Origin of the sequence: Stenotrophomonas sp. 610A2, from assembly GCF_030549615.1 — a bacterium.
GTDB lineage: Bacteria > Pseudomonadota > Gammaproteobacteria > Xanthomonadales > Xanthomonadaceae > Stenotrophomonas > Stenotrophomonas pigmentata.
On the sequence record NZ_CP130832.1, the window covers coordinates 4402898 to 4515950 of the forward strand.

Here is a 113053-nt window from a genome sequence, read left to right on the forward strand (position 1 = left end):
CTCATCATCCAGGCCGCTGCCGACAAGGGCGTAGGCGGCGGTGAAGACATCACTGAGGAGTGGCGGGAGTGGTAGGCACGCAAGTGACGTGTTCGGATCCATCAGGCCGCCTGCTTCTCGATCGAATCGATGATTTCCGCTGAAGATGCTCAGTCCATAGTGTTAAACCTCGCCGAGATCAGCTCGGCGGGGGAACGTTTTGCCATTCAGTCCTGCATCCTGAGCCCACGCGAAGACCATTGGGTGGTGCACTCCAACAGCGAAGCCTATGTCATGAGTGGAATGCTCGAGCATTGCTACGTAGGCGCTGGCGCGCACCTGGTCAACGTCGTTTCCGGCGCCGTCGAGACAGTTGGAAGCGCCCAGTCATGGCAGGAGTTCTTGCAGGACAAGTACGATCTTGATGCCGCGGTTGGCGCGCACTATGTGATCGAGCCCAGTTTTGAAAGGGCAGACAAAGCTGCGCTTATCAACCTGCGCCAGAAGCTATCGTGTTCGATGCAGCATTCGATTGCACTGCTCTTGCCTGAGCGACGGCAATGGCTTACAGGACGTCTGCGCATACTACGGCAGGCCCAAGGCATCCTCCGCGACAAAGGTATCGACACAGTCATCGCTCTGCGGCGAGATACCCTTTCGGCCGTCGCCCTGAATGAGAGCGCCGACCATTGGGATGCCATCGCATCACTGATCCGCAATTGAGCAGCCCTTTCCAACGAATCGCTTTTGTGAATCGGCGTAGCCCACGCAAGGAAGCACTGAATGGATATGGACAAATCATTCGCAAGAGAACTTCATAACATCGCTTGGTTCAGCGCCTGCGGACAACCATTCGCCGCGCCTCTGCCCTTTTCTGCGGAGCAGGTATCAAGCTGGGAACAGGCGATTACGCTCTGCAGCAGCCAGGCTTGGGAGGATGTCACGCTTGATGCAAGGAACCGGCTTACAGAATTCCTGCACAGCCGCCATCGGGATGAGTACCAGCGCTGGAATGGAATCGCCGTGTCCGCGAAAGAGCTTGTTATCTCGTCGATATGCGATACGTCCTGGCGACCATTCGCTGAAAGCAGGAGTTTTCCCAAGAGCTTTCTGGACTCCGCGAGCTGGGACGTGCTTGCTGCTGTGATGGAGCATGAGTACCGGAACTGCAAAGGCCGACCCGATTTCTTCCTGCAACTCCTGCAGGTTTATCGCGCCGGACACTTCCCCTGCGGGTGGTCTGGTCGCTGGCCCGGTGGGAGGCTATTGGTTTGGTAAGCGGGTCAAGAACATTCCGCCATGCGGGGCCGGCCATGGCACCCGGCTCTGCCTTCAATGCGCAGCCATTGCACGCATCCATCTTTTCAAGACACACAGCAACATGAGCAGCTTCCTCGAATCGCTGAGCGTGCTTTCTTGGCATGTCTCCCCTCCACCACCCGACGCTGAAGTTCCAGCTGACCTGATCTCCCGTTATGGGCAACTGCCAGCGGAACTCACTGCCTTCCTTTCATCGTTCTCGCTCTGCGTCTGCCCGTCCGACAAGGCGTGGTTCGTGTCCACGGCTGATCTCATCAGTAATCTGCCGTTTCGCTTCAATGCCTTCGAGCTGATGTCTCTTGAAGCGGCGGGCTCGGATGCCGACTGGTGTGCGGCGATCCGAAGCTTCTGGCAATCGCACTTCCCTCTATTCCTGTCCGTCAACGGTTCCTATCAGTACTTCGCTTATTGCTTGCAAGGCCCGGTTAGAGGCCAGGTGGTCTACGGTTCCGAACCAGAGTTTGAGGAGTGCTCTGTTGTTGCCCACTCACTTGTGGATTTCCTGACCATGTTTTCCGCGGCAGCGCGGTCCAGTGCACCCGCCTATCCTTTCAGCGTTGCCATTCCCCGCAGTGCGGGCTGATGCCTCAACATTACCGATATGCTGCCCGGTGCGGCCTGTTACGTCGTTGGAACCCATGGACATTTCTGATTTATCAATCGCAGAGCTGCGCACACTTCATGGCGTGCTTGAATATTGGCTGCGGGCTTGGGATAGGGAGTGCCCAACGCTCTTCGGGTTCGAGCGATCTGATCTTTCCAAGATCCTTGAGGATTGGCCGTTATCCCTGCAGGCAAAGCCGCATTTCGCTGCACTGGCAGTCCAAGGCGTCTTGCGGGAGACCTTGCATGGCGCATCCACGATCGCCGCAGATCGACTTCCGGCTGTCTGCGGATTGTCCAGGGCCGATCTGGAGTGCTTGGCGCAGCATCTATGGCCCAGACTCGACGCGGCGCAGAACTGACACTGCTCGGCTACAATTTTTGATTCAAGCCAAGTTCGGATCACGGATCAATCTGGCTCCACCGTTGACCGCCGTACAGGAGAAGTCGTGCAACGACCTTGCAATGAAATCGGCGGCCGGATCATCAAGGTCAATCATGCCGGTGAACATGGCGCGGTGAACATCTACCGCGGGCAGATCTTCATTGCCCGGCTCACAGCCCCGGCGATGGTTGCGCAGCTGGCGGAATTCCGCTCTCACGAGGAAGGACACCGCACAATCTTCGCGACCGAGCTGCAACGGCGCGGCGTTCGTCGTTGCCGAAGCTACTGGCTCTGCGGTGCTGGAGGCCTGGCGCTCGGCCTGGTCACCGGTTTGCTTGGCGCTGGCGCCATAGCCGCCACCACGGCAGCCGTTGAAGCCGCCGTACTGAGGCATCTGGAGCATCAGCTCTCCATGCTTGAAGACCAGGATCCGTTTGCCGTCGCCGCAATTGCCTCCATCGTGGCGGAGGAGCAGGAGCACCATGACCAATCGCTTGCTCACATCCCGCCCGGCACATTCTGGCCCAAGCTGCTCACTCCGGTTGTGTCTGCGTCGACGGAGGCGGTCATATGGGCTGGCATGCGGCTGTGAGCTCGAGTAGCCACCTGCGATGGCACCTGGTAGCGATTCAACGCCATCCCGAAGGCCTACATCATGGATAGCATTCGCGCAGACTTGAACCTCCTCGCCATGTAGTTCTGGTGTGGAGTCGGCAGTTCTGAAGAGTTGTCGCGCTGGACCGACGCTGCAGTGATGTCTACGGATGAGTTACATCCGCTCATCTGGGATCTGTATCCACAACCCAGCCCGGAGCTGGCTACGGCACTGCTGCTGAGGATGGCTGAAGATGTCAACGGCTTCCAGCCAATATCCGTGGAGGCTGAAGCCATTGCCGAAGATATTCTGCGCCAGTCCCTGATCGCCTTCGTAGCAAGAGAAATATCGGTACAGGCATTGTGTCGACTGGCTGATCACTTGGATAGCGGGTTCAACCTGGCCCTTGCCGACGCTCCCCAGCCCAGGTCAGCTACCACCGACAGCCAATGGTGGCAAGGTGATCTATACAACTGCTGTGACTGGTGCGATGACAGCTGGACGCATGACAACTCCCCTCATCTGCATGCGGAAGCAGACCGCCTGCTGCGTATTCTCAACCGCAGATAGTTGGAGCAGACTACAGAATCCGGTGCATCATTTTGCTTGCAGGTTCGTAGGTTTCTTTTCATTCGGCCCTGCCCCGCCTGCCTGCTGAAGCTCGTCGTAAGGAACGCATGGAACTTATCACTACCATCAAGGATGCCTGGGGCTGGACGGGACTATGTCCCAGCCAGATCGTAGGAGAAAACGATTTCGGCAACCTGATGATCAAGGATCACACTGGCAGTTACTGGCGCATTTGCCCCGAGGACCTGTACTGCGAGGTGGTCGCAGCAACCCGCGAGGAACTTGATCAGCTGTCCCGAAATGCGGAGTTCGTTGGGGACTGGCAGATGCAGGCCCTGGTTGACCAAGCGCGCGAACGCCTTGGCCCGTTGCAACCGGGCTACAAGTACTGCCTCAAGGTTCCGGGCACGCTTGGTGGCGAGTACGGTGGTGACAACCTCGGCGTGATCTCGCTGACTGAACTGATCTCGGCCTCTGGCCACCTCGCCAAGGAAACTGCAAATCTTCCCGATGGCGCCAAGGTCAGGATCAATATTGCCGATTAGCTACCAATGCGCTCTTTGAGTCAGCCGTGCCAGAGACGTGCCCAGTTCAAGGCTCGGCACCGCCCGAGTTCGCAACTCCGCGAGAACCTTTCAACGTGAGGAGATTCGGTATGAAACGCGTAACCGGCATTGGCGGCATCTTCTTCAAAGCAAACGATCCAAAAGCGCTTTCAGCCTGGTACCGCGAGCACCTCGGGCTGGATGTCAGCGACTGGGGCGGCGCGGTTTTTCAGTGGGGCGGTGCTGACAGTCCAGCGGGCGCGACGATCTGGAGCCCATTTGCTGCGGATACCGACTACATGGCACCTTCTACTGCATCTTTCATGATCAATTTCCGGGTTGACGATCTGGATGCACTGCTTGCTGCACTGCGCGAGGAGGGCTGCACTGTTGTCGGTGAGGCACAGAGTTCCGAGCAGGGAAAGTTCGGCTGGGTGATGGACCCCGAAGGCAACAAGATCGAACTCTGGGAGCCGCCTGCGGGGCAGTAGCTGGAGCATGCAAGAAGGAGCTCTCACCTGGGAGTTCTCCACTCGGTTGCGGCGATTCCATTCACACGCCCAAACATACCTGGGTGCAGTGATGCTGCTTCTTCAGAAATCAGTGACACAGCGACTGACCGCTCGGCACTGCGACCAATGAGCCTTGCGCGCTGAGCTGCCGCTGCGTAACTGGCTTTCCAGTTTGCGGAACGCCCCCTGCACACACACTGCGCTCACATGCCCCAGCTGCGCTATCTCATGCACAGTGATAACAAGGCGATCGATACAAACTCTCGTATCCTCTCGACTCGACAAGACAAAGCCGCTGCGTTGCGAATCTTCGGTTTGCAACACCGCAGTCAACAGCGCCTGATGTGATTTGCGCTGCCCTGAGGGCTGTCGTCGCTTTTGCCTGGAAAGCCATAGGAGGGCTTTATGCACGACGGGCGTCGCAGCCGAAGGATCGGATGCGCTGACTTCGGCCATTTTGATACACGGGAGAAATGCGAAGCTGCGGTTCTTCGACGTGAGCTGGCCTTCCTGCAACTGGTTCCAGAAGAACTTGGCGGTGAACTCGATACAGACAATACGGTGTTTGTGCCGGTGTGGGCTGCGGAGCAGAAGCGCAGGATCGACATCAGAACCGTGCTGCCCTTGATGCGTGCAGGAAAGCTGAGCCGCTATTCGGCCATGCCCACCTATCGAGGACGAAGCTTCATCCCGGCAGCGATCGCAATACACGCGCATGATCCGGCTGGCTTCGCGACCACCATCGAGATCTGGTGAGCACGGCATTGAATCTGTCCTCGCGCACAGGCAGAGGCGCATGCGGCGACGCTCTCGACAGGGACATTGAGGACCGCCGCACCTGTTTCGACGGTCTGACGCTTGTCGACAGCCAGCAACTCGGCCATTCTTCGCCGCGGCAGTGCCTTCTGCACTGGCCCAGCATGGAACGAGGCAGCAACGTGGGATTGATCCTCAACATCGACGAGCGTGTCATCAAGCAAGGCGCTGCCAACATGCAGCGCGGCATCGAGACTGTTGGTGGCCAGCTGTATCTGTCCAATCAGCGCCTGCTGTTCTCGGCCCACCGTTTCAATGTGCAAACCGGTGACAGCGAGGTCCCTTTGCGGAGGATCAGCTCGGTACAACGTTGTTGGACGCGCTTTCTGGGCGTGCTTCCGTTGATGCCCAATTCGCTGGCCGTGCATACCCGCGATGAAGTACATCGCTTCGTCGTGTTCGGCCGCAGCCACTGGGCGGATGCAATACACCGCGCGCGTGACCTGACCTGATACTGGTATCAGTTGCCGTGGCTGTGAGCCGCAACCTGGTTCGCGCCAGGCTGCGCGATTCAATCCACCCTGCGCCACTGCCCCGGCTGCAGTCCCTCGAGCGCGTACGGCCCCATCACCGCACGCACCAATCGCAACGTCGGTAATCCGACTGCGGCGGTCATGCGCCGAACCTGCCGATTACGTCCTTCTCGCAGGGTGATTGCCAGCCAGCTGTCCGGCACGGTCTTGCGGAAGCGCACGGGCGGATTGCGCTCCCACAGGCTGGGAGCAGCAGCAAGCAGTTCAACGCGCGCAGGCAGGGTTGGCCCGTCATTGAGCTGCACGCCGTCACGCAGCGCCTGCAGCTTGTCATCGGTGGGCGTGCCTTCGACCTGCACCCAATAGGTTTTGGGCTGCTTATGCCGTGGGTCGGTCAGACGATGGGCGAGATTGCCATCATCGGTGAGCAGCAACAGACCTTCGCTGTCGTAGTCCAGGCGCCCTGCCGCATACACGTTGGCCGGCAGGCCAAAACTGGCCAGGGTCGCCCGCGGCGGTTGGCTGCTGTCGGTGAACTGACAGAGCACATTGAAAGGTTTGTTGAGGGCGATAAGCATCTGATGCAGGCATTGGGGAGAAGAATGGATGCGCTGCTGCCACGCGATCAGCTGGCATCGCAGCTCAGAAAAGCGGGGCCGCATGCCAAGCATCGCGGCCCCGCATTATCTCACTGCCTGATTCCGAATCCCCAATCGCGGCCGTATTACTGCTTCACGAAGCGCAGCGTCATGCGGTCGCTTTCGCCGATGGCCTTGTACTTGGCGGCATCGGCCTTGTCATGGTTGTTGGACGGCGGCAGGGTCCACACACCGTTGGGATGGTCCTTGGTGTCGCGCGGGTTGGCGTTCACCTCGCTGCTACCGGCAAGCTTGAAGCCGGCAGCTTCTGCCATGGCGATCACCTGCGCCTGGCCAACGTAGCCACTCTTGTCATCCGCGCCGACATCGGCCTTGGCGCGATGCTCCACCACACCGAGCGTGCCGCCCGGCTTGAGCACGTCGAAGAAGGCCTTGAACATGCCTTCAGCCTGGCCGGACGAACGCCAGTTGTGGACGTTGCGGAAGGTCAGCACCAGATCGGCCGAGCCCGGCGCACCCAGCACCGGCGCAGCCGGGTTGTAGGCCACTTCGGCCGCACGGTCGAACTGGGCGGGGGCATCGGCGAACTTCTTGCTCAGGCTATCGCGCGAACGCTGCTGGTAATCGCGGCCACCGCCGGCCGGCAATGCGCCCGGATCAACCACGGCGGCCACATACTTGCCGCCATCACGCAGGTAAGGCGCGAGGATCTCGGAGTACCAACCGCCGCCCGGGGTGATCTCGATGACGGTCTGCTTCGGCTGCAAGCCAAAGAACGCCAAGGTCTGTGCCGGATGTCGGTATTCGTCGCGCAGCACATTGGCCGGCGTGCGCCAGCTGCCGGCAACGGCCGCCTGCAGCTGCGGCGACACCTGCACGTCAGCAGCGCTGGCGGCCTCGCCATGGGCCAGCGCGGTGCCGACGGGCAGGGTGCTGGCAAGCGCCAGCAGACAGGCACACAGCAGCGGGGAATGCGTCTTCATGCGAGGAACTCCGGCGTTTGAAACGGCGAGCCTAGCACGCGGCTGCAAGTGCAATGCAGCATGAAATGTTCATATCCCGTTAGCACGGGGACGACGTGCGGAACGCTGTATTCACGACCTTGCCACGGAATTGGAACGCATGCCGTCTATGCTGTTGAACTGAACAACAAAGGAGCAACGCATGCCCCAGTCACGCGAACTTGGTCGCTCGGGTCTACACGTCAGCCCCATCGCTTTTGGTGGCAACGTATTCGGCTGGAGTGCCGATGAGAAGACATCCTTTGGCCTGCTTGACGCCTTCGTCGACGCCGGCTTCAACCTGATCGACACCGCCGATGTCTATCCGGCATGGGTGCCGGGCAATCGCGGCGGCGAGTCGGAGACCATCATCGGCCGCTGGCTGCAGCGCAGCGGCAAGCGCGACAAGGTGGTGATAGCCACCAAGGTCGCCAAATGGGCCGAGCATCCGGGCCTGTCGGCCGACAACATCAACGACGCCGTCGAGGATTCGTTGCGCCGCCTGCAGACCGATGTGATCGATCTGTACCAGGCGCATGAAGACGACGAATCGGTGCCGCTGGAGGAAAGCCTGGGTGCGTTCGGGCGGCTGATCGAGGCCGGCAAGGTACGTGCGATTGGCGCATCCAACTACAGCGCCGAGCGGTTGCGTGATGCGCTGAAGGTCTCCGCCGACTACCACCTGCCGCGCTACGAGACCCTGCAGCCGGAATACAATCTCTACGACCGCAGTGGCTACGAGGCCGAACTGGAACCGCTCGCGCGCGAACAGGGTATCGGCGTGATCAGCTACTACTCGCTTGCCAGCGGCTTTCTCAGCGGCAAGTACCGTAGCGCCGATGACGTGGGCAAGAGTGCGGCACGCGGTGCGAAAGTGGCTGAGCGTTACCTCAATCCGCGTGGCCTGCGCATTCTGCAGGCACTGGACGATGTGGCTGCCAGCCACAAGGCGACGCCGGCCCAGGTGGCGTTGGCGTGGCTGATCGCCCGCCCGGGCATCACCGCGCCCATCGTCAGCGCCACCAGCGTGCAGCAGCTGCAGGACGTGCTGGCGGCGGCACAGCTTGGTTTGAGCGCCGAGCAGGTCGCGCAGCTGGATGCGGCCAGCGCGGAAAGCTGAATTGGGCGAGTTGCGTACCCCCTGCTTGCGTCGTAGGATCGGCCGAACAGGGGGTAGACCGCGAGTGGAGTCCTACCCATGCAGACCGCACCTACAGCCCAGCGCAGCATCGATCGCCACGCCGAACTGACTTACTGGCGCGGCGTGCATGCCATCGGCCATCTTGGCCAACATGAGTTCGACCATTACCAGCGCCTGCTGGAAATGGGCTACGACGTGTACCAGGCGTATCCGCGCGCCAATGAAGAACAGCTCTACAAAGTACTGCAGGACAGCTACCACCGGCATAGCCCGGCATTGGCGGTTTCCTGGGATGAGGCGCGCTGGTTGGTGCGCCATGCTTGGCATCATGCCGAGCAGCATTGAGCGAGGTAACCGGCTTGGTTTTGTTGTGGGAGAGGCGTGAGCCGCGAAGCTACTGCTACATCGGAAGCTGAAGAGCTCACCCCTCCCCAACCCTCCCCTTGGCTTCGCCAAAGGGAGGGAGCGAAAGCGTAGTGCCGAGCCATGCTCGGCAGGAGCTTTCCCGGTGGCAATAAACAGCGCACACCAACGCACCCGACATCATCGGGTCACATGCATGCCCGGTGGTTTTGATGATGTCGGCTTCGCGGCTTACGCCGCTCCCACAACCGGCTGCGCCATTGCTTCGGCCAGGTAGTCGAGGAAGGAGCTGATGCGCGCGGATACCGCGGTGTTGCGGTAGTACACGGCGTGGATCGGTTGGCGCGCATCCAGGGTCTGTTTCGGCAACACCTGCACCAGCTCGCCACGCGCACGCGCCGCCTCGGTGAGGAAGTCAGACAGGCAGACGATGCCGACGCCCTCCAATGCCAATCGATGCAGGATCTCGCCACTGGATACCGCCAGTGCCGGGCGCACGTGCAGGCGCTCGCCGCTCTCGCTCGCCAACGGCCAATGATTCAGCGAATCCGGTTCGTTGAAACCCAGCAAGGTGTGCGCCTGCAGCTGCGCCACGCTCTTCGGTGTGCCGTGCTGCTGCAGGTAAGCCGGGCTGGCCAGCACACGCAGGCGGCTGTGACCCAAGGGCCGCGCATGCAGCGTGGAGTCCGCAAGCGGGCCAATGCGGATCGCCACATCGGTGCGCCGTTCCAACAGGTCGATGTAGCGCTCGCTGCTGTTGAGCTCAAGCGCTACCTGCGGGTAGCGCGCACGGTAGCCAGCCACCAGCGGCGCGATCACGTGCAGCATGAACGGCATTGCTGCATCCACGCGCAGCCGCCCCGACGGCGTGCCGCGCCGTGCGGCGATCTGCTCCTCGGCCTCATCCACAGAGGCGACGATGGCGCGGGCCTGGGCGAGGAAGGCTTCACCTTCATCGGTGAGCTGCAGGCGGCGTGTGGTGCGGGTCAGCAAGGTGGTGCCGAGCTTCTCTTCCAGCCGCCCCAACGCCCGGCTGACGCCGGAGGTGGTCTGGCCCAACTGCTCAGCTGCAGCGGTAATCGAACCGGTATCGATCACCGCGATGAAGGCCTGCATCTCATCCAGGGTGGTTTTCATCGGGGCGGCCAGGTGGGGGTGGAATATTGTTGACTTTAAATCAATAGTAATTGGTGGGAAACCGCATTTTTCGGCAAGAGTGACGCGTTCACACTGCGCAGCCCTTTCCGAGGATTCGCCCATGTCACGCGGTATTCCCCTTGCCTTGCTGGCGCTGACGCTGGGTGCGTTCGCCATCGGCACCACCGAGTTCGTCATCGTCGGCTTGATACCGACCATTGCCGCCGACCTGCATGTCAGCCTGCCCTCGGCCGGCCTGCTGGTTTCCCTCTACGCCTTGGGCGTTGCCGTGGGCGCGCCGGTACTCACCGCCTTGACCGGACGGGTGCCGCGCAAGGCCTTGCTGGTCGCGCTGATGCTGCTGTTCACCGTGGGCAACCTGATTGCGTGGATGGCACCCGGCTATGGCTCGCTGATCGTGGCGCGGGTGCTGACCGGCCTTGCCCACGGCGTGTTCTTCTCGATCGGCTCGATCATCGCCACCTCGGTGGTGCCCAAGGACAAGGCCGCCAGCGCGATCGCGATCATGTTCACCGGGCTGACCGTGGCGCTGGTCACCGGCGTGCCGCTGGGCACCTTCATCGGCCAGCACCTGGGCTGGCGTGCAACCTTCCTCGCCGTCGCTGCATTGGGCGTGATCGCCCTGCTCGGCAGCCTGCTGTTCGTGCCGCGTGATCTGCCGCGCAGTGCGCCGGCCACGTTCGGCCAGCAGTTCGCGGTACTCGCGCAGCCGCGCCTGTTGCTGGTCTATGCGATGACTGCGCTGGGCTACGGCGGCACCTTCCTGTCCTTCACCTTCCTCGCCTCGATCCTGCAGGACGTCAGCGGCTTCTCGGCCAATGCGGTGAGCGCGGTGCTGTTGGTCTACGGCGTGTCGGTGGCGATCGGCAATCTGTGGGGTGGGCGACTGGCTGACCGTCGCGGGCCGATTCCTGCGCTGACGCTGATCTTCGGCCTGCTCGCGCTGGTGTTGCTGGTGCTCACCTTCACTGCCTACAACCGCTGGTTGGTGCTGTTGACCGTACTGGCGTTGGGTGCAGTGGCGTTCGGCAATGTGCCGGGCCTGCAGGTCTACGTGGTCAAGCAGGCGCAGCGCTTCGTGCCGCAGGCAACAGATGTCGCGTCCGGTCTGAATATCGCTGCCTTCAACATCGGCATCGCGCTGGGTGCTTCGCTCGGCGGCCTGGTGGTCGATCACATCGGCCTGATGCATACGCCGTGGATTGGCGCGTTGGTGGTGCTGGGTGCGCTTGCATTGACCGTACTGAGTGGCCGCCTGGATCGCCGCGACGGTTTGGATGTACGCGCCGAAGGCATCGCCGTCAGCGCGCATTGACGGAACACGCTGTTACTCCCTTTCATCTTTTCGTTAGCGCTGCACGGCGTAGCCTGTAAGCGCAAATTTTCCGGAGATTTCAATGACTATTCCCGCTATTGGCCTCGGCACCTACCGCCTCAAGGACCAGGTACTCACCGACTCCGTGCACAACGCTTTGGAGCTTGGCTACCGTGCCTTCGACACTGCGCAGATCTACGAGAACGAAGCCGATCTGGGTGCGGCAATCGCCAGCGGCACGGTGCCCCGCGAACAGCTGTTCCTGACCACCAAGATCTGGATCAGCAATTTCCACCACGATGACCTGCTTGCCAGCCTGCGCGAGAGCCTGCGCAAGCTGCGCACCGATCACGTCGACCTGACCCTGATCCACTGGCCCTCGCCCAAGGACGAAGTGCCGATGGCCGAGTTCCTGGGTGCGCTGCGCGAAGCCAAGGCGTTGGGCTTGACCAAGGCGATTGGTGTTTCCAACTTCACCATCGACCTGACCCGCCAGGCCATCGCCATCCTCGGTGCCGATGCCATTGCCACCAATCAGATCGAAGTGCATCCCTATCTGCAGAACCGCGCCTTGATCGCCTACCTGCGCGAGCAGGGCATCCCTGTCACCGCGTTCATGAGTCTGGCCTATGGCGCGGTGCTGAAGGACCCGGTGATCCAGGCCATTGCCGACAAGCACCAGGCAAGCACCGCACAGGTCGCCTTGGCATGGGCGCTGCAGCAGGGCTATGGGGTGATTCCGTCGTCGACCAAGCGCGAGAACCTCGCCGGCAACCTGCAGGCAGCGCAGCTGCATCTGGATGCTGAAGACATGACACGGATCGCGGAGCTGGATCGCGGCGAGCGCGTGGCCAATCCGGGTATTGCCCCGACCTGGGATTGAGATCGATCACTCCGACGTTGACAGCAACCAGCTACGCATCGCTGTGTTCACTTCCTCGGGTTTTTCCAACGGTGCCAGATGGCCGCAGTCCTCGATCACCACCAGCGTTGATTGCGGCATCAGCGCGGCCATCTGTTCGCTGACCGACAGCGGCGTGATCGCATCGTTGCGCCCGCAGACAATCAAGGCCGAGCCCTGCCAGGCGCGCAGGACCTCGCTGCCATCCGCACGTTGCAGCTGGCTTTGGCGCAGGAAGACTTCCGCGCCGAGGCGTGCGGTCATGCTGCGCACGGTATCCACCAGCGCATGATCCTCGAGCCGCGATGCATCGATGTAGCTGCGCATCAGCTTGTCGCCGAAACCATGGAAGGTGCCGGGCAAGCGCACGCTGTTCTGCTGTGCCACGCGTTGTGCGGCGCGCTCGGGTGAGTCGGGTTTGAACGATGTATCCAGTAGCGCCAGTTTCAACACCCGCTGCGGAGCGATACGCAGGATTTCCTGAGCGACGTAGCCGCCGAGGGAGAAGCCGGCCAGGGCGAACTGCGCCGGGGCCTTGGCCAGTACATCTTCGGCGACGGCACGCATGGTGGTTTGCTGGGTGAGGTCGCCGACCTGGCAATCGGCGATGTCGGCGAGTGCTTCGAGTTGGGACTGCCACAGCGTGGCATCGTTGAGCAGGCCGGGCAGCAGTAGCAGCGGGGTTCTGGCTGCTGGATCTTGGTTCGTTTGCATGGCGCTATTGTCGCGCCTTGGGGTGGTTTGGGGGTGAGAGGTGGGGCAACTGCCAAAGCCAGAGCCAAAGCCAAAGCACCCCTCCCCAGCCCTCCCCTGCGCTATGCGCAAGGGAGGGAGCGAAGCAGAGCACCCCTCCCCAGCCCTCCCCTTGCCTTCGGCAAAGGGAGGGAGCTGATCTGCCCCCTCCCTTGCGCGTAGCGCAGGGGAGGGTTGAGGAGGGGTGCCTTTGGCTCTTGGTCTTTAGCTCTTAGCCTCACCCACCGGCAGCGTCACATTCATGATGGTCGAATCATCCGGGTCGGCCTTCACCTTGAAACCCAGGCTCTGGCACATCGCCAGCATGGTGCTGTTCTCACGCAGCACCTGCCCTTCCACAACGTTCAAGCCCAGCCAGCCGGCGTACTCGATCATGATCTGCATCAGCTTCCAGCCGATGCCGTGGCCCTTCAGGTCCGAGCGGATCAGGATGCCGTACTCGCCGCGGTTGTAATCGGCATCGGCGTGCAGGCGCACCGCGCCGAGCATTTCACCAGTCTTGGGATCAATCGCCACCAATGCGATCGAGCGCGCGTAATCCAGCTGGGTCAGGCGGGCAATGAACTCATGGCTGAAGTGCTTCACCGACTGGAAGAAGCGCAGGCGCAGATCATCGTCGGTGACACGTGCGAAAAAGGCACGGAACAGGCCATCGTCTTCCGGCCGCACCGGGCGGATGAAAGCCTTGCCACCGTCGGACAGATCAATCGTGCGCTCCCACTCGGTGGGATACGGGAAGATCGCGAAGCGCGGATGACCGCGGCCCTTGTGCAGGCGCTTGACCGGAGTGATGGCGACACGTGCATCCAATGCGATCACACCGTTGCGGTCGGCCAGCAATGGATTGAGATCCAGCGTACGGATCTCCGGAATATCCGCCGCCAGCTGCGCCAGCTTGACCAGCACCATCGCCACCGCACGCTCGTCTGCCGCCGGTACGTCACCGTAAGCCTTGAGGATGCGTGAAACGCGGGTGCGGCCGATTACTTCATGGGCAAGCCGCAGATCCAGCGGCGGCAATGCCAGGGTCTTGTCGTCGATGACTTCCACTGCGGTACCGCCGCGGCCGAATACCACCACCGGGCCGAATACCGGATCGTCGGCAATACCGGCAATCAGCTCGCGCGCCTTGGGCCGGGTCAGGCTGGGCTGCACCAGCACGCCCTCGATGCGCGCGTGTGGGCGCTTCTCACGGGCGCGCTGCAGGATCGTGGTCGCCGCGGACTGCACCGCACGCAGGCTGCCCAGGTTCAAGCGCACGCCATCGACTTCGGATTTGTGCGGGATGTCCGGCGAGAAAATCTTCACCGCCACGCTCATGCCCTGCTCCAGCATTGGCTGGGCCAGATCCATCGCTTCGTGCGGATCACGCGCAACCATCACTTCCAGTGACGGAATGCCGTAGGCCTGCAGCAACTTGTGCGTCGCCACCGGGTCCAGCCATTGCTGATCATTGGCCAGCGCCGCCTCCACCAGTGCGCGTGCGGCAGGCACATCCACCACGAAATCCGCCGGCAGGCTGGGTGGCGTTTCCATCAGCGCGGTCTGCGCCTCGCGGTAACGCACCAGATGCTGGAAGCCGCGCACGGCGTCGGCTTCGGTTGGGTAGGTCGGTACGCGGGCAGTGTTGAGGGTGACCGTGGCGCGGTCGTCATTGCCCAGCCATACCGCGAACACGGGCTTGTCGCGCAGCTGCCGCGAGCGTTGCCCGAGCGTGGTGGTCAGCGCCTGCGCGGCTTCGGCCGAGGAAGTGAACGCAGTCGGCACGTTGATCACCAATACCGCGTCGTTGGCGTCATCGGACAACAGCGCTTCAATCGCCGAGGCGTAACGGCCGCCATCGGCATCGACCACGATGTCGACCGGGTTGTCGCGCGACCAGCCCTGCGGCAAGGCCTGGTCCAGCAGCTCGACGGTGGCCGGTGACAGCTCGGCCAGGCTGCCGCCGAGTGCCTGCAGCTGATCCACGGCCAGCCGGCCAACACCGCCTCCATTGCTGAGGATGGCCAGACGGCGACCCGGGAAGGTTCCGAGACGGCCCAGGGTTTCGGCGGCGGTGAACAACTCGTCCAAAGCGTTCACCCGCAGCAGGCCGGCGCGGTTGAACGCGGCGCCATAGACCGCGTCGGAATCGGCCAACGCCTGCGAATGGGTGGTGGTTACTTCATCACTGCCGCGTGGCTTGCGCCCGGATTTGACCACCACCACGGGTTTTGCGCGGGCGGCGGCACGTGCGGCCGACATGAACTTGCGCGCGTCGCTGATCTGGTCGACGTAGAGCAGGATGGCGCGGGTGCGGTAGTCACTGGCGAAGTAATCGAGCAGGTCGCCGAAGTCGACATCCAGCGCGTCGCCCAGCGATACCACCGCCGAGAAACCCACTGAGCGTGCCACGCCCCATTCCACCAGCGCGGCGGCAATCGCGCTGGATTCGGAGATCAGCGCCAGATCGCCGGCCTGCGGCGTGTGTGCGGCGATGCTGGCGTTGAGGCGTGCATGCGGGGCGATGACGCCCAGGCAATGCGGGCCGAGCACGCGCATGCCCTTGGGCCGTGCGGCGGCTTCCACCTGCGCGGCCAATGAGCCCGGGCCCTTGCCCAGGCCGGAGGTGAGGATGATGGCGGCGGCCACGCCCAGTTCGGCGGCCTGGCTGACGACCTGCGGCAACAACGTTGCCGGCACGGTGATGACCACCAGGTCCGGAATCCACGGCAGGTCCTTGAGCTTCTTGACCGTGCGCATGCCGTCGATTTCGGCATAGCGCGGGCTGACCCAGCCGATCTGCCCGGCGAAGCCGCCAGCGCGCAGATTGCGAATCACCGCGCGGCCGGCGGAACGATCGCGCGGGCTGCCGCCAATCACTGCCACCGAACGGGGGCGGAATACGGTCTGCAGGTGATAGATGCTCATTGCGACGCCTGTTGCGGGTACCGGGTCAAAGGTACACGGCTGCGGTGGCGGGTGGGCTGCGTTGGATCAAAGTGGGGAGTTGGATTTGGCGAAGAGCACCCCTCCCCGGCCCTCCCCTTGGCTGGCGCCAAAGGGAGGGAGACAAGCAGCGAACTGGCAGATGGCCGCGAACAGCCCCCTCCCTTGCGCGTAGCGCAGGAGAGGGTTGGGGAGGGGTGCCTTTTGCTTTTGCCGTTGGGTTTGCCGGTAAGGCCCCTGCCGAGCATGGCTCGGCACTACAGGTCCCCCTCTACGGGTAGAGCTCCTGCCGAGCATGGCTCGGCACTACATTCAGAGCAGGGTGCCGCCGAGGATCATTGCGGCGATGCTGAAATAGATCACCAGACCGGTGACATCCACCAGCGTGGCCACGAACGGGGCCGAGGCGCTGGCCGGATCGAAGCCAAGGCGCTTGAGCACGAACGGCAGCATCGAGCCGGATAGCGAACCGAAGGTGACGATGCCGATCAGGGCCGCGCCGATGGTCACCGCCAGCAGCTTCCAGTGCTCGCCGTAGTCGTGCAGGCCGGCCAGCTGCCAGACGGTGATGCGGATGATCGCCAAGGTGCCGAGGATCGCACCCAGCACCACGCCGGTCGGCAGCTCGCGCAGGGCGACCTTCCACCAGTCGCGCAGGCGCAGTTCGCGCAGCGCCAGCGAGCGGATCAGCAGCGAGGTCGCCTGTGAGCCGGAGTTGCCCCCCGAGCTCATGATCAGCGGGATGAACAAGGTCAGCACCACCGCGCGCGCCAGCTCGTCCTCATAGTGCTGCATGGCGCTGGCGGTGAGCATTTCGCCGAGGAACAGCACGCTCAGCCAACCGGCACGCTTGCGCAGCATCTCCAGGAAGCCGATCTGCATGTACGGCTTGTCCAAGGCTTCCACGCCGCCGAACTTGTGCACGTCCTCGGTGGATTCATCGATCAGTGCATCGAGGATGTCGTCGACAGTGACAATCCCCAGCATCTGCTGCTGTGCATCCACCACCGGGATCGCCAGCAGGTCGTGGCGGCGGATCAGCTGCGCCACCTCTTCCTGGTCCAGCAAGGCATCCACGGTCACCGGCGGATTGACCTGGGCAACCGACAGGATCGAATCCTCCGGCTCGCCGGTGATCAGCCGCCGCATCGTCACCACCTGCTGCAGCTGCCGGCTTTGCGGGTCCAGCACGTAGATGGCGTAGACCGTTTCGCGGCTGCGCTCCACTTCGCGGATGTGCTGCAGGGTCTGCGCCACCGTCCAGTCCGCCGGCACACCGACGAACTCAGTGGTCATCAAGGCGCCGGCGGTATTGGGCGGATAGCTCAGCAGCAGCTGGATCGAACGCCGCGCCTCCGGTGCAAGCAACGGGATCAGCCGCGCGCGCTCGGCATCATCCAGCTCATGGACGATGTCGGTCGCACGGTCGTCGGCCATCAGCCCCAGCAAGGCCGCGGCGCGGGCCGGCGGCAACGCTGCGATCAGTTCCCCCGCATGCTGCAGCTCAGGGGCTTCCAGCAGTTTGACCGCACGCGGCAAAGACAATGCCGCCAGCGTATTGGCCGCAAGTGGCAATGGCAGGGCGTTGAGATACTCCACCGCATCGGCGGTGTTGTAATCGGCCAAGGGCGCGCTCAGCGTGGCTGCGTCCACCACTGGTCGCAGAAATTGCTTCTGGTTCATCTTGATTCGCCTGTTCTGAATTGCGACCGCAACGCCAGCACAGGGCGAACCAGCCCTGTCAGGCGGTTGCCGTCGCTGGTGTCGACGATCGCGATCGACTTCTACTGTCGCTGGACATGGGTTGGACTCCGGAAAGGTGCTGCGCGGTTCTACCGGCAGCGGCGCGAGTCTGGTCCTGTTGGCCGACGGGGTCAAGCCTGCACCGCTGCATCCCGCAAATGGGGGGCTGCTGTTCGCATTCACTCACGGCACAGTCCGCATAATGTGAAATCCTCGGTAGGCAGCTGCCCGACCGGTCAGCTGAATCAATCAAGGAACCCCTTTCAATGCACGGCACGGGTCTCGAACTCGCCTTGGTACTGCTGCTGGCGGCGGTCATCGCCGTGCCGGTATTCAAGCGCTTCGGCTTGGGCGCGGTGCTGGGCTACCTGGCCGCTGGCGTGGTGCTGGGCCCGCATGTGCTGGGCTTCGTGCAGGACGCCGACCGCATCCTCAATGCCGCCGAGATCGGCGTGGTGATGCTGTTGTTCGTGATCGGGCTGGAACTGTCGCCGTCGCGGCTGATGGTGATGCGGCGGCCGGTGTTCGGCGCCGGCACGGTGCAGGTGCTGCTCAGTGCGATGGTGCTGGGTGGTTTGCTGCTGCTGAATCACTTCTCGTGGAAGAGCGCGCTGGTCATCGGCACCGCGCTGGCCTTGTCATCCACGGCGGTTGGCCTGCAGCTGCTGTCCGAGCACAAGGCACTCAATACCGACTATGGCCGGCTCGGCTTTGCCATCCTGCTGTTCCAGGACTTGGTTGCCATTCCCTTGTTGGCCGCCATTCCACTGCTGGGCGGGGTCAAGAACGAAACCCTGAGCTGGCAGGATGCCTCCATCGCGCTGGGTGCACTGGCGTTGGTGATCGTGTTGGGCAGGCCCTTGCTGCGCCGGCTTTTCAACATCGTCGCGCGCACGCGGATGCCCGAGGTGTTCACCGCCACGGCCTTGCTGGTGGTGTTGGGCACCGCCTGGTTCATGGCCGAAGCCGGGCTCAGTGCCAGCCTCGGTGCCTTTATTGCCGGTGTATTGCTGGCCGACTCCGAATTCCGCCACGAGATCGAATCACAGATCGAGCCGTTCAAGGGCCTGCTGCTTGGCCTGTTCTTCATCGCCGTGGGCATGGGCATCGACCTGAAGCGGGTTGCCGCCGAACCCGAAATCATCGCGCTGGGCGTGGCGATCCTGCTGGCGGTGAAGTTCTCCATCCTGATCGCGCTCGGCTTGGCCGCACGCATGTCGCTGCGTAATGCGCTCATGCTTGGCAGCGTGTTGTGGCTGGGCGGCGAGTTCGCCTTCGTGGTGTTCAACGAAGCCGAGCGTGCGCATCTGCTCGGTCGCATCAACCACGACCGGCTGGTGGCGGTGGTCAGCCTGTCGATGGCGATCACGCCGGTGCTGCTGCTCGCCCTGCAGCGCTCGCTGCAGCTCAAGCCGCCGCCGCGGCCGACGCAACCCGAACCGGATGAGACCCTGAAGGATGCAGGTGAACAGCGGCCGAAGGTGCTGATTGCCGGCATGGGCCGCTTCGGCCAGGTCGTCGGTCGTCTGCTCACCGCACAACGCATTCCGTTTGTTGCGCTGGAGGCCGACCCGGACACGGTCAAGGACCTGCGCCGCTTCGGCAACCAGCTGTACTACGGCGACCCGACCCGCCCCGACCTGCTGCGTGCCGCCGGCGCCGAGCACATCCGCGTGTTCGTGATGGCGATGGACGACCCGGATACCAATCTGCGCGCGGTGCGGCTGGTACGGCGCATGTACCCCAAGGCAACGGTGCTGGCGCGTGCGCGCAACCGCCAGCACGCCTGGAAGCTGCTGGACATGTCAGCCGAGCCGTTCCGCGAAGTATTCGGTTCCAGCCTTGAAGCCAGCGAACGCGTGCTGACTGCGCTCGGTATTCCGGACAGCATCGCGCGCGACCACGTGCAGCGTTTCCGAGAACACGATGAAGCGCTGCTCAAGGCGCAGCACCTGGTCTACGACGACGAAGCTGCAGTGATGCAGACCTCGCGCGATGCCCGTGCTGATCTGATGCATCTGTTCGAAGCCGATGCCAATGACAGTACGACGGTGCCGCCGCCCAACGACAAGGACTGAAGCGCTTCGGGCCGACTTTGTTCTTTGTAGGAGCGGCGTAAGCCGCGAAGCTGATGGTGCTGAAGTCGCTGGTATCCCCTGTCATCTGATGATGTTGCGGCTTCGCGGCTTACGCCGCTCCTACAAATGCAGGTGCAACATGCCGGCCTCATGAAAAGGGCGCCTTGCGGCGCCCTTTTTGCTTACTTGCGGCGCTGGGCCGGTACGAAGACTTCGTTGACTGCGGTGGCCAGCTGATCCGGCGGCAACAGGCCCTGGTCGAGCAGGAAGTTGTTGAACGCCAGGCGGTCGAACTTGTCGCCCAGTGCCAGCTCGGTCTGCATGCGCAGTTCCATGATGCGGGTGTAGCCGTAGAAGTAGCTGCAGGCCTGGCCCGGCGAACGCACGGTGTAGCGGTCCAGTTCCTGCGTTGCCATTGCCTCGGACAGACCAACGCCTTCCACCAGCACCTTGCGGGCACGCTCGCGGTCGGTCTGGCCGAGGTTGAGCGCGGGGTCAAGCATGGCGCGGGCGGCGCGCAGCAGGCGGAACTGCAGCGCGATCATCTGCCCATCCAGCGGCTCGAACGGCACCATCTCGGCCTCGGCATACAGCGCCCAGCCTTCAACATTCACCGAGTTGAAGGCGAACATGGTGCGCGCCAGCGAGATGCCACGCTCGACCATCGCCGCAAACTGCAGGTCATGGCCGGGGAGGCCTTCGTGTGCGCTCAGCGTCCACGCTGCCGAACCGAAGTTGAAGTCGTCGTACTGCGCCTTCTCGCCCGAGGCAGGGTTGCCCAGCGGCAACACGAAGGTGCCCTGCTGGCCGGTATTGCCGACCAGCGGCGCCGGCAGGTAATGCGGTGCCGGTGACGCGGCGCTTTCGGCTTCACTGCCCAGGCGCATCTGCAGCGGACGCTGCGGCACGTCGACGATGCCCTGCTTGTGGATGATCGGGTCGATCGCGTCGATGACGCCGCGGTAATGCGATTCAAGCTGGTCGTTGCTGATCTTGTCCTGCTTCAGCGCGCGGATCACCGCCACGTAATCGGTATTGTCGGCGACCTTCAAACCCTTGGCCTGTACCACCAGCGGTGCCAGCTGGCGCATCATCGCGCGGGTTTCCATGTACTCGAGCTGGGCACGCTGCATCAGCAGCGCCGGATCGATGTCCACACCCACTTCCTTGAGCTGGAAGGCATACAGCTCGGCCGGCAGGCGGTTGTCGGTGCGTGCCTTGGGCAGCACTTCCTTGCTGGTCCAGGCGATGTAGTCCTTCATCTGCGTGGACAGCTCGGCCAGCGAGGCATCGGCGCCGTCGATCTTGTATTTGGCGAACAGCTTGCCTATGCCGGCGATGTAGGTATCGACATTGGCCAGCGCCTGATCCACCTCAATCTTGGTCGGCTGCAACAGGTTGGGCGTGCCGCTCTTTTCCTCGTAGCGCTGGCGCGCCAGGGTGGCCAATGGCTGCGTGCCCGGCGCCTTGCCGAGGTAGGCATTGAGTCGGTCCAGTGCCTTGGCACGGCGCGCTTCGGGAACCTGGTCGGACAGCAGGCCGTTGATGCCGCCAAACACAGTCTGCGGCACGTCCATCCACGGCATCAGGTGCTGTTCGTTGAGGGTGCTGCTTTCGATGTTGCGCTCGGCGGCGCCGATCATGATCTCCAGGTCCTGGCGCAGATTGGGATCGCGCTCGACCTGCAGCTTCTCGCGCAGCTGGTCGCGCGCCTTGTTCATCGCGGCACGGTAGCGCGCGGCATTGTCCGGGCGCAGATCGACGACCTTGTCGTCATAGCCCGGCACGCCGAAGAAGCTGGTCATTTCAGGCTGGAACGGTGCCTGCGCCTGCAGCAGGATCTGCGCCAGCTCATTGCTGCGCGCAACCCAGGCCGGAGCGGCGGGGGTGGTTTTGGTCGTGGCGGGTGCGGCGGCGGTCGCGGTGAGCGGCAGTGGCGCGGCCAGTGCAAGGGCGACGGCGAGGACGAGAGGCTTCATGGACAGCTCCGTAAGGGATGGGCTGACCGTACGCAGTAGCTGCCGGTGCGGCAAGGGTAGGAAGTGGGGGTGTTCTGGGGTTTGGGACGACAGCAGGAGCAAAGCTCACCCCTCCCCGGCCCTCCCCTTCGCTACGCGAAAGGGAGGGAGCTAAGCTCAGCCCCCTCCCTTTGCCGAAGGCAAGGGGAGGGTTGGGGAGGGGGGCTTTTGGCTTCAAGCCTGCAAGCCCCCTCACCCACTCATCAAAACAACAACGCCCCTCAGGGCTTCAAACAACGCCCAAGGAAATTCTCAGCCACCCGGTAACGGTGCAACGCATCCGCACCCGACAAACCATGCTTGGCACCCGGATAGGTCATCAGCTCGAACGGCTGGCCACGCTTCTGCAGCGCGCTCATCAGGCTGGTCGAATTGGAGAACAGCACGTTGTCATCGGCCATGCCGTGGATCAGCAGCAGCGGCGAGGTCAGCCCGGCGATGTGGGTCAGCACGCGTGCTTCGCGGTAGCCATCGACATTGGCCGCCGGCAGGTTCATGTAGCGCTCGGTGTAATGGGTGTCGTACAGGCCCCAATCGGTGACCGGTGCGCCAGCCACGCCACAGGGGTACTGGTCCGAGGCCTTGGCCAGCAGCATCAAGGTCATGTAACCGCCGTTGGACCAGCCCTGCACGCCGATGCGGCTGCCATCCACCCATGGCTGCGACTTCAGCCATTCCACGCCCTTGAGCTGGTCGGCCACTTCCACCGTGCCCTGCACGCCGTACAGCGCGCCGCCGAAGTCACGGCCGCGACGCGGCGTGCCACGGTTGTCCAGCGAGAACACCACATAGCCGCGCTGGGCCAGGTACTGGTTGAACAGGTGATCGCCACGACCCGGCCAGCTGTCGGTCACGGTCTGCGAGGCCGGGCCGCCGTACACGTAGACGGCAACCGGATACTTCTTCGCCGGGTCGAAGCCTTCCGGCTTGATGACGCTGTAATTCAGCGGCGTCTTGCCATCGGCAGCAGTCAGCGTGCCGTATTCGACCGGGCGCTGCGCGTCGCGGTACCTGGCATACGGGTGCTTGGCGTCGGCCAGGTTGTTGTCGAGCAGGGTGGCGATCTTTTCGCCATTGGCGCGGAACAACTCGATCTGCGGCGGCGTGTTGTGGTTGGACCAGCTGTCGACATAGACGCTGGCGTTCTTGGCGAACGCGGCGCTGTGCATGCCCGCGGCCTTCGACAGTTTGGTCGGCGTACCACCGGCCAGCGGCACCGAATAGATTTCGCTGCGCAGCGCTGATTCCACGCCGGCACGGAAGTAGACAGTCCCGGCTTCTTCGTCGACAGCCAGCAGTTCATCGACAGGCCAGTTGCCCGAGGTCAACGCGGTCTGGTTGCGGCCATCAGCGCTGGACACATACAGATGCTGGAAGCCGCTGCGCTCGGACGACCACAGGAAGCGGCCATCCTTGAGGAACTTCAGGCTGTTGTGCAGCGGCACCCAGGTCTTGCCGGTCTCGGTGACCAGTACCTGCTGCTTGCCGTCGGCCAGGTTGGCTTCGATCAGCTCCAGCGTGTGCTGGTCGCGGCTCTGGCGCTGGAAGGTGAGGTGCTGGCCATCGCGCCAGTTGACGCGAGTCAGGTAGATATCTTTCTGCTTGCCCAGATCCACCCAGTTGACCGCTGCGTCAGCGCGCGGCGCGATCACACCCAGGGTGACCAGTACGTTCGGATCACCAGCCGCCGGATAGCGCTGTTCGATCATCTCCACGCGGTCGGCATACATCTCATAGCGCTTCTGCACCGGCACCGGCGATTCGTCGATGCGGGCGAAGGCAATGGCCGAGTCGTCTGGCGCCCACCAGTAACCTGTGTGGCGGTCCATCTCCTCGTCGGCGACGAATTCGGCCACACCGTTGCCGATGGTGGCGCTACCGTCGTGGGTCAGCTGCAGCTGCTTGCCGCTGGCCAGGTCGATCACCCACAGGTTGCGCTCGCGCACGAAGCTGACGAAGCCGCCCTTGGGTGAGAGTTTGGCGTCGGTGCTGAAACCTTCACCGTTGGTGAGCTTGCGCACAGCAGCGCTGCCCTGCTTGCCCAGGTCGTAGAGATAGAGCTCGCCGCCCAGCGGGAACAGCAGGGTCCTGGCGTCCGGCGACCACTGGTAATCGACGATGCCGCTGAAGGCGGCGATGCGCTGGCGCTCGCGGCGTGCCTTTTCGGCATCGCTCAGGGTCTCGGTGCCGGGCAGCACCACCTTGGAATCCACCAGCAGCCGGGTCTGGCCGCTGGCGATGTCGTATTCCCACAGGTCCAGCTGCTTGACGTCGCTGTCCTTGCCACGCAGGAAGGTGACCCGCGAACCATCCGGGGCGACCTTGGGCTTCATCAAGGTGGGGCCGGACAGCGGCGCGTTGCCGGTGATGGCTTCGAGGGTGAGCTTCTCGGCGTGGACAGCGGGAGTGGCGAGGATCATGGCAAGGGCTAGAAACAAGGGACGCATGGGATTCCTGTCAGGGACAGCACGGATCGGGCCATCCTAGCGAACCACGGCCTGCTGTGCTTCCATCGAAAGTCCTGCTTCGACGATCCCGTTCGCACCCACATGACCGATTCCGCTCCACACCTGCGCTGGCAGGCCGCCGTCCATGCCTACGCCAGCCACCTCAACGATTACGTCGCCCGTGGTGATGCCTGCAACTGGAAGAACATGGGCCAGCCGCAGGATCCACCCGATCTGTCGGCGCTGTTGCCGACCTTGATGGAAGCGTTGCGCGCAGCCAATGCCAACGGCGACGAGGCGGCACTGGCGCAGCTGCGCGGGCAGTGGCCGCCGCTGCATGAGGCCACCCAGCCGCTGCTGGAGGCCAATGGCCAGGGCTTCAGCGCGCTGGCCTGGCTGCCCGACGGCAGCCTGCTGGTGCGCACCGGTGCCTGGTACGAGCCGGGCCAGGTGCTGATGGTGCAGGGGCTGGAAACCCGCTCGCTGAACGACGTGGTGATGTTCGGCAGCAGCCCGGACCGGCAGCTGGTGGCGCTGGCCACGGACGGGCACATCCGCATCATGCACAACGCACGGACCGGGCCCGTCGCCGAACTTCCGCTGCCACGTGGCGACGAGGCCTTGCCGGCAAACCTGGCCGCCTTGGCCGAAGCCGAAGACCAGGCCGTGATCCAGCAGCTGATCCCCTTCAACGACGGCCAGCGCGCGGTGGTGGTGCGTGCCGATGGCGTGTTCCTGTGCAGCGCCGGCGGCATCCAGCGGCTGTTGCCGACCGCCGACGAACTGCAGGAACAAGCTGCCGACGAGGACCCTTATGCGGTGCGGCTGGACATGGTCCATGCCGCGGTCTCGCCCGATGGCCAGTGGATCGCCTGCGGCCAGCAGGATGGCCACCACCGGATTTTCGATAGCCACGGCCAGGCGGTGTGCACGATTGGCCCGCACGGAGAGTATCCGCACCACGCAGCGTTCTTCGCCGATGGCCAGCATGTCGCGCTGAACGCCTGCCACTTCTACAACGGCGCCACCATCGCAGTGGAAACCGCCGCCTTTGGCCAGATCAACACCGACTTCTACGAAGACCATCCGGCACTGCGGGTGGTAGACCCGGGCGGGCGCATCTACGCCAGCGCAGCCGTGGCCGGCGGGCTGGTGCTGGGCGACGCCTATGGTTACCTGCGCGCGGTGGATGCAGCCGGCAACCTGCTATGGAAGCAGCATGTCGGCAGCACCATCAGTGCGATGGCCAGTTCCGCCGATGGCCGCCTGCTGGCGGTGGGCAGCTATTCGGGCACGGTGCACCTGCTCGACCTGACATCGACCGCCGCCACTCCGGAGCAGGTCGGTGTGGGTGCACACCCGGAGATACGCCGCTGGCTGTTCTGGAAGCAGGAAGCCACGCCGCTGGCGTGGTGATTCCACTGCCGCGCAGCGTGCCGCCGGTTTGGCGGCCGCTGCCCGGTCCCCTGCTACGTATCAGCGCTGGCCGAACAGCAGGCGCTTTTCCTCGTCGCTGAGCGGCTGCCCGGCCTGCGGGTTGACCGTCGGCCCGACCGCATAGGCACGCTGGGTAGCCGGGCGCTCGGCGATGGCCTGGTGCCAGCGGCGCAGGTGCGGGAAGGCCTCGAAGTCCACCGGCAACTTGGCGTAGGCACCAATCCACGGGTAGCTGGCCATGTCAGCGATGCCGTACTCGTTGCCACCCAGGTAGGCCGACTCGGACAGGCGCTTGTCCATCACCCGGTGCAGGCGCCGTACCTCGCTGTCATAGCGTTCGATCGCGTAGGGAATGCGCTCCGGCGCATAGACGTTGAAGTGGCCCATCTGCCCACTCATCGGGCCGAGACCGCCCATCTGCCAGAACAGCCATTCCAGCGTGGCGGCACGACCGCGCAGGTCGCCGGGGATGAAGCGGCCGGTCTTTTCGGCCAGGTACAGCAGGATGGCGCCGGACTCGAACACACTTAGCGGCGCGCCGCCGTCGGCCGGGGCATGGTCGACGATGGCCGGCATCTTGTTGTTCGGCGAAATGGCGAGGAATTCCGGCAGGAACTGGTCGCCCTTGCCGATGTTGACCGGGTGCACGCGGTACTCCAGCCCGGCCTCTTCCAGGAACAAGGTGATCTTGTGGCCATTGGGAGTAGGCCAGTAATAAAGGTCGATCATGAATACGCCTCGGCGGAACCATCCTCAGGGGCTCCTACGGTAGCCGCTTGGCAGCCTTCCGGGCGACCGGTAACCTGCGCTGTTTCCGCAACGCACCATCCTTCCCAATGTCCGAACACAAACCGCTGAGTCCGCTCTCGTCCCTGATCTTCGCCTCGCGCTGGCTGCAGCTGCCGCTGTATCTGGGGCTGATCATCGCGCAATGCGTCTACGTGTTCCTGTTCGGCAAGGAGCTGTGGCACCTGATCTCCCATGCCAGCACCTGGAGCGAGCAGCAGATCATGCTGATCGTGCTGGGCCTGATCGACGTGGTGATGATCTCCAACCTGCTGGTGATGGTGATCGTCGGCGGCTACGAGACCTTCGTCTCGCGCCTGCGCCTGCAGGGCCATCCGGACCAGCCGGAGTGGCTGAGCCACGTCAACGCTTCCGTGCTGAAGGTGAAGCTGGCGATGGCGATCATCGGCATCTCCTCCATCCACCTGCTCAAGACCTTCATCGAATCCAGCCAGGTCGGCCTGCCACTGTGCACCAAGGACCTGATCGCCTCCGGTGACCTGTGCACCAAGTTCACCAGCGACGGCGTGATGTGGCAGACCATCATCCACTGCGTGTTCATCCTGTCGGCCATTGGCATCGCCTGGACCGACAAGCTGATGTCCAACGGCCACGCCAAGCCGGCAGCCAACGGGCACTGAGCAACACCAAGGGCGGGCGTCACACCATGTGACGCCCGTCACTCTTTCATTTCAGCGTCATCATCGGCCCCCGCTTACCGCGCCGTCGATGCTAGATTCGCGCTTCACTGCTGATGGGTACGGCATCGGGAAATGCCATCGCCTCACGCCGCCAAGGCCAACGCAGTCCACGTTCGTCGATTCAAGGGGATGTTTGATGTCGTACGTCATGAAGAAAGGCAAGCTGCGCCTGCTCGTACCCGCTGTTCTGTTGACCACCCTGGTCGCCTGTTCCGGCAAGGATGAACCCGCCGCACCGGCAGCTGCGCCGGCCGCACCCGCAGCAGCTGCACCCGCCGCACCGGCGGTAGCGGAAAAGGTCCAGGCCATGGACACCCAGCAGCTGCGTGACATGGCCAGCGCCGCCCTGCGCGAGAACCGCATGTATGCGCCGGCCGGCGACAACGCCATGGAGTACTACCTCGCCCTGCGCGACAAGCTGCCCGACGACGCCTCGATCAAGAGCGCGCTGACCGACCTGCAGCCCTACACCCTGATCGCCGCCGAGCAGGCCTTGAGCCGTGAGGATTTCACCGAGACCCAGCGCCTGATCGCACTGGTCGAGAAGGTGGACCCGACCGCACCGGCACTGCCGCGCCTGAAGCAGGGCGTCACCGGCAGCATGCAGGTGGCCGAACGTCGCACCGTGGAAGAAGCCGACAAGGCCAAGAAGGACGCCGAAACCCGCGCCAAGCAGCAGGTCGAACAGCAGCGCCTGGCCCAGCAGCAGGCCGCCGAAGCCACCGCTGCCCAGCAGCTGGCGGCCAAGCAGGAAGCCGCGCGCAAGGACAGCGAGCGCCAGGAAGCCGAGCGTCAGGCCGCCGCCCGTCGCGAAGCCGAGCAGCGCAGCGCTGCGCAAGCCGCCGCCCAGCAGGCCGCCGCGCCCAAGCCGGCCGCAGCACCGGCGCTGCGTGCCGTCAGCACCCCCGCCCCGCGTTACCCGGCCGATGCGCTGCGTTCGGGCACCTCCGGCGAAGTGCTGGTGGAGCTGACCATCGGCACCGACGGCTCGGTCACCGACGCCCGCGTATTGCGCGCCACCCCGGCACGCACCTTCGACCGTGAAGCCTTGAATGCGGTGAAGCGCTGGAAGTTCGAGCCGATCAGCAGCCCGACCACCACGCGTCGTACGCTGGCGTTTGCGCCGAACAAGTAAGCGGTTCTTGCTTGCGAAAAAGGCCCGGATCGCTCCGGGCCTTTTTTGTTTTGGGTAGTGCCGAGCCATGCTCGGCAGAGGCCTTACCGGTAGAGCCCCTTGCCGAGCATGGCTCGGCACTACAGTTGGGGCAAAAGCAAAGGCCCGGAGTGATCCGGGCCTTTGTTGTTCTTGGTAGTGCCGAGCCATGCTCGGCAGAAGCCTTGCCGGTAAAGCCCATGCCGAGCGTGGCTCGGCACTACAGGGGGAGCTCAGCCCGAGATCGCCAGGCGCTCCTGGCGATAACGCCATACCGCTACCGCCCACAGCAGCACTGCCAGCAACACCGAGGCGCCCAGATATACCGCCCATTGCGTGGCCGAAGGCATCTCGCCGCGGGTGACCTTGACCAGCATCTGGTTCTGCGACAGGAACGGCACCGCGTACTGCCACAGCTGGGTGTCCTTCAGCGGGTAGGCCATCAAGGCATAACCCGGCAGCATCGGCAGCAACATCAACCAGACCATGTGGCTCTGTGCTTCCTTCATGCTCTTGGCGCTGGCCGACAGGCAGGTCAGCAGGGCGGTGCCGATCAGCACCAGCGGCAGCAGGATCACCAGCAGCTTGCCCATCGCCGCGAAGCTCACGTCCAGCGAGCGCGCCGCGCCACCACCAATGCTGGCACTGATCTTGAACGAGATCAGGATCAGCAGCATCGACGCCAGACCCAACAACACCGCCGCCAGCATCTTGCCGCTGACCAGCGCACCGCGTGCTGCCGGCGTGGCCAGCAAGGGCTCCAGCGACTGCCGCTCACGTTCACCAGCGGTGGTGTCCATGGCCAGATGCGAGCCGCCGATGAAGGCAAACAGCATCAGCACCAGCGGCAACACCACCGACAGGAAGATGCCGCGCTTGGCCTCGGCCGTTGCCAGATCGCGGGTGCCAACGTTGACCGGTGCGGCCACCATCGGATTGACGCCACGTGCCAGCAGGCGCAAGGCACCTACTGATTGCCCGTAGGCAGTCAGCACATTGCGTACGCGAGCGATCTGCACGTCGCCGGTACGGCGCGTGGTATCAGCAACGATCTCCACCTTGGCCGGCTTGCCGGCCTGCCAATCGGCAGCGAAGTTCTCGTCGATCACCAGGGCCAGGTCTTCGCGCTGGCTGCGGATCAGTGCTTCGTAGTCAGCCGGTGCCTCGGTGGCATTGATGCCGCGGCTGGCCAGGAAGGCAACCAGGTTCGGGGCACGGGCGATGCCTACCACCGGGATGCTCAAGTCCTTCTCCAACTGCGTCTCGGCACGCAGGTTGGTGAGCTTGTTCATGCCCAGGAACAGCAGCGGGTACAGCAGCGGCGCGGTCAGCAAGGTCAGCAGGAAGGTGCGGCGGTCACGGGCGAAGTCGCGCAGCTCCTTGCGCATCACCGTGAAGATGGCGCGGAAATATCCAGTCTGGCTCATGCGTGCAGGCCCTCCTCGCTGCCGATCAGTTTCACGAACGCGTCTTCCAGGTTGCTCTCATGGGCCTGCTCGCGCAGCTCATCCGGCGTGCCCTGGGCAACCACCCTGCCCTGCGCGATGATCACGATGCGGTCACACAGCGCGGCGACCTCCTGCATGATGTGGCTGGAGAAGATCACGCAGCGGCCTTCCTCGCGCAGCTCCTTGAGGAAGCCACGCAGGCCACGGGTGGTCATCACGTCCAGGCCGTTGGTCGGCTCATCGAGGATGACGTTGCGCGGATCGTGGATCAGCGCGCGGGCGATTGCGGTCTTGGTGCGCTGGCCCTGGCTGAAGCCTTCGGTCGCACGATCGAGGAAATCCTCCATCTGCAGCGCCTTGGCCAGGCGCGCGGTGCGCTCGACGATGGCGGCCGAACTCATGCCATGCAGTTCGCCGAAGTAATCGATGTTCTCGCGGGCGGTCAGGCGCTTGTACACGCCACGCGCATCCGGCAATACGCCGAGACTGCGGCGCACTGCATTGGGGTCAACCGCGGCGTCGACGCCATCGACCAGCACGCGGCCGCTTTCCGGCGTCATCAGCGTGTACAGCATGCGCAGCGTAGTGGTCTTGCCGGCGCCATTGGGGCCGAGCAGACCGGTGATCTGGCCATCGTGGGCGGTGAAGCCCACGTCATCCACGGCAATCACCGGCGTCTTGTCCTTGCCCCTGCCGGGGAAGGTCTTGCGGAGTCGTTCTGCAACGATCATGTAAGCAATTCCTCAGTGATGCGGTGATGTCACGGTTCCCAGCCATTGAAGCTGGTGAACGGCGGCACGTAGTTGAGTTTTTCCAGGCAGGCGCCGTCGAGCGCCTTCGGGTCGGTCTTTTCAATGAACTGCGCGAACAGCTTGGGCATGCAGCCAGCACCGATGACGTTGTGGCCCTGGCCACGCAGCACGAACAGGCGCGCGTTATCCAGGTGCTTGACCACTTCCTCGCCATAGCGCGGTGGCGTGACCGGATCGAACTCGCCTTCCAGCACCAGCGCCGGCACCTTGCCGGCCAGCGGTTTGTGGAAGTCGGCCGGCGCGGTGCCCTTCGGCCAGGCGGCACACATTGCGGCCATGGCTTCCGCCATCTGGTTGCCGAGCACAGTCTTCTCGTCGCCGCTGTTGGCGACCATGCTTTCGTTGTCTTCGCTGCATACCACCGACAACTGCATGCCCATCGCCATGGCGTCCTTCATCTCGCCCTGCAGCATCTGCGTCAGTGCCATCAGGTTGTCGTAGCGGCCGCCATTGGCTTCGTGGATGAGCTTGGGCAGCAACGCGCCGGCTGCCGGCATGTAGGCGTACATGCGCACCAGGCCGGCAACGGTCTCGGCACGCAGCTCGCCTTGCTGCTGTTCGCCGGTGCTGGCGTCGCGGTACTGCACCGTCACCGGCTGCGCGCGCAGCTTGGCCAGCAGCGTGTCCAGCTCGGCACGTGGATCACCAAGGGTGTCCTTGCACGATGCGGTCTTGGTGCATTGGGCGAACTGCAGCGCCAAGGCATCATCAAGGTTGCGCGCGAAGATGTTGCCCAGCTGCAGGCTGTTCGGCACCACCGAGTCGAGCACGATGCTGCGCGTGGCCTGCGGATGGCGCATGGCGTACTGCTGGGCCACGCGGGTGCCATAGCTGACACCAACCAGGTTGATCTGGCTCGCACCGATAGCCTGGCGCACCGCATCCAGATCCGCCACCGCCTCGGTGGTGGTGTAGAAGCGCAGGTCGGCCTTCTGCCCCAGCTGGGTGGCGCAGTTCTGTGCAGCTGCCTGCATCGACGCCGTGCTGAAGTCGGCATCGTCCGGTGTATCGCAGGCCAGCAGGTTGGATTTGCCGGTGCCGCGCTGGTCGACCAGGATCACGTTGCGGTGCTTGCGCACCTCGGCAAATGCCGGCTCAACCTGCGGGAAGGTGGCAACCGCGGCCTGACCCGGGCCACCGGCGAGGAAGAACACCGGATCCGGCTGCAGGTCGCTTTCCTTCTCCGGGGCAACCCAGGCGATGTTCAAGGCGATCTTGCGGCCCTGCGGGTTTGCCCGGTCTTCGGGCACTTCCAGCGTGGTGCACTGTGCTTCCAGGCTGTCGCGGCTGCCGGCCGAGCTCAGGCTGCAGGGTTGGAAGTTCAAGCTGCCAAGCGTCTGCGGCTTGACCGCGCTGGCCGTTGCAACAGCAGCCCGGGCGGCGTCTGGTGCAGGCGTATCGGTTGACCGCACCAGGCGGTAACCGACGATGCCGGCGATCACAGCCAAGGCGAGGATGGTTTGGGTCTTACGGGACATCATCGGAACAGCCCCTCACGGTTGAAGAAAAACGGGTCTACCTGCATCCAGACGCGGGCGCGGCAGCTATGTGACATCAGGAAAGAAAATTTCTTCGATCCGGCTTTCATACAAACGGGCGATGCGGAAGGCCAGCGGCAGGCTGGGATCGTATTTGCCGGTCTCCAGCGCATTGATGGTCTGCCGGGAGACCTCCAGCTGCTCGGCCAACTCGCCTTGTGACCAGCCCTTGGCTTCACGCAGCTCGCGCAATCGGTTATCCATCGCCCCGGCTCAGTGGTAACGCCGCGCGACAACACCCTTGGCCAGTCCGTACGACAGGCACACCAAGGGAAACACCCAGATCATCGCCACGTTGGACGGCACATCGATGACCTTGGCCGACTGCAGAAAGCCCCCTGTCAGGTATACCAGCGAAATGAATGCCGTGGCGAAGCTCACCGCCTCCAGCTCGATGCGCTGCTGCAGCTCATCGGCATCGCGGATGTAGCGGATCATCGCCCGCAGCACCAGCATCATCGGCGGCACCGGCAGCAAGGCGATCAAGGCGCGCAGCAGGCCGTCCTCGACCCGCTTGAGCAGCAGGATCGACAGCACCAGCAGGACCACATAGCCGCCCATCGCCAGCATCACCTCGCGGGTATAGCGCTTGCGCAGCTTGGCCGGTGCGGCATCGCAGCCATCGGGCATCAGCCGGCGCAGCAGTGCCGCGATTGCCAGACCCAGGGCGATACCAAACAGGATGCCGGAGAACCGCGGCTGTGCGCCCATCGGCTGCCAGAGCAGCAGCGCGCATGCGACCAGGGTGAATGCAGCGGCGGCGATCAGCATGCCGAGCGTCCAAAGATTGCGGCTCATCGCTCGGCCCCTTGCAGCTGCTGCCGCGAGCCGGACGGTGCAACAGCACACCAGCGGGCAACGGAGTCCGCCGCCGCGAAACAAACAAGAAACCTGCAATGACGCATGGCCAACTCCTGTAAAGCACGCTTGACACATCCTGCAGCCAGCCAGACCCGGCTGTCAAGCAAGCTTTACAGATTGCCCCCCCCCCACTCGGCGACGGCCAATTCCTCGGCCTGGCGCGGAAAAGCAACGCCCATGACGAAAAAAGGCGCGACCGAAAGGGTCGCGCCTGCATATGGGCCAACGTCAAACCAGCATCCAGACCGGCCGGATCAACAACATGGCGGCGGCACGCCAGCCGCCAAGCATCACTTGCTACTGACGTACTTCTCGCGGCGGATCTGCGGCATCGGCAGACCGGCTTCCTTCAGCGCTTCCACGCAGGTATCGACCATGTCCGGGTTGCCGCAGAGGTAGGCGATATCGCGGGCCGGGTCCGGCGCGATCTCGGCCAACTGCTGCTGCACATAGCCCTTGCGGACGTCGGCGTGCGGGTTTTCCGGCAGTTCGCGCGACAGGCAGGGCAGGTAGCGGAAGCCCGGATTGGCGGCGGCGAAGGCGTAGAAGTCGTCGCTGTACAGCAGCTCTTCCGGTGTACGCGCGCCCTGCAGCAGCACCACTTCCACGCCGCGCTCGAGCATTGCCGTGCGTAGCTGCGGCAGCATCGAGCGGTACGGGGTGACGCCGGTGCCGGTGGCGATCAGCAGGTAACGACCGTTGTGGTCGCCCGGTTGCAGGCAGAAACGGCCAAACGGACCGCTGCCGCTGATGTGATCGCCCGCCTTCAGGCCCTCGAACAGCGCCGTGGCGGCGCCGCCCGGCACGAAGCTGACCGCGATATCCACCGCCTCACCCGGGCCCATCGCATGGTCATGGATGGTGGCCAAGGAATAGCTGCGCTTGGTGGCGGTGCCGTCGGCGTAGTCGAAATGGACCTGAATGAACTGGCCGGGCAGGAAATCCAGCGGCTGGCCGTCGTCACGGACGAACTGGTAGTGGCCGACGCTGGGGGCCAGCATGCGGCTGCCGACCAGCTTGAGGGGGAATTGGATTGGCACAGGAGGGGAACAGTGTGTAACCGGGTATGGACCACGGGGCCTCCTATAATAGCGGTCTGCACTTATCCGACGCCTGTACCCGGCGCGAAGGCCCAAGATTGGACTCCCGTACCCCTACCAGCACAGCAGCGCTGCGCATCACCGATCTGCGCAAGACCTATGACAACGGCGTCCAGGCCCTGAAGGGCGTGTCGCTGGAAGTTGCCCCCGGCGACTTCTTCGCCCTGCTCGGCCCCAATGGTGCCGGCAAGTCGACCCTGATCGGCATCGTTTCTTCACTGGTGAACCTGAGCGAAGGCCAGGTACAGGTGTTCGGCAGCGACCTGGTGGCCAACCGCAGCGCGACCATGCGCCTGATCGGGCTGGTGCCACAGGAAATCAACTTCAATCTGTTCGAGAAGCCCTTCGACATCCTGGTCAACTACGCCGGGTTCTACGGGATTCCGCGTGCCGAAGCAGAGGCCCGCGCCGAGCAGGAGCTCAAGCGCGCGCATCTGTGGAACAAGGCACAGATGATGAGCCGCACCCTGTCCGGCGGCATGAAGCGCCGGCTGATGATCGCGCGCGCGATGATGACCCAGCCGCGCCTGCTGATCCTCGACGAGCCCACCGCCGGCGTGGACATCGAGATCCGCCGCGACATGTGGAAGACGCTGCAGGAGATCAACGCCGCCGGCACCACCATCATCCTCACCACGCATTACCTGGAAGAGGCTGAGCAGCTGTGCCGCAACCTGGCCATCATCAACCACGGCCAGATCGTCGAGCAGGGCCCGATGCGCGGCCTGCTGGCCAAGCTCGATGTGGAAGGCTTCCTGTTTGATATCGACGGTGAGCTGCCCGCGCAGCTGCCGCAGATCGAAGGCGCAACCCTGGTCGCCACCGACGCGCATACGCTGGACCTGGACATGCCGCGTGCGATGGATCTGAACCGTGTCTTCGACGCCCTGAATGCCGCCGGCATCCGCGTGCGCTCGATGCGTACCAAGAGCAACCGCCTGGAGGAGCTGTTCGTACGCCTCACCGGCAACCTGGAGAACACCGCAGCATGAGTACCCCCGTTCCCGTGACCGACAGCAGCCGCAACTGGGTGGCGCTGGGCACCATCGTTCGCCGCGAGGTCAACCGCATCCTGCGCATCTGGGGCCAGACCCTGGTGCCGCCAGCGATCACCATGACCCTGTATTTCCTGATCTTCGGCGGCCTGATCGGCACCAAGATCGGGCAGATGGGCGGCTACAGCTACATGCAGTTCATCGTGCCCGGCCTGGTGATGATGAGCGTGATCCAGAACAGCTACGGCAACATCAGCTCCTCGTTCTTCGGTGCCAAGTTTGGCCGCCATGTCGAGGAACTGCTGGTCAGCCCGATGCCGAACTGGGTGATCCTGTGGGGCTATGTGGCTGGCGCGGTGCTGCGTGGCCTGATGGTGGGCGTGATCGTGCTGATCATCGCCATGTTCTTCACCCCGGTGCGCATCCCGCATCCGCTGGTGACGCTGACCACGGTGCTGCTGGGCGCGACCATCTTCTCGCTGGCTGGCTTCATCAATGCCGTCTATGCGAAGAAGTTCGATGACGTGGCGATCGTGCCGACCTTCATCCTGACCCCGCTGACCTACCTGGGCGGCGTGTTCTATTCGGTGACCTTGTTGCCGGGTTGGGCGCAGGCGATGACCCACGCCAATCCGATCTTCTACATGGTCAATGCGTTCCGTTACGGCCTGCTGGGCAGCAGCGACGTGCCGTTGTGGGTCTCGTATGCCTTGATGCTGGGCTTTGTTGGCGTGCTCACCGCATTGGCCCTGTGGCTGCTGCGCCGGGGCGTAGGCCTGCGTAGCTGAAGAAAGGCGCCGAAAGGCGCCTTCTTTTTGTTTTTGTAGGAGCGGCGCAAGCCGCGAAGCCGATAGATCAACAGCGCAAAGCACCCCTCCCCAACCCTCCCCTTGCCTTCGGCAAAGGGAGGGAGCAAAGCTTCGCTGCTTACGCCGCTCCCACAAAACCTGCGACAGCAACACCTATGATGGCTTCACTCCCCTCTGTTGATGGATATCCAACCCGATGCGCATCCTGATTCTCGGTGCCGGTGGTACCGGTGGTTACTTTGGTGGTCGGCTGGCGCAGGCCGGCGTTGATGTCACCTTCCTGGTGCGCGCCAACCGCGCTGCACAGCTGGACCGCGATGGCCTGGTGATCCGCAGCCCGCTCGGTGACGCCGCATTCCCGGTTGCGCATGTCACTGCCGACGCCTTGCCGCAGCTGGCGAAGGAACAGCCCTTCGATCTGGTCATCCTCAGCTGCAAGGCCTATGACCTGGACAGCTCGATCGAAGCGATCGCACCCGCGGTTGGCACCAACACCACCGTGTTGCCGATCCTCAATGGCCTGCGCCACTACGCTGCGCTGGATGCGCGCTTCGGCCGCGAAAACGTGCTCGGCGGCCTGTGTTTCATCAGCGCCACCAAGGCCGACGACGGCGCAGTGCTGCACCTGGACAAGCCGGCCAAGATCACCTTCGGCGAACGCGACGGCGCGACCGACAGCGCACGCGTGGCAGCACTGGCCAAGGCCTGTGAAAGCGCCGGCATCGATCACGTCGCCTCGGTCGATATCGCCCAGGAGCAATGGATCAAGTACACCTTCCTGACCGCACTCGCCGCCGGCACCTGCCTGATGCGCGCCGACGTCGGCACCATCGTTGCCAGCGACCACGGCACCGCCTTCATGCAGGCCTTGTATGCCGAATGCCTGGCGGTCGCTGCGCAGGCCGGGCAGCCGATTCCTGCGAAGGCGCAGGAAATCGCGCTGGGCGCGATCACCAAGCCCGGCTCGCCGGCCAAGGCCTCGATGCTGCGCGATCTGGAAGCCGGTCAACGCGTGGAATCGGCGCATATCGTCGGCGACATGCTCGGCCATGCACTTGCCGCCGGCCAGGCCGCACCGCTGCTGCAGGCCGCGTATTGCCACCTGCAGGCCTATGAGGCGCAGCGCGGCAGCTGATGCGCAGCCGCTCCGGGCAGACGGCTGCATGCAGCCGTCACCGGACTGGTCTATCGTCGCGGGTACAGGGGCTGACCGCGCGAAGGACCGACATGATCAACCGACATACACTGGCCTTGGGCTGCGTGCTGGGAGCGATGCTGCTGGGCTGCAATCGCCCGCAGCCGGAGCAGGCGGCAACGCCGGCAGCGGCTGCTTCCGCTGATACGCCAGGCACCACGCCCACGGGCACCGCATCCGCACAAAGCGGCATCCATGACCGTGAAGGCAAACCGGTACCGGTGCTGGCCTTCGATATCAGCGGCGTCGCGGTGACCGACAAACCCCTGCCCGCGCTGCCTTTCCTGGCCCTGCCGCAGGGCTATGAACCCTTGAACACACCGCACGTGCGCGCCTGGGCACGCTTCCCGGTGCGTCTGGACGACGGCGTGCACTGGGTGGAAGGACCGAGTTGGTCAGCGCAGATCGCCACCCAGGGCAGTTCCGGCAAGGCGTTTTCCGCACAGGAACTAAAGCGCAATCTCGACAGCCAACTCGTTGCCGCAGGTGCCAGCAAGGTGTTCGACGGCCCCGAGCGCCGCGATATCTACTACGGACCGCAGCTGGAAGACGAGATCGGCGGTGGCTTCATCGATGCGGTCAACAACAGCTCCGATGCGCCGACCAGCGTGTACGTGATCCGCCAGGCACAACGCAATGTATGGGTGCAGCTGTCGCTGGACGACATGCATGCCGGGCTGGTGGTGCTGGAGGAAGTGCCGTTCAACGCCAGCGCGCAGTGGTCCAGCGAGTTCCCGCACCTGACGCTTCCTGCCGACTACGGCGACCGCAACAAGCCTGTGCAACACGATCTGGACAGCTTTCCATTCTGGACAGGCGAGCACTTTGAGCAGGTCAAGGGGAGGACCTGGGCGGCCGATTTCGACAAGGGCGAGCACGCGTACTCGATGCACGAAGTGCGCCGCAACCTCGAGGCGATGATGGCGGCGGCAAATGCTACCAAGGTGTTCGACGGCCGCATTCCCAAGGAGCAGGCCGAATCGGTTCCGCAGGCGCTGCGCGCCGCATATTCGGGCAGCGCCGGCTACAACTGGGACGATTTCAACCTGCTGGTATACCGCGCGGACCTGGCCGATGGTCGGCAGATCTGGGTGCATGCGCGCCTGGAGTATCTGAGCGCCGGCTGGGTGGTGGTTGAACGTCTGCGATCCGAACAGGACGATGCCGCGCCGCCGTCAGCGACGACGGCTGTAATCGTCAGGTAAAGTCGATCCGCTGCTGACTGCACAAGGGGCCGCGATGCGCGGCCCTCCCGTCACAGCTGCGGCAGGCGGAAAAACGCGCGGGTTGCGGCAGTGGCATTGGCAGCGGTGATCGCCACGTCTTCGCCACGGTCGCGGGCCAGTTCCTCGACGATATGCGACAGGAAGGCCGGCTCGTTGCGGCGATCCTTGGGCAGCGGACGCATCGTGCGCGGCAGCAGGTACGGCGCGTCGGTCTCGATCATCAGGCGCTCGGCCGGGATGTGCTTGACCAGCTCACGCAGATGCGCGCCACGGCGTTCGTCACACAGCCAACCGGTGATGCCGATATACCAATCGCGGTCCAGGTAATCGAACAGCTCGCGGCGCTCGGCGGTGAAGCAATGCACCACCGCCGGACCCAACTTGCCGTCAAAGTTCTTCATCATCGCGATGAAGTCGTCATGCGCGTCGCGCTGGTGCAGGAACAGCGGCTTGCCGTTCTCGCTGGCGATCTGCAGCTGGCGCTCGAAGGCCTTGCGCTGGGACGGACGCGGCGAGAAATCGCGATTGAAATCCAGGCCACATTCGCCCACCGCCACCACTTCCGGATGCGAATGCAATGCGCGCATTTCCGCATCGCATTCGTCGGTGTACTCGCTGGCGTGGTGCGGATGCACACCGGCCGTGGCGTACAGGAAGCCCGGATGGCGCTGCGCCAACTGCAAGGCCATCGGCGAGTGCTCGCGGCTGGCACCGGTGATCACCATCTGCACCACGCCAGCGGCGCGGGCGCGCTCCAGCACCGCGTCCAGGTCGCGATCAAAGGATTCGTGGGTGAGGTTGGCGCCGATGTCGATCAGTTGCATTGAGCTGGGTGTGGTGAGGCGGAAAGGTGAATTGTAGAGGTTTGCCCGCAGGCGAGCCCTGTACAGCATGAACGGAACCCCATAGCCCGGGTAAGCGCTGCGCACCCGCAGGCGTTTCGCGGATTCGTCAGATGCCATGCGCACAGCCCCGGGTGCGCTGCGCTTACCCGGGCTACGGTTGCCAGCGACGCATCTGGCGCGCGGCTTCTACAATGCCGCAATGGCAACTGCATTCCCCATCACTCCACTGCTCCCCGACATCCTCCAGCAGCTGGCCGCGCACACGCGGCTGGTGCTGGAAGCACCACCCGGCGCCGGCAAGACCACCCAGGTGCCGTTGGCGCTGCTGGATGCGCCGTGGCTGCACGGCGGCAAGATCATCATGCTGGAACCGCGCCGGGTCGCCGCGCGCAGTGCCGCCACGTTCATGGCCAAACAGCTGGGTGAGCCGGTTGGCGAGACCGTCGGTTACCGCATCCGCTTCGAGAACAAGGTGTCCGCGCGTACCCGTATCGAGGTGGTCACCGAAGGCATCCTGACCCGCATGCTGCAGGACGACCCGCTGCTGGAAGGCGTGGGCGCGCTGCTGTTCGATGAATTCCACGAGCGCCATCTGTCGGCCGATCTTGGTCTTGCCTTGGCGCTGGACGTGCAATCGCAGCTGCGCGACGACCTGCGCATCGTAGTGATGTCGGCAACGCTGGATGGTGAGCGGCTGGCGCAGTTCCTGGATGCGCCGCGACTGTCCAGCGAAGGCCGCAGCTATCCGGTGGAGATAAGCCATTTCCCCGCCCGCCGCGACGAGGCGCTGGAAGCGCAGACCCGGCGCGCGGTGGAACAGGCGGTGGCCGAGCATCCTGGCGACGTGCTGGTGTTCCTGCCGGGGCAACGGGAGATTGCGCGGGTGCAGGCCGCTCTGAGCCCCTCCCCCTCCGGGGGAGGGGTTGGGGAGAGGGTAAGTGGCGCAGCCACCCGCACTACCCAATTGCAAGAGGCTTCGCCCGCACCCTCATCCGGCGCTGCGCGCCACCTTCTCCCGACGGGAGAAGGATATGAGGTGCTCCCCCTCCACGGCGAGCTGCCGATCGAACAGCAAACCCGCGTGCTGCAGCCCGATCCCGACGGCCGCCGCCGCGTGGTGCTGGCCACCAATGTCGCCGAATCCTCGGTCACCCTGCCTGGCGTGCGGGTGGTGATCGATGCCGGGCTGGCGCGCGAACCGCGCTACGACCCCAATAGTGGCTTCTCGCGCCTGGATGCAGTGACCATCTCGCAGGCCTCGGCCGACCAGCGCGCCGGCCGCGCCGGTCGCGTGGCATCCGGTTGGGCGTGGCGGCTTTGGCCGCAATCACAGCGACTGGAATCACAGCGGCGTCCGGAAATGGCGCAGGTGGAACTGGCCGGGTTGGCATTGGAACTGGCAGCCTGGGGCAGTGACACGCTGCGCTTCGTCGATCCACCGCCGAGCGGCGCACTCTCGGCCGCGCGCGAACTGCTGCAGCGGCTGGGCGCCTTGAGTGCGGACAACACCATCACCGCATTGGGCAAACGCATGCTGGCGATGGGCACGCATCCGCGCATGGCGGCGATGCTGCTGTCCGCGGGCAATCCCCGCGAGCAGGCGTTGGCCGCCGATGTTGCCGCCCTGCTGGAAGCGCGCGATCCACTGCGTCAAGGCGGCGATGCACTGGCCGCGCGTTGGCGCGCCCTTGCCGCCTTCCGCAATGGCCGCGCGCCCTACGACGCCAACCGCGGTGGCTTGGCTGCGATTGATTCGGCAGCCAAGCAATGGCGCCGCCGCCTGCGCTGCGATAACGCGCCGCCAACGGATATCGAAGCGCATGAACTCGGCGACCTGCTCGCCCATGCCTTCCCCGACCGCATCGCCACCCAGCACCCGAATGATCCGCAACGCTACCAGCTGGCCAATGGCCGCAGCGCACGCCAGTTCGACAACAGCGACCTGCGCGGCGAACCCTGGCTGGTGATCAGCGAATTGCGCCATGACCCACGCGATGCGCTGATCCTGCGTGCGGCACCGGTGGACGAACAGCGCCTGCGCCGCGACTTTCCCGATCGTTTCAAGACGCAGGATGTGGTGCGCTGGAACAGCGCCAAGCGCGCACTGGAAGCGCGTCGTGAAAGCAGCTTCGAGCGCATCGTGCTGGACAGCCGCCCTGCCGGACAGGTGGACCCTGCACGCGCTGCACGCGCACTGACAGATGCGGTCCGCGAACTGGGCCTGGATGCCTTGCCATGGACCGAGAACCTGCAGCAGCTGCGCTGGCGGGTGATGGGCCTGCGTAAATGGATGCCGGAACTCGAACTGCCAGACTTATCCGATGCGGCGCTGTTGGAGACGTTGGACGATTGGCTGTTGCCAGCCTTCAACGGCAAGACGCGCCTGGAAGCCCTGTCCGAGGAAGAGCTTGGCGAAGCACTGAAGTCCGGCATCGACTGGAGCAAGCGGCAACTGGTGGATCGTCATGCGCCGACGCGCATCAGTGTGCCTTCGGGAATGGAGCGGCGCATCGAGTATGCGTTGGACGATGACGGCATCAGCCCGCGCCCGCCGGTACTGGCGGTGAAGCTGCAGGAGCTGTTTGGCCTGGCTGATACGCCGCGCATTGCCGATGGCCGTGTGCCCTTGCTGATGCACCTGTTGTCGCCGGCTGGAAAGCCCTTGCAGGTGACTGGTGACCTGCGCAACTTCTGGCAGAACACTTATGCGGAAGTTAAGAAAGAAATGAAGGGGCGCTATCCAAGGCATCCGTGGCCGGATGATCCCTGGAGTGCTACGGCGACCCATCGGGCGAAGCCGCGGGGGACTTGATTGGGGTTTGGGGTTTGAGGTTTAAGCGAAAGCCGAAGCAAGAGCAGGAGCACCCCTCCCCAACCCTCCCCTGTGCTGCGCACAAGGGAGGGGGCAAGGCGGGGCGCTGCGCTCTGACAGATTGCCAAGAACCGCCCCCTCCCTTTGCCGCAGGCAAGGGGAGGGTTGGGGAGGGGTAGCTTTTGCCGCTCTCCGTTGCCGTTGCCGTTACTTCAGCTTCAGCCTTCCACAACCACGCCCAACGCTTCCCGGCTAACATCCCCTACACGGCCCTCTGGTAAGAATGGGGGTCTGGCCCTCATCTACATGGAGTCCCCACATGAGCAAGTTCAGCGATATCACCGGCCCGGCACTGGAGCGTGCACTGGAACTGGTCAACAGCGCCGGTGGCAACATCAAGCACGGTGGTTCCAGCGCAGCCGAATGGCTCAAGACCGGTGCCGCCATTGGTGCGATGAAGACCGGCGGCCGTGCCGTCACCCGCGTCGCCAAGCGCAACCCGACAGCTACCGTGGCCGTTGCAGCGGTTGGCCTGGGCCTGATTGGCTATGCGCTGTACCGCAAGAACAAGCGCGACAACGAGGCCATCGAGGCCAAGTCGCGGCAGATCGCGCAGCGTCGCCGTCATGCGGCCAGCGTGACTGATGAGACCAGCGATATTGGTAGCGACGCCTGAGTTTCTGGGGTGGTGCTTGAGGCAAGAGCTACCCCTCCCCAACCCTCCCCTGCGCTTTGCGCAAGGGAGGGAGCGGGTCCTGTCGTTTGCTAGATACCTAGTTCTGCCAGTACGGCTGCAGTGGATTGGCCCACTTCGTCCAGCTGCGGATTGATACGGCCCGGCTCGTTGGCGAACTTGATCGGTATGCCCAGGTGGGTGCCACCCTGTGCATCGGTCCAGACCATTTCGCGTGCACGTGTATGCGGATCATTGAAGGCTTCGGTCAAGGTCTTGACCGGTGCCCAGCACACGTCGATGTCGTGCAGGAACAGCGCCCATTCCACCAAGGTTCGCCGGGCGAAGGTTTCGGCCAGGAATTCCTTGACCGGGTCCTGTCCCGTCCCCGGTGGCAGGTGGCACAGATGGATCAGATCAGCGCGGCCTAGCGCGTTCAACAGGTTCTCGGCGAATTTGTGCTCGGCACCGCCGAGTGCGATCCAACGATCGTCGGCGCAGCGGTACAGCTTGTACAGCGCATTGCCGCCCCAGCTGCGTTCTTCCTTGACCACCGGGTCGCGACCGAGTGCGAACGGCGGGCCCAGCACGTTCGGCAACCACGCCATCAGCGCGTCCTGCATCGACAGATCGATGTAATCGCCCTCGCCCGTGCGCTCGCGGCGGAACAAGGCCATCAGGATGCCGTTGAGCGCCATAAGCGATCCGGCCATGTCGGCCACCGGCATATGCGGCATCGCCGGCGTACCATCCGGCGCGCGGTTCAGGCTGACCACGCCGGTATCGGCCTGCATCGCCAGATCGTGGGCAGGCCGGTTGACCTTGGGACCGGTCTGGCCGAAGGCGCTGATCGAGCAGTACACCAGCTTCGGGTTGATCGCTTTGCAGCTTGCGTAGTCGATGCCAAGCCGCTTGGCGACGCCAGGGCGGAAGGCTTCCACCACCACATCGGCCCACTCGACCAGCTTGGCGAAAGCGGCCTTGCCGTCGGTGCTTTTCAGATCCAGCACGATGCAGCGCTTGCCGCGGTGGGTGTTGCGGAACCAGGTCGAAACACCGGCCTGCTTGAGCCCGACTTCGCGCACCGGTTCACCACCGGGCGGCTCGATCTTGATCACGTCGGCGCCATGATCAGCCATCATCATGGTCAGGTGCGGGCCGGGCAGGAACAGCGACAGATCAAGTACGCGTACGCCTTCAAGCTTCATCATCGATTCCCTTGCATCACGCACCGAGCAGGCGCGTGCGGTCTGCATCGTTGTAACCCAGCTCACGCAGCAATGCATCCGCGTCGGCATTGAGTGGCGGGCAGGCATTGCCGCTCAGGCGCTGGCCATCGAGCTTGATCGGGTTACGCAGCAGGCGTTGCATGCCCTGTGCATGCTCGACGTCCTGCAGCATGTCGACATCCCGCACATAGGGATTGTCCAGCGCCTGGGCGATGTCCAGCACCGGCGCGATCGGAATACGGCCGGCGAACTTCTGCGTCCAGTAAGCGGTGGGCTGAGTGGTGAGGATTTCGTCGACCAGCACGGTCAGCTCGTCACGCACCTTGCGCCGCTCGCCGAAATTGGCGAAGCGCGGCTCGGCGGCCCAGGCCGGATTGCCGATGCCTTCGACAAAGGTCTGCCAGAACTTCTCCAACATGCACATCACCATCACCCATCCGTCGGCGGTGCGATAGACCTGGCAGGGCACGGTGGATGGGTGCGCACTGCGCGACAGGCGCTCGGTGCGGTGGCCTTCGTTGAGGTACCAGGTGGCCGGATAGCTCAGCTGATGCAAAGCCACATCGAACAGGCTGACATCGACATCGCGACCAAGACCAGTGCGCATCGCGCCGATGATGGCGGCGAGCAGGCCCATCGACATCGTGGTGCCGGTCATGAAGTCGACCATCGACAGACCGAAGCGTGCCGGTGGCGCGTCTGGCTCACCGGTCAACGCCATGAAGCCGGCTTCGGCCTGCATCAGGTAGTCGTAGCCCGGCCATGCGGCGCGCTCGTTGTCGCGGCCGTAGGCGGACAGATGGGCGCAGACGATCTTCGGGTTGAGCTTGCTGAGCGTGGCGTAGTCCAGGCCGAGCTTGCCGGGCTGGTCACCGCGCAGGTTGTTGAGCACGGCGTCGGCGCTGGCGACCAGCTTCTCGAAGACCTCGCGGCCTTCGGCGGCTTTCAGGTCCAGCCGCAGCGAGCGCTTGTTGAGATTGAAGGTCTGGAAAAACAGGCTGTCGCCTTCGCCCAGGAAATACGGGCCGGTGGCGCGCGACACGTCGCCGCCCGGTGGGGATTCGATCTTGATCACTTCCGCGCCGAGGTCGGCCAGATGCATCGAGCCATAAGGGCCAGCACCGTATTGTTCGACGGCAAGGATGCGTAGTCCCTGCAGGGGAAGGTCTTTCATGTGTGGCCTCTGGTTTTGAAAAAGCACCGCGGTGGTTGAGGACCGCGGTGAAGGGATGCTGCTGCGTCTACTTGGCTGTTGCTTTGGTTTGGCTGTTGCTTTGACTGGTGCTTTGGCTTTGGCTTTTGCTTTGGCTTTTGCTTTTGCTTTTGCTTTGGCTGTCGCCTTGGCTTCGGCTTCTGATCTATCCCTTCTCCCGCTTGCGGGAGAAGGTGCCCGAAGGGCGGATGAGGGGAGCTTTTGACTTCGCCCGTAGAGCTTCCCCTCACCCCAACCCCTCTCCCGCATGCGGGAGAGGGGCTTCTGCGTTTCTGGCTTTGCTTGTAGAGCTTGCCCTCACCCCAACCCCTCTCCCGCGCGCGGGAGAGGGGCTTCTGCGTTTCTGGCTTTGCTTGTAGAGCTTCCCCTCGCCCCAACCCCTCTCCCGCGAGCGGGAGGGGGGCTTTGCGTCTGATGCAATTCGGAAAGGGGCTTTGGTCTGCTTGGGCTGTTAGATCTTGTTTCTTGCCACCAGCTGCTTGGCAATGATGATGCGCTGCATTTCATTGGTACCTTCACCAATGCACATCAGCATCGCGTCACGATGGAAGCGCTCGATGTCGTATTCCACCGAGTAGCTGTAGCCACCAAAAATCCGCATGCCTTCCTGCGCGCAATACGCGCCGGTTTCGGTGGCGAAGTACTTGGCCATGCCCGCTTCCATGTCGCAGCGCTCGCCCTTGTCGTAGGCATTGGCCGCGCTCTCGATCAGCAGCTTCGACGCTTCAACCTTGGCCGCCATCTCGCCCAGCTTGAGCTGGATGGCCTGGTGCTCGGCAATCGGCTTACCAAAGGTCATGCGTTCCTGTGCATATCGAACCGACAAACGCAGCGCTCCTTCGGCAATACCACACCCGCGTGCGGCCACATTGATACGACCCAACTCCAGGCCACCAACCGCATGCTGGAAGCCCTGCCCTTCAATGCCACCGAGCAGGCAGTCGGCCGGCACCTTGTAGTCCTGGAATACCAACTCGCAGGTATCGATGGCGCGGTAGCCGGACTTCTTCATCTTCTTGGCAACGATGAAGCCCTCGCCCTTCTCGGCGATGAACATGCTCATGCCCTTGTGGCGCGGCTGCGCCTCCGGGTCGGTCTTGACCAGCAGCAGCACCATGTCGCCATACATGGAATTGGTGATCCAGGTCTTGGCGCCATTGATGACGTAATGATCACCGTCGCGCTTGGCAACAGAGCGGATCGCCTGCAGATCGGTACCGGCGTTGGGCTCGGTCAAACCCAATGCACCGCGCAGCTCACCGCTGGCCATGCGTGGCAGGTATTTCTGCTTCTGCGCCTCGGTGCCACAACGTTCGATGGCAGCAGCCATGATCAGGTGCGAGTTGAAGATGCCGGTCGGCGCCATCCATACCGAAGACACCTTGATCACGATCTTCGCGTAGATCCGCGCTGGCAAGCCCAGCCCACCGTACTCCGGTGAAATGGTGGCACCGAACAGACCGAGATCCTTCATTTCCTCGACCAGATGGTGTGGGTACTTGTCTTCGAGGTCATATTCCTGCGCGATCGGCGCGACGGATTTCTCCACCCAATGATCGATCGAGTCGAGGAGCGCCTGCTCTTCGTCGGGGCCCCACAGCTGTTCCGGTTCGGTGCTCATCATCGCGGCCTCAGTAGTTGACCTTGTCTTCAACCGAATGGCCGCGCTTGGCGATCAGCATGGTGCGGTTGAAGGTGCAGACCAACTTGCCGTCCTGGTTGAAGCCATCGGTACGGCAGGTGACGATGCCCGCGCCCGGACGCGACTTGGATTCGCGCTTTTCCAGCACTTCTGATTCGGCCACCAGGGTGTCACCGACGAACAGCGGGTGGGTCATCTTGATCTCGCTCCAACCCAGGTTGGCGACCGCCTTCTGGCTGACATCGGTGACGCTCATGCCGACCATCAGCGCCACGGTAAATGGCGAGCAGACGATGACCTTTCCGAACTCCGAGGCCTTGGCGTATTCCTTGTCGAAGTGCATCGGATGGGTGTTCATCGTCAACAAGGTGAACCAGGTGTTGTCGGTTTCGGTGATGGAGCGACCGGGGCGGTGCTCGTAGATGTCACCAACATTGAACTCTTCGTAATAGCGGCCAAAGGTTTCGCGGAAGCGGTTTTCGGAAATCTGCTTGACGTTCTGAACCATGACAGTGTCCTTTTGGTACGGGTTGGGCTGGCGCTGGGCGCAGCTTGGTCAAAGAAGGGGCGATCAGGCGTTCAATGGAGCGTTGCGGTCAGCCGGCGCGTACGCCGAGTGCACCGAGTGCGATTGCGCGTTCTGCGGCAATTTCGATAGGACGATCCACCAGCTTGCCGTCGAGCTGGATGGCTTCGCCGCCGCTTGCTGCCAATGCGGCAATGACGCGCTGGGCGCGCTCGTACTCGCCTGCGGTTGGCAGGTAGCGGCTTTGAATGGGATCAACCTGGGCTGGATGGATCGCTGCCTTGGCGGTAAAACCAAGGTCGATCACGCGGTCGGTTTCGTTGACCAGGCCGGCTTCGTCCTTGATGTCGAGGAAGGGCACGTCGAGACAGCCGACGCCGGCTTCGGCGGCGATCGTCGCCAGCTGGACGCGCGGGTGGAAGAAGCTGTCCCAGCCGGCACGACCACGCAGCGCGACGATGTAGTCGAAGCCACCAAACATCAGCGCCTGCAAGCGCGGAATGGCGGTGGCCAGCGCGCGTGCATCCAGCAAGCCCTTCGGCGTTTCGATCTGCGCGATGAAAACAGTGTCGATGCCGGCGAGTGCTGCGTCGGCCTGTTGCAGTTCGGCGACGGTTTCGACTTTGGGCAGCATCACGAAAGCGGGATTCAAGCCTGACGCCGCCAATGCCTGCAGATCCGACTGACCCAGCTCGGTGGACAAGGGATTTATGCGCAGGCCGATTTCGCTACGGCTATCCTGCGTCTCCGCGAGAAACGCGAACAGCGATGCACGCGCGCTTTCCTTGTCCGCCGGAGCAACCGCGTCTTCCAGATCGATGCAGACCTGGTCGGCACCGGTGCCCACCGCCTTGGCGTAGCGCTCCGGGCGCGAGCCCGGCACGAACAGCAGGCAGCGGCGCGGGTTGTTCAATGCGACGCTCATGCTGCGCTCACTTGTGAGGCAAAGTGTTCGGCAATCTGGCGACGGGTGGCGTACCAGGTACCCGGCTTCTGCGCGACATACTGCAGGAACTTCTCGAACGCACCGATGCGACCCGGGCGACCAATGATGCGCAGGTGCAGGCCCAACGACATCACCTTTGGACTGTGCTTGCCTTCGGCGTACAGCGTGTCGAAGCTGTCGACAGCGTAGTCCAGCCAATCCTTGGGCAGGTAGGACGGGGCCACCCACATCTTCATGTCATTGGTATCGAGCTGGTACGGCACCACGATCATCGGCTTGTCGCTGCCGTCGACATCGCCCCAGAACGGCGCGTCGGCCGAGTAGTCGTCCATGTGGTACAGGAAGCCTTCTTCCTGCAGCAGACGGCGGGTGGAGGCGGTATGCAGGTAGCGCGACAGCCAGCCAACCGGGCGTACGCCTGTGGTCTGCTCGATGCTGTCGGCGGCATCGCGGATGAACTGGCGTTCCTGTTCTTCGTTGAAGCGGAACTGGTGGATCCAGCGGTGGCCGTGCGAACACACTTCGTGGCGGCTGCCACGCAGGTAGTCGGCGATTTCCGGTGCCCGCTCCAGCGACACCGCAGCAGCGGTATAGGTACTGGTGACGTTGTACCTGTCCAGCAGCGCGGAGACGCGCGCATGGCCTTCGTTGACGCCGTAGCGGTAATTGGATTCGTTGCCGTAGTTGCGCACCGGTTTGGACAGGGTGACGTGCAGCTCGTCCACCGGCTCGGTGATCTTGTCACCCTGGCCCACGTTGTACTCGGACAGCTCCTCAACATTGACGACCACGGACAAGGCCAGGCGTGCGTCGTTGGGCCACTGGTAGACAGGTTTGGACATGGTGGTCTCGGAGCGGTTATTGGTTACGTGGTGGGGTTTACAGCGTTGCTTCTACTTCGTAGCTGCTTCGGTTCCATCGTTCCCGCGGCAGCAGGAGTGACGGACTGAAGGTTGCTCGGCACTGCCTCAATGGTTCTCCTCACCACCAGAGACATTGATTGCCTCACCAGTGATGTACACCGCGTCGTCCGAGCACAAAAAAGCGGTAGCAGCGGCCGTATCCGAAGGCAGACCCGCACGCCCCGCCGGAATGCGCGCACGCATGTCCGCCAGGTACTGCTCCACGCTCTTGCCCTGCTTTTCAGCGAAGTATTCGTTCTGCCAGGCGCCCAAGCCGGTGGTCACATGGTTCGGGCACACCGCATTGACGTTGATCCCATGCGCTCCCAACTCCAGCGCCGCGACCCGGGTCAGGCCGACCAGGCCGTGCTTGGACGAGCAATACGCCGCTGCATGCGGGAACGCCGACTTGGCCGCCTGCGAAGCGATGTTGACGATGCGGCCGCCACCCTGGGCAATCATCTGCCGGCCGGCATGCTTGATGGTCAGGAAGGCGCCGCGCAGGTTCACACCCAGCACCGCGTCCCATTCCTTGGCATCGATGTCGACCAGCGACTTCATCAGGTAGCCGATGCCGGCGTTGTTGACCAGGATGTCGAGGCGGCCGAAGCGCTCGACCGTGGCCTTGACCACCGCCTCCACCTGCGCCTCTTCCAGCACATCCAGGGCCATCGCCACGCACTCGCCACCGCTGCTGGCAGCCAATTCGGCGGCAACCTGGGCCAGCTCCTCGTCGGTACCGACTGCAGTGACCGGCATCTCGGCGCCACGCACCTGGCCGATATCGGTCAGCACCACCTTGCAGCCTTCCTGCAGCAGGCGCCGGGCAATGCCCTCGCCCAGGCCGGCGCGGCGACCAGCGCCGGTGATGAGTGCGACCTTGCCCTGCAATTCGGGGAAACGAGCCATGACCAATGTTCCTTGTGCGCTTACAGCGCGCTGGTGAGGATGAACAACGGATTGTCAGCGTATTGCTGGAACTGCGCTGCACCGGCCTGCACGGCCGGGTCGGCGAGGTCGGCGCCGAACGCGGCCATGTCCGGAATGCGCATCAGCTCGATGTAGTCGTACGGGGAACTGCCTTCACCAATCAACAGACCGCTGGCCTTGAGTACCTCGAACTTCTCCACCGACGGCAGCGCGTTGACCACCGGCAGGTCGCTGGCACGCGCCCAGGCCTCGTACTCCTCACGGCTGACGCCGGCTTTGAGGTTGAACAGGACGATCACGGTTTGCATGGCTTCCTCCCGGGTAAAAGACTGTGGCACACTTTGTCCGGACAAAGTGTAGGCATGCCATTCGCTCCCGGTCAACGTCGGCGGCGGAAATCCCCCACCGGCGTATCTACCAGCCATAACCCAACTCTTGAGGTGCGTCGATGAAGTTGAAGCGTTATTACCCGTGGTTGATGGCGGTGATGGGGATGCTGGTGCTGCTGGTCTCCAACGGCCTGACCGTGACCGGCCTGACCGCTTTCGACGAATCCCTGCTCAAGGACTTCGGCTGGAGCCGCAGCGAGCTCAAGCTGCGCGACCTGATCACCCTGGTGCTGGCCGGCTGGATGGCGCCGTTCCTGGGTGCGCTGATCGACAAGGTCGGCCCGCGCAAACTGGTGCTGGCGGGCATCGCGCTGCTGGCGGCGCTGTACGCGGCCTATGCGCACATCCATTCGCTGGCCCACCTGTACTGGATCCACGTCGGCTTTGCCGCGGTGCTAGTCGCGGCCGGCCTGAATGTGGCAGTGATCTTCGTCTCGCAGTGGTTTGCCACCCATCGCGGCACCGCAATTGGTATTGCCCTGGTCGGCACCAGCCTCGGCGGCATGGTGTTTCCCAAGCTCGGCGTGCAGCTGATGCAGAGCATGGACTGGCGCACAGCGCTGCTGTGGGAAGCCGCAATTCCATTGGCGTTCCTGATCCTGGCCTTCCTGTTCGTGCGCAGCCCGCGCCCGGGCGGCATCCAGCCCTGGGGCGCGGACACGCTGGCCGCCAAGGCCGCCGCCGGCAAGCCGGCCGCGTCCTCATTGCCGGACCTGAGCTACCAGCAGGCGATGCGCACCCGCACCTTCTGGGTGCTGGCCTTCGTGGCGATGACCACCTTCTTCTCGATCATGGCGGTTGCCTCCAACCTGTTCCTGCACATGCGCGACCTCGGCTTTGAGCCGGCCACCGCTGGCAATGGCCTTGGCCTGATGTTCGGCCTGGCAATGGTGGGCAAGTTCATCTTCGGCTTCCTCGCCGATGTATTGCCGGCCAAGCGCGTGTTCCTGGTCAACCTGGCGATCATGGCCGCAGGTGCATTGATCCTGGCGACGATGCGCGCCGACCTGATCTGGTATTCGCTGGCCCTGTTCGGCCTGGGCTGGGGTGGCCTGTACACGATGATCCAGCTGCTGGCAGTCAACGCCTTCGGACTGAGTTCGGCCGGCAAGATCCTCGGCACCATCACCCTGCTCGATGCGACCACCGCCGGTCTCGGCATCTGGGTGACGGCAAAGATTTTCGATATCACCAAGAGCTACCACATCGCTTTCAGCCTGATCTGCGCGCTGATCGTGCTGGCCCTGCTGGCCGCAACGCTGGTGCGCGACGAACGCGCGCGTGCTTCGGCCGCCTGATCCCCACTACTGCAACGGAGAGACCCCATGCCCGTGATGGAAACGTCCAACCTCACCGCCCGCCAGTACTGGGAGCAGGTCAAGGCCAACCCCAACCGCGCCAAGTTCGGCTTCGGCGCGCGCCCGGCAATCGTCAACATCGATGTGCAGCGCGCCTATACCGATCTGGCCGCGTTCAAGACCGCGTATGAGACCGACCCGCGCCAGATCGAGCACATCAATGCGCTGTCGGCGCAGGTGCGCGCGCTCGGCCTGCCGGTGGTGTGGACCTATGTGGCGTACCTGGAGTCGGGCGAAGACGCCGGTACCTGGGGCACCCGCACCAACACGCCGGACTCACTGCAGAACATCAAGCACGGCTCCGAGCGCGCGCAGTTCGATCCACGCGCAGACGTGCAGCCCGGCGATATCGTCATGCACAAGCGCATGGCCAGCCCGTTCTTCGAAACCAACCTGTGGTCGCTGCTGACCTTCCACAAGATCGACACGCTGATCATCACCGGCGGCTCGACCTCGGGCTGCATCCGCGCCTGCGTGATCGACAGCCTGTCGCGCGGCTACCGCAGCATCGTTCCGGAGGAATGCGTGGCCGACAAACACGAGATCCCGCACTTCGCCAACCTCAGCGACATCATGCTCAAGTACGGCGACGTGGAGCCGGTCGAGCACGTGGCCGCACAGCTGCAGGCGCTGCGCGCATGAACGCCACGACCAAGTCCGATCCGGGCCTGTTTGACTACTGGCCCTACGACAGCCGTCCGAAGATCGAATGGCCGGACGGCGCGCGCGTGGCGCTGTGGATCGCGCCCAACATCGAGTTCTACGAGTACGCGCCGCCGGCCAACCCGCAGCGCAAACCGTGGCCGCGTCCGTTGCCGGACATCCAGGGCTATGGCACGCGCGACTACGGCAACCGAGTCGGCCACCAGCGGATGATGCGGGTGATGGACCAGTACGGCCTGCGCGGCTCGGTATCGCTGTCCACGGCCATGCTCAAGCACCATCCGGAAGTGATCCAGATGGCGGCCGAGCGCAACTGGGAATTCTTCAGCCACGGCATCTACAACACCCGCTACACCTACGGCATGGACGAGGCGCAGGAGCGGGAGATGATCGCGCATTCGATGGCGCTGATCGCCGAGCACACCGGCCAGCATTGCGATGGCTACCTGGCACCGGCGCTGTCGCATTCGGACGCCACCATCGACCTGTTCGCCGAGGCCGGTGGCCTGTACACCTGCGATCTGTTCCACGATGACCAGCCAACGCCGGTCAAGACCCGCTCGGGCAAGCGCTTCGTGTCGGTGCCGTACTCGCTGGAGCTCAACGACACCATCGTCTACGTCACCAACAAGATCGAGCCGCGCCGTTACGGGCAGATGATCAAGGACGCCTTCGACCGCCTGTACGCCGAAGGCGAGCACTCCGGCACGGTGATGTGCGTGCCGCTGCACGCCTACCAGGTCAGCCATCCGCACCGCCTGGCCGCGTTCCACGACGCGATGGACTACATCTGCAGCCACGACAAGGTGTGGAAGGCCACCGGCCGCGAGATCGCCCAACACTATCTGGACAAGCACTACGACGATGCGCTGGCCTCGATGGCGGCGATCAACGCGGAGGAGGCGGCATGAGCCTGGATCGCAGCTTCCTGGAGTACCCGCAGCTGCGCCATGGCATGGACCATGCGCGCTATAGCTGGTCTATGCTGGCCGAGCGCCCGGCCGTGCGCTGGCCCGACGACAAACCGCTGGCACTGTGGATCAACCTGAGCCTGGAGCACTTTCCGCTCAACCCCAAGGGCGAGGGCTTCAAGCCGCACGGCGCAATGGTCATGCCCTACCCGGACCTGCGCCATTACACCTTGCGCGACTACGGCAACCGGGTTGGCGTGTTCCGCGTACTGGATGCGCTGGAAAAGTACGGTCTGCGCGCCAGCACCGCGGTCAACGGCGAACTGGCCGAGCGCTACCCAGCCCTGCTGCGTCGGCTCAAGGCGCGCAGCGCCGAGCTGGTCGCGCACGGCTGGAACATGGACAGCGTGCACTACGGCGGACTGGACCCGGCGCGCGAAGCTGAATACATCCAGCGCAGTTTGGCCGCGCTGGCCCCGTATTCGGACGGCCCCATCCAGGGCTGGTTGTCACCGGCCAGATCGCAGTCCGAGAACACCCCGGAACTGCTGCAACAGGCCGGTTTGCAGTGGTTTGGTGACTGGATCAACGACGAGCTGCCCTACCCCTTCCAGACCGCCAACGGCCCGCTCACCGCACTGCCGTTGTCGCTGGAATTGGAAGATCGCTTCATCGTCGGCGAAAATCTGCATGCCGAGGCCGAGTATGCGGACCAGATGGTCGATGCCTGCGATTTCCTGCTGGAGGAAGCGCAGCGCAACGGACAGGGTCGCCTGCTCGCGCTCAACATCCACCCGTGGGTGATGGGCCAGCCGCACCGCATCAAGCACCTGGAACGCGTGTTCTCCCATCTGGCAGACAACGCAGGGCTGATCTGGAACGCTGCGCCTTCGCAGATCATCGCCGCCTCACGTTGAGGCGGCGGTTCCAGGCAACCGTCGTCGCCAGAAAACGCGCCGGCCTTTACCCAAGAGCCCTTGCATGAACACTGAAGCCAACACCGCCCTGCCGCCGCGCGAAGCGATGGAATTTGACGTCGTCATCGTCGGCGCCGGCCCTGCCGGTCTGGCCACCGCCATCCGCCTGCGCCAGCTGGCGGTCGAGAAGGGCCAGGAATTGTCGGTGTGCGTATTGGAGAAAGGCTCCGAGCCCGGCGCGCACATCCTGTCCGGCGCGGTGATGGACCCGCGCGCGCTCAACGAGCTGTTCCCCGACTGGAAGGAACGCGGTGCGCCGCTGCGGCAGGCCGTCACCCGCGACGAATTCCTGTTCTTGAATGAAACCGGCGCCAAGAGCACGCCGCACGCCCTGCTGCCGGAGTGCTTCCACAACGACGGCAGCTACATCATCAGCCTGGGCGAGGTCAGCCGCTGGCTGGCGCAGCAGGCCGAAGCGCTGGAAGTGTCGATCTTCCCGGGCTTTGCCGCCGCCGAAGTGCTGTACGACGAGAACGGCGCGGTGATGGGCGTGGCCACCGGTGACATGGGCATCCACAAGGACGGCACGCCGGGTCCGAACTACGAGCGCGGCATGGAACTGCATGCCAAGTACACGATCTTCGCCGAAGGCTCGCGTGGCCATCTCGGCCGCCAGCTGATCAGCAGGTTCAAGCTGGACGCCGGCAAGGACCCACAGGCCTACGGCCTGGGCATCAAGGAGCTGTGGCAGATCGATCCGGCCAAGCACGAGCCGGGCCTGGTGGTGCACGCCGCCGGCTGGCCGCTGGACAACGATACCTACGGCGGTGCCTTCCTGTACCACGCCGAAGGCGGCAAGGTCTCGATCGGCTATGTGGTCGGCCTGGACTACAAGAACCCGTGGCTGAGCCCGTTCGAAGAATTCCAGCGCTTCAAGACCCACCCGGCGATCCGCAAGCATCTGGAAGGCGGCAAGCGCGTTGCCTACGGCGCACGTGCGATCACCGCCGGCGGCATCCTGTCGCTGCCCAAGACCGTGTTCCCGGGCGGCGCACTGGTCGGCTGCGAAGCCGGCTACCTCAACGTCAGCCGCATCAAGGGCAGCCACGCCGCGATCAAGACCGGCATGCTGGCCGCCGAGGCCGCGTTCGATGCGCTGGTCGCCGGCCGCTCGCGCGATGAGCTGAGCGCCTATCCGGAAGCGTTCGAGAACAGCTGGCTGAAGGCCGAGCTGCTGCAGGCCAAGAACTTCAAGCAGTGGTTCAAGAAGGGCCGCACCCTGGCCACGCTGATGACCGGCATCGAACAGTGGCTGCTGCCCAAGCTGGGCATCCGCAATGCGCCGTGGACCATCCACCGCACCAAGGCCGACCACGAATGCCTAGAGCCGGCCGCCAGCCAGCCGAAGATCAACTATCCCAAGCCGGACAACGTGCTGACGTTTGATCGCCTGAGCTCGGTGTTCCTGTCCTCGACCAACCACGAGGAAGACCAGCCCAGCCACCTGACCTTGAAGGACGCCAGCGTGCCGGTGAAGGTCAACCTGGCCACCTATGGCGGCCCGGAAGCGCGCTACTGCCCGGCTGGCGTCTACGAGTTCGTCGGCGAAGGCAGCGACACCCGCCTGCAGATCAACGCGCAGAACTGCGTGCACTGCAAGACCTGCGACATCAAGGACCCGACCCAGAACATCGTGTGGGTGACCCCGCAGGGTGGTGGCGGACCGAACTATCCGGCGATGTAAACGTCGCCATCAACCCACAGGAGTTTTGATGAGCATTGTCAGTCCAGGCGCCCGCTTCCGCGAAGCGCTAAAGCAGGAAAGCCCGTTGCAGATCCCCGGTGCGATCAACGCCAACCACGCGTTGCTGGCCAAGCGGGCGGGCTTCCGTGCGGTCTACCTGTCCGGTGGCGGCGTCGCCGCCGGCTCGCTGGGCCTGCCGGACCTGGGCATCAATACCATGGACGACGTGCTCACCGACATCCGCCGCATCACCGACGTCTGCGACCTGCCGCTGCTGTCGGATATCGACACTGGCTTCGGCCCCAGCGCATTCAACATCGCGCGCACGGTGAAGTCGCTGATCAAGGCCGGTGCGGCGGCCTGCCATATCGAAGACCAGGTGGGCGCCAAGCGCTGCGGCCATCGCCCGAACAAGGAAATCGTGTCGCTGGGCGAGATGGTGGACCGGGTCAAGGCCGCTGCCGATGCCAAGACCGATGCGGATTTCTTCCTGATCGCGCGTACCGATGCAATCCAGATGGAAGGTGTGGACGCGGCGATCGAGCGCTCGCTCGCCTGTGTCGAGGCCGGTGCCGACGGCATCTTTGCCGAAGCCTCGTATGACCTTGAGACGTACAAGCGCTTTGTTGATGCGGTGAAGGTGCCGGTGCTGGCAAATCTCACCGAGTTCGGGCAGACGCCTTTGTTCTCGACCGAGGAGCTGGGTTCGGTGGGTGTGGCGATGTGCATCTATCCGCTGTCGGCGTTCCGCGCGATGAACAAGGCAGCGGAGAACGTGTATACCGCGATCCGTCGTGATGGCCACCAGCGCAATGTGGTGGAGACCATGCAGACCCGCGAGGAGCTGTATGAGCGGATCGGGTATCACCGGTTTGAGCAGAGTCTGGATAGGACGTTTGCTGGCAAGAAGTAAGGGTTTGGGTTCAGGGTTTAGAAGTTGAAAGCTTGAAAGCTTGGAAGCTTGAAATGCTAAGAGCTTAAAAGCCGCCCTCACCCCTACCCCTCTCCCGCATGCGGGAGAGGGGACTACTCCGGCACGATTCTGCTTGGGCCGGCATTGCTGACTTCGGCACACTCCGCGAAATCTATCCGGAGCCGAAAACCCACCGCTCAAGAAATGCTCTGAAGCATCCCTTCTCCCGCGTGCGGGAGAAGGTGCCCAACGGGCGGATGAGGGGGCTTTTGCTTCGAGCTTTTGCTTCGAGCTTTTGCTTCGAGCTTTTGCTTCGAGCTTTTGCTTCGAGCTTTTGCTTCGAGCTTTTGCTTCGAGCTTTTGCTTCGAGCTTTTGCTTCGAGCTTTTGCTTCGAGCTTTTGCTTCGAGCTTCTGCTTCGAGCTTTTGCTGCGAGCGCTTTCCGACAAAACCGGAAATGCATGAAATCTCCCTTCTCCCGCCTGCGGGAGAAGGTGCCCAACGGGCGGATGAGGGCGCTCTTGCCTCTGCCCCCTGCTCAAGCTTTCTCAACCACCGCATCCCTGCCCCAAACCCGCCCCCTTTGCTTTCCCCTCCCAGCACCAGCCATCATTGCCAACGCCGAACAACCACGGCCGCCCCCGCACCGAGAAAGCAATGCCCCGCCTGCCACTAATCGCGCTTACCTGCCTGGCACTCAGCGCCTGCGGCCAGCGCGATGCCTTCAACCACAGCGCAAGCGCTGATCCGCATCAACGCGAACTCGAACGCGCCTTCGCCATCTGTGCCGGTTGCCACGACACCCGTGCCAACCTCGGCCACCGCGTCGGCCCCAACCTGCATGGCGTGATCGGCCGCAAGGCTGGTACCGCTCCGGGCTACAACTACTCCGACGCAATGAAGGCCAGCGGCATCACCTGGGATGCACAGACCCTGGATGCCTTCATCAAATCGCCGACCAAGCAGGTGCCCGGCAGCAAGATGGTCAATGCAACCTCCGACCCGGCACGCCGCCAGGCCGTGATCGAGTTCCTGTCCACGCTGCCCGAATAAGCAGCGCTTCAATCCAGCGTCTGCACACCGCCACCGTTGACGAACAAGGTCTGGCCACTGACCCAGTTGGAGATCGGCGCGGCGAAATACAGCACCGCTCCAGCAATATCGTCCGCCTCACCCAGGCGCTTGATCGGCGTATGCGACAACATGCGCTGCTCGATCTCCGGCGTCAGCACCGTCGCCAAGGCATCAGTGCGCACCGCACCCGGCCCCACCGCATTGACCCGGATCCCTGCCGGACCATAGTCGTGCGCCAGATTCGCGGTCATGTGGTTGATCGCCGCCTTGGAGGCAGCGTACGCACTGATCGCCGGGCTCTTGTTGATCGAGCTCATCGACGACATGTTGATGATCGAACCATAGCCGGCTTTCTTCATGTGCGGCGCGCACAGCTGCGACAAGCGCCAGGCACTGAATACATTGATCCGAAACGGCCGCTCGAACTGCTCCACGCTGATCTCGAACGGGCTCTCGCGGCCTGCACCGCCACCACCGGCGTTGTTGACCAGAATATGGATGCCGCCAAGTTCAGCAGCCGTGCGTTCGACCACGCGTACCAGGTCTTCGTCCTTGAGTACGTTGCACTCCAGGGCCAAGGCCTTGCCACCGGCCGCGACAATCTCCGCTGCCACCTTTTCAGCAGCGGCAAGCTTCAGGTCGGCAATGGTCACGGCCGCACCGTAGGCGGCCAGCATCAGGGAACTGGCGCGGCCGATGCCATTGCCACCGCCAGTGACGATGGCCACTTTGCCAGTGAGATCGAAATGCGCTTGCGGGATCATGGTTGCGTGCTCCTGTCCGGGCGATTCATCGACCCGGACACCATACACCTCGCCACCAGGGGCGGGGTGATGTGCAGCTTTCCGCAAGCGCTACCGTCGCCGGTAAGGGCTTACTGGCCGATATTCTTCGCCAGGAACGCTTCCAGCGCACGATAGAACGCCGCGCTGTTGTCGTCGTTGTAGAAGCCATGGCCTTCGCCCGCCACTGCCATCCACTGCGGCGGCTTTCCGGCCGATACCAGCGCCGCGCGCATCGCATTGGCCTGCGCAATCGGCGTGCGCTCGTCACGCTCACCGTGGGCAAGGAACACCGGTGCCTTGATGCTGGACGCCAGGCTCGTCGGTGAGTTGGCGGCCAATTCCTCGTCGCTGCGCCCGATCACCCGCGTCAGGTAGTTCCGGCCGTACGCGTTGTCCTTGATGTCGCCCTTCTTGTACATCATCCTCAGGTCATAGACGCCGGCCAGGCCCACCGCGCAGCGGATGAGCTCGGGCTGCCGCGCGGCCAGCATCATCGCCGAGTACGCACCGAAACTTGCGCCGTAGCTGCATACGCGCGAGGTATCGGCCAGGCCCAGGGTCGCCGCATGGTTCAAGCCATCCAGCACATCCTGTTGGATACGCGTTCCCCACTGCAGGTAGCCGAGCTCTTCGAATGCATTTCCACGACCGCCGCTACCACGATAGTTGACCTGCACCACCAGATAGCCACGATTTGCGAGGAACTGCGCATCGTTGTCGTAGAACCAATCATCGCTTACCCCGTGCGGGCCACCGTGCGGCAGCAACACGGTTGGCAACCTGCGGCCTTCGCTGTTGCGCGGAATGGTCAGTATCGCCTCCAGTTCCGTTCCGTCACCGGCCTTGAAACGCACAGGGCGACGTTCGGCCATCAGCGCCGGATCGATTCCGTCACGGGGCGACAGCACTTTTTCCAGCTTGTTGGTCGCGCGCCGGAAGACGTACCAGCCACCGGGGTCCCGGTCGCTGGCCAGGTGCACCAGAACCGTCTGGCCATCGCGGCTCACGTCATCGATGGTCACGTGCTGTGCCGGTAGCAGGTCAGCCAAGGCCTTGTGCAGTTCCGCCTCGGGCTTGCCCGGGTCGAAGTACTGCAGCTGCGGGCGCCCCGCCACCGGCGAGGCAGCGAAGGGTACCGCCGGATAGCGCGTCCATTGCGACAAACCCACATTGCTGAAGCCATCTGCCAGCAAGGTATCGCGGTCACTACCGTCAACAGCGCTGGATATCAGTGATGTCGGTCCGTCATTGCGACTGAATCGACCATATACGCGCTGGTTGTCGGCCGAGAACGCATATGGTGTCCAGATGCCGCCGATTTTTTCCTCTGCAATCGGCTGCCAGCGCTGCCCGTCCTCGGATGCATACAGCAGGTAGTTATCGTCATCGTCGCGTCCCCATGCGTAGCGTGCCACACCATTGCGATCGATCACGAACTGCAGGCTGGGCACATTGATGCTGGCGATCAGTTTGAAACTTGGGCGTTGACCTGCTTCCACCAGGTACAACATCGAGTTGCTTGGGCTGCGCTTTAGCTGGCGCATGTAGAAGTGGCCATCGTTGCCGTGGGCCACGCCTTCGATGAAGCCGAAGCCACGGTCCAGGCCGGCCGCGGCATTCTGCTGCTCATAGCCGTAGATGTAGCGTTGGTTCTGGCCGTCGAAATCGCTGGCGATGATCTCGCCCATCGGTACCGGTTTTTCAAGCGAGCCGTATTTGCGCCCCTTGGCGATCACCAGCCGTTTGTCGCTCACCCAGATGATCTGGTACGGGCTTTCAAAGCGCGGCAAGCGCAGCACCGCCATGCGCTGCATGTCGCTCAGCCGCAGTATCTGTACCGCATGGGTACCTTCACCGAAGTCGGTGCCCATGGCCAGGTATTCACCACTCGGCGACAGCCTCGGCATTGAGAACGGGCTGGCCTTGGCAAAGGCTTCCACCGGTACCTGCTGCGCCGCTGCAGGCCATGCAAAGCATGCCAGGCCTGCCAACAGCAACATGGATCGGAACATCGCTTTCCCTGCATTACCCATGACGCGTTCCCCAACGGTCTGAATCCTGAATTGGAGCCTATGTCATTTCCTCGTCGGCTAGAAGATGCCAATGGAGGTAGTGCAGCAACCGCAAATTTGTGCCAACGCACGCCATGAAACCTTGCAGCTTTTCTTCGCGCCTGCATTCTGATATTTATTTGTCCGGACAAATATACGAACCACTGCACGGATGAAGATCGCGGCGTTCCGGCTCCAATCGGCGCCGCGGCCCTCTACTTGTCATGAGCAGTCACGCCCTTCCGGTTCCTGCAAGGATCTTCCATGCGCTCCATGTTGATCATCGCCGCCTTGCTACTCGCCGTTGGCTGCAGCGAGCAGAGCGAGACAGCTGCCACGACCGCTCAAACCACGGCTCCGGCTGCGTCCGAAACCAAGGCAATTGAGGAAGTGGCTGCCACCGCTATCAACGGCGAACAAGCCTTCGCGATGTGCACCGCCTGCCACAGCCGCGACGCCAGTGCGCCACAACGGATGGGACCGAACCTGCATGATCTGCTTGGTCGCAAAGCCGGCAGCAGTCCCGGCTTCGACTACTCACCAGCGCTGCGCGCCAGCGACATCACCTGGAATGCGCAGGAGCTCGATGCCTATCTGGCGGCGCCGACGAAGCGCGTACCTGGCACGCGCATGGCCATCGCAGTGACCGATCCGGCCCGTCGGCAAGCCTTGATCGAATACCTGTCCGCCCCTTGAGTCTTTCCTGGCAGCACGGCGGCCGAACGTGCTGCTGCGGTCCTGCGCAGCAACGAGGAGTGACATGAAACTTCAGTTCGAGCGCTTCACCCTGTTCTGCCAGGACCTGGAGGCATCGCTGCGTTTCTACCGCGACCTGCTGGGGTTGGTGGTCGTCGAAGAAAAGGTCATGGAAGGACCAATGGCTGGCGGACTGCTGCAATTACCTGCCTGCCGCATCCGCGTCGCCATGCTCGCGCCCGACACGGATGCGACGGTCATCGTCGGTCTGTTCGAAATCAGCCGGACGCCGCTGAACACCCTTGCACCGCCGCTGGGCAAGCCTGCCTACGGACAAGCGGCGCTGGTGCTCTCCACTGAGCGCTTCGATGCACTGCATGGCGCACTGAGCGCAGCCGGCTGCCGATTCCTGACACCGCCGCTGGCCTATCCCAAGCGGATCGCAAGCGCCCGCTCACCGGCCGGCCTGTACCGCGAAATGATCGTCTACGACCCGGACCATGTGCCGGTGAGCATCCTGCAGATCGAACCGCTTCCCAAGGAGACCACGGCATGACCGGCATCGCCCGTTCCATCACCGGCACCATCCAGTACACCAGCGACCAGAGCCACCGGCAGGGTGCCGAACGCGGCCGCGAAAGCTTCCGCCTCGACGTGCACCGCGACGGTTCGCGCGTGCTGGACGCGCATAGCGAGATCGACGATGCACCCGCCGTTGTGCGCGACGTCAACCTGCGTGTCGACGCGGACAAGCTGCCCCAGGAATGCTTCGTGCGTATCGCCGTCGGTGGCCAGTTCCGCGGCTCGGGGTGGTTCAACTTCAGCGCCAACGAAGCGCAATGCGAATCCGCCACCACGGTGGAGGGACGCATCTCCCAGCGCTTCCCGCTGCAGGCGCCGCTACGCGCCTTCGGCAACCACGCCATCATCAACGATGCCTGCGCCATGTCGCTGTACGACCTGACGCAGGGGCCGGGCAAGCAGCACTTCTTCATGCTGCTGTCCTCGCCCGACCATCGTGGTGCGACCGGGCCGATGCTTTACCCGGTGCAACTGGCCATCGAATACGTTGGCGAGGAAGAGATCGACGTCATCGCCGGCCGCTTCAAGGCCCGACACTTCCGCATCCTCGATGTCGGCATGCCGGAAGAGCACCCGGACTACGATCTGTGGGTGACCGCCGACGAGCACTACATCCTGTTGCGCGCCAGCGTCACCGGCTATATGCAGACCGCCTATGAGCTGACCAGTTACCACGTGCTGGAGCACTGAGGTGCTGCTGCAGATCCTGCTGGTCGCGCATATCTCCGTGCTCGGCTATTGGCTGGGCTCGGAGCTGGTGATCAACAGCACTTACCGTTACGTCTGCTACAGCACGGAGACACCTTTCGCCGAACGCAGCCGATTGATGGAGCATGTGATGCATGTCGATCAACACGTGCGCTACGCGCTGGTGCTGCAGGCCGGCCTGGGTGTCTCCCTGGCCGCGCTGTACGGCCTGATACCCGGCGCGGCGGCAACCGCCACCGTGGCCGCTGTGCTGTGCGTGCTGTGGCTTGGCTTTGTGGAAGCCGCGCACCGGCTTCGACATGGACGCGTTGGCAGCATGCTGGGAACCGTTGATCGCGCCTCGCGCTACGTGTTCATGGCCGTGCTGCTCTGCCTGGCCAGCGGCCTGATCGGTGGCAGTTGGGATATGCCACTGTGGCTGCGCTGGAAGCTCGCCTTGTTTGCCGGCGTGATGGCCGCCGGGGTGGGCATCCGCCTGGCCCTGATCAGTCACTTCAGCACCTGGAGGCTGATGGCACAGGTGGGCCCGGATGATGCCAGCAATGCCACCATCCGCCGGACCTACGTCAAGGCCACATCGGTGCTGGCTGTGTTGTGGTTGTTCATCGCAGCGATCGTGGTCGTCAGCGTCTACAAGCCGGCATGAAGCCGTCGACAACGATCGCTACACCGGCCACCTTGCTACCTGACATCAAGCAGTCGCGGGACCTGCACTGCTGCGTGAAGCCGGGCGTGTAGGCGCTCTGAACACGAGTTGTGGCAGGATCATCCCCTGACGCATCCATTCGGGGACTCGTCCACATGTCTCTTGCTTCACCCGGCTTGATCCGCTCACTGTTCGCCGCCGCCCTCTACCTGTCGTCGCCACTGGCGATGGCGATGGCTCAGTGCCCGCAGGAGTTCGGCGGGAAATCCACCGGCTTCTGGCTGCTCGGCTGGTCGGTATTCGCGCTGTTCGTAATCGGCGGGATCCTGCTGGTGGTGTTGATCTTCCGTGCTACCCGCAATGCACAGGTGCGCCCGCGCTGGTTACTGCGCATTGCCAGCATTCCGGCCATGCTGGCGATGTGGATGCTCGGCTTCGGCATTTTCCTCGGCCAATTCGTGCTGGTGTGCTGAGGCAGCGCATCACGCTGCCGGGAACCACCATGGCGATGCGGTACCGGTATTGATCAGCAGCGCGCGTGCACGCACGAAGCGACGGATCGATGCCGTGCCCATGCGCGAGCCACCCATGCCGGAGAGCTTGAAGCTCTGCTTCTCGGCGGTCTGCACCATGCCGGTCAGGCAGGCGTCGTTTATCGAGATGCCGCCGGCCTGCAGCTGACGCGCTACCCGCTGCGCGCGCTCGGGGCTTTGCGTGAACACCGCTGCCGACAAACCAAATTCGGTTGCATTGGCACGCGCGATGGCCTCGGCTTCATCGGCCACAACCATCACAGGAAGGATGCTGGCGAAGCTTTCATCGGCGACCACGGCCATCTCGTCGCTGACATCGACCAGCACCGTTGGTGGGCACCAGACGCCACCATGGTCGATCAGTTCGCCGCCGGTCAGCGCACGCGCGCCCTTGGCCTTGGCATCGGCAAGCTGCGCGCGGACCAGTTCGACCTGTGAGGCGGCAATCACTGGACCGATCTGGCCCTGCTTCGGATCCGGCCACGCCAGCTCCAGCGCTGAAGCTTCCTTCACCAGTGCCGCGATGAAGGCATCGGCCACCGGCGCTTCCACGTATACGCGCTCGATCGACATACAGCTCTGGCCGCCGTTGACGAAGCTGCCCCATGCCAGGGCGCGTGCGGCATGTTCGATATTGGCATCGGACAAGACCAGCGCAGGGTCCTTGCCGCCCAGCTCCAGCGACGCGGGTATGAAGCGCCGCGCACAGGCTTCGCCAACCTTGCGGCCGGTGGCGACCGAGCCGGTGAAGCAGATCTGGTCGCTGGCTTCGATCACCGCCTGGCCAGTAGCGCCGGCACCGGTGACCAGCTTGAACACATCCGCCAAGCCTGCGTCCTCCAATGCCTCACGCAGCAGCGGCACGAAGCGCGAAGTGACCTCGCTTGGCTTGGCCAGGATGCTGCAGCCGGCAGCGAGCGCCGGTACCGCATCGATCAGGGTCAGCATCAGCGGGAAGTTCCATGGGCTGATCACGCCCACCACCGCATACGGCACCCAGGTCTGCTGGCTGTGGATGAAAGGAATGGCTTCCGGCTGGGCCGGCTTTTCCACGAGGCAACCTGCGGCCTGCTGCGCCCAGCGGCGAATCGCGGCGACCGTGCCATCCACTTCAATCTGCGATTCGTGCCAGCGGCCGGTATCGGCCAGCAGCACGTCGAGGAAACCGTCGCGGCGTGCGACCAGCGCATCGGCCAGAGCATCCAGGCATGCGCAGCGCGCTTCGATGCTGCGCTCAGCCCAGCCCATCTGCGCTTGGCGCAGGCTCGCGCCCAACGCTGCAACCTCGGCGGCAGACGTGATCGGCAGTTCGCCGTCGGATAGCCCGCTGCGCGGATTGCGCAGTGGCAGCGTGGTGGCTTCAGTCATTGCCCAGTACTCCGGCGCTCAGCAGTGCATCGAGGGTGGCTTTCTGGCGCGCGGCGAAGTCGGCGCGCTGCGGGATCTTCAAACTCTCGCCGTCCAGCAGCGCATTGGGCTTCAAGGCGGTGCTGGCCAAGCCGGCATTGATCGCCCCTTGCGGCAGGCGCGACAGGAAGTTGCCCATGCCCGGGCGCAGGCGACGACGACGCAGGCCGGCGATGTCCAGATCGGCGTACGCCGCCATCGACTCGCCGGTACCGGCAGCGGACAGCACCCGGCCCTGGTCATCAACGATCTTGCTCATGCCATCGGCGCTGCCGAGCGGAATATCCACGCCGCTGATACCGGCGGTATTGGCCGAGACCACATAGGCCATATTTTCCAGCGCGCGGGCGCGCTTGGCGATGTCCTTGGGCGTCAGCTCCGGGCTGCCGACTTCGCTGGTGGAATGCAGGATGACTTCCGCACCGCGCAGGCCCATTGCCCGCGCGATCTCCGGATACAGGATTTCCTCGGAGGCGATGCAGGACAGACGACCGAGCGGTGTGCGCGCAACCGGGAACACGCCGTCGATGCCATATACATCCAGGTACTTGTCCCAGACATCATGCGGGCTGGGTGCGTACAGCGAGATCAGCCGGCGGTAGCGCAGGATCTGGTTGCCGCTGTCGTCCAGGATCACCGATGACTGGAAGTACAGCTCGGGGAAATTGGGATCGCGCTCGTAGGCGTTGGAGCACAGGTAGACGCCGTTGTCCTGGGCGATGCGGCCCAGCTGCTCATACTCGCTGCCATCCATCGAGAAGCAGCCCTTGGCCGCCCAGCCGGGAATGGTGTCGCCCAGCGGATAGCTGGTGGCGAAATACTCCGGCAGCACCACCAGTTTCAGGTCGGCGCCGATGAAGGCCTTGGAGGCGCGGATCTGCCGGCCTACGCGTTCGATATTGTCCGCCACCGCGGCAGCGGCGTCGGCCGGCGTGGCGCAGGCATTGATGGCGCGGCAGGTGGTCTGCAGCGCCAGCGCACGATATGCATCGATCATGGGGCCTTACCTTCGGTTGCGGTGTCGTTGAGGGCTTGCGTCTGCGCGCCATCGGCCAGCAGCACGCGGAAGTTGCCGGTGCCGGCGCGCAGCGGCTTGATCGCGGCGTAGTCGGCGCTGTGCCAGAAGGCCAACGCTGCAGCGCGGTCTGGCCACTGCGAGATCACGGTGCGGGCTGGTGCGTGTTCGCCTTCAAGGCTCTGCTGGGCACCGCCCATGACCAGATACTGCCCGCCGTAGCGTGCTGCGACGTCAGGCGTTGCGCGGGCGTAAGCAGCGAAACCCTGCGGATCGGTGATGTGCGCTTCGATGATCAGGTAGGCGGTCATGGCAGGCTCGATTGGAGGGCTGTGCTGGAGAGCTCATTTGGAGAACTCATTTGAAACGTGGAGCGCGCTTTTCCAGGAAGGCAGCGGCGCCTTCGACAAAGTCGCTGCTGCTGAAGGCGTCGTTGAAGGCGGCGTCGGCCTGGGCCAGGCTGATGCTGGCATCGCCACCGAGGTGGCCAAGCACGGTCTTGATCGCGCGCCTGGCCTGGCCGGAGGTGGCCAGCAGCTGCTGCACCTGTGCCTGCTCCAGCGCTTCGATGCCTGCTTCGCCCGCCATTTGGTTGATCAAGCCCCAGTCCAGCGCGGTGGCGGCATCGAGCAGGCGGCCGGTAAGCAGCATTTCGCGGGTGCGGGCCATGCCGACCGTGTTGAGCAACCGGCGACTGTCATCGGCGCTGTAAACTAAACCGAGCTTGGCTGGGGTGATAGCGAACCGGCTGCGGCTGCTGGCCAGGCGCAGGTCACAGGCCAGGGCCAGGCCAAGGCCGCCGCCCACGCAGGCACCGTCGATGACGGCCAGCGTGGTCTGCGGCAGGCGTTGGAGCTTGAGTTGGGTGCGTTGGACCTGGGCGTTGTTGGCGGCAAAGGCGGCCGGAGCGGTGAGCAACTGGCCGAGTTCGTCGATATCGGCGCCGGCACTGAAGGCCCCCGGCACGCCCGACACCACCACGATCTGGGCGTCACTGGCGGCGATTTCGTCCAGTGCGGCCTCGATTGCCGCCCAGTGGCGGGTGGCCAGGGCGTTGCGCTTGTCGGGTCGGTGGATGCCGATGCGGGCTAGCGCACCGTCACGGCTCCAGCAAATCACGGTTTCTTCAGTGACCATGGCCTATCCTATTTGTTCTATCGTTATAGCATTAAGCCAAAGGAGGGTGAAGCGAGATGTCCCAAGACACACTGGCCACACTATTGAGTGCCAACGCGCACAAGCTGTTGCGCAATGACTTGCCGACGCCGCTTTACCACCAGATGTTCAGTCTGCTGCGCGACCGCATCCTCAATGGCGAGATCCCGCGCGGCGCCCGCATCCCCACCGAGTTCGACCTGGCCGATGGCTTTGGTGTGTCCCGCATCACCGCCAAGCGGGCGTTGGACGAGCTGGCCGCCGAGGGCCTGGTCGAGCGCCGCCGCGGCAAAGGCACCCACGTCATCCACCGCTCCCGGCCCAAGCCGATGCACAGCCCGCTGACCGGGCTGCTGGAAAGCCTGGAAGTGCTGGCCGAGCACACCAAGGTGCAGTTGCTGCAATTCCGCCGCGCGGTGCCACCGGAGCCGATCCGGGCACTGTTCGACACCGGCCCGCGTGAACTGCTGGTACATGCGATCCGCTTGCGTCTGCGCGGCGATACCCCGTTTGGCTACTACAACAGCTGGACCAACACCGATCATCCGGATTTCAGCGAAGCCAAGCTGTCCAACAGCTCGCGTTTGAAGCTGTTCCAGGCAGCTGGCATCCAGATAAAGCAGGTGGAGCAGGTGCTGTCGGCGGTCAATGCCGATGCGATTGCCGCCCTGCACCTGAAGGTCGAGCCGGGCACCGCCCTGTTGGCGCTGGAGCGCCGCTCGTATGACGGCGACGGCAACATGGTGGATCTGCTGAGCGTGCAGTACCGGCCGGACCAGTTCACCTACCAGATGACCCTCGATGTGGATGCCGGCGGGCATGATTGAAGGCAGCCAGGCCGTGTAGAGCCGAGCCATGCTCGGCTGAGGCTTTACCGGCGGTACCCCTGTAGAGCCGAGCCATGCTCGGCTGGAGCTTTACCGGTGATGCCCCTGCCGAGCATGGCTCGGCACTACATGGGGAACGCCCCTTACCGAGCATGGCTCGGCACTACACCTGCCTCTACCAGACCAGCTTCACTGGACAATTTGTCCGGACATATTGCAGGATCGGAACAGGTATGACCTTTCCACGTTCCTGATCCAGGAGTCCGGCATGTTGTCCGAAGTGAAGGCAGTCACCCTTGGCGTAAGCGATCTGCAGCGAGCCTGCGCCTTCTATGAGAACGCACTCGGCTACCGCGTGCAGACACGCGGTACGCTCGCCACGGAACTTGCGCCGCTATGGCGTTTCGATCCCAAGCTGCGCGGCGAATACGCCGTCATCGCGCCCGACGACTCCGGCTTGGGCAGAATCCGGCTGCTGGCCTTCGACGAAACCGGGCAACGGCTGTGGAACGCAGACAACCTCTACAACGGCAGCGGCTACTACGCACTCAACTTCCGCTGCCGCGATGCCCTGGCAACGATGCAGGCAATCACCGCAGCCGGCGGCAGCAGCGCGCATGAACCCAGCTACTGGGAAGTCACCGACGAGGTCGCGGTCCGCGACTCGATCAACGACGATCCCGACGGCATCCGCCTGGACGTGTTCTCCTACGAACGCGGCGGCGAGCTGCGCGGCCCGTTGAACACCGATGTCAGCGTGGTGCAGACAATTGCCCTGGCCACTCGCGACGTCCCGCGCTCGGTAGCGTTCTACAAGGCACTGGGCTTCGAGGTGCTGTTCGACCGCGTACTCGATTTCCCCGAGCTGCAGACCCTGCTCGGCACCGACCGGCCGGTGCGCATCCACAACGTCAACCTGATAAAGGACGGCCACATCGTGCCGGGCCGCGTGGAGATGTTCGCCTATCTCGATATGCAGCACCTGCCCGATGCGCCGCTGCGTGACATCGCGGTGCCGCCCAATATCGGCATCCTCTCGGCCAGCCTGCTTAGTGATGCGCTGGATGCCGATGTCGTGATGCTGCAACAACTGGGTGCGCGGTTGATCGCACGCGATGCACTGGATGTGCCTGGCTTTGGACACTGCGCCATCGCCACCCTGCTGGGCCCGGATGGCGAGCAGCTGGAGTTGTTGCAGCCAAGCTGACGCAGCGATGGTGCAGCCGCCGCAAGGCGACTGCACAGCGCCAGATCAGCGTGCCGCCAAGCGCTGCGCCAGTGCCGCCGTACGCCCCAGATAGTCGTCCTGTGCATCGGCATGCAGCGTTACCGGCACCTGTAGAGCCAACAGCTGCTGCGCGCTGTCTGCCACTGCAAGCCCTGCAAACAGCATCGGCAACTGCGCACCGATACGCAGCAGTTCGACCACATTGGCATGCACCTGCGCGGTATTCGGCCCGGCCACCAGTCTTCGCGCAGCAGCGCTCGGGGCCAGCCACGGCCACAGCAGATGCCGTTCCCGCTCCCATTGCCAGGCCTCGGCCATATGGCCACCCGCCGCGTGCACGGCGGGGTCGGGCAGCTGCGCCAGCAAGCAGGCGCACTCGTCGGTCTCCAACAGCCAGGGCCTATGCAGCACCACTTCTCTCAATCGCGATCCCAACCACTTGGCCAGCGCGGGTACATAGGCTGTTGCAGCTTCATGCGCATGCACGGCAACTGATTGTGCAGGCACAAGATCGTTGAGCACGGCGCATAGCGCGGCCTGCATGGTGTCTGCAGTCAGCGGCGCGGTGATTTCGGCCGAGCCGGCATGACCGGGCAGTTCAATCACTACTTGAGTGCGTGCATCCAGCTGCAGGCTCTGCGGCCGTGTCGGTGCCTGCCCTGGCGCATGGATATGCAGTACCGCATCGGCACCGCCGCGTCGCAACCACACGGCCACCTCGCCCACTGGCGTGTTGACGATGCGTCGCGACCAGCCCTGCACCTCGCGCGCAGCCAGTGCCACCGGCATTGATGGCGGCAGTGCGCATTGCTGCAGGATTGCGTCCATGCGCCTATGCAGGCCGTCGACACCTTCGGGCTCTTCCACGCTGACCACGTTGTCCGGCAACACCGGCAGGCGCTGTCGATGGCTCAACAACACATCGTCATGCCGGTAAACCAACCAGGTCGGACAACGCAGCTCGCCAACACGCTGGCGCTCGCTGTAGCGGAACGCAGCGCCGTAGCCGCTGCGGTAGTTGTCGCCGACGTCGAGTATGTCCATCGCCGCCTCATGCGTGCCCTGCGCGCTATACGGCTGCAGGGCAATCGCACACTCGGCGGAAGGATCGCACCAAGGGAAGAAGTACAGCTGTTCGCGCATGCGTGACCACAGCCAGCGCAGGTGCGCGCCGTCCCATGTAGGCGCGAATGGTGGCAGGTACTTGTCACCGTAGCGTGCGCGTTCGGCATCATTGAACAGCGCGTAGCCATCGATGATCAGGCAATGCAGGCGCTGTGGCGCAATCCACGCCAGATGCATGCCGATCAAACCGCCGGTGTGCATGCCGAACAGCGCAAAACGTTCGATGCCCAGCGCATCGGCAAACTCCAGCGTGGCCTCGGCGAAGCGATCAATGCCAGGTTCCGCATCCGCCAAGGGATCGGAATAACCGAAGCCCGGCGTGTCCGGTGCAATCACCGTATAACGATCGGCAAAGCGCTCGATCATCTGCAACCACATGCGTGAGTTCTGCGGCGACTGATGCAACAACACCAGCACCGGACCCTGCCCTGCATAGCGGTAATGCACGGTGCGCTCACCGATGCGGATGAACTGGCGACGGACGGAAGTGGCGCTCTGCATGGAGGTGATCACCGTGGCTGCAATGCCTATTGTTATATCAATAAACAATTCAAGCCTGCATGCGAATCCACTTGCCGATCAGTTCGATTGGCTTGTTTGCTGCGTTTGCGGCAATTGCTGCAAATGACCTATCGACCACACCTATAGGACAAATGATATTGCGCATTCATATTTTAAAAATCCATCTATTTCAATCGGATGCATTGATTTCAAAGGCCTGATAGGCGGCGTTAAAAAACTGCAATAGTCCTGTTGATTGTCCGGACAAATGGCGGAATACTCCTTAGGAAGCATTGATATATCTATATATCCTTGCCTGCCCCCACCCGAACGAGCTTTTCCTTCATCACGCTACGAGGCGAGTCATGAAAGATGTTCTGTACCGGAGTGCGTTAACTGTTGCGATCATGACGGCCATCGGCAGCGGCGATGCCTACGCCCAGTCGTCCGACAAGGAAGCTGTGCAGCTCGACCAGGTCAGCGTGACCGCCCAGCGCCGCGAGGAACAGGTCCAGAAGACCCCGCTGAGCATGAGCGTGATCAGTGGTCCGGCACTGGACCGCATGCAGATCAAGCGCGTGGATGACATCAAGTTCACCACGCCCAACATCATCATCGAACAGAACACCGGCACCAGTTCGGGCGCCAAGATCATCATGCGCGGCGTTGGTGCCGACGAGTCGATGTTCACCAACGACCCGGCGGTTGCGCTGTACATCGACGACGTCTACATCGCCCGCCAGAACGGCGCGATGTTCGACCTCTACGACGTGGACCGCATCGAAGTGCTGCGCGGCCCGCAGGGCACGCTGTACGGTCGCAACGCCACCGGCGGCGCAATCCGCTACATCTCGAAGAAGCCGACCGGCGAGGAAAAGCTCAGTTTCGACGGCAGCATCGGCAACTTCGGTCGCCTCGATGGCCGCGCGATGTTCACCACCCGCATCGGCGAAACCCTGGACGTCTCGGCCGCGGTGCTGAGTCGGAACCGCGACGGCATCATGCATGACATCACCAATGACCGTTGGGTCAACGACCAGGACGTACTGGCCGGGCGCCTGGCCTTCGCCAGCACCTGGGGCGAGTCGTCCTACGCGACGCTGAGCATCGATCGCCTGCGCGAGCGTTCCACTCCGGCCTGGGGCACACCGGTGACTTTGGACAAGGCGACCGACACGGTCTCGCCAAAGCTGGGCAGCTACTACAAGACCGAAACCGATACGCGCGGCATCAACGATCTGGACCAGTTCGGCATTGCGCTGACCAATGAAACCGACTTCGGCGCGTTCTCCTGGCGCAGCATCGCGCACTACCGCACGCTCGAGCACCATTTCTACATGGATGTGGATGGCACCAGCCAGATGCGTTACCACCTGGAACAGGACCAGAAGCAGAACCAGAAGGGCTATGAAGCACAGTTCACCTCGCAGCTGGATGGCCCCTTCAGCTGGGTGGCCGGTGTGTTCGCCTTCTGGGAGCACAACAACCAGCCGACCCGCAACGACATCTTCACCCGTGGCGGTACCAACTTCGTCGAGCAGGACACTTCTGCCTATGCGCTGTATGCGCAGGGCGACTACAAGTTCAACGACAAGCTGACCCTGACCCTTGGCGGTCGCTACAGCTACGAGAACAAGGACTTCTCGGTGCGCTCGGTGAAGGCCAATGGCGACCCCAACTACAGCAAGGCGCTGGAGAAGAGCTGGAACCGGCCCGACTGGAAAGTGCTGCTGTCGTATGACTTCAGCGACAACGTGATGGGCTATGCCAGCGTCACCACCGGCTTCAAGAGCGGCGGCTTCAACGGCCGCGGCACCACCTATGCCACGGTGACGCCGGTCGACGCGGAGACGCTGCGTGCTTACGAAGTTGGCGTGAAATCCACGCTATGGGACAACCGCCTGCGTTTGAACGCCGATTACTACCGGCTGGATTACGACGGCATCCAGTTGACCGCGGTCAACTCGGACGGCGTGTTCGTGATGACCAACGCCACCGGCGCACTGATCCAGGGCATCGAGGTCGAAGCGCAGGCGCAGCTGACCAGCAAGCTGCGCGTGGATGCGAGCATCGGCACCATCGACGGCGAGTACAAGGATTACGCGCCGGTCAATGCCGCCTATTTCAAGGGCCGCTCGATGAAGAGTTCACCGGACATGCAGTGGACCCTGGCCGGCACCTATGTGCAGCCGGTTGGCAATGCCGACCTGGTGTTCAGCGCGCAGGCGCGCCACACCGATGAGTACTACCAGAACCAGGACACCTCGCGGCTGATCATGACCCGCGCCAACACCGAGTACAACGCACGCATCTCCTATGAGCCACGTGATGCCAACTGGTCGGTGGCGGCATGGGGCAAGAACCTGGGCGACAAGTTCTATTCCACCGGTGGCTTTGATATTGCCGGGCTTGGCATCGGCGTGATCTACCCGAACGTGCCGCGCACCTACGGCGTCGAGTTCAAATACCGCTTCTGGTAACCCCTGGCTGCTTGCTGCACCCATCGCTCCCGACCGGGAGCGATGTCTTTTACGGACAACGATGCTCCCAAGCAGGAGCGCTGTCTTTTGGAGACCACGATGGACTACCAACTGCTGTTGTTGCTGCACCTGTTGATCGGCGGCTATTGGCTGGGCGGCGACCTGGGCGTGTTCTACATCGCCGGCAAGATTGCCGATCCGGCGCAGCCGCTGCCGGTGCGCTTGTTCTCGGCCAAGGCGATGATGCTGCTGGACATGATTCCACGCACCTGCCTGATCATGGCATTGGGCACCGGCCTCACTATTGCCAGCAAGGCCGGCCTGCTGCCCTTGGATGGCTGGTTGTGGCTGGTGTGGTTGGGCGCGCTGGCGTGGCTTGGCCTGGCCTGGGCAGCCTTCATCAAGGAGCATTCCGCCAGCGGCCTGCGCATCGCACGCGTTGATTTCTATCTGCGCCTGCTGGTGTTGATCGGCTGCGTCGCGGCCGGCATCGATGCCTTGGGCGAAGGTGGTTACGTCGTGCAGAGCCGTTGGCTTGGCGCCAAGCTCATCCTGTTTGCCGGCATCATCAGCATGGGATTGCTGGTGCGCATCCAGTTGCGCCCGTTTGGCCCCTTATTTGGAAAAGTGGTGACCGGTAGCGCAAGCGATGCCGAGCAACAGTCGCTCAAGCAGTTGGTGGCGCGGGTGAAGATCCCGGTGCTGTGCATCTGGTTGATCATTCTGGTGATCATGGCGCTGGGCAAGCTCAAGCCGTTCTGAGTTGCAATGCATGCTGTGAACAGCAAAGGCCCGCTTGCGCGGGCCTTTGTCGTTTTCCATCCCCAGCCCCGACAAGAAGCTGGCTGGGCATTGTAGGAGCGGCGTCAGCCGCGAAGCAGGGGCATCATCGGATGGCAGGTATGCCGAGCGCTCCAGCAATATCAGCTTCGCGGCTGACGCCGCTCCTACAGTGCATACCGTCCTACGGGTTGCAGGGTGCCTTCGCGCCCTCAAGCCACCCCACGCGCGACGACCGAATCTGCTTTCGCACTCTCGCCCGCTGCTCCTGCAAACGCCAGCCGCCGCTCATCACGCACGAAGAACGAGGCCAGCAGCCCAATCGCCACCAGCACCGCGATCACGGTGAAGGCAACGTGGTAGTTGCCGAAGTGATCGAACATCACCGCGGTCAGCCAGATCCCCAGCCCGGCGGACGTAGCGTCCATCAAGGAAATCGTGCCCAGGATCTTGCCTGCGGCGCTGAGCCCGAATGCCTCGACGATCTGCAGCTGCAGGATCGCGTACAGGCCACCCCAGCCAAGGCCCATCACGATCAGCCCGCTCCACAGTAGTTCGCGCTGCTGCAGGGCGATGATCATCGAACCCAGCGCCATCAAGGCGACATTGCACACAAAGACTTTCTTCGAGGTGGTCACGTCGGCAAGAAAGCCAAACAGGAACTTGCCGATCATGCCCAGTCCGAACAGCAGGAACATGCCATCACCTGCCTGTTCGCCGCTGAAACCGAGGTCCTTCATGTTGAGGATCAGATGCGAGGACAGCGACATGATTCCCCAGAACGTGGTCACCGCCACTACCGCCAGTGCCCAGAACGTGCGGGTGCGCAGCGCCTGCCGGTAGCTCAGGTCAGGCAAGCTGCAGGCGCGGCCAGGTGCGCTGTTGTTGCTTGCCTGGCCATCTCCCCAGGGGCGCAGGCCTTTGCCGCCAGGCGAGCGCACCAGTGCCAGGCACAGCACGAACAAGGCCACGGGTATCACCGCCATCAGCAGGAAGCTGCCGCGCCAACCATGCTCGGGCAACAAGGCGATGATGATCTTGGGCACCAGCATGCCGCCCAGGCTGCTACCCACCAGCGCGATGCCCAACGCCGTGCCGCGCCGCGTCTGGAACCACTGCGACACCATGATCACCGCCACGCACAGGCCGCTGCTGACCACCACCGCGGCAAAACCGACATGGATCAGGTAGACGTGGGCGATGGAATGCACCTGTGAATAGGCCGCGTACAACGCGGCCAGCAGCAGGCTGCCAAACAAGGCCAGGCTGCGCACACCGACGCGGTCGATCAATGCACCGACAAAGGGTGACAACAACGCCGCCAGCAACAGGTTGAACATGTCGCGGAACTTCAGCTGGCCACGGCTCCAGCCGAACTCGTCCAGCAGCGACGGATCGAAGGCGGTGATCCCGGTCATGGTCATGCCATTGGAGATCGCCAGCATCAACATGGCCACGATGCAGATCAGCCACGGGTAGAAACGTTTCATCGGCACACCTGTTGCGAAAGGGTGAACGGGGAACGCATGCCACTGGATTAATGTCCGGACAAAGAATGGCACAGACCGGGCGCCGGATGTAGCCCCCGCGGATGGATTGCGGTCGGCCTCAAATATAGTTATATAGATATATCATTAAGATTATACTGAACCCGCCAGACACCAGCCGTGGACCCGTTCACCACCCAATCCCTGGAGGGCATCCTCCGCCGCGACGTGCACGCGCCGCTCTACCACCAGCTGCAGGGCTTCCTGCGCGGGTTGATCGAGCGCGGCGAGATCGGCGACGGCGAACAGCTGCCCCGCGAAGAGGAACTGGCCAAGCGCCTGCGCATCTCGCGGGTGACCGTGCGCCAGGCCCTGCAAGTGCTGGCCAGCGACGGCCTGCTGGTGCGCCAGCGTGGCCGCGGCACCCGTGTGGTCGGCGGCGGCGCGCGCAGCTCGACCATCCCAATGCCGCTGAAGACGCCACTGGGCGAACTGCTGCATAGCCTGGACACGCTGGCAGGCAATACCCAGGTCCGCCTGCTCGGCTGGGAACGCGTGTTGCCACCGCAGCCGATCCGCGAACTGTTCGGCAGTGAACCCGGACAGACACTGGTGCGCTGCGTACGCGTACGCAGCCGCCATGGCCATCCGTTCGGCTACTACAGCAGCTGGACCCGCACTGCACATCCTGAGTTCAACGCCGAGAACCTGGCCTATGGCTCACGCATCGAACTGTTCCGCCGCTGTGGCATCGAGGTGGTGAAAGTACAGCAGACCGTCTCCGCCGCACGCATCGATGCATTGGCGGCGATGCACCTGCAGATGTCGACCGGGCAGGCGGTGATGACGCTGGACCGGCGCTCCTTCGATGCCAAGCAGCAACTGCAGGACCTGCTGGAAATCCAGTATCGCCCCGACCAGCTGCGCTACCAGATGCGCATGGACTACGAAACCAACATCCCGGAGACCCGCGCTTGAGTGCGACCCTCAGTACGAGTGCGGCTGCAACGCTTGCCGAGAAAATCCTCGCCCGTGCCTGTGGGCGCGAAACGGTGCGCGCTGGTGAGATCCTCACCGCCCGGCTCGACCTGCTGATGATGCATGACTCCGGTGGTCCGCGTCGGGTCGCTTCGCGGCTGGAAAAACTCGGTGCCAAGGTATGGGACCCGAACAAGGTCGTCGTGGTCTCCGATCACTTCGTGCCGGCGGTGGACATGGAGAGCGCCGACATCCTCGCCCTCACCCGCCGCTGGGCGCAGGCGCACGGCGTCACCCATTACGACATGCTCGGCATCTGCCACGTGGTGCTGCAGGAACACGGCCATGTGCAGCCAGGCATGTTCTGCGTCGGCGGTGATTCGCACTCGCCCAGCGGCGGCGCGTTCGGCGCCTTCATGGTCGGCATGGGCGCCACCGACATCACCGGCGCCTTGGTGACCGGCGAAGTATGGCTGCGTGTACCGCAGACGACGCGCGTGCAGCTCGACGGCCTGCTCGGCACCGGCGTCAGCGCCAAGGACGTGATGCTGATGCTGTGTGGCCAACACGGCATGGGCAACGAGGGCCAGGTGTTCGAATACGGTGGCAGCGCGGTGCAGGCGATGCCGATGCACGAGCGCCTGACCCTGTGCAACATGGCCGCCGAACTCGGCGCCGAAACCGGCATCGTCGAACCCGACGCGACCACGCTTGCCGCACTCGAGCAGGCCGGCAAGCCCTTCCATGGTGAGCTGGCGCAGTGGCGCAGCGACGTTGGCGCCAACTACCTGCACCACTACCGTTACGACGCCGCGCAGATCGCGCCACATGTGGCCGCACCGCACAGCCCGGCCAATAGCCGCCCGGTTGGTGAGCACGGCAAGGTGCACATCGACCAGGCCTATATCGGTGCCTGCACCGGCGCCAAGCTCACCGACCTGCGCATGGCAGCCGAGGTATTGAAAGGCCGCAGGATCGCCGCAGGCACGCGCCTGCTGATCGCGCCTGCCTCGGTGGCAATGACCGCACAGGCCGCGGCCGAAGGCACGCTGGCAACGCTGACCGAAGCCGGTGCGATCCTGCTGCCCTCCGGCTGCGGCGCCTGTGCCGGCATGGGTGCAGGCATGCTCAGCAGCGGCGAGGTCTGCATGTCCACAACCGCACGCAACTTCAAGGGCCGGATGGGCTCGGCCGAGGCCCAGGTATACCTGGGCTCGCCATACAGCGTTGCCGCCGCTGCGGTGAAGGGCGAAATCTGCGACCCGCGCGAACTGCTGGGAGAAAACGCTTGAACGTTCGTGGCAAGGCCTTCGTGTTTGGCGACCGCATCGATACCGATGTACTGGCGCCCGGCCCGTACATGCGTGAGCCGATGCACGTGCTCGCTAGCCACTGCCTGGAAGCGGTGGACCCGGCTTTCGCCAGCGAAGTAAGGCGCGGCGACATCGTGGTGGGCGGCGAGTCCTTCGGCATTGGCTCCTCGCGCGAACAGGCGGTGCAGGCACTGGCCGAGCTCGGCGTCGGCGCCATCATCGCCAGGTCATTCGCACGCATCTTCTACCGCAATGCACTGAATCTCGGCGTGCCCGCGTTGGTTTGTACAACACTGGAAGCATCACGCGGCGATGAGCTGGAGGTGCGCCCGCTTGTGGGGCGCATCATCAATCACAGCACGGGCGTTGAATTCAGCTGTGAGAAGATCCCGCCTGAACTGATGGAAATCGTTGCCGGTGGTGGCCTGATGCCATGGCTGCAACGCAAGCTCGCCGCGGAGCGTCGCCAATGAAACAAGGCATCGTCCATGCCACCTTGATCGCCCCGGACCTGCAACAGGTCTGTGATGCCTACGTCGCGCAACTGGCGATGCAGGTGCAGCAACGTGCAACGCTCAGCGCCGAGGATGCAGCTGCACTCGATCTGCTGGATCTGACCGGTGCAGCGTCTGCATGGCTGGCCAACAGTGCTGGCGAAGCAGTGCTGCGGGTGATCGAAGATCCAGATGCCATCGTGGCTGAGCCGATGTTCCGGCACGGCTGGTTGTCACTGGAAGTGCTGGTCGGCGACATCGATGCATTGGCAGCCGGCCTGCACGCGCCGTTCAAGGTCGTGGGACCAGCCGCCAATCTGGAACTCAGTGAAGCAATCCGGGCGGCACAGGTGCTGGGTCCGTGTGGCGAACTGCTTTACCTCACCCAGATAAAGGCAGCGGTGCCACCGTTTGATTTGCCGATGACGAACGCTGCAGTTGCCAAAACCTTCATCGGAGTGATGACGACGCCGGACCGCGAGGCCTCGCAACGCGCCTGGTCTGCATTGTTGGGCGCCAAGGGCTGGGCATTTGATACCAGGATCACCGTGCTCAATCGTGCCTATGGCCGGGCGCTGGAAGGGCGCTATCCGGTGGCGGTGGTGCCGATGCCGGGCCAGTGCATGGTGGAGATAGACCAGGTGGATCTGCCTGCCTCGACCAAGCTGCGGCATGCGGGCCAGTACAGCCTTGGTCTGCGCTTACCGGCGGTGGATGCTGCTGTGCTGGCTGAAGCCGGCTGGATGGTGATGGATGCCGGTGAGCGCCGCAGCCTGCGTGGGCCGGCTGGGGAGCATGTGGAGTTGCTTGCTGGGTGATGGGTGTTGGGTTGTTTGCTGGTGAAGGCAACAGCAACAGCTCAAAAGCACCCCTCCTCAACCCTCCCCTGCGCTGCGCGCAAGGAAGGGGGCTGTTGGCTGCGCTCCGCCAGATCAACGCGGCGCCGCTTTTACCCCCTCCCTTGCGCGTAGCGCAGGGGAGGGTTGGGGAGGGGTCGCTCTTGCCTTGCTTCATCTGCTGCTTCAGCCCACCCCATGACCTTTGCCATGTGTAACCACCACTACACAGGCATAGCGTCAGCGCTTGCCCCCAGCGCCTGAGGTAGAGCAATGCGGATCCAGACTCTCGCCGTCGCCATCGCCGCCATCACCACGCTTGCAACAGCTGCGACGGCAGCCGCGCAGGTCACGCCGATGACGCCGGATATCACCGGCAGGAAATTCGTCGCTCCGCAGCCAGCGCGTGACTTCGAGAAGCGCGAGGTGATGATCCCGATGCGCGATGGGGTCAAGCTCTATACCGTGATCATGATTCCCAAGGGCGTGCACAACGCGCCCATCCTGTTCACCCGCACGCCCTACAACGCGGCTGGCCGGGTTGATCGCACACCCGGCGCAACGCGCCTGGTCGATGCCCTCGCCCAGGGCGACACCATGTTCGCCGAGGATGGCTACATCCGCGTGTTCCAGGATGTGCGCGGCAAGTACGGCTCGGAAGGCGACTACGTGATGACGCGGCCGCCACGCGGTCCGCTCAACCCAAGCAAGATCGACCACAGTACCGATGCCTGGGACAGCATCGATTGGCTGGTGAAGCATCTGCCCGAGTCCAATGGCAAGGTCGGCATGCTCGGCTCCTCCTACGAAGGCTTCACCGTGGTGATGGCGCTGCTCGATCCGCATCCCGCATTGAAAGTGGCTGCGCCGGAGAGTCCGATGATCGACGGCTGGATGGGCGATGACTGGTTCCAGCACGGCGCCTATCGGCAGGTGAACCTGGGCTATTTCAGCGGGCAGATGACCGCACGCGGCGCCGGCGCGAAAGTCGCCATGCCAAGCGGCGACGACTACAGCAGCTTCCTGCAGGCAGGCTCGGTGGGCGCCTTCGCCAAGACGCTGGGATTGGAGCAGATCCCGGCCTGGCACAAGGTCAGCGAGCACCCCGCCTACGACGCGTTCTGGCAGCAGCAGGCGCTGGACAAACTATTGGCCAAGCTACCGGCGATCACCGTTCCCACCATGTGGGAACAAGGCCTGTGGGACCAGGAAGACATCTACGGCGCGCACACCGCCTGGGCCGCACTGGAACCCAAGGACCACGACAACAAGCGCAACTTCCTGGTAATCGGGCCATGGCGACACAGCGGCGCCAACTACAACGGCAGCTCGCTCGGCGCATTGGATTTCAACGGCGACACCGCATTGCAGTGGCGGCGCGATGTGCTCAAGCCGTTCTTCGATCAATACCTAAAGGACGGCGCGCCGGTCGCCGACACGCCGCCGGTGTGGGTGTACAACGCCGGCAGCAACCGTTGGGACAGCTACAACAACTGGCCGCAAAGCTGCGCTCAGGGCTGTCCGACCACGGCACACAAGCTCTACCTCAATGCCGATGCACAGCTGGGCTTCAGCAGCAGCAACACCGGCACGCAATACGCGGAATACATCTCCGACCCCGCCAAGCCGGTGCCCTTCGTGCCGCGTCCGGTCAACATGGGTGACCGCGATGTCTGGACCACGTGGCTGGTGCGCGATCAACGCTTCGTCGACGGGCGTACCGACGTGCTCACCTATACCGGGCCAGTGCTGGACAAGCCGATGAAGCTGGCCGGCATTCCGCAGGTACAACTGAGCGCTTCCACAAGCGGTAGCGACAGCGACTGGGTGGTCAAGCTGATCGATGTCTATCCGGATCAGTATCCCGACAACCCGAAGATGGCTGGCTACCAGCTACCGTTGGCCGTCACCATCTTCCGTGGCCGCTACCGCGAGAGCTTCAGCCAGGCGAAGGCGATCACGCCCGATGCACCGCTGAGCTACAGCTTCGATCTTCCGAATGTGAACCAGACGCTGCAGCCCGGCCATCGCTTGATGGTGCAGGTGCAGTCCAGCCTGTTCCCGCTCTACGACCGCAACCCGCAGCACTACGTGAACAACATCTTCTTCGCCCAGCCGGGTGACTACCGCAAGGCCACCCAGCGCATCTGGAACAGCAGTGAGCATCCAAGTTACATCACGCTTCCGGTTGTTGAGTGAGGGTGTTGGATTGAGGCTTGGCTTGTTTCGCTGGCGTTGCTGAAGGCCGTGCTATAGCAATAGTCGGCATCACTGCCTGCAACGCAAGGGAGCATGTATGAAGCGCAGAAGGCTCAGCCAGCGCAGCATCATCCTGATCGGCATCGCCGTCATCGCCGCTGTTGTCGCGCTGTCGGTGGTGCCTTGGTAGTTGTTAACGCCGCGTGGCATAGCGCGGTGCAGCGCACGTCATGGCCGCAGTGCAGTTCGCACAATACGCAGCGATACCCGATTCTGCGTATTCACGCATTGCCGCCTGTTCACGATCCCGGCTATAGCTGGAAAGCCAGATCCGGGGGGATCACATACCGGAGCAATGTCATTGGACAAGATCAAATTCTTCCTCGAAGGGCCCGGCCGTCAGCGTCGATTGGTGACCTTGCTGGCTACTGAATCCAGGAACGTCGCCAAGGGCAGCAGCGATGGTCGCCGCGTCGCGACCATGGGGCTGAGCGACGTCTGCTTCCATACGATGATCGATGAGCAAGGCAACATCGCCAAGCAGATCGACTTCGATGGCTACCGCTTCAAGTTCCGTGACTCCAACCTGCCATGGGATCTGATGATCGCCTGATCGTGTGCGACGCAGACAACCTGCATTCACATCACCCGGCCTGCATTACGCGAACTTTCCTTTTCATGCACCTGCCCATCACCGGATGCAGGCATCCACTTAATCGTGGTTGCTGCATCCTGCAGCTGGAGCATCGTTGCTCTGATCGGAGACGCGTCATGGATACCCGCAAGATGAAGCAACTGCTGTTCGCAGGTGTGATCGCTGTTGGCTGCGCAGGCACTGCCCTCACCGTGCAGGCCGCAGGCCAGACCGCTCACTCCACGCACGATCAGGCCTCCGAGCAGCCAGGCACCGATACCTGGATCACCACCAAGGTGAAGGCCGATCTGCTTACCACCAAGGATGTATCCGGCACCGAGATAAAGGTGGAAACGGTCAACGGCGTGGTGACACTGACCGGCGCCGTCGCCACCAAGGCGGAAGCCGACCGCGCCATTGCCGCCGCACGTGCAATCAAGGGCGTGAAGAGCGTGAACAGTTCGGCACTGACGGTCGCACCCGCGCGTTGACCCACTGATGTCGATCCACTGATAAAGCCGTAGTCCCTGGATAGACATCAACCGGATACAGAGAAAGCGGCACCTCACGGTGCCGCTTTCTCGTTTCAGTCGCCGACAGCCGGCAATCCAGTCGGCTGCTTGAGCATGCTTAGATCAAGCCGACCTTCATCGTGTCCTGCACAAGCAGCTCGGCATCCAGGCCCGAGTGCTGGTACACAACATACGAGACGCCTTCGATGGACTGCTTGCCCATCGACGCCCAATCACCCAGATCGGGGCCGCCCGTACCCAGCAGATCATCGATGTTGACGACATCGCCGGCATTGCCCTTCACCATCATCTGCACCGTCTGCTTGTCGCCCTGATGGAACAGATCCACCTGGCCGTTTGCGAGCACGTCCTTCAGTGACAGGGTCAAGGTGTTGTTGCCGGTGCCGGTGAGGTCGATGACTTCAACGCCGGAGAGCTTGCCCGCCGAGGTGGCCAGGTTGAGGTTCAAGGCCTGGCCTGCACCTGCGATCTTCAGGACGTCGATACCATCACCGCCATGGATGCCCTTGTTGCCGGCATTGGCCAGATAGCTGGCAGCGGCATACTTCAAGGTGATCATGTCATCACCCGCACTGCCGTAATACGTGTCGACAAGCTCATCAACGGTGTTCGCGTCGCGAACGTCCGACACATGCGTGACCTGCGTCTGGCTGAAAGCACCAACGGTGATCTTCCCGCCTGCCGGAATGATGTCGAAGCTGCCCACATCCACGCCTTCCGGCGCGGTGAAGGCATAGGCCTTGACGTAACGCTTGGAAGTCAGCGTACCGGTGATGGTTTCGCGCTTGAGCTCGTTGCCGGCCACGTCATAGATGACGATCACCGCACCCCCTGCCGTATTGTCCAAGCCGGACAAGGTCAGCTGGAACTTGTTTGCGGATTTTTCCAGGTCAACGTGCAGCACGGCATCCTCGCCCCCGGTGAGGGTCAGGCCCGCCAGCGTTGCGGTGGTCGCCGCACCCTTGCTCAGGGTTCCGTTCACCGCGCTCACGGTCACGCCCTTGCCGATGTAGGCATCATCAATGACCAGCGTACTCGCGATGTTCAGCGTATCGCTCAGCGCCTTGGTGGCAAAGCCACCACCAATCACGCTGTAGGCGTCCGACTTCGGCCCCTGCACGCCATTGGCTACAATGCTGACCGCCACGTCGAAGTCATAGGCAACACCCTGCGCGGTTGCAACGGCATTGCTGGTTACCGCAGCAGGTACCTTCACCGTCACCTGGCCGGCAGTCACCTGCGCGGCGGTCAGTACATGTGCATAGGTAGCGATGCCCCACTGAACCTGCACGATATCGCCGGCCTTGGCGCTGGATCCGTCCAGGGAAACAATCATGTCGACGCCATTGCTTGCTTCCGCGGCAGTCAGCACACCTTCGGCCTCGGCGATCTTGACGATGGAGGGTGCGCCCAGCTTGGCGGTCAACTCGACATTGCGCTCGATGGTCTGCCCGATGGTGCCTGAAGTACTGACAACACGTGCCTGGATGGTCCAGCTCTGCGCATGCGGCTGCATATCGGTGAAGTACCACTTGCCATCCTTGACCAGCGCGGTGCCCCACTGCTTGCCGCCATCGGTGGACACTTCAATCCTGGCGCCGATGGGCAGGACCGAGGTCAGCTCACCCTGCACCAGCCGGCCCGAGCTGCCATCGGCGGTGCTGTAGTCGCCGGCAGTGTGGCTGTCCTTGCCCATCATCACGATGGACATGTCCAACTGCACGCCGACACCGGACTGCACCAGCACTTCCGCCGCAAACAACGAGTGCTTGTAGACATCATAGGTGATGCCGGCGACGACGACCTGGCTCTGCAGCTGCCATTCGCCCTGGACCGCGCCGTTCATCATCGCACCGAGCACCACGTTGTCGCCGGCATTGCCCTTGACCAGGACCTGCACGTTGCCATCGGCAACGAACTGATCACGTGCACCAGTGCCAAGTACATCGGCAATCGACATCTTCAGCGTGTTATTGCCGCTGCCGGTGATGTCGAAGATCTCGATGGAATCTATCTTGTCCTTCAACAGCGCCAGGTCCAGCACCTGCTTGGCGCCGGTCAGCTTGAGCGTATCCGCACCGCCGCCACCGGCAACGCCACCGCTGGTCGCCGCGTTGATATGGGCGACGTTGGCCAGCGTGAACACGTTGTCCTCGTTGCCACCGTAGTAGGTGCCGGCCTTGTTCTCGATGGTCTGGTTGGCGAGTACGTTGAGCTCGCTTGCGCCGCCACGGAACTCGAAGTTATCCAGGCCGATCCAATCCCAATCACCGATGACGCACTTGCCCGGGATCCGCGCCCCGGTAGTCACCACCATGTACGAGAACTCCTGGCCTGCGGGCGCCTTGAAGTACGCATTCACGGTGTTCGGCCAATATGCCGACAGCGACTGCTGGCCAACCTGTGCGCCACTGGCCGAATAGAACCTCACCGTCGTCGCTGCGAAATAGCCTGCCTGCAGGTTGGTCACCAGGAACTTGACCTCGGACACCGGGCCTTCGGTGAAGTCGATGCGTGTGCGACCGGTGACGCCGATCTTCATGCCGGTGTTGATCGCAGGATCGTAGTTGGTCAGCCCGGTCATCAAGCCGTAGATCTTGGACAGGTTGTAGTCGTACTCGGAGGTGATGCGCAGGCCCTTGTGGGTAGTGCTCTGTCCGGTATTGAGATCGACGTAGCCTGCGCCGGTGAAGTCGATGTAACGCTGCTCGCCCATGTCGCGGTACTTGGAGCTGTTGCCGGCCTTGTCGATGATCGCGGCGATCACATCACCGCTGGCGACCGAGAAGCCGGGCGCAATGCGCACGCTGCCAGCGCTTACATCTTTGGCAGTCAGTGAGTGATCAAAGCGCTGGCCGTTCAGCACCACGCTGACGATATCGCCTGCCGAAACCGAGGCGGTATTGAACGCGACGGTCAGGTACGCGCCGTCCACCGTCAACTTGGTCGGCGCATCCGGTGCCAGCGTATCGAGGATCACCTCGCGTGATTCGACTTCGCCACTGCGGCCGGCGGCGTTGACCACCTTGGTCTGGATCGACCAGTTGCCCGCATGGCTGTTGTTGTCCTGCGCGGCCCAGCTCAGCCCATCCACCATTGCCTGGGTCCAGCTGAGGCCACCATCGGTGGATACCAGCAGACGCTCATCGGCGGCGAGCTGGGCACTCAGCGAACCCTGCATCAGGCGACCGGCACCACCGTCGTTGGTGAGCCAGTCACTGCTGCTGACGCCCCAGTCCTTGCTCATCGAAGTTACGCTGGCGATCTGGGTCGGCACGCGCACCTGTACCTCGATGACGTGCTTGTCCGAGATTTCCGAAGCATTGGCGGCCTGGTCGGTCATCACCACTTCAAACTCGTGGCGACCATCGGGAAGCTCGGCACCTGGCGTGAACGACCAGTTGCCGTCATCGGCAACCAACGCTTCGCCGATCACCTGACCGTTGTCGATGATGGTGACGGTGGCGCCAGCCTCGCCCTTGCCCGACAGCGTGGGCATGTTGTCATCGGTAGTGCCGCCGTTGCCGACCGAACCGGTCTGCGCGCCAACGTCATCATGAACCTCTTCAATCACCGGTTTCTCGGGCGCGACCCTGTCCACGATGATCAGGTATGGCGTGGACTCTTCGCTGACGGCGCCGCTAGGGGCCTCGTGGATGACGCTGATACTGTGCTTGCCACTTGCCAGCGGGATGACAGGGGTGAAACTCCAGGTTCCATCGTTGCCCACCACGGCATGGCCGAGCAGGTAGCGTCCCTCATACACATGCACCAGATCGCCAGGGCGTCCCCTGCCGATGATCTCCGGGCGGTTGTCATCGGTGTAGCCACCATTGGCGATGATTCCGGTCTTGCTGCCTTGGTCGTCAAGAATCATCTCGATGACGGGCACACTGCCAGCTGCATACACATCCATATGATTGATCTTCGCCTTCTGCGAGATCTGACCGTCAACCACTGCGTCCACTTACTGTCTCCATAGTTTCGAATAGAACACGCAGCCACCTCGCAGCAGCTGCGCACTTGAACTTTCTGCCTTGATCCATTGCAGGTACCGCCATGCGCGCGCGGCCTCACGCGCCCTATCACGCCATTTGTGAGGGCCGTTGACGTTTGCGACATGCCTGATATCGAACAGCCCGGGCGATGGCATCAGTGCATCGCGGCACGGGCAGCTCGTCGTATTGCTTCACAACGCTTTCTCGCTGCCCCGACCCGGCGCAGCATCAAACCCAGGCCGCAGCGCGGCCTGCAACAAAACTCAACGTGTCAAACGTGATGACCACAACATCGCAGCAAGTACTTCGACCCGAGAGCGTCGCTGCCTATCCGCGGATTGCCGGGGCTGCAGGTATTCAAAGGCAGTGAGCCGGAACCGAGGACTACCGGCTTGGTGATGGACCGATTGCCGACGCAAGCCAGCCCGTACAGCAGCGTACGGCGGGATTATCAGCAGCTTTCCAAAATAGATACATGGGAAACAACTTAAAAACTGACAACGCGTTTCGAGTATGAGATTGCAATTACTCCGTGCCGCGTTGTCGTCTTGCTGGGGACGGTTTTTGTCCCTCTTGTTTCTCTAGTGAAACTTCGACGCATGCCGTCCGTATTGGATGGATACGAGCAGCCTGCGTCGCAGCAGTTACGGCCCGGGGCCGGCTTCATACCCAAGATTAGGCTCTGTCCTACAGAAGAATCCCATCAGCTGAAGCAACATCGCGGCAGCATCCCAGCGGCAAGTGGATCCGGCGGTTGCCTGCCGGGATTCATGCGAGCAGAAACACCTTGGAACCGCGTGTAGCAGCCTTCCTTGGCAACCACGTTTCCAACCGCAAAGCGGGACGAACATCCATCTGAACGGAGAGCGGAATGAGTCGCTTGCACGGAAGAATTCCGCAACGATCAAACAATCGCCAGGCAAGCCTTGTCGAAGCAACTTACGCAGCGGTTCTATCCCTGTACCAACGCGGCCAGCTGGCACAGGCACTGGAGTTGTGCCGCGGCAAACTGTTGAAGCTGGCACCACGCCATCCCGGTGGCCTGGTCTGTGCGGGCGTCATCTGCTATCTCAACAAGGACTACCCGGCTGCAGAGCGCTATCTGCAGACCGCAGCGACGAAAGGGGACAACGCCGACGCCTATACCAATCTGGCACTGACGTTTGCTGCCTCCCATCGCGTGCCCGAGGCGGAGCAAGCCTATCGGCGTTCGCTGGCGCTGAATCCCGCCCAGGCCAATGCCTGGAACAACCTGGGCAATATCCTCAAGAACAGCTTCAGGCCGGAGCGACAAGCAGAAGCACTGGAGTGCTACCGGCACGCAATCAAGGCAGATCCGGGCTACGCCACCGCTTACAACAATCTCGGCCACGCACTCGATGCGATTGATGGAAACAAGAGCGCCGCGGAGCAGAACTTCCGCTCGGCCATCGCCTGCAACCCGGATTACCTGCAGCCGCAGCTGAACCTTGCAAGCATCCTGGAGAAGACTGGAAGGGAAGTTGAAGCCCTCGATTGCCTGCGGCAGGCACTGGCACTGCATGCAGGCAATGCCGAGATCACGGGTCGCATCCTCAGTCTGCGCCGTCGCTTGGCGGATTGGGATGACAGGCAACCATCGATCGACGAATTTCTCGCCCTGCTGGCGCAAGGCGACGGCGGCGACGTGTCGCCGCTCGACATGCTTGCCTGGCCGGAGTTCGATGCCGCAACGTTGCGTGGACTGGCCAGCCAGTTTGGTCGCAAGCGCTGGGCATCCGCGCTGGCCGCAGCACCGCTGGTTTCGCCGGTTGCCAGCGCGCGCGTCGGAGGCCTGCGCATCGGCTATCTATCGGCAGACTTCCGCAACCACCCGGTTGCCCATCTGATAACCGACGTAATTGCTGCCCATGATCGCGAGCGTTTCGAAGCGCACCTGTATGCCTACGGGCCGGAGGTCGACGATGAGGAACGGCGGCGACTGATTGCGGCTGCGGACAACTTCACCGTCATCAGCCAGATGGACGATCTGCAGGCCGCACAGCTGATCCGCGACGACAGGATCGATATCCTGATCGACCTCACCGGCTACACAACCCACGCCCGCCTTGGAATCTGCGCGCTGCGGCCAGCCCCCGTCATTGCGTCGTGGATTGGTTACGTCGGCACCTTGGGCGAACCGCGGCTTGCCGACTACATCATCAGCGACGCCGTGGCGACGCCACCAACGCACGCCGCGCATTTCAGCGAGGCGCTGGCGCTGATGCCGGAATGCTTCCAGCCGAACTGTCCACTGACGCCGCTGGCGGATCCACCCACACGTGCGGCGGAAAATCTGCCCTCCGATGCCGTGGTGTTCTGCAGCTTCAACCAGGTCTTCAAGTTCACCCCGCAGCTCTGGGATGACTGGTGCGAAATTCTGCGCAAGGTGCCTCAGGGCGTGCTGTGGATCGCGCCGGGATCGGCTGAAGTGATCCGCAGCAACCTGCTCAAGGAGACGATGGCACGTGGCATAGATCCAGGGAGGATCATATTCGCCAAGCGCCAATCACTCGCAGATCACCGTGCGCGCATCGCCCTTGCCGATATCGCGCTGGACACCTACCCCTACAACTCCGGTGCAACGGCGAGCGATGCATTGCGCGCAGGCGTTCCGTTGATCACCTGCATGGGTGAAACCTTCGTCAGTCGCATGGCGGGCAGTCTGTTGCACACATTGGGCATGCATGAGCTCTGCACCACATCCCGACCTGACTACATATCACTGGCGATCGAGTTGGCGAATGACGCAGCCAGGCGGGACGCGATCCGCCGCAAGCTGGCCGAGCGATTGGGCACTTCGGTGCTCTACCAGTCCGACAGGTTCGCCGCGCAGCTCGAACAGCTGCTGCAGGCCATGCACGCGCAGGCCAGACGCGGTCAGCGGGAGCTCATCGATCTGAGCTGCGCGGTACAGTCGCCGGGTAGTGGCTGGTGCGGGGGCGTCCCAATGCCTGTTGAATCGCTCGGGTTCCCGAACGTCACCCCTGTCTCAGGGAATCCACATCATCGAGGTCCTCCGGTGCCGCGATAATGGCGCAGCTTCGTCCTGATTGGCGCGGCTGCTGATCGGCCCCCCGTTCACCAAGATTGCCGCATCCGATGGGAACAACCACCATTTCAGATTGCAGCGAGTCCAACCTTGCGTGCTCACCTATAGCCATGCCTCTGTAGCTCGAACATCGCATATGAACCTCATTGAGCTATAACGGATTCCCTGCGTTTGGAAAAGGCCGGAATCCAGCACGGACTATGCACGCGACGCAATCTGATTCAGATCGCTGGCTTTTTGGGTGTAGGTATTGGAGCCACCCGAATTTCATGAGCAGAGCTCTCCTCCGCCCTATAGAACATTGGCAATTCTGTATCGAGGGACAGAATTACCAACTCGTCTGCGCGTATCGTGAAACCGGCTGCTCCCGCTCAAGATCAAATGGCACGACCAGCAACTGCAGCTGCCCATCAAAGTGGAATGCTGGCAACGACGTGCTGAAACGTGAGGTCTTGGGATAGAACAGGTATAGCGTGCCGGTACCGCCCAAGTATTTCTGGCCGTAGGCATACAGCTGGTAAAAGTCAGCTTGGGACAGCCCGTACTTCTGTTCGCCGTTGTCCAAAGCACCATCGAGCAGTTTCCACTTGGCGTCTGCGACCACGCGCTGGCCACCGTCATCAATCAGGAAATCGGGGCGCAGCTGGAACCAATGTTGGTCGCGGTGCTTGGCTAGGAAGTGGCGGGCCGCCTGTAGCGTGAGTGTTGCGCCAGTTGGCAGCCATTGGCGCAGTCCCAGTCCGACATACTGCTCGTATACCTTTTCCATAGGGAACAGCAGGCTCTGACCGTTGCTGGTGCCGACCACCGTCAAGGGCATCTGCTCGTGCAGGATCAGCGAACACCAGCCACGCACCGGCGCGTAATGCGCCAACAGGCGATCATCACGCCAGCGTTGGAAATCCTCAGCCACGTCACTGCTGGTTGGGATCTCATGCAGGTGATGGGAAAGCTCGTGCGCCAGGCGCCAGTTCCCGGGTTCGCGGGTGCGCCTGCGCACCACCTCCAGCGCCGAGCGAATCAGACGATTTTCGGCGCGATCAGCATCAAAGACATCATGCTCCACCTGGAAGACGTGGGCACGACCCACAGGCTGGCGAACTTGCCGGGCCACCAACAGTCTGCCACGCAGATAACGCAACTCTTCCTGCACCGGGTGGTAGTCGAAGCGCAGGCCGCGCTTAACCAGGTGCTCCACGCCCTGCAGGAACTGCCGCGCCACCCATTCGCTCAGCGGTGCATCGAAGGTGCGCAGCGCCGTAGGGCTTGACCGGCGCGGCGTCAGATTCAGGCAACGCGCCAGCATCTTCTGCAGTAAGCCCCGCCCGGCTTCGATGCTATCGCCCAGCTCCATTGCCTTGGGCAAAATTTCGATGCGGGTGCCGCAGGGTGATTCAAGCACGCCAACATAGTTGTCCAGACGCAGTTCACGCCGGCTTTCCAGTTCAACCAGCCGGGCACCGCTACCGGGGCCTTGCAGGCGCGCACTTTCAGCCAGCAACCAGTCGAACGCCGTCTGTGAAACCTGCGCCAGCATCTCCGACGCGGATACCGCCGCGGTGGTCAGGCGGGCATGCTCACGGACGGTTATCAGCTGCGTCACTGGATGGCTTCGATCAGCGTGTAGATGCCCAAGTAACTTTCGGGTTCCTCGAAAGCCTCATCATTTATCTGCCAACGGCTGCCGTTGCCAAACCCTGCTTTGCCGAACAATGCATGCTCGTCGTAGACCGGCTTGCTAAGGAACTGATGTACTTTGGCCTTACGCGGGTCGTTCAGCACCAGCGCAATCCTTTCCCAATCCTCGAAGAAATACTCCTGCAACAACGGCAGGATCTGCAGCTGAAACACGCGCTTCAGCTCATCCAGCGACTGGATGCCGATGAAATAGGCATGGCCGAGCAGATGATCCCGGCCCAGCAACACTTCAATGCGGTTATTCATGACGGCCAGCAATTGCTGCAGGTCGATACCGGACACCATGCCAAGTAAGCCGGGCCTGGGCGGCATCTCTTCGAACACGAATCGACGACGCAGGGCCACGTCCAGACCGGCCAACGAGCGATCGGCGGTGTTCATGGTGCCTATCAGGTACACGTTGTCGGGCACGCTGAATTTGTCCTGCGAGTACGGCAGGGTTACTTGCAATGCTTCTGCTTTACCGGCGCGCTTGGATTCCTCGATCAACGTGATGAGCTCGCCGAAAATTCGCGAGATGTTTCCGCGATTGATTTCATCAATGATCAGTACCCGCGGCGCGTTGTCCTGCGTTTCTTCAACGGGGGCCAGCAGCTTGGCCAGTTTGTCCAAATTGATCGAGCCGGGACGCAGCTCGTAGATGGTCATCTGGCTGAAGCGGTTTTCCATCAACTCGGCGTACGGCAAGCCAGCGTCATATACACGAAGCCAGTTGACCTTGCGGCCTTGTGAGTAGCTGTCGTTCTCGCGCGGGACGTGCAGGTATTCGCTGGTAACCTCGCCAATTGCGCGGAAACGCAGATTGCCTTGGGTGACCACGAACAGATCACCAACTTTGACCTGCCGGATGAAGATATTGAGCGCCGTGATCGGGTAGTCGGAAGCATCCCGTTCCGGGGTAGCCTGCTGGAACCTTTGGGCGATATCGTCGCGTGTTTGCACACCGTTATAGTCGGCATCGGCACCGAAGCCGATCAGTGCCAGCCCCTGCCTGATGCAGTCCTCGTAGACCGCTTCCTCAGTGCCGGCCTCACCCAGAGAGATCTTCCAGATGCGTCGGCCTTTCAGATCGATATGTTTGCCGGTCGATTGCACCACGCGACGCCGGGCCGCATTGCACAGCTGCTTGAAGACGCCGTCCTCGACCGCGTACTCGATCTGACGGGTAGCTTCGTTGGTGCCTGCACGAATTCCTTCAACGAAGTCTTCGTAGCTGAAGCTTTGATGGAAAGTGACGAACTTGATCTGCCCCGCAGCCGCATAGGCGTCGAACTTCTGTTTCTTCTGCTCACGGCTGCCATTGAAGTCGGGTTCGAGAATGGCCAGCGCCTTGTCGATGGTGGCGTAGGTCTTGCCGGTACCCGGCGGGCCATAGAGGATCTGGTTCAGAGGTTGGGTGATCATGGCAGGCTCGGATGTCGGCAAGGCAGGCGGGGTCGCAGCGGGCTTTGAGTCGTACCAACTGCACAACTCCACGAGCTCCTCCAACGAGGAAACACGCACTGTGTATGCTGGTTGGCCAGTAGCCAGACGCGGCGCATGGCTGCCCAGGTGGTGGTTGCGGCTCTTCTCCGGCAAATACTCGCCCATTCGATCGTCCGAGACCCGGGAAGGACGCGCGTCGACAAAGACCTGCAGCGTGGATTTCTTGGCAGGGTTGGTGCCTGGATCGAAGGCTAGTTGTCGCTCCGTCCCCGTGCGGTAGGCCGCGATATGCGAAGTACCGCTGTAGGTGTCCGGATAGCGCTCGTCCAGGTAGTCCATCGCGACCTGCGCGTCGAATGGTGCGCCTTGGTTATTCTCCCAAGCGCCGTGGGACAGCGCCGCAAACGGTTCACTTGAATGCTTACGCACAGCATCCAGCGCCGCCAGGTAAGCCGGAAGCGTGCGTTCCGGGCGGGGAACACCGATGGTCAGCAGCCACGGGCGGGTCTGCCTGTCGATGGGGAAATACAGGTCAGGCGCTACGTAGAACAAGGCTTGCGTCAGCTTTGTGAAACCAGTGCTGGGGATCTTCAGGGCTCGGGCGAACGTGTCCGCGTCCAAGCCAGTCCTAGCATCCTTGAACAGCATCCAGAGCGTAGGAATCATCCAATCTTCCCGCTTGCGCTGATACGGGAACATCCAGACCTTCATGGCATTGGCACTGGGTACGCCATCAAAGTCAGTTGGCGGTACCACGCTCAGCCCCGCGACATCGATCAATCGGGCAAACAACTGTTTGCGCCTTTCGACCCCGTACTTCATGAACATGCAGAAGAAGGTGAACGGATCGATCGCCTGCAGCGGGATGGTCTGCGCGTTCTCATCCTTGTCCTCCAAGCCGGCATCAATGCCAACCTCTTTGAGAACCTGGATCAACTCCGGCTGTCGGGCTTCAAAACCGCCCACCCACTCAGCCACTGCCCGGAAGACGGGAATCCACGTGAAATTGGAGACTCCCATCAATTTGCTTTCCTTGCTTTTCGAAAGGTGGGTGACGAGTTGCGGTCCTGCTCCACCGTTTCTGGCAAGCCAGCTTTGCAGGTCTGCAGCCGTGCTAGATGCGCCCATTTGGAGCGTTGTGGTTCGGCCATTCCCTATGCCCTGTAAGGCCCCCAGCGGGCACCTAGCGATTCTATCTGACGGGCAGACGCACGAAGCGGAGATTGAAGCCCCCCATCGAATACCGACAAGAGCTGGAAGGCCGCGATACGAGCAGCAACCACAGCGCGTCCACACAACAAAAAAGTTCCCCGTTCTTCACTTTAATTTATGTACTGGTCAGTCTGGTATTCAGGGTGGATTCCGTTGGCTAACGGATAATTCACAACTATCGAACGGCCACAGATTCAGGCCGTAACGATCAAGACCAATAACGAGGTAATGCCGAAATGAAGACTTCTTTGATCGCTCTGGGCCTGCTGGCCGCCCTGCCGTTCGCCGCTTCGGCTGCCGATGGCCTGTCCTACAACTATGTGGAAGGCGGCTATGTGAATACCGACGCCAAGGGCGGCGACGCCGATGGTTGGGCGGTGAAGGGCTCGGTTGCGGTACATCCGAACTTCCATGTGTTCGGTGACTACAACGCGCAGGAAACCGACAAGGGCAAGGTTGATGTTGACCAGTGGCGCCTGGGTGTTGGCTACAACTACACCGTGGCCCCGAACACCGACCTGCTGGCACGTGCGGCCTACCAGAAGCTGGACATCGAGCACGGCCCGAGGTTCAACGGCTACAGCGCTGAAGTTGGCGTGCGCACTGCCTTCACCCCGAACTTCGAAGGCTATGCCCTGGCGGGTTACGAGGATTACAGCAAGAAGAACGGCTACAACCCGGAAGGCGAGTTCTACGGCCGCGTTGGCGCCACCGGCAAGTTCAACGCGAACTGGGGCCTGACCGGCGAAGTGAAGCTGGCCAAGGCTGGCGACAAGGAATGGTTCGTCGGCCCGCGCTTCACCTGGTAAGCGACAAAGCGACAAGTAATGGTGTTGTATGGCGCGTGACCTCTCTCCCACGCGCCGCTGGAAGCCCGGTCCTCCCCTGACCGGGCTTCTTTTTTGGGCGGCGCCCGGCAGGGCTTTTTGTAGTGCCGAGCCATGCTCGGCAGAAGCTTTCCCGGCCAGAGCCAAAAGCTACCCCTCCCCAGCCCTCCCCTTGGCTGCGCCAAAGGGAGGGGGCGTAGTGCCGAGCCATGCTCGGCTGAGGCTTCACCGGTAACGCCACTGCCGAGCATGGCTCGGCACTACAAGAACAAAAAAGCCCGGCATTGCCGGGCTTCTTCTTTGATCGTCGCTCATTCTTACTTGAACAGCGTGTCCGGGTATTCCGGCTTCTGCTCACGGGCCAGCAACTGCTGCAGGCCTTCGGACGGGCTCAGCTCACCGTGCAACACCGACTGCACCGCCTTGGAGATCGGCAGGTCGATGCCGTGGCGGTCGGCCTGGCGCATGACTTCATCGGCGGTCTGTACCGATTCCACCACCTGGCCGATTTCCTTCACTGCATCGGGCAGGCTCTGGCCGCGGCCGAGTGCCAGACCCAGGCGACGGTTACGCGACAGGTCACCGGTGCTGGTCAGCACCAGATCGCCGAGACCGGCCAGACCCATCAGGGTTTCCGGCTTGCCACCAATGGCAGCTGCCAGTCGCAGCATCTCATTGAGACCGCGAGTGATCAGGCCGGCACGGGCATTCAGGCCCAGCTGCATGCCATCGGCCACGCCGGTTGCCACGGCCAGCACGTTCTTCATCGCACCGCCCAGCTCTGCACCGACCATGTCGTCGCCGGTATAGGCGCGGAACGCCGGGCCGTGCATGGCGTCAGCCACCTGCTGGGAGAATGCGTCGTCATCACCGTGGACGGTGATGGCGGTGGGCAGGCCCAGGGTGACTTCCTTGGCAAAGGACGGGCCGGTGACGACGGCCAACGGCACGTCCGGACCCAGTACTTCGCGCGCTACTTCATGCAGGAAACGGCCTGAGCCGGGCTCGAAGCCCTTGGTTGCCCAGGCCACGCCTGCCCCGGCCGGCCGCAGCGGCGCCAGCGCGCGCACGGTTTCGGCAAAGGCATGCGAAGGCACCACCACCAGGATCCAGTCTGCCCCGGCAACGGTGGCAGCCAGGTCGGTGCTGGCGCGCAGGGATTCTGGCAAGGGAATCCCCGGCAGGTACCGGGGATTCTCATGACGCTGATCAATCGCCTCGACTACCGCTGCATCACGTCCCCACAGCACGGTCGTATGACCGTGCCGGGCCAACAGGGTGGCCAGCGCGGTGCCCCAGGAGCCCGCGCCAAGAACGGCGATTTTTTCTGCGTCGTTCGTACTCATACTGAAACGCAGACGCCGATCAGGCGTTGCCAGCCGGCTCGGAATCAGCCAGCGAGGCTTCGCCCTGCTGCTGACGCTGACGCAGGGTTTCGGCGTACAGGCCTTCGAAGTTGATCGGCTGCAGGTAGAACGGCGGGAAGCCGCCGGCCTGGATCAGGTCCGACACCATCGAGCGCACGTACGGGAACAGGATGTTCGGGCACTGGGTGCCGAGCAGCACGTCGATTGCCTGCGGCTCCAGGCCGATCAGGCCAAACACGCCAGCCTGCTCGACTTCGGCCACATAGGCGGTCTTGTCGCCGGCCTTGCAGGTCAGGGTCACGCCCAGCACCACTTCAAACGCAGTGTCGGACAGGCGCTGCACCTTCTGGTTCAGGTTCAGCTGCAGGTCCGGCTGCACGTTCTCGTTGAAGATCGTCGGCGAGTTCGGGGATTCGAAAGAAACGTCCTTGACGTAGATCTTCTCGATGGTGAAAGCCGGGCCGGTTGCGGATTCGTCGGCCGGGACTACGCCGTTGGTGTTCTCTTCGGACATTGCTCAAGACTCCAGAACAGATTGTTCATTGAATGGGATTAGTACAAGACCAGCGATGGGGGCGGTTGCCCACAGACACAAGCCCTGTCTGAAAATTTGCTGACTCAGTTACGGCCTTTGACCAGCAGCAGGTCTGCCGCCTGCCATGCCGGCAGGCCACCATCGAGCACATATACCTGCTCGAAGCCGGCTTTTTTCAGCGCTTTTGCCGCTGTAGCCGAGGCATTGCCGGTACGGCACAGCAACACCACCGGGCTCTGCTTGGCGTTGGCCAGCAGCTTGTGGGAGGCGTTCAACTGCGCCGGCTGCACATTGCGGCTACCGGCAATATGGCCCTTCTCGAAGTCGGCGGCAGCCGACAGATCGATCACGGTCGTGCCGCCGGCATTGATCATGTGGGTCAATTCGGACGGCTTGAGCGACTTGTAGCCGCGGAACAGGCGCGCGACCTCGGTGGCAATGATGGCTACCGTCAGGCCGACCAGGGCCAGCGACAACATCGGATTTCGGCCGGCGAAGGCCAGCAACTCTTCGTAATTCACTCAGGTCACGGGTCGATAAGAGGGCATGGATTGTCGCACAGCCGGTGAAAATGCAGCCAATGCCTCATTGGCCCTGCCAAAGATCGGGCAAACCGGCCGCCTGCCACCAGCGCTTGGCCTCCGGATCCCAGCGCCAGCGCTCGTTCACGATCACCAGCCGTTCGGCCTGGGTATTGCGGTTGATCACGCCCATTTCCACCCGCCGCTCGATGCTGCCATCGGCGCCTGCACCCACCGAACGCTCGCGGTAGCTGGACACCTGGATCTGCCGGTAGCGCTCGCGCTGCAGGTCGGTGATCGGCCGCTGCAGCAGGTACTGCGGGTCGATGAAGCCTTCGGCCTTGTCGAAATCGCCCCAGCGCACGGCCGCCACATAGGCGTCCTGGGTCGGCACCAGCTTGCTGCGCTGTGCCCGGCTCGGGCCATCGGCCTGGGCGCTACCAGCTGCCAGCAGCAACACGACCAGCGCGGACTTGAACAGGTTTCGATACATGCAGGCCCCCTCGGTGATGGCTGATCTTAGCCCTTGCCGAGGGCAACAAAACGCCCCTCGAACTCGGCCGCGCCGCCTTCAATCGCCGCGCGCACGGTCACCCTGGCACGTCCGCGTTTGCTGAACAGCGCCAGGAAGTCATCCCAGTCCTGCTCAGGCGCCAATCGCGCGGTCGCCAGCAGGTCGCCGTACACCGGTGCGCGGTAGCGGATATTGCTGTCCGCCACATACACCTCGGCCTGCTTGCCCGCCATCGCCAGGCGCATGCTGACCAGCGCCCAGCCCGACAACGTCATCACCGAGGCCAGGCTGCCACCGAAGGCGTTGCCCTTGTCATTGACGTTGGCATCCAGCGGCGCCTGCATGCGCAGCACGCCATTGTCATAGCCGGCAATGCGGATGCCCATCGCTGCAACCGGCGGCATTGCCGAGAGAGTGCGCTGAAGCTGCTCCAGCAACACAGGTTCTTCAATATGTTCGGACATGGAAGACAACGAAAAACGGAAAGCGCCCGCATAATGCATGGAATGAACCGCTCCGCCTATGTGCCAGCCGACACGGTCTGGCATCTCATCTCGATGCGTCCGCAAGGGCAACACGACACCCTGCGCAGCGCAGCGGCGCGTTTGGGTGCACGTACGCTGGCGTTGTCGCCCTGGCGGCTGCAGATGCGTACCGACGAGGCCACCCGCGAGCAGCTGAACGCAGCGCGTACCTGCGACCGACTGGTATTCACCAGCCCTGCCGCTGCCGAAGCCGCTGCACGGCTGTTGCCGCTGGCCGAGCTTCCTGCGGGCAGCCTGGTCGCGGTTGGCGAAGGTACTGCGCGGGCACTGCGGCGGCGCGGCGCGACCGACGTGCAGGCGCCTACCCGGATGGACAGCGAAGGCCTGCTGGCCTTGCCCGCCATGCAGCAGCTGCGCGGCCTGCGCGTGGCCCTGGTCACCGCCCCCGGCGGTCGCGGCGTGATTGCCGCGCAGGTGCGCGAACGCGGCGCCAACCTGCAGCGCATTGATGTCTATGAGCGGCTGCCGCTGCCGGTCAGCAAGGCCACCATTGCCCGCCTGCAGGCACTGCCGAGCCCGTATGTGGTGGCGATCAGCAGCGGTGAAGCGCTGCAGACGGTACTGCCGTATCTGCCCGCCGCCTTGTTGCAGCAATGGCAGCAAGCCGCAGCAGTTGCCGCCAGCGAACGGCTGGCCGAACTTGCCACCGAGCTTGGCTTCCACAACGTCAGCCTTGCCGCCGGCCCCCTGCCTGCACAGCTGGCCAGCGCCGCCCACGCCGCGCTTTTCCCTGCCGCAGGCTGAGCCCGCCAGCAAAGGCGACTTGCAGGCATGCAGCGCGCGGGCGATGCTTTGCCTGCACCAATTGCGTGGTCACCCTTGTGTCGTGGCCTCGCCCGCCAAGGATGTTGCCCCCCGATGAATGATGTCGCACCCGTTCAACCGCGCCGCCCACTGCGCTGGCTCCTGCCACTGATTGCGATCGCCGCGCTGGGCGCCGCTGGCTGGTTTGGCTGGCACAACTGGCAGACGCGCCAGCAGCAGGCGGAGCTGGCCCGCGACAGCGCCATCCAGCAGCTCAGCGCCGTGCAGCAGGGGCTGGAAGCCCTGCGCCGCGACCAGCGCGCCAATTCCCGCAGCATCCAGGACGCCGCCGCCACCAACCGCGTGCTGCGCGACGAAGTGCTGGGGCTGAGCCAACGCAACGCCTTGCTGGAAGAAAACCTCGCCCAGCTGGCCGACAGCTCGCGCCAGGGCGCGCAGGCCGTGCGCCGCGAAGAAGCCGAACTGCTGCTCAACCAGGCCCAGCAACGGTTGACCTTTGCCGGCGACCTGGACGGTGCCCGTCGTCTGTATGCACTGGCCGCCAGCGCGCTGGAAGGCATCGACAGCCCCGATTACATCAACCTGCGCCAGGCGCTGATCCAGGAGCGCAACGCGCTGGACGCACTGGGCCCGGGCGTGCGCGCCCGCACCGCTGCCCAGCTCGAGCACTGGTCCGGCGAACTTGATCGTCTGCCCGAACACCTGCAGGTACCCGCCGACAGCCAGCAGCCGTGGTGGCAGCAGATGCTGTCGCCGCTGGTGCAGATCCGCCCGGCCGACGGCAAGGTATTGGTTGCCCGATCCGAGCGCATCGCCGCCAATGATTCGCTGCAGATCGAACTGAGCCTGGCCCGCGCCGCCCTCGAGCGTGGCGACGACAAGGCCTGGCAGCAGGCGTTGGACCGCTGTGACGCGTGGCTGCAGCGGCTGTGGCCGGATTCGCCGCAACGTCAGCAGCGCCGCAGTGAACTGCGCGAGATGCGCGGCGTGGAACTGCGCCCCAACCTGCCCGAGCTCGGCAGCACCCTGCAGCAACTGCGCAGCACGCGCACCGCCAAGGACGCACCATGAAGGCCTTCCGTTCCCTGTTGCTGGTATTGCTGGTCGCCGCGGCCGGCATCTTTGGCGCGCAATGGCTGGGACAGGAATCCGTGCGCGCCCTCGGTGAAGTGATCGTCCGCGCCGGCGACCACGACTACATCGCCACCCTGCCGCAGGCGGCGTTGGCAATCCTGATCGCCGCGCTGCTGCTGTGGCTGCTGTGGTCGTTGGTCAGCACTCCGTTCCGCGCCTGGGCACGGCACCGCCGCAAGCAGGGCCGCGCGCGCCTGATCGATGGCCTGCAGGCACTGGATAACGGCCAATGGCAACGCGCCGAGAAACTGCTGCAGAACGCCGCAACTGAAAAAGCCGTGCGCCCGATCGCGCTGGTCGCGGCAATGCGCGCCGCCGAAGCGCGCGAGGACAACAGCAGCGCCGGCCAACACCTGCAGCAACTGGCCGACGCCGATCCGCACCTGCATGCGCTGCACAGCGCCGAGCGCTGGCTGCAGCTGGACAAGCCGCTGGAAGCGATCAACGCGCTGGACCTGCCTGCGTTGCAGCCGCTGCCGCCACGTGGCCTGTGGTTGCGTACCGAGGCACTGCAACGCTGTGGCCGCGCCGAAGAGGCGTTCGGCCAGCTCGGTGCGCTGCGCCAGCAACAGGTTCTGCCGCCGGCCGCCGTTGCCGATCTGGAAGCCAGGCTCGCCCTGCAGATGCTCGACGAAGCCAGCGACGTCAATGAACTGGCTGCGCGCTGGGAAGTCCTGCCCAAGTCGCTGCGGGTCAGCCCGCAGGCGGTATCGCACTATGCACAGCGCGCGGTGGCGCTGAACTGGACCGACGTTGCCCTGCGCAGCATCGAACAGACGCTGGACAGCCATTGGGACGAAGCGCTGGTCGCTTTGTACACGCAGCTGCCGGTGGAGAAGTTCGATTCGCGCCGCGCCAGCGCACAGCGTTGGCTGCAGTCACATCCCTCCAGCCCTGCCCTGCTGCTCGGGCTGGCACGCATGGCGGTGGGCCAGGGCCAATGGTCGCAGGCCGAGGAGTTCCTGCACCGGGCCATTGCCCAGGATGCAGGGGCGGACGCCTGGGAAGCACTGGGCGAGGTCTTCGCTGCACAGAATGACGAGGCGCTGGCCACGCAGTGCCTGCTCAATGCGGTGCGCCAGCGTCGCGGGCAAGCGCCTTCACCGATCCAGCGCCGCGACCTGCGCCAACAGATCCAGGACCAGGCCGTGGCCGAAGAGCGCGATGCGCATGGCCTCCCGCGTCTGCCCGGCTGAACGCCTGCGCCAACCCAGCAACACATTCCGTAACGAGCAGCAATGAACATACCCCCGGACATCCACGCGCGCGTGGTCGCGCTGACCGATGCCATCCTCGATGCCTGCGAGGGCGGCGAGAATGGCGCCAGTGCATCGCTGTATGCACAACTGCACGCCTATTGCGACACGATTGCCGCCGACGGCCGCGATCATCCCTTCCTGTGGGAAACGCTGGCCGACTTCACTGCTGATGACCGCATCGCCATCGCGCACTACAACCGCGCATTGCTGCTTGCCAATGCGGCACAGGCGATCAGCTATGAGGCTTCAATCTGCCTGGCACTGGCCGAGCGCCATTCCAACCTGGGCGATGCCGAGGCCGCGCACGCGCATGCCTTGAAGGCAGATGCATTGGCACAGCGCACCGATGACCTGCCCTTGCGCAAGGCCATCAGCCAGTTCCTGCTGGACCACTCGCAGACCGCCGAGGACTGACGTGCCTGCCCCGGCTTCGCGACCGGCGGCAACTAGTCGCGGCGATACGGATAACGCGGCAAGCGCGCCAGGAACGTGGTCGATACGCCGCGGTATACCGCCAGCTTGATGTCGATCTTCCTGGGCTTGAGGATCTGCATGCCGATCAATCCCCAGAAAAGCATCACCACGAAGCTCAGGATGCCCAGGCCGATCGCCACGCCGCTGTCGAACAGGAAGCAGCCAAACAAGGGCAGCAGCGACGACCACGCCATGATGATGAAGTTCTGCCGCCGCCTGCGATGTGCAGCGCACAGGCCGACGTGGTGGACGGCCTGCTTGCGCACCGCCAGCGCGACGATCAGGTAGACCAGGAAGTGCAGCAGGATCAGCAGGTATATCCATGGCGAATGCCAATGGAAATTGCGTTTGCGGTATTCCACCGCAGGCTGTCCGCATTTGACGCAGTAACGAGGCAGATTGCTGTGTGGCACTGCCAGCAACTCATCGCCATCACGCCAGCAGGTCCCGTCCTCCGGGCTGCTGATGGCAAGCGCTGGCGGCAAGGCCTCCGGCGCAGCATACGGGTTGAACTCATCCATTCGTTACACCCCCTGTGAGATTCGAACGGGCCCCTCCCCAGCGACCCGCATCTACGTCCCCGGCATCGCATGCGGTCGCTGGCGCTTTCCACACGTCAGGAATACCGCCGCCGGGCAGCCTGCAGAACAACGCCACTCAGCGCTTGCTCGATGTCGCCCCGACGGCACCTGCTGCGGCTGCATCTGCTTCTGCCGCGGCGGCTGCGGCGGCAGCTGCATCCATGGTCATACCACCCGTATAGGCGGCATCTGCAGCGGCATCTGCAGCGGCATCTGCAGCGGCATCTGCAGCGGCATCTGCTGCAGCGGCTGCCGCTTCGACTGACGCATCTGCCGCCGTTGCAGCGGTATCTGCTGCCGCCTGCGCTGCCTCTGGCGAAGCAACCGGGTTGCCGACAATGCGCGCAGCGGACTCCCCTGCCGTGTCTTTGGCCGGCGGTGCATCCACATCCACCGCCATCGTGTTCATCGCGCTGTTGTCGGCGATCAGCTGCAGCTGCTGTGCAATCTCGGCAACGTATTGGCGACGCGCGCGTTCGCGGTCCGGGCTCGACACCAGACGCTCCGGCAATGGCTGCAATCGCTCGAAACGCGCGCGCGCGGCATCGAAGCGCGACAACCTGCGCTCCCATTCGCCCAGCAGCATCTGGCAGTACAGCCAGAACTCATCACGCTCGGCAGCGGCACGCGCATCCGGACATTGCTGCGCATGCGTTGCCGAAGCCGCCTGCACATAGCGCGGGTATTGCTCGGGCGAGGCCTGCCAGGTCGCCCTCTGCAGCACCCCGGCACGCTCCCTCGCCGGCGCATCGACGGCTTCGAACAAGCGCGCCAGCAACCAGTAGCTGGTCTCGCTACCGCGCATGCGCTGGTATTCGTCGCTGTTGACCACGGCGGTCAGGCGCTTGATCTCGTCGGCGCTGTAGTCGTCCTTGTAGATGACAAAGCCGTTGCCCGGGCACGACACCAGTGGCCAGGGCGACTGGATGGCGCCATACACGCGCCCGTCAAGGAAGTGGCCGAACGACGTCCCCGAGCCCATTTCCTGCGCACTGAAGCGTTCGCCACCAATCGGGCAGACATGCTCCACCGTCATGAAAGTCATCGCGGCGGCTGGCGCCGCCCATCCTGCCAACAGCACAGCCAAACCAATCGCAATGCGCTTCATGCCCCGCCCCATCCTTTGGTAGGCAGACATTGTAGTGCCGACCCATGGTCGGCAGGGGGCATCACCGGGAACGCCGCTGCCGAGCATGGCTCGGCACTACAACAGCTGCAGCTACGCTCAACAATGCGACCACGCGTCGTGCCGACCCATGGTCGGCAAGCGGCATTACCGGGAACGCCTCAGCCGACCATGGGTCGGCACTACAAGCGCATCACAAGCGCATCAGCGCTCGACGATGGCGACCACGCCCATGCCACCGGCGGTGCAGATCGAGACCAGTGCGCGGCCACCGCCGCGTGCGGCCAGTTCCTTGGCCACGGTGCCGATGATGCGGGCACCGGTGGCGGCGAACGGGTGGCCGGTGGCCAGCGAAGAGCCCAGCGGGTTGATCTTGGCCGGATCGATACGGCCCAGCGCTGCATCCAGGCCCAGGCGGTTGCGGCAGTAGTCCTCGCTTTCCCAGGCGCTCAGCGTGCACAGCACCTGCGCGGCGAAGGCCTCGTGGATTTCATAGATATCAAAATCCTGCAGGGTCAGGCCATTGCGCTTGAGCATTTCCGGCACGGCGGTGGTCGGCGCCATCAGCAGGCCTTCGCCATGCACGAAGTCCACTGCCGAAACCTGCGAATCACGCAGGTAGGCCAGCGGCTCATGGCCGTGTGCACGTGCCCATTCCTCGCTGGCCAGCAGCACCGCGGCGGCACCATCGGTCAACGGGGTGGAGTTGGCGGCGGTCAGGGTGCCGCGGCCAGAGGCCTTGTCGAAGGCCGGCTTCAAGGTGGCCAGCTTTTCCAGCGAGGTATCCGGGCGCAGCACGTTGTCGCGCTCGACGCCACGGAACGGTGCAATCAGGTCACTGAAGAAACCGCGCTCGTAAGCGGCAGCCAGCTTCTTGTGCGAGGACACCGCCCATTCGTCCTGCGCTTCACGCGAGATGTTCCATTCCTTGGCCATGTCCTCGCAGTGGTCACCCATGCTCTTGCCGGTGCGCGGCTCGGCCACGCCGGGGAACTCGGGCTTGAGCTCGGAGAACTTGAAGCCCTTGAGCAGGGTGCGGATCTTGTCGCCGGTGCTCTTGGCACGGTTTGCGGCCAGCAGGCGCGCGCGCAGCTTCTTGCCGTAGACGATCGGCACGTCGGAGGTGGTATCCGAACCGCCGCCGATGCCGGACTCGATCTGCCCCAGGGCGATCTTGTTGGCGACGGTGATGATGCTGTCCAGCGAAGTACCGCAGGCGCGCTGCAGGGTGATGCCCGGGGTCAGCGGCGACAGGCCGGACGACAGCGCGGCCTCGCGGCCCAGGTTCCAGTCGCTGGGATGCTTGATCACCGCGCCCATCGCCACTTCGCCCAACTGCTGGCCATGCAGGCCGAACCGTTCAACAAGCGCCCCAAGCGTACGGACCGACATGCCAAGGTTGCCAACGTCCGAATAAGCGGTGTTCTGACGGCAGAACGGAATGCGGACACCACCGAGGATGGCGACGGGTCGAGCGCTGGGCATGCGGGTACCTGACATGGGAAAGAGTGTTCAAAGTGGCCTGCACGCGATAGCAGGCATAATGGTGTTGAGTGTAGCTTCGAGGCCGTGATGGGCCAACCGCGAATCATGAGCAATTCAAACCCCGACGTGAACGCCCTTGGCGTAGTGGCATTGGAACTGGCTGGCGGCGAGCAGCCCGGCAAGGCGGCCCTGGGCTCCGAGCAGGCTGGCGAACTGGTGGCATTGATAGGCCGCGACCTGACCAAGCTGGTCCCGCAGGTCAGCGAGCTGGACCTGGTTTTCGCCGCGGCGCATTTCGACCCGGCCGAAGTGCTGCGCCCCGGCCTGCCCATTCATCGGCGCCTGGAAGAACTGCAGATGCGCGCCCCCGGCCGCAACCACGGCGCGCGCCTGCTGGCGTTCGGTGCCGATGCCAATGGCGAGATCCCGTTGCCACTGCAGGCCGATCCTGCGCTGACCGGTGGCGCGCTGCGGCTGCTGCCGTTCGTGCTGGCTGGCGGTGAAGCGGCGGTGCGCCATGAAGTGCGTGATGCGCTGGAAGAAGTCTTGCTAGCCAATGGCATGGCACAACCGGACACCGCGCTGCTGGCACAGAACAGCTTTGCCGCGCAGATCGAACACGCGCGCTATTTCACCGTCAACGACCTGGCCGCGATGATGGCCATGCAGTACGACAACCAGGGCCTGGCCGATTTGTGGCCAATACTGGAAACGGCGATGTTCGCGCCGAACGAAGAACAATGGCTGGAAGCATCGCCTGAACCGCTGCTGCGTTACGTCGGTGGCGAAGTGCGGATGGCCTTGTTTGATCCGGCCGGCTGGTGCGCCCACTACGCGCAGGACAAAAACGACTGCGATCGCCTGCAGCGCGTGTACGAGCAATACATGATGCGCCAGCGGCAGATGGCCGCCGTATTGGAAGCGCATGGCATCGATGTGCTGTATGTGCACGTGAATGCCGGGCAGGATGCGAAGGCACTGCTGGCGCATTGAGTGCGCGCTGGTGAATGCTGAAAAGGCCGCGTAAGCGGCCTTTTTTGTTTTGAAGCGGGGTGAAGCAGAAGCAAGAGCCCCCCTCCCCAGCCCTCCCCTTCGCTGCGCGAAAGGGAGGGAGTCAGTCACTGCGCCTTGGCAATCACCGCACAGGCCAGACGTGCACCGGCATTGCCGGTCGGCTGGGTCTTGTAGTCGTCCGGCTCGGCGTGGACGATCAGGCCGCGGCCGACGATGTCGAAACCATCGCCAACACCGACGTTGACGTTGCTCGCCACCGGGCCATCGATATGCGCGTTGCCCTGTGCGTCGGCCTTGATGTTGGGCATGTCGCCGCCGTGATGCATGGCGGTGCTGATGCTGCCGTGCTCGCTGCTGCCCGGGTTGAAGTGGCCGCCTGCGCTGGTGCCGTCCGGCGCGCTGCAATCGCCCTTCTCGTGGATGTGGAAGCCGTGCTCGCTGTCCGGCTTCAAGCCGGTGATATCGCCGCTGGCACGCAACTGGCCATCGACCAGGCTGAAGTTGATGGTGCCGGCGACCGTGCTGTCCTTGGTCGGCTGCAGCTGTGCGGTTGCGATCGGCTTGGCCAGTTCCGGCGGTGCAGCCGGGTCTGCAGCCGGTGTGGTCTCGGCCGTTGGGGCGATGCTGTCGGCCGGCACCGCGTCGGGCTCTGCGCCCTTGTTGCAGGCGGTGAGGGCCAGGGCGCTGGCGAGGAACAGGCTGGTGTGGATCAGTCGCATTGGTTGACTCCCTTGCTGGTCTGGATCGAATCCGGGTTGGACTTGCGGGTTGGCGCGCTCAGCGCACCACACGTATCACCGCACAGGCGACGCGAGCGCCGGCATTGCCGGCCGGTTGGCTGCGGTAATCGTCGGCTGACGCATGTACCACCAGTGCGCGCCCGGCGACGTCATTTGCAGCACCACCGCCGAGGGTAACGCCGCGAAGATGAACATCCACGTTGGCTACACCCTTGGCGTCAGCCTGCAGGTTGTCCATGTCGCCGGCATGATGCGCGCCGGCAGCGGCGCGGCCGTGCTGCTGCATGCCCGGGTTGAAGTGGCCGCCGGCGCTGCTGGCATCCACCGCGCTGCAATCGCCTTTCTCATGCACATGGAAGGCGGCCTGCTGGCCGCGCGGCAAGCCACCAATCACGCCGGTGATATGCACGCCACCGGCTTCCGGCACCAAGGCCAGACGACCGCTAACCAGACTGGCCGAGGCCGGTGCCAGATTGGCTTCGGCCATCCTGGCGGTACTGACCGTGGCCACCGGCGGCGGTGGCGGCTCGGGCTTGGTACGCGGGCTGGTACCACAGGCCGCCAGCAGCCAGGTACTGGCGGCGGCGAGCAGAAGCAGGCGTTGACGCATCGGGAACTCCTTTGAATACGTGCCGACGAGGCTCGTGGCCTGGCATGGCAGGGTGTTGCTGTAGACAGATCGTGCCAACGATGCCTGTTTGTGGCGAAGCGGTCGAGTGTTGGTTCCACTCAGTCGGCTCCGCCCAACACAGGAACCACACTCTCCGCCGCTGTTTCCACCTTCTGCAATGTGGCCCGCACATCGCGCAGCGCGCCTTCGTGCTGGTCACCATAGACTTCACGCATTGCGGCTAGCGCCGCGCTGGCATGTTCGTGCGCGTTGATGCGCTCCCCCATTGCCAGCTCTGCCTCGGCCAGGCCTCGCAGGATTTCCGCGGTGACGTGGTTGGCGCGGCCCAGGCTGCGATCTGCAATGGCAAGCAGGGCTCTCTGCTCGTCCCGCGATGCACTGGCCTGTCCAGCCGCCAGCAGCCAGTTGGCGTGGTTGTGCCGTGCGACCACGGTCGATTGCGATTCCGGACCAAACCGGCGAGCGTTCCATTCCATGGTCGCGCGATAGTGCGGCCCCGCCTCCTGTACCTTGCCCTGTTCACGCAATGCGCTGCCCAACATGCCACGCACACCGATGGGGTAGCCGTTGTCGGGGCCATAGATTCGTTCGTAGGCGGCCAGCAACTGCCGGAGTTCAGGCTCGGCACCGGCAAAATCGCGCATGCGCAGCCGTGTCGTCACCAGATCACGTCGTGCCACCAGGGTTAGTGGATGATCCAGTCCATTGATGTGTGTGCGCCGCCGCACCACATCATCCATCAGGGCGATGGATTGGGTGTAATCACCACTGGTGGACAGCAGGTTCGCATAACGTTTGACCGCATCCAGCCGTTGCTGGTCATCCGCGGGGGCGATACGGATGAAGCCATCCAACGCTTCCTTGGCCAGCGCCAGTGCTTCGGGCGCCTTTCCTTGCACGAAGCGCACCCAGGACAGGCGTGACTGCATGTCGTAGGCCAGCCAGAGGTGCGCTGGATCGCCAGCGCGTGCCTTGGCGATACCCTCATCCAATACCGCTTGCGCCTCGGTGTACCTGTCGCTTCCCACATAGGCGTCACCCAGCACCTGCAATGCGCGCAGGCGCTGCAGCTCCAATACCCCAGGGTGCTTGTCGGCGAGTTTACGTATCGCTTCCAGGTGGTCGATGGCGCGATCGTATTCACCCAGCACTATCTGGTTGATGGCGATGATCAGCCGCATGTCCGCAAGCGTGTCCGGGTAGGCAGACAGATCCTGCGGTGCCCGCCGCGACGCATCCTCCAGAACCCGCAGCATCAGGGTCTTGTCCAGATCCTCGGCCATGGCAGGGTCCATGCTGTCCAGCACCGAGGCCAGGAATCCGGAAGACACCTTTGCGCGTGCTGCTTCCTGGCGCGCTTCGCGCAACGACCAGGCCGTGGCTACCAGGCCCGCCAGCAGTACCGCAACGACAACCGCTGCAGCCAAGACCATCAGCCGATTGCGGCGTACGAACTTGCGCAGCGCCAGCAGGCCGGTCCGGCCTGCCGCCTGTGGCGGATAGTGGCGCAGCCAACGACGCAGGTCTTCGAGCAACAATGACACCGACGCATAGCGATCTGCTCGCTCGTTGCGCAACGCCTTGATGGCAATCGCGTCGAGACCGTCGCGCAGATCCCGCAGCAGCTGTGCGGGCTTGCTTCCGCGCGCGGCGGCCAGCTGCTGCTGTCGCTCCGGCGTGAGATTGCGCCATTGCTGCGAAGGTTCCTGCAGCAATGGCGCACCAGCCCGCGCGCCGCAGGCCAGCTCGTAGAGCATCGCACCGAGCGAATACACGTCACTGCGGGCGTCGACATCGCTACCCGGCAGGGATTGCTCGGGACTCATGTAGCCCGGTGTACCACCGGCGCCGCTGGTTTCCGCGCCCTCGGCTTCCACGGCGATGCCGAAATCGATGATCTTGGGCATCGCCTGCCCGTCAACGCTGCATACCAGCACATTGCCAGGCTTCAGATCGCGATGGATGACACCCTTCTGATGCGCGTGCTGGACGCCTTCGGCGACCTTTACCAGCAACTCGACGCGTTCGCGCATGCTCAATGCGTGCTGGTCGCACCAATCGGTGATGGCTTGGCCCTGGATGTATTCCATGACCAGGTAGGCACGCCCCTCCGGGTCGATGCCGGCATCATGGATCTGCGCGATGGCAGGATGCTGCATCTGGGCCAGCAAGCGACATTCGTACTCGAAGTGCAGGTGGCGACGTTCGCTCAATGCCTGCGAACGCACAAGCTTGAGCGCGACCTCACGTTCATAGGCACCATCGGCCCGCTGCGCCAGGTACACCCGGCCCATACCGCCTACGCCAATCACCCGCTGCACCGACCACGGCCCAAACCGGGTACCTGCGGCGATGTTGGCCTCATCCGCCTGCAGCAACACTTCCACCGCACGTTGCAGCGGCTCACGCAGCCTTCGTGTCGCGTCCTCGTCAGCAGCGATCAGCGCCAGCAGCTCCTGTCGCAACTCCGGCGCATCATCCGTCTGTGCATAGGCAAAATCGATGCGCTCGCTTTCCGGAAGATCGGTCGCCTGACTGAACAATTCGACCAGTCGGCTCCATGCCTCGGCGCTCAACATGCGTCGGGCCACCACGTCGCTCATATGGACGCCTGCTCATGGAACCACGCGTACGACGCCGTTGCAGCGCCGCAATGCGGGTAGAAACAAGGGTTCATAAGCGCACTCCCATACGCCAACGCCATCGTGGCCTCCATGGGGAGCCGAGTATACATACCCCCATTCAGCTGGGTTGGGCGGACCCAGGCGGCTCAACGACGGCGGCCGGGCCCGAGTTTGCGGGTAACGGTGTTACGGCCAAGTCCCAGCCGCGTGGCGGCATCGGCGCGATGGCCATCGGTGAAGTCCAGTGCCACTTCCAGCAGCACGTTGTCCAAGCGCTCACGTGCCTCGGCATGCAGGCCACTGGCGCCTTCGGCCAGACGTTGCCTGGCCCATGCCGCCAAGGCCTTGTCCCAGTGCTGCGGGGCCACCGCCACCGTGCTGCCGGCGGCACGGCCGCCGCGGTTCAAGGCGGCCTGCACGTCTTCGGCCGACACCGTATCGGCGACAGCCAGAGCCGCCAGACGCCAGCAGACGTTCTCAAGTTCGCGGACGTTGCCCGGCCAATGGTGTTCGCGCAGCGCTTTCACTGCGGCCACAGACAGGCGCTTTGGCGGCATGTCGAGCCGGCGCGCGGCGTTGGCAAGGAAGTTCTCGGCCAGCTGCGGCACGTCGCCGAGGCGCTCGCGCAGCGGCGGCAGCAACAGCCGCACCATGTCGAGCCGATGCAGCAGGTCGGCACGGAAGCGGCCTTGTTCGACCAGCGTTTCCAGATCCTGGTGGGTAGCCGCAACCACGCGCACATCGACGCGGATCAGCTCGCGGCCACCAACGCGGAAGAATTCGCCTTCGGCCAGCACGCGCAGCAATCGCGTCTGCAACGCCAGCGGCATGTCGCCGATTTCATCGAGGAACAAGGTGCCGCCGTCGGCCTGCTCGAAGCGGCCGATGTGGCGCTTGGTCGCGCCGGTGAAGGCACCGGCCTCGTGGCCGAACAATTCGCTTTCCAACAGCTCGGCCGGAATCGCCGCGGTGTTCAACGCAACGAAGGGGCCTTTTGCGCGCGGTGACTCGCGGTGCAAGGCGTTGGCCACCAACTCCTTGCCGGTGCCGGTCTCGCCATTGATCAGCACCGACAGCGGTGCCTGCGCGAGACGGCCGATGGCGCGGAACAGCGCGCGCATCGCGGGTGTGTCACCGATCAGCTGTGGCGGCCCTTCTTCCTTCTGCGTTGCCGCAGGTGGCAGTGCTACCGGCTCCGGCAGTTCTTCGGCTTCGGGCAGCGCGCGCCGCGCCAGCTCCACCGCATCGTCCAGATCGAAGGGCTTGGACAGGAATTCATGCGCACCGCCACGGAATGCGCCAGCGGTGCTGGCCACATCGGTGTACGCCGACATCACGATCACCGGCAGTTGCGGATGCGCGGTCTTGAGCTTGTCCAGCAGCACCAATCCGTCGTCACCGGGCATGCGCACATCGGTGAACAGCAGATCCGGCACCGGCTGCCGCGCCATCGCGCCCAATGCAGCGGCAGCGCTATCGAAACCTTCCACCGTGTAGCCGGCATCGCGCAAGGCGGTGGTCAGCACGAAACGCACCGAGCGGTCGTCATCGACTACCCAGACGGTCGCGGCCTGTGTCGACTTATGCATCGCCCACCTCCGGCACTTCCTCGGCGGCGGGCAACGGCAGCAGCACGGTGAACACGGTGTGGCCGGGGCGCGAGCGGTAGCTCAAGGTGCCGCGGTGTTCGCGTGCGACCTGCTGGGCCAAGGCCAGGCCCAGCCCGGTGCCTTCGGCGCGACCGCTGACCAGCGGCAGGAACAGGTGCTCGGCCAGTTCTTCCGGCACGCCACGGCCGTCGTCGGCCACTTCCAAGCGCAAGGCAAGGGCATAAGGCTGCTCGGCGATGCGCAGGCCGTGCTCGACGCGGGTGCGCAAGGTGACGCTGGTGGCGCCGGCCTGGATGGCGTTGCGGACCAGGTTCAACAAAGCCTGGGTGAGGCGGCCAGCATCGCCGGGAAACTCGGGAATGCTGGGATCGTAATCGCGCAGCAGGCGTACCGACCAGCCCGCTTCGTTCTCGACCAGGCGCAGCACGCGTTCCAGCGCGGCGTGGATGTTCAGCGGCGCATGCGGACGCTGCGGTGCTGGTGACAGCAGTTGCTCCAGCAAGGTATTGAGGCGCTCGATCTCGGCGCCGATCAATTCAATCAGTTCTCGCTCATCGGCATCACGGCCAGTCGCACGCCGTGCCAGCAGCTGGGCGGCACCTTTCAGGCCGGCCAGCGGATTACGCAGTTCGTGGGCCAGCCCTTTCAAGGCGGCGCTGAACGCGCCGGGCAACACCTGCGCCGGGTCGGTGCCCTGGAACTCGTCCACCGGATGCGCTTCCAGCAGCCAACCGCCCTGCTCCACCGCGCTCAACCAGCCATCGGCGAAGCGCGGCGTCTCTCCTGGCAGGGCCAAGGTCAGCCGCGGCAGGCGGGTCAGGTCGGTGGCCGGGTTGGCGAGGCGCTGCGCCAGAACCTCACCCTGCGCTTCCAGCGACACCAGCGGCTGGCCGAGCAGGCGCCGCACGCTCACCC

General features: G+C 63.5%; 103 protein-coding genes and 3 pseudogenes (2 of these 106 cut by a window edge). 58 read left to right on the forward strand and 48 right to left on the reverse strand.

The window, feature by feature from the left end; translation table 11 throughout:
* From Q5Z11_RS19520 to Q5Z11_RS19570, 11 genes are all read left to right on the forward strand, one after another.
* Positions 1-75, forward strand: the final stretch of a protein-coding gene (locus Q5Z11_RS19520) for a hypothetical protein (RefSeq protein WP_303747924.1). Its footprint begins 273 nt before the window's first position; the window shows 75 of its 348 coding nt (coding positions 274-348); its start codon lies beyond the left edge, outside the window; it ends in the stop codon at positions 73-75.
* A gap of 54 nt (positions 76-129) precedes the next feature.
* On the forward strand, positions 130-702 hold the full coding sequence (locus tag Q5Z11_RS19525; protein WP_303747925.1) for a hypothetical protein: 573 nt from the start codon (positions 130-132) through the stop codon (positions 700-702).
* 60 nt (positions 703-762) lie between these two features.
* Positions 763-1257, forward strand: coding sequence for a hypothetical protein (locus tag Q5Z11_RS19530; RefSeq protein ID WP_303747926.1), 495 nt, complete (start codon positions 763-765; stop codon positions 1255-1257).
* Between the two features lie 103 nt (positions 1258-1360).
* Entirely contained in the window at positions 1361-1882 is a 522-nt protein-coding gene (locus Q5Z11_RS19535; RefSeq protein ID WP_303747927.1) for a hypothetical protein, read from the forward strand.
* Positions 1883-1937: 55 nt separating this feature from the next.
* Complete coding sequence (locus Q5Z11_RS19540; protein ID WP_303747928.1) at positions 1938-2264, forward strand: hypothetical protein; 327 nt, start codon at positions 1938-1940, stop codon at positions 2262-2264.
* 87 nt (positions 2265-2351) lie between these two features.
* Positions 2352-2879: a demethoxyubiquinone hydroxylase family protein gene (locus tag Q5Z11_RS19545; RefSeq protein ID WP_303747929.1), complete on the forward strand. Its 528-nt coding sequence runs from the start codon at positions 2352-2354 to the stop codon at positions 2877-2879.
* Between the two features lie 162 nt (positions 2880-3041).
* A complete protein-coding gene (locus tag Q5Z11_RS19550) occupies positions 3042-3452 on the forward strand; it encodes a hypothetical protein (protein ID WP_303747930.1) in 411 nt (136 codons plus the stop codon).
* A gap of 107 nt (positions 3453-3559) precedes the next feature.
* Positions 3560-3997 (forward strand): T6SS immunity protein Tdi1 domain-containing protein, encoded by a 438-nt coding sequence (locus Q5Z11_RS19555; protein WP_303747931.1) that lies wholly within the window; start codon positions 3560-3562, stop codon positions 3995-3997.
* Between the two features lie 110 nt (positions 3998-4107).
* Positions 4108-4488 carry a VOC family protein gene (locus Q5Z11_RS19560; RefSeq protein WP_303747932.1) on the forward strand — a complete coding sequence of 127 codons (381 nt, stop codon included), beginning with the start codon at positions 4108-4110 and terminating at the stop codon, positions 4486-4488.
* Between the two features lie 426 nt (positions 4489-4914).
* Entirely contained in the window at positions 4915-5265 is a 351-nt protein-coding gene (locus tag Q5Z11_RS19565) for a hypothetical protein (RefSeq protein ID WP_303747933.1), read from the forward strand.
* The gene (locus tag Q5Z11_RS19570) at positions 5262-5777 is read left to right on the forward strand and encodes a GRAM domain-containing protein (RefSeq protein WP_303747934.1); all 516 of its coding nucleotides are present in this window, start codon (positions 5262-5264) and stop codon (positions 5775-5777) included. The genes Q5Z11_RS19565 and Q5Z11_RS19570 overlap by 4 nt, the downstream gene beginning before the upstream one ends.
* Positions 5778-5836: 59 nt before the next feature.
* On the opposite strand, the gene Q5Z11_RS19575 is transcribed toward Q5Z11_RS19570, so the two are convergent.
* Positions 5837-6376: a pseudouridine synthase gene (locus Q5Z11_RS19575; protein ID WP_303747935.1), complete on the reverse strand. Its 540-nt coding sequence runs from the start codon at positions 6374-6376 to the stop codon at positions 5837-5839.
* Positions 6377-6522: 146 nt separating this feature from the next.
* On the reverse strand, positions 6523-7380 hold the full coding sequence (locus Q5Z11_RS19580) for a class I SAM-dependent methyltransferase (RefSeq protein WP_303747936.1): 858 nt from the start codon (positions 7378-7380) through the stop codon (positions 6523-6525).
* Between the two features lie 181 nt (positions 7381-7561).
* Here Q5Z11_RS19580 and Q5Z11_RS19585 point away from each other — a divergent pair, with 181 nt between their 5' ends.
* Together Q5Z11_RS19585 and Q5Z11_RS19590 are read left to right on the forward strand one after the other, a co-directional pair.
* Positions 7562-8518, forward strand: a complete 957-nt coding sequence (locus Q5Z11_RS19585; RefSeq protein WP_303747937.1) for an aldo/keto reductase — start codon at positions 7562-7564, stop codon at positions 8516-8518.
* Between the two features lie 78 nt (positions 8519-8596).
* Positions 8597-8884 carry a hypothetical protein gene (locus Q5Z11_RS19590; RefSeq protein WP_303747938.1) on the forward strand — a complete coding sequence of 96 codons (288 nt, stop codon included), beginning with the start codon at positions 8597-8599 and terminating at the stop codon, positions 8882-8884.
* Between the two features lie 249 nt (positions 8885-9133).
* On the opposite strand, the gene Q5Z11_RS19595 is transcribed toward Q5Z11_RS19590, so the two are convergent.
* The gene (locus tag Q5Z11_RS19595; RefSeq protein WP_303747939.1) at positions 9134-10039 is read right to left on the reverse strand and encodes a LysR family transcriptional regulator; all 906 of its coding nucleotides are present in this window, start codon (positions 10037-10039) and stop codon (positions 9134-9136) included.
* A 121-nt stretch (positions 10040-10160) separates the two neighbouring features.
* Between Q5Z11_RS19595 and Q5Z11_RS19600 the strand changes: the two genes are divergently transcribed.
* Positions 10161-11375, forward strand: a complete 1215-nt coding sequence (locus Q5Z11_RS19600) for an MFS transporter (RefSeq protein WP_303747940.1) — start codon at positions 10161-10163, stop codon at positions 11373-11375.
* An 82-nt stretch (positions 11376-11457) separates the two neighbouring features.
* A complete protein-coding gene (gene dkgB / locus Q5Z11_RS19605; protein WP_303747941.1) occupies positions 11458-12258 on the forward strand; it encodes a 2,5-didehydrogluconate reductase DkgB in 801 nt (266 codons plus the stop codon).
* 6 nt (positions 12259-12264) lie between these two features.
* Here the strand turns inward: dkgB and Q5Z11_RS19610 are convergent, their stop codons facing one another.
* From Q5Z11_RS19610 to mgtE, 3 genes are all read right to left on the reverse strand, one after another.
* A complete protein-coding gene (locus tag Q5Z11_RS19610; RefSeq protein WP_303747942.1) occupies positions 12265-12990 on the reverse strand; it encodes an alpha/beta fold hydrolase in 726 nt (241 codons plus the stop codon).
* A gap of 243 nt (positions 12991-13233) precedes the next feature.
* A complete protein-coding gene (locus Q5Z11_RS19615; RefSeq protein ID WP_303747943.1) occupies positions 13234-15939 on the reverse strand; it encodes a bifunctional acetate--CoA ligase family protein/GNAT family N-acetyltransferase in 2706 nt (901 codons plus the stop codon).
* A 330-nt stretch (positions 15940-16269) separates the two neighbouring features.
* Positions 16270-17640, reverse strand: a complete 1371-nt coding sequence (gene mgtE, locus Q5Z11_RS19620) for a magnesium transporter (RefSeq protein WP_303747944.1) — start codon at positions 17638-17640, stop codon at positions 16270-16272.
* Between the two features lie 326 nt (positions 17641-17966).
* Here mgtE and Q5Z11_RS20790 point away from each other — a divergent pair.
* Positions 17967-19098 (forward strand): annotated as a pseudogene (locus tag Q5Z11_RS20790) (monovalent cation:proton antiporter-2 (CPA2) family protein); the annotation flags it as partial.
* 71 nt (positions 19099-19169) lie between these two features.
* Positions 19170-19778 (forward strand): annotated as a pseudogene (locus Q5Z11_RS20795) (NAD-binding protein); the annotation flags it as partial.
* A gap of 182 nt (positions 19779-19960) precedes the next feature.
* Here the strand turns inward: Q5Z11_RS20795 and Q5Z11_RS19630 are convergent.
* Complete coding sequence (locus Q5Z11_RS19630; RefSeq protein WP_303747946.1) at positions 19961-21757, reverse strand: DUF885 domain-containing protein; 1797 nt, start codon at positions 21755-21757, stop codon at positions 19961-19963.
* A gap of 260 nt (positions 21758-22017) precedes the next feature.
* Positions 22018-24243 carry a S9 family peptidase gene (locus tag Q5Z11_RS19635; protein ID WP_303747947.1) on the reverse strand — a complete coding sequence of 742 codons (2226 nt, stop codon included), beginning with the start codon at positions 24241-24243 and terminating at the stop codon, positions 22018-22020.
* Positions 24244-24345: 102 nt separating this feature from the next.
* On the opposite strand from Q5Z11_RS19635, the gene Q5Z11_RS19640 reads away from it, so the two are divergent.
* Positions 24346-25659, forward strand: coding sequence for a WD40 repeat domain-containing protein (locus Q5Z11_RS19640; RefSeq protein WP_303747948.1), 1314 nt, complete (start codon positions 24346-24348; stop codon positions 25657-25659).
* A 60-nt stretch (positions 25660-25719) separates the two neighbouring features.
* Here Q5Z11_RS19640 and Q5Z11_RS19645 read toward each other — a convergent pair whose 3' ends face one another.
* Positions 25720-26409, reverse strand: a complete 690-nt coding sequence (locus Q5Z11_RS19645) for a glutathione binding-like protein (RefSeq protein WP_303747949.1) — start codon at positions 26407-26409, stop codon at positions 25720-25722.
* 107 nt (positions 26410-26516) lie between these two features.
* Here Q5Z11_RS19645 and Q5Z11_RS19650 point away from each other — a divergent pair, with 107 nt between their 5' ends.
* Both Q5Z11_RS19650 and Q5Z11_RS19655 read left to right on the forward strand, forming a co-directional pair.
* On the forward strand, positions 26517-27107 hold the full coding sequence (locus Q5Z11_RS19650; RefSeq protein ID WP_303747950.1) for a TIGR00645 family protein: 591 nt from the start codon (positions 26517-26519) through the stop codon (positions 27105-27107).
* 196 nt (positions 27108-27303) lie between these two features.
* Positions 27304-28302 (forward strand): energy transducer TonB, encoded by a 999-nt coding sequence (locus Q5Z11_RS19655; RefSeq protein WP_405051628.1) that lies wholly within the window; start codon positions 27304-27306, stop codon positions 28300-28302.
* A 251-nt stretch (positions 28303-28553) separates the two neighbouring features.
* Here Q5Z11_RS19655 and Q5Z11_RS19660 read toward each other — a convergent pair whose 3' ends face one another.
* From Q5Z11_RS19660 to Q5Z11_RS19685, 6 genes are all read right to left on the reverse strand, one after another.
* Positions 28554-29747, reverse strand: coding sequence for an ABC transporter permease (locus Q5Z11_RS19660; protein WP_303747951.1), 1194 nt, complete (start codon positions 29745-29747; stop codon positions 28554-28556).
* Positions 29744-30499 carry an ABC transporter ATP-binding protein gene (locus tag Q5Z11_RS19665; RefSeq protein WP_303747952.1) on the reverse strand — a complete coding sequence of 252 codons (756 nt, stop codon included), beginning with the start codon at positions 30497-30499 and terminating at the stop codon, positions 29744-29746. The genes Q5Z11_RS19660 and Q5Z11_RS19665 overlap by 4 nt, the downstream gene beginning before the upstream one ends.
* Positions 30500-30528: 29 nt before the next feature.
* Positions 30529-32061 carry an alpha/beta fold hydrolase gene (locus Q5Z11_RS19670; RefSeq protein WP_303747953.1) on the reverse strand — a complete coding sequence of 511 codons (1533 nt, stop codon included), beginning with the start codon at positions 32059-32061 and terminating at the stop codon, positions 30529-30531.
* Between the two features lie 63 nt (positions 32062-32124).
* A complete protein-coding gene (locus Q5Z11_RS19675; protein ID WP_303747954.1) occupies positions 32125-32322 on the reverse strand; it encodes a helix-turn-helix transcriptional regulator in 198 nt (65 codons plus the stop codon).
* Positions 32323-32331: 9 nt separating this feature from the next.
* Complete coding sequence (locus Q5Z11_RS19680; RefSeq protein ID WP_303747955.1) at positions 32332-32916, reverse strand: hypothetical protein; 585 nt, start codon at positions 32914-32916, stop codon at positions 32332-32334.
* A 353-nt stretch (positions 32917-33269) separates the two neighbouring features.
* Positions 33270-34019, reverse strand: coding sequence for a ferredoxin--NADP reductase (locus Q5Z11_RS19685; protein ID WP_282272003.1), 750 nt, complete (start codon positions 34017-34019; stop codon positions 33270-33272).
* Positions 34020-34117: 98 nt separating this feature from the next.
* Between Q5Z11_RS19685 and Q5Z11_RS19690 the strand changes: the two genes are divergently transcribed.
* From Q5Z11_RS19690 to Q5Z11_RS19705, 4 genes are all read left to right on the forward strand, one after another.
* The gene (locus Q5Z11_RS19690) at positions 34118-35071 is read left to right on the forward strand and encodes an ABC transporter ATP-binding protein (protein ID WP_303747956.1); all 954 of its coding nucleotides are present in this window, start codon (positions 34118-34120) and stop codon (positions 35069-35071) included.
* A complete protein-coding gene (locus Q5Z11_RS19695; protein ID WP_303747957.1) occupies positions 35068-35862 on the forward strand; it encodes an ABC transporter permease in 795 nt (264 codons plus the stop codon). The genes Q5Z11_RS19690 and Q5Z11_RS19695 overlap by 4 nt, the downstream gene beginning before the upstream one ends.
* 217 nt (positions 35863-36079) lie before the next feature.
* Positions 36080-37018 carry a 2-dehydropantoate 2-reductase gene (gene panE, locus Q5Z11_RS19700; protein WP_303747958.1) on the forward strand — a complete coding sequence of 313 codons (939 nt, stop codon included), beginning with the start codon at positions 36080-36082 and terminating at the stop codon, positions 37016-37018.
* A 92-nt stretch (positions 37019-37110) separates the two neighbouring features.
* Complete coding sequence (locus Q5Z11_RS19705; RefSeq protein WP_303747959.1) at positions 37111-38283, forward strand: OmpA family protein; 1173 nt, start codon at positions 37111-37113, stop codon at positions 38281-38283.
* 50 nt (positions 38284-38333) lie between these two features.
* On the opposite strand, the gene Q5Z11_RS19710 is transcribed toward Q5Z11_RS19705, so the two are convergent.
* A complete protein-coding gene (locus tag Q5Z11_RS19710; RefSeq protein ID WP_303747960.1) occupies positions 38334-39128 on the reverse strand; it encodes a TatD family hydrolase in 795 nt (264 codons plus the stop codon).
* 220 nt (positions 39129-39348) lie between these two features.
* Between Q5Z11_RS19710 and Q5Z11_RS20800 the strand changes: the two are divergent.
* The 3 genes and pseudogenes from Q5Z11_RS20800 to Q5Z11_RS19720 form a co-directional block, all read left to right on the forward strand.
* A pseudogene (locus tag Q5Z11_RS20800) lies at positions 39349-39786 on the forward strand (DEAD/DEAH box helicase); the annotation flags it as partial.
* Positions 39787-39816: 30 nt separating this feature from the next.
* Positions 39817-41961, forward strand: a complete 2145-nt coding sequence (hrpB, locus tag Q5Z11_RS19715) for an ATP-dependent helicase HrpB (protein WP_405051707.1) — start codon at positions 39817-39819, stop codon at positions 41959-41961.
* A 319-nt stretch (positions 41962-42280) separates the two neighbouring features.
* Positions 42281-42637 (forward strand): hypothetical protein, encoded by a 357-nt coding sequence (locus tag Q5Z11_RS19720; protein WP_282268299.1) that lies wholly within the window; start codon positions 42281-42283, stop codon positions 42635-42637.
* An 89-nt stretch (positions 42638-42726) separates the two neighbouring features.
* Here the strand turns inward: Q5Z11_RS19720 and Q5Z11_RS19725 are convergent, their stop codons facing one another.
* Positions 42727-43890, reverse strand: coding sequence for a CaiB/BaiF CoA transferase family protein (locus Q5Z11_RS19725; RefSeq protein WP_303747962.1), 1164 nt, complete (start codon positions 43888-43890; stop codon positions 42727-42729).
* A complete protein-coding gene (locus tag Q5Z11_RS19730; RefSeq protein WP_303747963.1) occupies positions 43859-45037 on the reverse strand; it encodes a CaiB/BaiF CoA transferase family protein in 1179 nt (392 codons plus the stop codon). The genes Q5Z11_RS19725 and Q5Z11_RS19730 overlap by 32 nt, the downstream gene beginning before the upstream one ends.
* Before the next feature lie 55 nt (positions 45038-45092).
* On the opposite strand from Q5Z11_RS19730, the gene Q5Z11_RS19735 reads away from it, so the two are divergent.
* Positions 45093-45281 (forward strand): hypothetical protein, encoded by a 189-nt coding sequence (locus Q5Z11_RS19735; RefSeq protein WP_303747964.1) that lies wholly within the window; start codon positions 45093-45095, stop codon positions 45279-45281.
* Positions 45282-45527: 246 nt separating this feature from the next.
* Here the strand turns inward: Q5Z11_RS19735 and Q5Z11_RS19740 are convergent, their stop codons facing one another.
* From Q5Z11_RS19740 to Q5Z11_RS19765, 6 genes are all read right to left on the reverse strand, one after another.
* Entirely contained in the window at positions 45528-46700 is a 1173-nt protein-coding gene (locus Q5Z11_RS19740) for an acyl-CoA dehydrogenase family protein (protein ID WP_303747965.1), read from the reverse strand.
* Between the two features lie 7 nt (positions 46701-46707).
* Positions 46708-47226: a MaoC family dehydratase gene (locus Q5Z11_RS19745; RefSeq protein ID WP_057634054.1), complete on the reverse strand. Its 519-nt coding sequence runs from the start codon at positions 47224-47226 to the stop codon at positions 46708-46710.
* 88 nt (positions 47227-47314) lie between these two features.
* On the reverse strand, positions 47315-48169 hold the full coding sequence (locus Q5Z11_RS19750) for an HpcH/HpaI aldolase/citrate lyase family protein (protein WP_303747966.1): 855 nt from the start codon (positions 48167-48169) through the stop codon (positions 47315-47317).
* Positions 48166-49032 carry a polysaccharide deacetylase family protein gene (locus Q5Z11_RS19755; RefSeq protein WP_303747967.1) on the reverse strand — a complete coding sequence of 289 codons (867 nt, stop codon included), beginning with the start codon at positions 49030-49032 and terminating at the stop codon, positions 48166-48168. The genes Q5Z11_RS19750 and Q5Z11_RS19755 overlap by 4 nt, the downstream gene beginning before the upstream one ends.
* A gap of 126 nt (positions 49033-49158) precedes the next feature.
* Positions 49159-50001 (reverse strand): SDR family NAD(P)-dependent oxidoreductase, encoded by an 843-nt coding sequence (locus Q5Z11_RS19760; protein WP_303747968.1) that lies wholly within the window; start codon positions 49999-50001, stop codon positions 49159-49161.
* 20 nt (positions 50002-50021) lie between these two features.
* Entirely contained in the window at positions 50022-50330 is a 309-nt protein-coding gene (locus tag Q5Z11_RS19765) for a hypothetical protein (RefSeq protein ID WP_303747969.1), read from the reverse strand.
* Between the two features lie 140 nt (positions 50331-50470).
* Between Q5Z11_RS19765 and Q5Z11_RS19770 the strand changes: the two genes are divergently transcribed.
* From Q5Z11_RS19770 to Q5Z11_RS19800, 7 genes are all read left to right on the forward strand, one after another.
* A complete protein-coding gene (locus Q5Z11_RS19770) occupies positions 50471-51709 on the forward strand; it encodes an MFS transporter (RefSeq protein WP_303747970.1) in 1239 nt (412 codons plus the stop codon).
* 27 nt (positions 51710-51736) lie between these two features.
* Positions 51737-52411 (forward strand): isochorismatase family protein, encoded by a 675-nt coding sequence (locus Q5Z11_RS19775; RefSeq protein ID WP_303747971.1) that lies wholly within the window; start codon positions 51737-51739, stop codon positions 52409-52411.
* Entirely contained in the window at positions 52408-53343 is a 936-nt protein-coding gene (locus Q5Z11_RS19780) for a polysaccharide deacetylase family protein (RefSeq protein ID WP_303747972.1), read from the forward strand. Before Q5Z11_RS19775 ends, Q5Z11_RS19780 begins: the two co-directional genes overlap by 4 nt.
* On the forward strand, positions 53340-54260 hold the full coding sequence (locus Q5Z11_RS19785) for a polysaccharide deacetylase family protein (RefSeq protein ID WP_303747973.1): 921 nt from the start codon (positions 53340-53342) through the stop codon (positions 54258-54260). The genes Q5Z11_RS19780 and Q5Z11_RS19785 overlap by 4 nt, the downstream gene beginning before the upstream one ends.
* A gap of 64 nt (positions 54261-54324) precedes the next feature.
* On the forward strand, positions 54325-56004 hold the full coding sequence (locus Q5Z11_RS19790; RefSeq protein WP_303747974.1) for an electron transfer flavoprotein-ubiquinone oxidoreductase: 1680 nt from the start codon (positions 54325-54327) through the stop codon (positions 56002-56004).
* A gap of 28 nt (positions 56005-56032) precedes the next feature.
* Positions 56033-56917: a methylisocitrate lyase gene (prpB, locus tag Q5Z11_RS19795; protein ID WP_303747975.1), complete on the forward strand. Its 885-nt coding sequence runs from the start codon at positions 56033-56035 to the stop codon at positions 56915-56917.
* A gap of 656 nt (positions 56918-57573) precedes the next feature.
* Positions 57574-57969 (forward strand): c-type cytochrome, encoded by a 396-nt coding sequence (locus Q5Z11_RS19800; RefSeq protein WP_303747976.1) that lies wholly within the window; start codon positions 57574-57576, stop codon positions 57967-57969.
* Positions 57970-57977: 8 nt separating this feature from the next.
* Here Q5Z11_RS19800 and Q5Z11_RS19805 read toward each other — a convergent pair whose 3' ends face one another.
* A complete protein-coding gene (locus tag Q5Z11_RS19805; RefSeq protein ID WP_303747977.1) occupies positions 57978-58754 on the reverse strand; it encodes a glucose 1-dehydrogenase in 777 nt (258 codons plus the stop codon).
* 110 nt (positions 58755-58864) lie between these two features.
* A complete protein-coding gene (locus Q5Z11_RS19810) occupies positions 58865-60787 on the reverse strand; it encodes an alpha/beta hydrolase family protein (protein WP_303747978.1) in 1923 nt (640 codons plus the stop codon).
* A gap of 303 nt (positions 60788-61090) precedes the next feature.
* Here Q5Z11_RS19810 and Q5Z11_RS19815 point away from each other — a divergent pair, with 303 nt between their 5' ends.
* From Q5Z11_RS19815 to Q5Z11_RS19835, 5 genes are all read left to right on the forward strand, one after another.
* Positions 61091-61522, forward strand: coding sequence for a c-type cytochrome (locus Q5Z11_RS19815; protein ID WP_303747979.1), 432 nt, complete (start codon positions 61091-61093; stop codon positions 61520-61522).
* Positions 61523-61586: 64 nt separating this feature from the next.
* Entirely contained in the window at positions 61587-62078 is a 492-nt protein-coding gene (locus tag Q5Z11_RS19820; RefSeq protein ID WP_303747980.1) for a VOC family protein, read from the forward strand.
* Positions 62075-62794: a DUF3108 domain-containing protein gene (locus Q5Z11_RS19825; protein WP_303747981.1), complete on the forward strand. Its 720-nt coding sequence runs from the start codon at positions 62075-62077 to the stop codon at positions 62792-62794. The genes Q5Z11_RS19820 and Q5Z11_RS19825 overlap by 4 nt, the downstream gene beginning before the upstream one ends.
* Position 62795: 1 nt before the next feature.
* Positions 62796-63458 carry a hypothetical protein gene (locus Q5Z11_RS19830; RefSeq protein ID WP_303747982.1) on the forward strand — a complete coding sequence of 221 codons (663 nt, stop codon included), beginning with the start codon at positions 62796-62798 and terminating at the stop codon, positions 63456-63458.
* Positions 63459-63613: 155 nt separating this feature from the next.
* Entirely contained in the window at positions 63614-63931 is a 318-nt protein-coding gene (locus tag Q5Z11_RS19835; protein ID WP_303747983.1) for a hypothetical protein, read from the forward strand.
* 9 nt (positions 63932-63940) lie between these two features.
* Here Q5Z11_RS19835 and Q5Z11_RS19840 read toward each other — a convergent pair whose 3' ends face one another.
* Genes Q5Z11_RS19840 through Q5Z11_RS19855 form a run of 4 tightly spaced genes read right to left on the reverse strand, consistent with a single transcriptional unit; the run spans position 63941 to position 67550 of the window.
* Positions 63941-65359, reverse strand: coding sequence for an aldehyde dehydrogenase family protein (locus Q5Z11_RS19840; RefSeq protein WP_303747984.1), 1419 nt, complete (start codon positions 65357-65359; stop codon positions 63941-63943).
* Entirely contained in the window at positions 65352-66395 is a 1044-nt protein-coding gene (locus Q5Z11_RS19845) for a nitrilase-related carbon-nitrogen hydrolase (RefSeq protein ID WP_303747985.1), read from the reverse strand. Before Q5Z11_RS19845 ends, Q5Z11_RS19840 begins: the two co-directional genes overlap by 8 nt.
* The gene (locus tag Q5Z11_RS19850; RefSeq protein ID WP_303747986.1) at positions 66392-66724 is read right to left on the reverse strand and encodes a DUF1330 domain-containing protein; all 333 of its coding nucleotides are present in this window, start codon (positions 66722-66724) and stop codon (positions 66392-66394) included. The genes Q5Z11_RS19845 and Q5Z11_RS19850 overlap by 4 nt, the downstream gene beginning before the upstream one ends.
* 46 nt (positions 66725-66770) lie before the next feature.
* Entirely contained in the window at positions 66771-67550 is a 780-nt protein-coding gene (locus Q5Z11_RS19855; RefSeq protein ID WP_303747987.1) for an enoyl-CoA hydratase/isomerase family protein, read from the reverse strand.
* Positions 67551-67606: 56 nt separating this feature from the next.
* Here Q5Z11_RS19855 and Q5Z11_RS19860 point away from each other — a divergent pair, with 56 nt between their 5' ends.
* Positions 67607-68395 (forward strand): GntR family transcriptional regulator, encoded by a 789-nt coding sequence (locus Q5Z11_RS19860; protein ID WP_303747988.1) that lies wholly within the window; start codon positions 67607-67609, stop codon positions 68393-68395.
* Between the two features lie 268 nt (positions 68396-68663).
* On the forward strand, positions 68664-69602 hold the full coding sequence (locus Q5Z11_RS19865; RefSeq protein WP_303747989.1) for a VOC family protein: 939 nt from the start codon (positions 68664-68666) through the stop codon (positions 69600-69602).
* Positions 69603-69647: 45 nt separating this feature from the next.
* Here Q5Z11_RS19865 and Q5Z11_RS19870 read toward each other — a convergent pair whose 3' ends face one another.
* The gene (locus Q5Z11_RS19870; protein ID WP_303747990.1) at positions 69648-71249 is read right to left on the reverse strand and encodes an alpha/beta fold hydrolase; all 1602 of its coding nucleotides are present in this window, start codon (positions 71247-71249) and stop codon (positions 69648-69650) included.
* Between the two features lie 365 nt (positions 71250-71614).
* Between Q5Z11_RS19870 and Q5Z11_RS19875 the strand changes: the two genes are divergently transcribed.
* Together Q5Z11_RS19875 and Q5Z11_RS19880 are read left to right on the forward strand one after the other, a co-directional pair.
* On the forward strand, positions 71615-73729 hold the full coding sequence (locus Q5Z11_RS19875; RefSeq protein WP_303747991.1) for a TonB-dependent receptor: 2115 nt from the start codon (positions 71615-71617) through the stop codon (positions 73727-73729).
* Positions 73730-73828: 99 nt separating this feature from the next.
* The gene (locus Q5Z11_RS19880; RefSeq protein ID WP_303747992.1) at positions 73829-74491 is read left to right on the forward strand and encodes a hypothetical protein; all 663 of its coding nucleotides are present in this window, start codon (positions 73829-73831) and stop codon (positions 74489-74491) included.
* 230 nt (positions 74492-74721) lie between these two features.
* Here the strand turns inward: Q5Z11_RS19880 and Q5Z11_RS19885 are convergent, their stop codons facing one another.
* Positions 74722-75999: an MFS transporter gene (locus tag Q5Z11_RS19885; protein WP_303747993.1), complete on the reverse strand. Its 1278-nt coding sequence runs from the start codon at positions 75997-75999 to the stop codon at positions 74722-74724.
* A gap of 177 nt (positions 76000-76176) precedes the next feature.
* Here Q5Z11_RS19885 and Q5Z11_RS19890 point away from each other — a divergent pair, with 177 nt between their 5' ends.
* From Q5Z11_RS19890 to Q5Z11_RS19920, 7 genes are all read left to right on the forward strand, one after another.
* Positions 76177-76974 (forward strand): GntR family transcriptional regulator, encoded by a 798-nt coding sequence (locus tag Q5Z11_RS19890; protein WP_303747994.1) that lies wholly within the window; start codon positions 76177-76179, stop codon positions 76972-76974.
* Entirely contained in the window at positions 76971-78266 is a 1296-nt protein-coding gene (locus Q5Z11_RS19895) for a 3-isopropylmalate dehydratase large subunit (RefSeq protein ID WP_303747995.1), read from the forward strand. Before Q5Z11_RS19890 ends, Q5Z11_RS19895 begins: the two co-directional genes overlap by 4 nt.
* The gene (locus tag Q5Z11_RS19900) at positions 78263-78760 is read left to right on the forward strand and encodes a LeuD/DmdB family oxidoreductase small subunit (protein ID WP_303747996.1); all 498 of its coding nucleotides are present in this window, start codon (positions 78263-78265) and stop codon (positions 78758-78760) included. The genes Q5Z11_RS19895 and Q5Z11_RS19900 overlap by 4 nt, the downstream gene beginning before the upstream one ends.
* On the forward strand, positions 78757-79599 hold the full coding sequence (locus Q5Z11_RS19905; protein ID WP_303747997.1) for a hypothetical protein: 843 nt from the start codon (positions 78757-78759) through the stop codon (positions 79597-79599). Before Q5Z11_RS19900 ends, Q5Z11_RS19905 begins: the two co-directional genes overlap by 4 nt.
* 297 nt (positions 79600-79896) lie before the next feature.
* Positions 79897-81816 carry a CocE/NonD family hydrolase gene (locus tag Q5Z11_RS19910; RefSeq protein ID WP_405051708.1) on the forward strand — a complete coding sequence of 640 codons (1920 nt, stop codon included), beginning with the start codon at positions 79897-79899 and terminating at the stop codon, positions 81814-81816.
* Positions 81817-82177: 361 nt separating this feature from the next.
* Positions 82178-82429 (forward strand): hypothetical protein, encoded by a 252-nt coding sequence (locus tag Q5Z11_RS19915; protein WP_303747999.1) that lies wholly within the window; start codon positions 82178-82180, stop codon positions 82427-82429.
* Positions 82430-82587: 158 nt separating this feature from the next.
* Entirely contained in the window at positions 82588-82941 is a 354-nt protein-coding gene (locus Q5Z11_RS19920) for a BON domain-containing protein (RefSeq protein ID WP_303748000.1), read from the forward strand.
* A 139-nt stretch (positions 82942-83080) separates the two neighbouring features.
* Here Q5Z11_RS19920 and Q5Z11_RS19925 read toward each other — a convergent pair whose 3' ends face one another.
* A complete protein-coding gene (locus Q5Z11_RS19925) occupies positions 83081-86950 on the reverse strand; it encodes an Ig-like domain-containing protein (protein WP_303748001.1) in 3870 nt (1289 codons plus the stop codon).
* A 902-nt stretch (positions 86951-87852) separates the two neighbouring features.
* On the opposite strand from Q5Z11_RS19925, the gene Q5Z11_RS19930 reads away from it, so the two are divergent.
* The gene (locus Q5Z11_RS19930; protein ID WP_303748002.1) at positions 87853-90033 is read left to right on the forward strand and encodes an O-linked N-acetylglucosamine transferase, SPINDLY family protein; all 2181 of its coding nucleotides are present in this window, start codon (positions 87853-87855) and stop codon (positions 90031-90033) included.
* A gap of 346 nt (positions 90034-90379) precedes the next feature.
* On the opposite strand, the gene Q5Z11_RS19935 is transcribed toward Q5Z11_RS19930, so the two are convergent.
* The gene (locus Q5Z11_RS19935; RefSeq protein ID WP_303748003.1) at positions 90380-91654 is read right to left on the reverse strand and encodes an McrC family protein; all 1275 of its coding nucleotides are present in this window, start codon (positions 91652-91654) and stop codon (positions 90380-90382) included.
* The gene (locus Q5Z11_RS19940; RefSeq protein ID WP_303748004.1) at positions 91651-94194 is read right to left on the reverse strand and encodes an AAA family ATPase; all 2544 of its coding nucleotides are present in this window, start codon (positions 94192-94194) and stop codon (positions 91651-91653) included. Before Q5Z11_RS19940 ends, Q5Z11_RS19935 begins: the two co-directional genes overlap by 4 nt.
* 428 nt (positions 94195-94622) lie before the next feature.
* Here Q5Z11_RS19940 and Q5Z11_RS19945 point away from each other — a divergent pair, with 428 nt between their 5' ends.
* Entirely contained in the window at positions 94623-95195 is a 573-nt protein-coding gene (locus Q5Z11_RS19945) for an OmpO family porin (RefSeq protein WP_303748005.1), read from the forward strand.
* Positions 95196-95530: 335 nt separating this feature from the next.
* On the opposite strand, the gene Q5Z11_RS19950 is transcribed toward Q5Z11_RS19945, so the two are convergent.
* The 5 genes from Q5Z11_RS19950 to Q5Z11_RS19970 form a co-directional block, all read right to left on the reverse strand.
* Positions 95531-96559: an NAD(P)H-dependent glycerol-3-phosphate dehydrogenase gene (locus Q5Z11_RS19950; RefSeq protein WP_303748006.1), complete on the reverse strand. Its 1029-nt coding sequence runs from the start codon at positions 96557-96559 to the stop codon at positions 95531-95533.
* A 19-nt stretch (positions 96560-96578) separates the two neighbouring features.
* A complete protein-coding gene (gene secB, locus Q5Z11_RS19955; RefSeq protein ID WP_303748007.1) occupies positions 96579-97094 on the reverse strand; it encodes a protein-export chaperone SecB in 516 nt (171 codons plus the stop codon).
* 104 nt (positions 97095-97198) lie between these two features.
* The gene (locus Q5Z11_RS19960) at positions 97199-97636 is read right to left on the reverse strand and encodes a rhodanese-like domain-containing protein (protein ID WP_303748008.1); all 438 of its coding nucleotides are present in this window, start codon (positions 97634-97636) and stop codon (positions 97199-97201) included.
* 64 nt (positions 97637-97700) lie between these two features.
* A complete protein-coding gene (locus Q5Z11_RS19965; RefSeq protein WP_303748009.1) occupies positions 97701-98129 on the reverse strand; it encodes a hypothetical protein in 429 nt (142 codons plus the stop codon).
* A gap of 26 nt (positions 98130-98155) precedes the next feature.
* Positions 98156-98614 carry a YiiD C-terminal domain-containing protein gene (locus tag Q5Z11_RS19970; RefSeq protein WP_303748010.1) on the reverse strand — a complete coding sequence of 153 codons (459 nt, stop codon included), beginning with the start codon at positions 98612-98614 and terminating at the stop codon, positions 98156-98158.
* Between the two features lie 42 nt (positions 98615-98656).
* On the opposite strand from Q5Z11_RS19970, the gene Q5Z11_RS19975 reads away from it, so the two are divergent.
* The 4 genes from Q5Z11_RS19975 (at position 98657) to Q5Z11_RS19990 (ending at position 102267) form a co-directional block, all read left to right on the forward strand.
* Positions 98657-99439: a uroporphyrinogen-III synthase gene (locus Q5Z11_RS19975; RefSeq protein ID WP_303748011.1), complete on the forward strand. Its 783-nt coding sequence runs from the start codon at positions 98657-98659 to the stop codon at positions 99437-99439.
* 114 nt (positions 99440-99553) lie between these two features.
* A complete protein-coding gene (locus tag Q5Z11_RS19980; protein WP_303748012.1) occupies positions 99554-100531 on the forward strand; it encodes a uroporphyrinogen-III C-methyltransferase in 978 nt (325 codons plus the stop codon).
* The gene (locus tag Q5Z11_RS19985) at positions 100528-101790 is read left to right on the forward strand and encodes a heme biosynthesis protein HemY (protein WP_303748013.1); all 1263 of its coding nucleotides are present in this window, start codon (positions 100528-100530) and stop codon (positions 101788-101790) included. Before Q5Z11_RS19980 ends, Q5Z11_RS19985 begins: the two co-directional genes overlap by 4 nt.
* A 42-nt stretch (positions 101791-101832) precedes the next feature.
* Positions 101833-102267, forward strand: coding sequence for a hypothetical protein (locus tag Q5Z11_RS19990; RefSeq protein ID WP_303748014.1), 435 nt, complete (start codon positions 101833-101835; stop codon positions 102265-102267).
* A gap of 32 nt (positions 102268-102299) precedes the next feature.
* Here the strand turns inward: Q5Z11_RS19990 and Q5Z11_RS19995 are convergent, their stop codons facing one another.
* The 3 genes from Q5Z11_RS19995 to Q5Z11_RS20005 form a co-directional block, all read right to left on the reverse strand.
* Positions 102300-102848, reverse strand: a complete 549-nt coding sequence (locus Q5Z11_RS19995) for a hypothetical protein (protein ID WP_303748015.1) — start codon at positions 102846-102848, stop codon at positions 102300-102302.
* 136 nt (positions 102849-102984) lie between these two features.
* Positions 102985-104016: a hypothetical protein gene (locus tag Q5Z11_RS20000; protein WP_303748016.1), complete on the reverse strand. Its 1032-nt coding sequence runs from the start codon at positions 104014-104016 to the stop codon at positions 102985-102987.
* 222 nt (positions 104017-104238) lie between these two features.
* Positions 104239-105534, reverse strand: coding sequence for an acetyl-CoA C-acetyltransferase (locus tag Q5Z11_RS20005; protein ID WP_303748017.1), 1296 nt, complete (start codon positions 105532-105534; stop codon positions 104239-104241).
* 90 nt (positions 105535-105624) lie between these two features.
* Here Q5Z11_RS20005 and Q5Z11_RS20010 point away from each other — a divergent pair, with 90 nt between their 5' ends.
* Positions 105625-106512 carry a hypothetical protein gene (locus Q5Z11_RS20010; protein ID WP_303748018.1) on the forward strand — a complete coding sequence of 296 codons (888 nt, stop codon included), beginning with the start codon at positions 105625-105627 and terminating at the stop codon, positions 106510-106512.
* Positions 106513-106637: 125 nt separating this feature from the next.
* On the opposite strand, the gene Q5Z11_RS20015 is transcribed toward Q5Z11_RS20010, so the two are convergent.
* From Q5Z11_RS20015 to Q5Z11_RS20035, 5 genes are all read right to left on the reverse strand, one after another.
* Positions 106638-107252, reverse strand: coding sequence for a superoxide dismutase family protein (locus tag Q5Z11_RS20015; protein WP_303748019.1), 615 nt, complete (start codon positions 107250-107252; stop codon positions 106638-106640).
* 58 nt (positions 107253-107310) lie between these two features.
* Positions 107311-107883 carry a superoxide dismutase family protein gene (locus Q5Z11_RS20020; RefSeq protein WP_303748020.1) on the reverse strand — a complete coding sequence of 191 codons (573 nt, stop codon included), beginning with the start codon at positions 107881-107883 and terminating at the stop codon, positions 107311-107313.
* 119 nt (positions 107884-108002) lie between these two features.
* Positions 108003-110507 (reverse strand): serine/threonine-protein kinase, encoded by a 2505-nt coding sequence (locus tag Q5Z11_RS20025; protein ID WP_303748021.1) that lies wholly within the window; start codon positions 110505-110507, stop codon positions 108003-108005.
* A gap of 167 nt (positions 110508-110674) precedes the next feature.
* Positions 110675-112117, reverse strand: coding sequence for a nitrogen regulation protein NR(I) (gene ntrC / locus Q5Z11_RS20030; protein ID WP_303748022.1), 1443 nt, complete (start codon positions 112115-112117; stop codon positions 110675-110677).
* On the reverse strand, positions 112110-113053 hold the 3' portion of the coding sequence (locus tag Q5Z11_RS20035; RefSeq protein ID WP_303748023.1) for a two-component system sensor histidine kinase NtrB. It continues 112 nt past the right edge of the window; only the last 944 of its 1056 coding nucleotides appear in the window; its start codon lies off the right edge, out of view — the gene reads right to left on this strand; its stop codon occupies positions 112110-112112. The genes ntrC and Q5Z11_RS20035 overlap by 8 nt, the downstream gene beginning before the upstream one ends.

What these genes read in the sequence shown, in the direction of transcription:
- Q5Z11_RS19525 (WP_303747925.1), top strand. Translation starts at nt 130, where the DNA reads ATGATTTCCGCTGAAGATGCTCAGTCCATAGTGTTAAACCTCGCCGAG.
- Q5Z11_RS19530 (WP_303747926.1), top strand. Translation starts at nt 763, where the DNA reads ATGGATATGGACAAATCATTCGCAAGAGAACTTCATAACATCGCTTGG.
- Q5Z11_RS19535 (WP_303747927.1), top strand. Translation starts at nt 1,361, where the DNA reads ATGAGCAGCTTCCTCGAATCGCTGAGCGTGCTTTCTTGGCATGTCTCC.
- Q5Z11_RS19540 (WP_303747928.1), top strand. Translation starts at nt 1,938, where the DNA reads ATGGACATTTCTGATTTATCAATCGCAGAGCTGCGCACACTTCATGGC.
- Q5Z11_RS19550 (WP_303747930.1), top strand. Translation starts at nt 3,042, where the DNA reads ATGTCTACGGATGAGTTACATCCGCTCATCTGGGATCTGTATCCACAA.
- Q5Z11_RS19555 (WP_303747931.1), top strand. Translation starts at nt 3,560, where the DNA reads ATGGAACTTATCACTACCATCAAGGATGCCTGGGGCTGGACGGGACTA.
- Q5Z11_RS19560 (WP_303747932.1), top strand. Translation starts at nt 4,108, where the DNA reads ATGAAACGCGTAACCGGCATTGGCGGCATCTTCTTCAAAGCAAACGAT.
- Q5Z11_RS19565 (WP_303747933.1), top strand. Translation starts at nt 4,915, where the DNA reads ATGCACGACGGGCGTCGCAGCCGAAGGATCGGATGCGCTGACTTCGGC.
- Q5Z11_RS19575 (WP_303747935.1), bottom strand. Translation starts at nt 6,376, where the DNA reads ATGCTTATCGCCCTCAACAAACCTTTCAATGTGCTCTGTCAGTTCACC.
- Q5Z11_RS19580 (WP_303747936.1), bottom strand. Translation starts at nt 7,380, where the DNA reads ATGAAGACGCATTCCCCGCTGCTGTGTGCCTGTCTGCTGGCGCTTGCC.
- Q5Z11_RS19585 (WP_303747937.1), top strand. Translation starts at nt 7,562, where the DNA reads ATGCCCCAGTCACGCGAACTTGGTCGCTCGGGTCTACACGTCAGCCCC.
- Q5Z11_RS19590 (WP_303747938.1), top strand. Translation starts at nt 8,597, where the DNA reads ATGCAGACCGCACCTACAGCCCAGCGCAGCATCGATCGCCACGCCGAA.
- Q5Z11_RS19595 (WP_303747939.1), bottom strand. Translation starts at nt 10,039, where the DNA reads ATGAAAACCACCCTGGATGAGATGCAGGCCTTCATCGCGGTGATCGAT.
- Q5Z11_RS19600 (WP_303747940.1), top strand. Translation starts at nt 10,161, where the DNA reads ATGTCACGCGGTATTCCCCTTGCCTTGCTGGCGCTGACGCTGGGTGCG.
- dkgB (WP_303747941.1), top strand. Translation starts at nt 11,458, where the DNA reads ATGACTATTCCCGCTATTGGCCTCGGCACCTACCGCCTCAAGGACCAG.
- Q5Z11_RS19610 (WP_303747942.1), bottom strand. Translation starts at nt 12,990, where the DNA reads ATGCAAACGAACCAAGATCCAGCAGCCAGAACCCCGCTGCTACTGCTG.
- Q5Z11_RS19615 (WP_303747943.1), bottom strand. Translation starts at nt 15,939, where the DNA reads ATGAGCATCTATCACCTGCAGACCGTATTCCGCCCCCGTTCGGTGGCA.
- mgtE (WP_303747944.1), bottom strand. Translation starts at nt 17,640, where the DNA reads ATGAACCAGAAGCAATTTCTGCGACCAGTGGTGGACGCAGCCACGCTG.
- Q5Z11_RS19630 (WP_303747946.1), bottom strand. Translation starts at nt 21,757, where the DNA reads ATGAAGCCTCTCGTCCTCGCCGTCGCCCTTGCACTGGCCGCGCCACTG.
- Q5Z11_RS19635 (WP_303747947.1), bottom strand. Translation starts at nt 24,243, where the DNA reads ATGCGTCCCTTGTTTCTAGCCCTTGCCATGATCCTCGCCACTCCCGCT.
- Q5Z11_RS19640 (WP_303747948.1), top strand. Translation starts at nt 24,346, where the DNA reads ATGACCGATTCCGCTCCACACCTGCGCTGGCAGGCCGCCGTCCATGCC.
- Q5Z11_RS19645 (WP_303747949.1), bottom strand. Translation starts at nt 26,409, where the DNA reads ATGATCGACCTTTATTACTGGCCTACTCCCAATGGCCACAAGATCACC.
- Q5Z11_RS19650 (WP_303747950.1), top strand. Translation starts at nt 26,517, where the DNA reads ATGTCCGAACACAAACCGCTGAGTCCGCTCTCGTCCCTGATCTTCGCC.
- Q5Z11_RS19655 (WP_405051628.1), top strand. Translation starts at nt 27,304, where the DNA reads ATGTCGTACGTCATGAAGAAAGGCAAGCTGCGCCTGCTCGTACCCGCT.
- Q5Z11_RS19660 (WP_303747951.1), bottom strand. Translation starts at nt 29,747, where the DNA reads ATGAGCCAGACTGGATATTTCCGCGCCATCTTCACGGTGATGCGCAAG.
- Q5Z11_RS19665 (WP_303747952.1), bottom strand. Translation starts at nt 30,499, where the DNA reads ATGATCGTTGCAGAACGACTCCGCAAGACCTTCCCCGGCAGGGGCAAG.
- Q5Z11_RS19670 (WP_303747953.1), bottom strand. Translation starts at nt 32,061, where the DNA reads ATGATGTCCCGTAAGACCCAAACCATCCTCGCCTTGGCTGTGATCGCC.
- Q5Z11_RS19675 (WP_303747954.1), bottom strand. Translation starts at nt 32,322, where the DNA reads ATGGATAACCGATTGCGCGAGCTGCGTGAAGCCAAGGGCTGGTCACAA.
- Q5Z11_RS19680 (WP_303747955.1), bottom strand. Translation starts at nt 32,916, where the DNA reads ATGAGCCGCAATCTTTGGACGCTCGGCATGCTGATCGCCGCCGCTGCA.
- Q5Z11_RS19695 (WP_303747957.1), top strand. Translation starts at nt 35,068, where the DNA reads ATGAGTACCCCCGTTCCCGTGACCGACAGCAGCCGCAACTGGGTGGCG.
- panE (WP_303747958.1), top strand. Translation starts at nt 36,080, where the DNA reads ATGCGCATCCTGATTCTCGGTGCCGGTGGTACCGGTGGTTACTTTGGT.
- Q5Z11_RS19705 (WP_303747959.1), top strand. Translation starts at nt 37,111, where the DNA reads ATGATCAACCGACATACACTGGCCTTGGGCTGCGTGCTGGGAGCGATG.
- Q5Z11_RS19710 (WP_303747960.1), bottom strand. Translation starts at nt 39,128, where the DNA reads ATGCAACTGATCGACATCGGCGCCAACCTCACCCACGAATCCTTTGAT.
- hrpB (WP_405051707.1), top strand. Translation starts at nt 39,817, where the DNA reads ATGTCGGCAACGCTGGATGGTGAGCGGCTGGCGCAGTTCCTGGATGCG.
- Q5Z11_RS19720 (WP_282268299.1), top strand. Translation starts at nt 42,281, where the DNA reads ATGAGCAAGTTCAGCGATATCACCGGCCCGGCACTGGAGCGTGCACTG.
- Q5Z11_RS19725 (WP_303747962.1), bottom strand. Translation starts at nt 43,890, where the DNA reads ATGCAGACCGCACGCGCCTGCTCGGTGCGTGATGCAAGGGAATCGATG.
- Q5Z11_RS19730 (WP_303747963.1), bottom strand. Translation starts at nt 45,037, where the DNA reads ATGAAAGACCTTCCCCTGCAGGGACTACGCATCCTTGCCGTCGAACAA.
- Q5Z11_RS19735 (WP_303747964.1), top strand. Translation starts at nt 45,093, where the DNA reads ATGCTGCTGCGTCTACTTGGCTGTTGCTTTGGTTTGGCTGTTGCTTTG.
- Q5Z11_RS19740 (WP_303747965.1), bottom strand. Translation starts at nt 46,700, where the DNA reads ATGATGAGCACCGAACCGGAACAGCTGTGGGGCCCCGACGAAGAGCAG.
- Q5Z11_RS19745 (WP_057634054.1), bottom strand. Translation starts at nt 47,226, where the DNA reads ATGGTTCAGAACGTCAAGCAGATTTCCGAAAACCGCTTCCGCGAAACC.
- Q5Z11_RS19750 (WP_303747966.1), bottom strand. Translation starts at nt 48,169, where the DNA reads ATGAGCGTCGCATTGAACAACCCGCGCCGCTGCCTGCTGTTCGTGCCG.
- Q5Z11_RS19755 (WP_303747967.1), bottom strand. Translation starts at nt 49,032, where the DNA reads ATGTCCAAACCTGTCTACCAGTGGCCCAACGACGCACGCCTGGCCTTG.
- Q5Z11_RS19760 (WP_303747968.1), bottom strand. Translation starts at nt 50,001, where the DNA reads ATGGCTCGTTTCCCCGAATTGCAGGGCAAGGTCGCACTCATCACCGGC.
- Q5Z11_RS19765 (WP_303747969.1), bottom strand. Translation starts at nt 50,330, where the DNA reads ATGCAAACCGTGATCGTCCTGTTCAACCTCAAAGCCGGCGTCAGCCGT.
- Q5Z11_RS19770 (WP_303747970.1), top strand. Translation starts at nt 50,471, where the DNA reads ATGAAGTTGAAGCGTTATTACCCGTGGTTGATGGCGGTGATGGGGATG.
- Q5Z11_RS19775 (WP_303747971.1), top strand. Translation starts at nt 51,737, where the DNA reads ATGCCCGTGATGGAAACGTCCAACCTCACCGCCCGCCAGTACTGGGAG.
- Q5Z11_RS19780 (WP_303747972.1), top strand. Translation starts at nt 52,408, where the DNA reads ATGAACGCCACGACCAAGTCCGATCCGGGCCTGTTTGACTACTGGCCC.
- Q5Z11_RS19785 (WP_303747973.1), top strand. Translation starts at nt 53,340, where the DNA reads ATGAGCCTGGATCGCAGCTTCCTGGAGTACCCGCAGCTGCGCCATGGC.
- Q5Z11_RS19790 (WP_303747974.1), top strand. Translation starts at nt 54,325, where the DNA reads ATGAACACTGAAGCCAACACCGCCCTGCCGCCGCGCGAAGCGATGGAA.
- prpB (WP_303747975.1), top strand. Translation starts at nt 56,033, where the DNA reads ATGAGCATTGTCAGTCCAGGCGCCCGCTTCCGCGAAGCGCTAAAGCAG.
- Q5Z11_RS19800 (WP_303747976.1), top strand. Translation starts at nt 57,574, where the DNA reads ATGCCCCGCCTGCCACTAATCGCGCTTACCTGCCTGGCACTCAGCGCC.
- Q5Z11_RS19805 (WP_303747977.1), bottom strand. Translation starts at nt 58,754, where the DNA reads ATGATCCCGCAAGCGCATTTCGATCTCACTGGCAAAGTGGCCATCGTC.
- Q5Z11_RS19810 (WP_303747978.1), bottom strand. Translation starts at nt 60,787, where the DNA reads ATGTTCCGATCCATGTTGCTGTTGGCAGGCCTGGCATGCTTTGCATGG.
- Q5Z11_RS19815 (WP_303747979.1), top strand. Translation starts at nt 61,091, where the DNA reads ATGCGCTCCATGTTGATCATCGCCGCCTTGCTACTCGCCGTTGGCTGC.
- Q5Z11_RS19820 (WP_303747980.1), top strand. Translation starts at nt 61,587, where the DNA reads ATGAAACTTCAGTTCGAGCGCTTCACCCTGTTCTGCCAGGACCTGGAG.
- Q5Z11_RS19825 (WP_303747981.1), top strand. Translation starts at nt 62,075, where the DNA reads ATGACCGGCATCGCCCGTTCCATCACCGGCACCATCCAGTACACCAGC.
- Q5Z11_RS19835 (WP_303747983.1), top strand. Translation starts at nt 63,614, where the DNA reads ATGTCTCTTGCTTCACCCGGCTTGATCCGCTCACTGTTCGCCGCCGCC.
- Q5Z11_RS19840 (WP_303747984.1), bottom strand. Translation starts at nt 65,359, where the DNA reads ATGACTGAAGCCACCACGCTGCCACTGCGCAATCCGCGCAGCGGGCTA.
- Q5Z11_RS19845 (WP_303747985.1), bottom strand. Translation starts at nt 66,395, where the DNA reads ATGATCGATGCATATCGTGCGCTGGCGCTGCAGACCACCTGCCGCGCC.
- Q5Z11_RS19850 (WP_303747986.1), bottom strand. Translation starts at nt 66,724, where the DNA reads ATGACCGCCTACCTGATCATCGAAGCGCACATCACCGATCCGCAGGGT.
- Q5Z11_RS19855 (WP_303747987.1), bottom strand. Translation starts at nt 67,550, where the DNA reads ATGGTCACTGAAGAAACCGTGATTTGCTGGAGCCGTGACGGTGCGCTA.
- Q5Z11_RS19860 (WP_303747988.1), top strand. Translation starts at nt 67,607, where the DNA reads ATGTCCCAAGACACACTGGCCACACTATTGAGTGCCAACGCGCACAAG.
- Q5Z11_RS19865 (WP_303747989.1), top strand. Translation starts at nt 68,664, where the DNA reads ATGTTGTCCGAAGTGAAGGCAGTCACCCTTGGCGTAAGCGATCTGCAG.
- Q5Z11_RS19870 (WP_303747990.1), bottom strand. Translation starts at nt 71,249, where the DNA reads ATGCAGAGCGCCACTTCCGTCCGTCGCCAGTTCATCCGCATCGGTGAG.
- Q5Z11_RS19875 (WP_303747991.1), top strand. Translation starts at nt 71,615, where the DNA reads ATGAAAGATGTTCTGTACCGGAGTGCGTTAACTGTTGCGATCATGACG.
- Q5Z11_RS19880 (WP_303747992.1), top strand. Translation starts at nt 73,829, where the DNA reads ATGGACTACCAACTGCTGTTGTTGCTGCACCTGTTGATCGGCGGCTAT.
- Q5Z11_RS19885 (WP_303747993.1), bottom strand. Translation starts at nt 75,999, where the DNA reads ATGAAACGTTTCTACCCGTGGCTGATCTGCATCGTGGCCATGTTGATG.
- Q5Z11_RS19905 (WP_303747997.1), top strand. Translation starts at nt 78,757, where the DNA reads ATGAAACAAGGCATCGTCCATGCCACCTTGATCGCCCCGGACCTGCAA.
- Q5Z11_RS19920 (WP_303748000.1), top strand. Translation starts at nt 82,588, where the DNA reads ATGGATACCCGCAAGATGAAGCAACTGCTGTTCGCAGGTGTGATCGCT.
- Q5Z11_RS19930 (WP_303748002.1), top strand. Translation starts at nt 87,853, where the DNA reads ATGAGTCGCTTGCACGGAAGAATTCCGCAACGATCAAACAATCGCCAG.
- Q5Z11_RS19940 (WP_303748004.1), bottom strand. Translation starts at nt 94,194, where the DNA reads ATGGGAGTCTCCAATTTCACGTGGATTCCCGTCTTCCGGGCAGTGGCT.
- Q5Z11_RS19945 (WP_303748005.1), top strand. Translation starts at nt 94,623, where the DNA reads ATGAAGACTTCTTTGATCGCTCTGGGCCTGCTGGCCGCCCTGCCGTTC.
- Q5Z11_RS19950 (WP_303748006.1), bottom strand. Translation starts at nt 96,559, where the DNA reads ATGAGTACGAACGACGCAGAAAAAATCGCCGTTCTTGGCGCGGGCTCC.
- secB (WP_303748007.1), bottom strand. Translation starts at nt 97,094, where the DNA reads ATGTCCGAAGAGAACACCAACGGCGTAGTCCCGGCCGACGAATCCGCA.
- Q5Z11_RS19965 (WP_303748009.1), bottom strand. Translation starts at nt 98,129, where the DNA reads ATGTATCGAAACCTGTTCAAGTCCGCGCTGGTCGTGTTGCTGCTGGCA.
- Q5Z11_RS19970 (WP_303748010.1), bottom strand. Translation starts at nt 98,614, where the DNA reads ATGTCCGAACATATTGAAGAACCTGTGTTGCTGGAGCAGCTTCAGCGC.
- Q5Z11_RS19975 (WP_303748011.1), top strand. Translation starts at nt 98,657, where the DNA reads ATGAACCGCTCCGCCTATGTGCCAGCCGACACGGTCTGGCATCTCATC.
- Q5Z11_RS19980 (WP_303748012.1), top strand. Translation starts at nt 99,554, where the DNA reads ATGAATGATGTCGCACCCGTTCAACCGCGCCGCCCACTGCGCTGGCTC.
- Q5Z11_RS19985 (WP_303748013.1), top strand. Translation starts at nt 100,528, where the DNA reads ATGAAGGCCTTCCGTTCCCTGTTGCTGGTATTGCTGGTCGCCGCGGCC.
- Q5Z11_RS19990 (WP_303748014.1), top strand. Translation starts at nt 101,833, where the DNA reads ATGAACATACCCCCGGACATCCACGCGCGCGTGGTCGCGCTGACCGAT.
- Q5Z11_RS19995 (WP_303748015.1), bottom strand. Translation starts at nt 102,848, where the DNA reads ATGGATGAGTTCAACCCGTATGCTGCGCCGGAGGCCTTGCCGCCAGCG.
- Q5Z11_RS20000 (WP_303748016.1), bottom strand. Translation starts at nt 104,016, where the DNA reads ATGAAGCGCATTGCGATTGGTTTGGCTGTGCTGTTGGCAGGATGGGCG.
- Q5Z11_RS20005 (WP_303748017.1), bottom strand. Translation starts at nt 105,534, where the DNA reads ATGTCAGGTACCCGCATGCCCAGCGCTCGACCCGTCGCCATCCTCGGT.
- Q5Z11_RS20010 (WP_303748018.1), top strand. Translation starts at nt 105,625, where the DNA reads ATGAGCAATTCAAACCCCGACGTGAACGCCCTTGGCGTAGTGGCATTG.
- Q5Z11_RS20015 (WP_303748019.1), bottom strand. Translation starts at nt 107,252, where the DNA reads ATGCGACTGATCCACACCAGCCTGTTCCTCGCCAGCGCCCTGGCCCTC.
- Q5Z11_RS20020 (WP_303748020.1), bottom strand. Translation starts at nt 107,883, where the DNA reads ATGCGTCAACGCCTGCTTCTGCTCGCCGCCGCCAGTACCTGGCTGCTG.
- Q5Z11_RS20025 (WP_303748021.1), bottom strand. Translation starts at nt 110,507, where the DNA reads ATGAGCGACGTGGTGGCCCGACGCATGTTGAGCGCCGAGGCATGGAGC.
- ntrC (WP_303748022.1), bottom strand. Translation starts at nt 112,117, where the DNA reads ATGCATAAGTCGACACAGGCCGCGACCGTCTGGGTAGTCGATGACGAC.